Genomic DNA, 111,533 nt, shown 5'->3' with positions numbered 1-111,533 from the left:
TTTCCACCGAGCCGGGGTCGCCCTGGCGGGCGGCACGGCCGGCGAGCTGGCGGTCGATGCGGCGCGACGCGTTGAGCTGGCAGCTCAGGACGTGCAGGCCGCCAAGCGCCTCGACGCCCTCGCCCAGCGCGATGTCGGTACCGCGCCCGGCCATGTTGGTGGTCACGGTGATGGCGCCGCGCTGGCCGGCGCGCGCCACCACCTCGGCCTCCTGGGCGTCGCAGCGGGCGTGCAGCACCACGTGCGGCAGGCCCGCGCGATGCAGGTGATCGGCCAGGGCCTGGGCCTCGGCCACGGAGTCGGTGGCCACCAGCACCGGGCGGCCGCGCCGGTGCAGCATCAGCACCCGGCGCGCCACCGCCACCCAGAGGCTGGGGTGATCAGGGAAGAGCCGCGTCGGCGCCACGCGCCGCCGGCTGGGCCGGCGCAGCGGCACCGGTCGCACCGACAGGCCGTAGCTCGCCAGCAGCTCGGCCCGCGCATCGCTCAAGGTGCCGGACAGCCCGCCGAGCCGGAAGTAGCGCGGGAAGAAGCGCTGGTACGTGATCTGCGCCACGGTGGCGAAGGCCGGGCTGGGCGCGCAGCCCTCCTTGATCTCGACCAGCTGCTGCAGGCCGTTGGCCCAGGCACGCCCTTCGGCGATGCGGCCGGTGGTCTCGTCGATGAGCTGCACCGTGTCGTCGCGCACGATGTAGTGGCGCTCGCGCTGGTACAGGTGCAGCGCGGCCAGCGCGGTGCACACCGCGTGCTCGCGGTGCAGGCGGTTGCGCCAGGCCGGGCTGAGGTCGGCGTATTCGCTGCGCTCGCCGCTGTCCGCGGACGCGGTGGCGCGTGCCAGCCGGTCGCGTCCGCGCTCGGTGAGCCGGGCGCTCAGCGTGGCCGCATCGAGCTCGCAGTGGGTCCCCACCTCCAGCGCGCGGGCAAAGCGCAGCGCCTGCCGGGCGTGGCGCTCGGCGTCGGCCATGTCCACCGGCTGGGAGAGGATCAGCGGCACGCGCGCCTCGTCGAGCAGGATGGCATCGGCCTCATCGACGATGGCCATGCACAGGCCGCGCAGCACGCGCTCGCCCGGCAGCTCCTCGCCAGCGGCCTGCACGGCAACCTGCCCAGCGGTTTGCCCGCCGGATTGCCCATCCCGCAGGTAGTCGAACACCAGCTCCTTGGCGGTGACGTAGGTGACCTGGCACCGGTAGGCCGCGGCGCGCGCGGGACGCTCGTCGGCCTGCACCACGGTGCCGACCGTCAGGCCCAGGGCGGCGTAGAGCGGGCGCAGGCGCTCGGCGTCGCGCGCCACCAGGTAGTCGTTGGCCGTCACCACATGCACCGGCAGGCCGGCCAGCGCCGCGACGGCGGCGGCCAGCGCCACGGTGAGGGTCTTGCCCTCACCGGTGGCCATCTCGGCCAGGCGCCCGGCCAGCACCGCCCGGGCAGCGATCAGCTGGGTGTCGTAGGGGCGGTGTCCCAGGGTCTGCCGTGCGGCCGCCGACGCGGTGGCCAGCCCCAGCGCCAGGCTGGCGGTGGAGAAGCCTGCGTGGGCCGCCTCGCGGGCGCGCGCGGAGGCGGGTTCGTGGGTGCGTTCCCGCGACAGGCAGGCGCGCAGGGCCTGCAGCGCCGCCTCGTCCAGCGTGGCGGTGGGGGCCGCGGCATGCACCCGGGCGAGGAAGGCCGCGTCGTCGTGCCGGCGCCAGGCGCCCAGGCGGTCCAGCGCTGCGGTCCAGCCGGCCTGGACGCGCTCGCCCAGCTCGCGCGGGCCCGTGCGGCGTTCCGGGTGAGGGCCCCAGACGAGGCCGGGGGCAGGCAGGGTGGCGGTGCGGGCCATGGTGATCAGCCAGCCCGTTCAGGTGGCCGGCGAGACGTGCTGCAGGAACAGCTGCGACGCCCGCCGGTAGAGCTGCCAGGCCAGCGGCGCGCTGCCGTGCTCGAAGCGCACCCAGGCACGCGTGCCCACGCGCTCCACCGCCAGGCCCGGCACGGCGAGGTCGAAGAGGAACACCGGCTGCAGCGCCTGCGTGGCCTGCACACCTTTCGTCGGGTCCTGGCCCGGCTTGGCCGCCGGCTCCACGGCGATGGGGCCGCCGCCGGGTTCGCCCAGCGCTGCGCTGGGCAACTGGCGGGTGGCCGCCGGCACCGCGGAACTCAGCCGCGCGTCCAGCACCTCGCCACCGCCATCGGCCAGGCGGACCTGCACGGCCTGCGCAGCCTGCGTCATCTGGAACTGCTGGCGCACCAGGTGGGCATCCTGTTCGGGCACGGCCGCACGCACGCGCAGGGCGTCGGGCGCCAGCACGTAGCCCAGCGTCGTGCCCTGGCGCAGCCAGCGGCCGCTCTGGTCCGCCTGGCGCGGCAGCACCAGCCGCCCGGCCACCTGGGCACGCAGGGTCAGGCGCGCCAGGCGCTCGTCGGCCCGGGCCAGCTCGGCACGGCTGCGCTCCAGGTCGAGCTGCAGGTTCTGCGCCGCGCCGGGGTCGCGCAGCAGTTGCTGGTAGTGCTCGGCCTGCAGGCCGTCGAGCCGCGCGGCCAGTTGGTCGCGCGCGGCCTGCAGCTCGGGGTTGGACAGGCGCAGCAGCACGTCGCCCGGGCGTACGCTGGCGCCGTCGGCCACCGGCAGCTCGGCGATGAAGCCCTCCACCTCGCTGCGCAGCTGCGCCTGCTCGGGCAGCCAGACCACGCCGGGCGCCAGTGTGTGCTGCGGCAGCGGCACGACGCACAGCGCCAGCAGGCTGCCCACCCCGATCAGGCCCAGGCGCAGGCGCACGCGGGCCAGCTCGGCCCCCGGCGCGGCGGCCTGCAGCGCCTGGCGGGACCAGCCCCGCAGCGGCTGCCACAGCAGCGCCATGGCCGCATAGGCCAGGCCCAGCAGGGCGAAGCCGACCCAGGTCGCCCCCAGCCAGCCGATCAAGGCCAGCGTCAGACCGACCCGCCAGGCCAGCGCCAGCGGTGCGTAGGCGATCAGCCACTTGCGCTCACTGGCCGCATGCGGCGGCAGCGGCCCGGCCACGCCGAGCAGCCGCGCGCCGAGCCGGCGGCTCCACCAGGCGTTGCTGCGCGCACCCAGGTTCGCCAGGTCGAACAGGTCGCCCATCAGGTGGTAGCCGTCGAAGCGCAGCAGCGGGTTGCCGTTGAACAGCAGCGTGGAGGTGACGCCGATCAGCATCACCGCCAGCGCGGCGTCGTGCACCCGGCCCGGCTGGGTCAGGGTCCACGCGCCCAGCGCCAGCGCCGCCAGCGCCAGCTCGACCAGGATGCCCGCGGCACTCACCAGGGCGCGCTGGTGGCGCTGCGTGAACGCCGCCGCGGCCGAGGCGTCCACGTAGGGCGCTGGGGTGAGCAGGATCAGCCCGAGGCCGATCTCATGCACCTCGCCGCCCCAGCGCCGCACCGCCAGGGCATGGCCGAGCTCATGCACCGTCTTGAGCAGCGGGTAGAGGATCCAGAGCAGGAACAGGAAGCCCGGGCTGCCCAGGCGTTGGCGGGCATGGGCCTGCAGCGCCGGCCACTCCGTGAGCATGACCAGCAGCGCCAGCAGCAGCCCCAGGCCGAGCAGCCAGCCGGCCGCGGGGCTGAACAGGCGCTGCGCCAGCGGGTCCAGCCGCGGCAGCCAGGCCGACGGGTCGGCCAGCGGCAGCCGGAACGACAGCGGGTTGAGCAGGCTGCGGCGGCGCTTGGCGCGGCGCTCGTCACGCCGCTGGCGCAGCGCCGCGGCATTGCCGGCACGTTCGGACTGCAGCAGCTCCAGCTCGTCGAGCTCGCCCAGCAGCGCGAGCACCTCGTCCTGGGTCGGCGCATCGTCGGGCCGGCCTTCGAGCAGGGTGTTCCAGACGTCCTGCACCGTGCGCTGGCCATCGCAGCGGCCGATGAACTGGTAGGCCGCGTCGCTGAGCCGGTGCTGCCGGCCGGTGGCGTAGTCGGACAGCAGGTACCAGCGCTCGCCCCGCCAGTGCTGGCGTTGCACACGCACCTGCGCACGCAGGCGTGGGCGCAACCGGGCGATGCGGTACCACTGGGCGCTGTAGAGGGTGGCGGTCATGGCGAGAGTCAGCGGGCTGGGTGCGCCCCGCTCAGGGCAGCCAGGACCAACTGGCCAGGCGGGCCCAGTCGATGAGGCGGTGGGTGGCGATCCAGGCCAGCGAGTGCGAGCCGGCGTCGATCTTGGCCACGCCCTGCAAGCCGGGGCGCAGCGTCGCCGCCCCCTCGCCCAGGCGCGCCTCGACCTCGAAGGCATTGCGCCCTTCGCGCACCGTCGCCACCGGCGTGACGCGCTCCACCACCAGCGCCAGCGTGTCGGTGGGCAGGGAAGACAGTGCCAGCCGGCCGGTCTGACCCGGCCGCACCGCGGCGATGTCGCGCTCATCCACCTCGATGACCAGGCGGTGCTGCCCGACCGGGGACAGCGTCAGCAGCGCGTCGCCACGCTGCACCGGCGCGCCCAGCGACTGGCTGAGATCACCCTGGATGACCACGCCGTCGATCGGGGCGACCAGCCTGGTGCGCTCCAGGTGCTGGCGCGCCAGCTCCAGCTGGGCACGCGCCTCGTCGGCCTTGCCGCGGCTGATGACGAACTGCGCCCGGTCGTCGCGCGCCAGCGCAGCGGCCACGCCGTTCTCGTGCTGCGCCAGGGCACTCTCCCACTTGCGGGCTTCGAGCTTCAGGTCCTGGTCGGCCAGCTCGGCCACCACGTCGCCGGCCTTCACCGTGTCGCCCGGGCGCACCGTGCTGCGGTGCAGAAAGCCGTCAAAGGGTGCCGCCACCACGCGCTGCACTGCGCCCTCCAGGTGCGCCGGTGCCCCCACACGGTAGTGCACGGGGATGAAGGTGACGCCCGCGACCGCGGCCGCACAGGCGGCGGCGATCAGCTTGGGCAGGGGATCGTTGCGCTGGCGCAGGCGGCTGGGCAGGCGGTCCAGCGCCAGCATCAGGCGGTCACGCCAGGGGCGGTCGGCTCGGCGGCGCAGCCACACCAGCGGTGCGATGGCCGCGGCCAGCCGCTCGCAGGCCCGCACCTGCGGCCCCACCGGCACGGCCCCGCCCGCCCATTCGACCAGCAGCGCCCCCACGATGCGCCCACCATGCGCCAGCGGCACACTGACCAGGCCATGGCCGGCCTGCTGGTGCAGGCGCGCATGCGCCAGGATGATGCGCGGCACCTCGGTGCTCAGCGCTGGATACGCGACCCGCTCGCCCTGGTCGGCACACTCCTGCATCACCTGGATGATCTGTTGCACCAGCGCCAGCTCGGGGCGGAACTCCGCACTGTGCGACACCGCCACCAACTCCATGCCGGATCGGCGCTGAGCCGCCAGGCTGACGCGCTCGGCCCCCAGGCGGGCGGCCAGCTCGGTGGTGAAGGCCAGCGCCCCCTCGGCCAGGTCGGTGCCACCCAGCAGCAGGGCCTGGTAGTGCAGCAGCCGCTCCGTGGCGGCATTGGCCGAGTCGGGCACGGCCAAGTCCAGCGGCGCGCCCAGGCGCAGCTCGGTGCAGGCCTGGCCCAGCTCACGCAGCAGCCGCTCCACCGCCGTCGGGTCTTCGACACGCACCGCCAGGGCCACGGCCCCCAGCGGCGGTCGGTCGGCACCAGCGCCATTTTCCGCGCCCTTTTCCGTGCCCACTCCCGAGCCCCCCGGGGCGGTCGCCTTGATCGGCAGCGCCAGCACGCGGTTGTGGCTCGCGCCCACCAGCCGCACCGTCGGCACCACCACCACCGGTCGGCCACGCTGCACGGCCGCGCGTGCCGCGTTCAGCAGCGGCGGCGTCAGCGCCCCACCCGCGGGCCACTCGGCAGCCGGCTGGAGCGACTGCGCCTCGCCACCGGCCAGCACGACGACCCCGGCGCACACCTCGCTGCCGCTCTGGCAGTGCTGCTGGAGCCAGCGCTGCAGGCCCGGCTGCAACAGGCGTGCTGGTGCTGGCTGGGCATCGGTGGCCGACGAGGAGGGCTGGATGGACATGGCTTGGGGAGAAGGAACAGGGCGCGGACGACCCGATCCCGTCGGGCAGAGGACTGTCGACGGGACCCTTGGCGCACGGGCAAACAGACACCAGCGTAGCCACGCCCCGACACCGACAGGGCCGGAAGACGCGGCGAATCACGGTGCATATCGCCACGCAGCGCCACACAGCCATATCGGCCGCCGACCGGCGGACTGCACCGCCGGTGCCGGCGGCGCGACTGCGGGCGTGACGGCTGCAACACGGGCCCAACCCACACGGCGCCCACCCCTGCCTGGCCGGTCAAGCTGGCCAGCGCCCAGCCGACAACCCGAAATACCGGCGCCAAGGCCCCTTCATCGGGGCGCTGCTGCCGGGTGATGCGAACTACCTTCGTGACGCGTCTGGCCGCCCACGGCCGGCGACGCCGCACGAGCGCAGCGTGCCCCACCTTGACCTCCTTGCCATGAACGATCCGCGCCCGACGCCCCGCTGCCCCGCTGCCCCGCTGCGCCACCCCGTTGCGCGCTGCCTGCTGGCCTGCCTGGCCACGCTGGGCAGCCAGATGGCAACCCAGGCGGCCCACGCGGTCACACGGCCCGGTGAGGGCGACCTCACCGCGATGAGCCTGGAACAGCTGGTCAACATCCAGGTCGTCGGCGCCTCCAAGTACGAGCAGAAGCAGAACGAGGTGCCTGCGGCGGTGAGCGTGATCACCCAGGCCGAGATCCAGGCCCACGGCTGGCGCACGCTGGATGAGGCGTTGGCCAGCCTGCCGGGCATCTATGCCACCTACGACCGCCAGTACCTCTACCTGGGCACGCGCGGCTTCGGCATCCCCGGGGACTACAACACCCGCGTGCTGCTGACCCTCAACGGCAACCGCGTCAACGACCCGACCTACGACTCGGGCCCGTTCGGGCGTCACTTCCCGATCGACCTGGCGCTGATCGAGCGCATCGAGTTCATGCCCGGCCCGGGCGGGGCGGTGTACGGGCAGAACGCCATGTTCGGCGTGGTCAACGTGATCACCCGCGACGGCGCCGACCTGGGCGGTGCCGAAGCGTCGCTGGCCCGGCAGGGCCGGCAGCGCAGCAGTGAGGCGCGGCTGAGCTGGGGCCGGCAGCTCGACAGCGGCTGGGACGTGCTGCTGTCGGCTTCGGGCCTACGCGGGCGCGGCGAGAACCACACGCTCAGCTACGGCGAGTCCGGCGCGCAGGGCGAGGCCACGGGGCAGGACGGCGAGCGCGACCGCGAGTGGTTCGCGCGCATCGGCCGCGGCAGCTGGTCGCTTGAGCACGCCGAGGGCCGCCGCCGCAAGGACGACCCCACCGGCGCCTACCGGTCCGACCCGCTGGTGCGCGGCCAGTACCAGGGCGACCGCTACTCGCTCACCCAACTGCAGTACGACGGCCGCTGGGACGACGACCGCTGGCAGTGCTCCGCCCGGTTGTTCCACGGCCGCGAAGGCTACGACAGCCGGCTGAGCTACGACGGCGGCTGGTTCACCTTTCCCGCCAGCAGCCGCTGGCACGGCGCCGAGCTGCGCCTGGTCTCGCAGGCCTGGGCCGGCCACAAGCTGATGCTGGGCTGGGAGGGCCAGGCCAACCGGCGGCAGGAGCAGCACATCCAGGACCTCACCGATCCGGCCAACGACATCGTGATCCGCCGCGAGGGTTTCCGTGTCGGGCTGTACGCCCAGGACGAATGGCGCCTGGGCGACACGCTCACCGCCACCCTGGGCCTGCGGCTGGACCGCAACAACAGCACCGGCAGCCACCGCAACCCACGCGCGGCGCTGATCTGGCAGGCCGACCCCGCGACCACGCTGAAGGCGCTGTACGGCCGCGCGCACCGCGCCCCCAATGCCTACGAGCGCGACTACGACGACGGCTTCGCACAGGTCGGCAACCCCGGCCTGAAGGGCGAGAGCATTGTGACCACGGAGCTGGTGGCCGACCACCGCGCCGGCAGTGACTTGGGCCTGCGCGCCTCGCTTTACCACTGGGAGATGAGCAACCTCGTGACGCTGGGCACCATCGACCCCACCAGCGGTGTGACGCAGTACCAGTCGGGGCCGCGCGTGCGTGCGCAGGGGCTGGAACTGTCGGCCGACCGCACCTGGACAGGCGGCGCCCGCCTGCGCGGCAGCCTGGCGTACCAGGGCGCGTACCAGACCGGCGGCAGCCGCCTGGTGAACTCGCCGCGACTGCTGGGCAAGCTCAACGCCAGCGTGCCGCTGCCCGCCTGGGGCCTGCACGCCGGCCTGGGCTGGCGCCACGACGGTGCCCGCCAGAGCCTGGACGGCACCCGCCTGGGCGGCCACAGCGTCATCGACCTGAACCTGCTGGCGCGCTCGCTGCTGCCCGCCACCGACGTGACCTTCACCCTGCGCAACGCGCTGGACAGGCGCTACCAGCACCCCGGTGCCGACACCAGCTGGCAGAACGCCCTCGCGCAGGACGGTCGCAGCCTGCGCATCGAACTGAGCACCCGCTTCTGAGACCGCCGATGCCCCCCACCACCGATCAGGCGCAACGCCGACACCCGTGCTGCCTTGGCGCCCTGGCGCTGGGCCTGGGCCTGCTGCTGCCCATCGGCGCCTACCCCCACCCTCACCCCTGCACCCTCAACGAGCTGCTGAGCTGGCCGCTGGAACGGCTGCTGCAGGCGCAGGTCTCGCCCGGGTCGCAGCCAGGCACACGCTCGGCGGCCCCCATGCCGGCACGCCAGGAGGTGCCGCGATGACCCTCCACGCCAGGCAGAAACCGGGCGGCGGATCGCCCCGCGTCCTTCGGATCCTCGCGGCCGTCACCGTCCTGCTGGCGGGGGCCAACGCGTTGGCCCAGGAGGTGCCGGAGTACCGCCTCAAGGCCGCCTTCCTCTACAACTTCGCGCTGTACACCGAGTGGCCCACCGAGGTCGGCAACACCCTGCAGCTGTGCCTGGCCGGCGCAGACCCCTTTGGCCGCGAGATCGACGGCCTGCAGGGCCGGCCGGTCGGGCAGCGCAGCCTGGCCGTCTCCCGTCGCGCCCAGGGCGAAGCCTGGACCGGCTGCCAGATCGTCTTCGTCACGGCCCCCGGCACGACCCAGGCCATCCGCGCCCTCGACGCGGCCCGCGGCCAGCCGATGCTCACCGTGGCCGACACACCGGGAGCGCTGCGCCACGGCGTGATGCTGAACATGAACCTGGCCGGCGGCAAGGTGAGCTTCGAGGCCCACCAGGGCGCCGCGCGCGCGGCGCGGCTCACGCTGAGCGCGCGCCTGCTGCGCCTGGCCACGGAAGTGCTGCCATGACGGCCACACCGCCGCTGGGCACCCCCGCACTGCCGCTGGGCGACCGGCTCAACCGCGTCAACCGCAAGGCCCTGGGCACAGCGGTGGGCATCGTCGCGACACTGATCGTGGTCAGCAACTTCGTGCTCGGGGTTCTTGGCCTGATCGACAGCAGCCGCGCCCAGGCCGCGGTGCTGGCCGACAACGTCGCCGCGTCGCTGATGTTCGAGGACCCCACGTCGGCCAGTGACGTGCTGGGCTCGCTGCAGCATGCCTCCGACCTGCACATGGCGGCGCTATACACCCCCGCGGGCCGTCTGTTCGCGTCCTACCGGCACAGCGAGCATGAATCGCCACCGCAGGAGGACTCGCTGCGCCAGCCCACCAGCGTGGAGGCGCGCCACGTCTGGCTGCGCCAGAGCGTGCCGCTGAAGCAGGGGCGCGCGCCCGGCCACCTGCTCATCGGCATCGACCTGGGCGGGCTGTACCGCATCACGGCGCTGCAACTCGCTTCCACGCTGGCCGCAGTGCTGCTGGCGCTGGGCACCAGCGAGCGGCTGCTCAAGCGCATCCACCCAGCGGTGCTGCAACCGCTGGCGGAGCTCACCGGCCTGATGGAGCGGGTGTCCAGCGACGGCAACTACGCCCTGAGCGCCCGCGAGACCGGCCCGATCACCGAGCTGAATACGCTGGCCGCCATGCTGGCGCAGATCCGCGAGCGCGACACCGCGTTGGCGGCTCAGCGCGACCAGCTGGAGATGGAGGTGGTACGCCGCACTGCCCAGCTCCAGGTCGCCAAGGAAGCCGCCGAAGCGGCCAGCCAGGCCAAGAGCGAGTTCCTGGCCACCATGAGCCACGAGATCCGCACCCCGATGAACGGTGTGCTGGGCATGAACGAGCTGCTCATCGACAGCGACCTGCAGCCGCAGCAGCGCGAATGGGCCGAGGCGGTGCAGACCTCGGGCCGGCACCTGCTGAGCGTGCTCAACGACATCCTGGACTTCTCCAAGATCGAGTCCGGCCGGATGGTGCTGGAGGAGGAGGACTTCGACCTCGCCGACGTGATCGAGGAGGCACTGGCCATGTTTGCCCGCCCGGCCGAGGACAAGGGCCTGGAGCTGGCTGCCCGGCTGCTGCCTGCCCTGGGAGCCGGCCCGGGCGCCGCAGCCCAGCCCATGGCGCTGCGCGGCGACCCCTTCCGCCTGCGCCAGGTACTGGCCAATCTGATCGGCAACGCCATCAAGTTCACCGACCACGGCGAGGTGGTGGTAGGCATCGACCGCCTGGGCTGCGACGAGCGACGCTGCCGACTGCGCCTGTCGGTGCGCGACACCGGCATCGGCATCGCGGCGCAGATGCACGAGCGCATCTTCGAGCACTTCGCCCAGGTGGATGGCAGCACCACGCGGCGATTCGGTGGCACCGGCCTGGGGCTGGCGATCTGCCGTCGCCTGATCGGCCTGATGGGCGGGCACATTCGCGTCGAGAGCCAGCCCGGCCGGGGTGCCCACTTCATCATCGAGCTTGACCTGCCGCGCGCCACGCAGGCGCTGCCACGGGCCCTGCCGGATGCAGCACTGGCCGGCCTGCGCGTGCTGGTGGTGGACGACAACCACACCAACCGCGAGATCCTGCTCAGCCAGCTGCAGGCCTGGCGGATGGCGGTGACCTGTGCCGCGGACGGCACCGAGGCCCTGCGCCTGCTGGACAGCGCCCAGCGCAACGGCGCCCCCTTCCAGGCGGCGATCCTGGACATGCACATGCCGCACATGGACGGCCTGCAACTCGCCCGGCGCATCCACGCCCAGGCGGCCCTGCGGGAGCTGCCGATGCTGATGCTCAGCTCCACCTTCGCCAGCACGGACCCGCGCTCGCGCGAGCGCAGCGGCATCCGGCGCTTCCTGAACAAACCGGTGCGGCGCGCCGACCTGCTGCGCGCCGTCACCTCCGTCCTGGCGGGCACGGCCGCTCAGCCACCTTCGGCCCTGCCCGATGCCTCGCTGCCCGCCGGCGGCACGTCCAAGGCGAGGACACCACCGCTGCGCGGCCGGGTACTGCTGGTGGAGGACAACGCCGTGAACCGCACCCTGGCCCAGGCCATGCTGCGCAAGCTCGGCCTGGAGACGCTCTCGGCCGAGCACGGTGCCAGGGCGCTGGAGATGCTGCAGCAGCAAGAGGCCGGCCAGGGCATTGACCTGGTCCTGATGGACTGCCAGATGCCGGTGATGGACGGCTACGAAGCCACCGCCGCGATCCGCAGCTTGCCCGACGCGGTGCTCGCCGCGCTGCCCGTGGTGGCCCTGACGGCCAACGCCATGCCGAGCGACGAGCAGAAGTGCCTTGACGCGGGGATGGACGCCTTCCTCGCCAAGCCCTACACGCTGCGCGAGCTGCGCACCGTGATGGCGCCCTGGCTGCAGCGCGCGGCACCTTCGCCAACCGAACCCCCGTCGGCTGCGGCGCCCCAGGCTGAGACAGCTCCAGCCGCGCCGCCAGCCCCTCCGCAACCACGGGACGACATCCCGGACCCGGCGGACGAGGGCGACCCGGCGATCCACCCAGCCGCGCTCGCCACGCTGCGCGAGCTCGACGACAGCGGAACCGATGCCCTGGTGCGGGAGCTGTTGGGCACCTGGCTGCACGACGCAGGCCTGGGCCTGGCACAGGTCGACGGCGCCCTGGCCAGCGGTGACGCCGCGGCGCTAGCCCGCGCCGCGCACGCGCTCAAGTCGAGCTCGGCCAACGTCGGTGCGCAGGCCCTGTCGGCCTGCTGGCGCGAACTGGAGCGCTGCGGCCGCGAGAACCGCATGGGCGACGCCCGCGCATCGATCGAGCAGACCCGCCGGGAACACATCCGCGCCGCCGACGCCCTGCAGCAGATCCTGGAACAGATCCCATGAGCGATGACACCCCGACCCGCGTGCTGGTGGTCGACGACGAGTCCACCGCCCGCCTGCTGATGCGTGCGGCCCTGCGCAAGGCCGGCTTCGAAGTGCACCTGGCCGCCGATGGCGAGGAAGCGCTGCGTCGTTTTGCCGAGGCGCCCTGCGACATGGTCATGCTCGACGTGGACATGCCAGGCCTGAGCGGTTTCGACATCTGCGCCGTCCTGCGCGCCCAAGCCGGCGAGCACCTGCCCATCGTGATGGTCACCGGCATGGACGATGTCGAGTCGGTCGAGCAGGCCTATCACTCGGGCGCCACCGACTTCATCGCCAAACCGATCAACTGGGCCCTGCTGGGCCACCGCGTGCGCTACCTCTGGCGCGCCCATGAAACGTCGCGGGCGCTGCACCGGGCCGAAGCCCGCCATGCCGCGATCCTGGCGGCCATCCCCGACCTGCTGTTCGAGGTCGACCTGGACGGCCGCATTCACGACCACCATTCTCCGCGCCGCGACCTCCTTGCTGCGCCGGCACAGGCGTTCATCGGCAAGCTGGTGACCGAGATCCTGCCCCCCAAGGCGGCCGAGGTCTGCCTGCAGGCGCTGCAGTCGGCCGACCAGGATGGCAGCTCCACGGGACGGCAGTACGAGCTGGATCTGCCCACCGGGCCGCACTGGTTTGAGCTGTCGGTGGCACGCAGGGCCGTCGAGCCTGGTCAGCCGACGCGCTTCGTCGCGCTGGCGCGCGACATCACCGAGCGCAAGCAGGCCGAGGCCCATGTGACCAGCCTCGCCTACTTTGACAGCCTGACGGGCCTGCCCAACCGCCGCGCCTTCCTGGAAGGTCTGGGCCGCGAGGTCGCGCGCTCGGCACGCAGCGGCAGCAAGCTCGCGGTACTGTTCATGGATCTGGATGGCTTCAAGGGCATCAACGACACGCTCGGGCACGACGCTGGCGACGAGATCCTGCGGGCTGCCGCAGAGCGCATGCGCGCGAGCGTGCGGCCGTCCGACTGGGTGACGCGACGCGCCGAGCCCGGCGCCAGCGACACAGCGATCGAGCTCGCCCGGCTGGGCGGTGATGAGTTCACCGCGATGATCCTGGACCTATCGCGCACCGAGGACGCCCTCGCCGTGGCGCAGCGCATCCAGGCAGAGATGCGCCTGCCCTTCACCGTGGCGGGCCGCGAACTGAGCCTGAGCACCAGCATCGGCATTGCGGTGTGCCCGGACGATGCCGGCGACCCGGCCGCCCTGCTCAAGCACGCCGACGCGGCGATGTACCACGCCAAGAAATCCGGCCGCGACAACGTCCAGTTCTACCGCTCCGAACTCACCGACGACCTGCTGCATCGGCTCGACATCGAAGCCTCGCTACGCCATTCGCTCGAACGCCGCGAGTTCGAGCTGCGCTACCAGCCGCGCATCCAGGCGGCCGACGCGGTCATGGACGCGGTCCGGGTGCAGCTGTGCTGGAACCACCCGGTGCATGGCCAGGCCGAGCCGGCGAGCTCCCTGGCCATTGCCGAGGACAAGGGCCTGATGGGTCCGATCGGTGCCTGGGTGCTGCGCCAGGCCTGTGACGATCTGCAGGCCTGGCGGCAAGCGGGCACCCCGGCCGCTGGCCTGGCAATCCCGCTGACGCCGTCACAACTGAAGACCGCGGCGCTGGCCAGCGCCACCCGGGAGACGCTGGCGAACACCGGCCTGCCGCCCCCGGCGCTCGAATTCGAGATCAGCGAAGGCCACCTTGCCGCCGCGGGCGACTCGGCGCTGGCCACGCTACAGGCGCTGCACGAGCTGGGCTGCCCGGTCACGCTGACCGGCTTCGGCTCCGGTGGCCTGTCCATCGCCCGGCTGCGCGAGCTGCCGATCAGCGCACTGGCGCTGGACCCGGCACTGGCACGCACCGCCGTGGCGGATGGCACGGCCCGCGCCATCGTCCAGGCCGTCGTCGCGATGGCCCGCACCCTTGGACTGCCCCTGCGCGCCGACGGCCTGCAAACCATCGAACAGGCCCGCACCCTGCGCGCCCTCGGCTGCGTCACGCTGCAGGGCCGCTACATCGGGCAGCGCCTGCTTGCCAGCGAGGTGACCGCCACCATGCGGCGACGCCTTCCCCATTGGAACGCAGTGGCCGTGCACGACCAGATCGCTGTCGTCTGACGCCGCCTTCGCCCCGTGACCGTCGCCCCCAACATGACCCCGCCCTCCGTCCCCTGCGCCGGCCAAGCCGCATCGACCGGCCACCGTCCTGGCAGCCGCATCGTCGTAGCCGACGACGAGCCGCTGGCAGCCGCCGAGCTGGTGGAGCTGCTGCATTCGCTCGGTTACGGCCAGGTCACGGCACTGGATGTGAACGAAGGCCGTAGCGCAGAAATCGTGCTGACCGCGCTGCGCAACGAGCGCCCGGACCTGGTGCTGCTGGAGCTGACCCCCCATTCGCCCGCCGCCCTGGCGCTGCTGGCCGCCATGCAGGCGGACCGCCTGCTGCGCCAGGTGCCGGTGATCGCCACCCAGGCCGAGGACCTGCCGGCCGACCGCCTGCGCGCGCTGCAGCTGCAGGCGGCCGACGTGCTGCCCAAGCCGCTGGAGCCCGCCGAGTTCGCGCTGCGCCTGCGCAACGTGCTGCGGCTCAAGGACCGGCACGACCAGCTGGCCTTCACCGACGGCTCGACCGGGCTGCCCAACCGGGAGTGGTCGCTGCGCCGCCTCGACGAGGCCATCCGGGCCAGCCGCCGCCACGGCCACACCGGCGCGGTGCTGCAGGTGGGCCTGGACCGCTTCAAGCCCGTCATCGACGCACTGGGCATCACGCTGGGTGACGAGCTGCTGCGCGAGGTCGGCCTGCGGCTGAGCACCTGCGTGCGCGACACCGACCTGGTCAGCCACGAGGCCCTCGGCGACAGCGCCGACGCGCAGCGGGCCGAGTCCGACCCATCCGCCCAGGTGGCGCGTGGCGATAGCGACGAGTTCACCGTCCTGCTGCCCCAGATCGTCCGCCCCGACCACGCCAGCGTGGTGGCCCAGCGCATCGCCGAGGCCATGCGCGCACCGCTGCAGGTGGCGGGCCACGAGGTATTCCTTTCATGCCGGGTGGGCATCGCCGTCTTTCCCGGCGACGGGCTGGACAAGGACACGGTGCTGGAGCGCGCCATCCTGGCGATGCGCCACGGCCAGGCCGACGCCTCGCCGGCGGCCAACCCGGTGCGCTTCTACTCGCAGGCGCTGCACGGGCGCTTCACCAGCCGGCTGGCGGTGGAGCGCGAGCTGCACCACGCCCTGGAGCGCGGCGAACTCCAGCTGCTCTACCAGCCCAAGGTGGACATCGCCCACGGCCGCCTCTGCGGCGCCGAGGCCCTGGTGCGCTGGCAGCACCCGCTGCGCGGGCGGCTCGGCCCGGCCGCCTTCATCGAGGTGGCCGAGGAGACCGGCCTGATCGTGCCCCTGGGGGCCTGGGTGCTGCGCGAGGCGATCCGCCAGATGGCCGCCTGGCGCCGCCTGGGCCTGCCGCCACTGCCGGTGGCGGTGAACGTCTCCAGCTATCAGCTGCGCCGCCCCGGGCTGGCCGACACCGTGCGCGACAACCTGCGCGAGACCGGCGTGGACGGATCGCAGCTCTGCCTGGAGCTGACCGAGTCGGCCATCATGGACACCGGCTCCAGCGCGGCCGACACGCTGGCGGCGGTCAAGCAGCTGGGCGTGCACCTGGCGCTGGACGACTTCGGCACCGGCTATTCCTCGTTGAGCTACCTGCGCCGCTTCCCGCTCGACGAGCTGAAGATCGACCGCAGCTTCGTCGCCGAGTGCGCGTCGGGCACCGGCAGCGCCGCGGTGATCACCCGCGCCATCATCGCGATGGCGCATGGCCTGGGCCTGCGTGTGGTGGCCGAAGGCATCGAGACCGAGCAGCAGCTCGACTTCCTGCGCCGCCAGCACTGCGACCAATACCAGGGTTTCCTGTACTCCCCCCCGGTGGCTGCCGCCGAGATCGAGGAGATGCTGCACCGCAGCAACAGCATCGCCGCGGCCGCCTGAGCCGACCCGCCTGGCAGAGCCACGTCAGCAGGCTCGGCGCACAATGGAGGGCAGGGCGGCACCGGTCTGGCCGGGCCGCATCGCCATCTTCCCCTTCCAATGACAGGAGTCTCGAACATGACGATCAACAGCGTGGGCATCATCGGCGCAGGCACCATGGGCAACGGCATCGCACAGGCGTGCGCCGTCGTCGGCCTGAAGGTCACGATGGTGGACATCAACGAGGCTGCGGTGAACAAGGGCATCGCCACCGTGTCCGGCAGCCTCGACCGCCTGATCAAGAAAGAGAAGCTGACCGCCGAGCAGAAGGCCGCGGCAATGGCGCTGATCCAGGGCTCGACCGACTACGCCGACCTCCAGGGCGCCGACATCGTCATCGAAGCGGCCACCGAGAACCACGCGCTCAAGATCAAGATCCTGCAGCTGCTCGACGAGGCGCTGCCGCCCGAAACGCTGGTGGCCACCAACACCAGCTCGATCTCGATCACCCAGCTGGCCGCCGTCACCAAACGCGCCGAACGGTTCATCGGCATGCACTTCTTCAACCCGGTGCCGATGATGGCGCTGGTGGAGATCATCCGCGGCCTGCAGACCAGCGACGCCACCCACGACGCGGTCAAGGAACTGGCGCTGCGCCTGGGCAAGTCCCCGATCACGGTCAGGAACGCCCCCGGTTTCGTCGTCAACCGCATCCTGGTGCCGATGATCAACGAGGCCTTCTTCGTGCTCGCCGAGGGCCTGGCCAGCGCCGAGGACATCGACGCCGGCATGAAGCTGGGCTGCAACCAGCCGATCGGCCCGCTGGCCCTGGCCGACATGGTGGGCCTGGACGTCTGCCTGGCGGTGATGGAGGTCTACCTGAAGGAGTTCGGCGACTCCAAGTACCGCCCCTGCCCGCTGTTGAAGGAAATGGTCGCCGCCGGCCGCCTGGGCCGCAAGACCGGCCGCGGCGTCTACAGCTACTGAGGCCTGCGGCCCGGCCCTGGCGATGCTGCCCGGCGCGATCGAGCCCGCTGGCGTCGTCCTGCTCAATGCGCAGGCCGACGGCGGGCGTGCCCGCACGCTGCGCCGGCCCATCGAGGCCTGGCTGGCGCACAACGCGCCGGGCGTGTCCCTGCTGGTGCCGCCCAACACCGAGGCGGCCCAGGCCACGCTGATGGTGCTGGCGCCCTGCACGCGCGTGGCGCTGGTCGGTGGCGATGGCACGCTGCACGCCATGCTGCCGGCGCTGATGCGCAACGGCCACCGCGTCGGTCTGGTGCCGGCCGGCTCGGGCAACGACGTGGCGCGGGCCATCGGCGTGGCCGGGCTGCGCTGGCCCGAGGCCCTGGCCTACGCCCTGCACGCGCCCACGGCGCCGATCGACCTCGGCCAGATCGAGGTCGGTGCCGACCTGCGCTACTTCGTCTCCAGCTGCTCGGTGGGCTTCGACGCCGCCGTGACCGCCCGCTCGCTGTCCGCCCCGGCCTGGCTGGCCGGGCGCAACCGCTACCTCTGGGCCACGCTGCGCGAACTGGTGCATGCCGCCCCGCGCGAGCTGCGCATCTGGGCCGATGGCCGCCCCGTGCACGACGGCCCGGCGCTGCTGGCCGCGATGCTGAACACCCCCACCTACGGCTGCGGCATCCCCGCGGTGCCTACCGCAAGGCTGAACGACCACTGGCTGGACCTGCTGCTGGCTGGTGACGTCGGCCGCATCCGTGCCCTCACCCTGCTGCCGCGCCTGCTGCGCGGGCGCCACATGCGCGCCGAGGGCGTGAGCCTGCACAGCTTCCGCAAGCTGCTCATCGAGGCCGACCAGCCCCTGCCCCTGGCGGCCGACGGCGAGGCGCTGCCCAGCGCCGCCCGCCTGACCGTGCAGTTGCTGCCCAAGGCGCTGCACCTGGCCGGCGCGCACATGCTCGACACACACAGCCTGCGCCCCGGGCCGACCAGGCTCTGATATCTTGCACGGCCATGACCGTGCCCAACCCGCCCCACGCACTGCGGCCACGCCTGAGCGCCTGGCTCGCCACCCTCGAAGCCGGCCTGCTCGAACGCAGCAGCGCCGTGCGCCTGGCCCTGCTGGCCGCACTGGCCGGGGAGCACGTGCTGCTGATCGGCCCGCCCGGCACCGCCAAGAGCGAGCTGGCGCGGCGGCTGCACCGAGCGTTTGACGGGGCGGGCTATTTCGAGCGCCTGCTGACGCGCTTTTCCACGCCCGAGGAGCTGTTCGGCCCGCTGTCGCTGAAGGCACTGGAGGACGACCGCTACGAGCGGCTGACCACCGGCTTCCTGCCCACCGCAGGCATCGCCTTCCTGGACGAGGTGTTCAAGGCCAACTCCGCGATCCTGAACGCGCTGCTGACGCTGCTCAACGAGCGCGAGTTCGACAACGGCAGCGGGCGGCTGCGCACGCCGCTGGTCAGCGTGATCGGCGCGAGCAACGAGGTGCCGGCCGACGAGGCGCTGCAGGCCTTCTTCGACCGCTTCCTGCTGCGCGTGCCGGTGGCGCCGGTGAGCGATGCGGCCTTCAGCGCGCTGCTGGGGCTGGGCGAGGCCACGGCGAGTGGCGATGGGGCGGCAGCCGCTCCCGCGCCGATCGGCCCCGCCGAGCGCACCGCGCTGCAGGCCGCGGCGGATCGCGTGCGCCTCGGTGACGCGGCGCTGCAGGGCTGCTCCGCGCTGCGCGGCTGGCTGGCGGCGCGGCAGTGGCCGGTGTCCGACCGGCGCTGGCGCCAGTGGGTCGGCCTGATGCGCGTGGCCGCCGGCAGCGAGGGCCGCGAGGAGCTGGACGCGCTGGACCTCTGGCTGGCGCCCTACGTGGTCAGCGGCCGGCCGGAACAGGTGGGCGAGGTGCAGCAGTGGTTCGAGGCCGAGTGGCTGGACTGCACGGCCCGCGAGGCACCCTGGCTGGAGCGGGCGGTGCAGACCTTCGAGCAGCAGCTGCAGCTGGAAGCCAGCGCCCAGGCCGATGAGAGCGATGACGCGGCCGGCAAGCTGGCGCTGGCGCGCGCGCTGCGTCGCGGGGATGGCAGTGAAGGTGGCAGCCAGGACGACGGCATGCTGCGCATCGTCTCGGCGCGGCTGGAGGAGCAGATGCGCCGCCACTGGAGCTGCGTGCACATCGCCGCCCGGCTGGCGCAGGTGGACGAGATCCTGGCGCACATCGCCCGCGAGCGCGCGCCGATCGCCGAGCAGGCGGCCGGGCTGGCGGCCCGCCTGGCGCAGCGGCTGTGGCTGCCGCCGGAACTGGGGCAGCGCCTGCAGGCCGGCCCGGCGGCGACGCTGGCGCTGCTCGACAGCCTGGCAGCACGGCTGCAGGCCACCCGTGCCGGCTTTGCCGCGCTGCCGGTGGACGAGGCCCTGCCCGCCGCGGTGCCCGAGCCGGTCACCGTCCCGGCTTGAAGGGTCGTGGGGGTCTGAAGGGATTACAGGCTGCCGGCATGACGGATACGGACTCCCTCGACCACCCCTGGGACCGCCTGGCGCCGCTGCCGCGCGAGCTCTGGCTGCCCGGCCTGGTGACCAGCGTGGGCGAAGCGGGGCGGCGGCTGGCGGACATCGGGCGCTGGCAGGCCCACCTGCTGGCGGGTGAGCTGCCGCCGGCCGACGCCGACTTTGGCGACCGCCCCGCCAGCGCGCCGCTGCGCGAAGTGGTGGGCGAGCTGGCCCTCAGCGGGCTGTGCCGCGGCACGCCCGCGCTGATGCAGCAGGTGCTGCGCACCCTGCTGTGGCACCTGGACCAGCTGGCCGACCTGCAGCCGCGGCTGAGCCGGGTGGAGGCGATCGCCCACGTCACCGCCGAGTTCCGCGCCGCCTGGACGCTGGAAGCGGCCTCGTTGGAGGAACAGCTGGTGCTGCTGCAAGGCCTGGGCGACCTGGCGCAGCTGCGCTGGGACGAGCTGCGCGGCCACCTCAATTCGCGCCCCTGGCGCGAGGCCCGGCGCGCCCAGGCCTGGCTGGAGCAGCTGCCGGCGCTGGTGGAGCTGATCCGCCGGCTCGGCCGCAGCGAGCGCAGCGTCACGCCCTGGACACCACCGCCGGCCGAGCACCCCGACGACCGGCCGGGCGAGCGGCCGCTGCAGGCCGTCGAAACCCGCCTGCCCGACCTGCCCGGCGAGCTGACCGGCATCCACCTGAGCGGGCGGCCCGAGCGCATGCTGGCCGGCGAGGCGGTGATGCTGCGCCACCCGGTGTTGAAGAAGCTCTGGCGCGCCCGCCACGCCGAGGCGCGGCTGCTGAGCTGGGAGTCCGAGGCGGTGCTGGTGGACTGGCGGCCGGACCCGCTCGCCCCGCCGCGGCGCCAGGGCGCGGCGCCCGAGCCGGAGGCCCGCGAACGCGGGCCGATCATCGTCTGCCTGGACACCTCGGGCTCGATGCGTGGCGCGCCGGAGAACATCGCCCGCGCGGTGGTGCTGGCCGCCCTGCGCGTGGCGCACGAGTCGAAGCGGGCCTGCCGGCTGATCGCCTTCGGTGGGCCTGGCGAGCTGCTGGAGCGCGACCTGACGATCGCCCAGGCCGGCCTGGGCCCGCTGCTGGAGCTGATGGACCTGGCCTTCGACGGCGGCACCGACATCCAGACGCCGATCGAGCGCGCCATCGAATGCGTGCACGAAGCCGCCTGGCGCAGCGCCGACCTGCTGATCGTCAGCGATGGCGAGTTCGGCTGCGTGCCGCACACCCTGCAGCGCCTGGACGACGCGCGCGAGCGGCACGGCCTGCGCGTGCAGGGCATCCTGGTGGGCGACCGCGAGACGCTGGGGCTGTTGGAAGTGTGCGACGCGATCCACTGGGTGCGCGACTGGCGCCGCTACACCGAGGCCTCCCAGGGCAACGACGGCCGCGCCGACCTGCGTCACTTCTCGCCGGTGCACAGCCAGAGCCTGACGGCGATGTACTTCCCGAACGCGCTGTCCAGCCGCGCCGCCAAGCATCGCAGCGGCGGCGCCTGAGCCCGGCTGCGGCCAGGGACCGCCCTGCCCAATGACCCGCGGGCTGCGCCTGTCACGCAGCGTCGGCAAGATCTCACACTCTCCTCCTGCCCGGCCCGCCGGGCGACCGCAGCGGCGTGCCCGCCGTCACCAGTTGTTTCACTTCAGGGACAATGGAAGCATGCCCGCCACGCTGATCACCACCCAGAGCTTCACCGACGCCGGCGCAGCCCTGGCCCATGCACGGACGATCTACGACAGCGGCACCAGCCACCTGCGCGCGAGCCTGCAGGCCTTCGTCTCGGGTGCCGACCTGGGTCCGCGCGTGCGGGCCTGCTACCCCTTCGTGCGGGTGCGGGTGGACACGGTGGCGCGCGCCGATTCGCGCCTGGCCTACGGCTTCGTCGCCGGGCCGGGGGTGTACGAAACCACGCTGACGCGCCCGGACCTGTTCGAGCGCTACTACCTCGAGCAGTTCGAGCTGCTGCTGAGGAACCATGGCGTGGCGCTGGAAGTGGGGCTGTCCTCCCAGCCGATCCCGGTGCACTTCAGCCTGGCCGAGCACGACCACCTCGAAGGCTCGCTGACCCCCGAGCGGCGGCTGCAGCTGCGCGACTGCTTCGACCTGCCCGACCTGGCGGCGATGGACGACGGCATTGCCAACGGCACACACGAGCCGCAACCGGGCGCCGACGGCGTGCTGCGCCACCCGCTGGCACTGTTCACCGCGCCGCGCATGGACTACTCGCTGCACCGGCTGCGCCACTACACCGGCACGCGGCCGGAGCACTTCCAGAACTACGTGCTGTTCACGAACTACCAGTTCTACATCGACGAGTTCGTGCGCCTGGGCCACGAGTTGATGGCCGATGCGGGCAGCGAGTACAGCGCCTTCATCGAGCCCGGCAACGTCGTGACGCGCCGCGCCGGCCTGGCGGCCGAGCCCGACGATGCGCTGGGGGCGCCGCCGCCGCGCCTGCCGCAGATGCCGGCCTACCACCTGCAGCGCCCGGGGCACGCCGGCATCACGATGGTCAACATCGGCGTCGGCCCGGCCAACGCCAAGAACATCACCGACCACATCGCCGTGCTGCGCCCGCACGCCTGGCTGATGCTGGGCCACTGCGCCGGGCTGCGCAACACCCAGCAGCTGGGCGACTACGTGCTGGCGCACGGCTACGTGCGCGAGGACCACGTGCTCGACGAGGAGCTGCCGCTGTGGGTGCCGATCCCGCCGCTGGCGGAGGTGCAGATCGCGCTGGAGCGGGCGGTGGCGGAGGTGACGCAGCTGTCGGGCTACGCGCTCAAGGCCATCATGCGCACCGGCACCGTGGCCAGCACCGACAACCGCAACTGGGAGTTGCTGCCGCAGACCCACAACGGTGGGCCGGAGCGCCGCTTTAGCCAAAGCCGCGCGGTGGCGCTGGACATGGAGAGCGCCACCATCGCCGCCAACGGCTTTCGCTTCCGCGTGCCCTACGGCACCCTGCTGTGCGTGAGCGACAAGCCGCTGCACGGCGAGATCAAGCTGCCCGGCATGGCCAACGCGTTCTACCGGGAGCGGGTCGACCAGCACCTGCGCATCGGCATCCGGGCCATCGAGATCCTGCGCGGACAGGGGCTGGACCACCTGCACAGCCGCAAGCTGCGCAGCTTCGCCGAGGTGGCCTTCCAGTGAGGCCCCGGGCCGTCTGACCCGCTCACCCGCCGCCGCCACGACGCCCGCAGCCCCATGCCGCTCGACAGCCTGACCCTGATGATCGTCTACACGGTCAACGTGACCGCGGTGGCGTTGGGCCTGTCGGTGGCCCTGCTCGGCCAGGGCAGCCGCGCGGCGCTGTGCGCCCAGGCCAGTGCGCTGACCCAGGCGATCGGCTGGAGCTGCCTGGTGGCGTCGGGCTTCTTCCGCGACACCTGGGGCGACCTGCTGCTCTCCGCCCCGGCGATGCTGCTGATGTCGCTCAGTCTGGTTCTGCTGCTGCAGGCGGTGCGCAAATGGCGTGGCCGCCCCTGCCTGCCGCGCAGGCTCTACCTGGCCGCGCTGGTGATGCCGCTGCTGTACGCGCTGACCTTTCACCACTACCCCTGGCGGGTCGGCCTGGCCAACGGGGTGATCGGCGCTCAGATGCTGTGGCTGGCGGCCGAGGCCATCCGCCCCGGCGCGCCCGGCAGCTGGCGCTGGCGCTCGCTGATCGGGGGGTCGATGGCCACCCTCGCCCTGGTGACGCTCTGGTGTGGCGTGCTGGGCGCTTTCTTCACCGAGCTGTACCCGACCTTTGCCACCCCGCACCCGGTCAACCTGATCGGCTCTTTGCTGAACAACGCCGCGACGGTGCTGACCGGCATCGGCGTGCTGGCGGCCTATCGCGAAGAGGCCGAGGCGCAGCTGAAGACGCTGGCCATCACCGACGGCCTGACCCAGGTGCTCAACCGCCGCGCCTGGTCCGAGCGCACCGAACTGCAGCTGGCCGACGCCAAGCGCTACGGCCACCCGATGATCATGCTGATGATCGACCTGGACCGCTTCAAGCAGATCAACGACCGCCGCGGCCATGCCACCGGCGACCAGGCCCTGCAGCTCACCGCCAGCGTGCTGCGCGAGGAGCTGCGCAGCGGCGATCTGGTGGGCCGCTACGGCGGCGAGGAGTTCTGCGTGCTGCTGTCGCACACCAACGAGGCGGCCGCGCTGGCCTTCGACCAGCGCCTGCGCCAGCGCCTGCGCCGCCGCTCCGAGCAGGAGCTGGGCTTCACGCTGGAATACAGCGCCGGCCTGACCGCCCACCGCAGCAAGGACACCTCGCTCGACGACCTGCTGCGCCGCGCCGACGCCGCGCTCTACGAGGCCAAGCGCGCCGGGCGCAACCAGGTGGTGATGTCGCCCTGAAATGACCCACCCCCGTTGCGGCTGACGCCGCTCCCCCTCAAGGGGGCGCCACCAGCGGACCGGCAAAGCCGGATCCGCGGTGGCCGCTGGATAGGGGAACAAAGCGCTTTCCCTGATGGCACCATCCTGACCAGGATCAAGCTGGGCCCTCCCGACGCCACGGCCAGCGGACCATCGCACAGTTCTTTACGTGACATCCACACGGGCGAGCCCGCTTCACTTTACAAAGTGAACCGTGCGGCCTCGGGCCGCCGTCTGGAGCCCCCCAGCCCGTGTCACCTGCAACTGTCTTCCTCCCCCGCTGGCCACTTTGGCCGCTCCTGGTGTCCACCGCCCTGTTGGCCGCCTGTGCCAGCACGGCGCCCGTTGGCACAGCCCGCGAAGCGGCACTGACCCCGCCCGCTGCGTGGTCCGCTGCGGCCGCCGCTTCCGCTGGTTCCGCAGCCAGCCAACGTCCCGCCACGCTGGACCGCCCTGCCCTGGCGCGCTGGTGGCAGCAGTTCGACGACCCGCTGCTCACCGCCCTGATCGACGAGGCCCTGCAGGGCAACACCGACCTGGCCATCGCCCGCGCCCGGCTCGACCAGGCCCGCGCACTGCGGGACAGCCAGGCCGCTGGCGCCTCGCCCCAGCTCGGCAGCAGCGCCGGCCTCAGCCGCAATCGCAGCCGCGCCACGGGTGGCGTCAACACCTGGCAGGCCGGGCTGGATGCCAGCTGGGAGCCGGATTTCTTCGGTGCCCAGTCGGCCGCGCAGCGCGGGCGCGATCTGGACATGGCCGCCTCCGCCGCCGACCTGGCCACCACCCGCATGACGGTGACCGCCGAGGTGGGCATCGCCTACGCCACGTTGCGCGGCAGCCGCACGCAGTGGCGCATCGCCCGCGACAACCTCGCCGCCCAGGAGCAGACCCTGGCGCTGACACGCTGGCGCGCCCAGGCCGGGCTGGCCAGCACGCTGGACGCCGAGCAGGCGCGCCTGTCCACCGAGCAGCTGCACGCCAACCTGCCGGCGCTGGAGGCGTCGATCGCCCAGTCCGAGCACCGCCTCGCCGTGCTGCTCGGCCAGCCGCCGGCTGCCTTGCGCGAACGGCTGGGCAGCGCCGACCGCCTGCCCGCCAGTACCCGCGACCTGCCCGCCGGTGTGCCCGCCGAGCTGCTGCGCCAGCGCCCGGACGTGCGCGCCGCCGAACTGGCCATCCAGGCCGAGGCCGAACGGCTCGGCCAACGCCAGGCCCAGCGCTGGCCCCGCTTCAGCCTGAGCGGCAGCCTGGCGCTGAAGGCCGCCACGCTCTCCGGCCTGGGCACGGCCGGGGCCCTGGTCAGCGGCGTGGCCGCGGCGGTGGACTGGCCGATCTGGGACGGCGGCACACGCCGCGCCGCCATCGACCAGCAGCAGGCCGTGCTGGCGCAGGCCCGCGCCAGCTACCGCGCGGCGGTGCTGGCGGCGCTGGAGGACGTCGAGAACGCGCTGACCGCACTCGGCGCCACGCGCGCCCAGCTGCGCTCACTCGGCGAGGCGCAGAACGCGGCCCAGACCGCCCTGCTGCTGGCGCGCCAGCGCTACCAGGCCGGGCTGATCGACTTCGGCACCCTGCTCGATGCCCAGCGCAGCGCCCTCTCGGCCGACAACAGCCTGGCCAGCGCCCGCACCGACGAGCGCCTGAACCTGATCCGCCTCTACAAGGCCCTGGGCGGCGGCTGGGAAGACACCGGCCCTGCAACGGCCGCCCCTGCCGGCGTTGCCCCGAACCCCTGAATCCATCGTCACGTCGCCCATGACCTCCGCTTCCTCCTCCCTCCAGAACCTGCTCGGCGACGAGGCCGTCCGCCCCGGGTGGCGCCGCCCGCTGCCCTGGGTGCTGGCCGCGCTGCTGCTCATCGCCGCCGGCACCGCCTGGTGGTGGCTGGGCCGCAGCGCCCAGCAGGCCGCACCGCGCTTCGTCACCGAGCCGCTGGCGCGCGGCACGCTGCAGCTCAACGTCACCGCCAACGGCAAGCTGCAGGCCACCCGCACCGTGAGCATCGGCAGCGAGCTGTCCGGCACGGTCGCGCAGGTGCGGGTGGACGTCAACGACGTGGTGAAGAAGGGCCAGGTGCTGGTCGAGCTCGACACCGCCAAGCTGCTCGACCAGATCGCCAGCGCCCGCGCCGCGGTGGCCTCGGCCGACGCCGGCGTCGGCCAGGCGGTGGCCGCGGTCAAGGAGGCGCGCGCCAACCTGCAGCGCCTGGAGGAGGTGCACCGGCTGTCGAACGGCCAGGTACCTTCGGCGGCCGAGCTGGACAGCGCCCGCGCCACGCTCGACAAGACAGTGGCGGCCGAGAACGCCGCGCGCGCAGCCGTCACCAGCGCTCGCGCCACGCTGAGCACCAACGAGACCAACCTGTCCAAGGCCTCCATCCGCTCGCCGATCGACGGCGTGGTGCTGACCCGCGCGGTCGAGCCCGGCTACGCGGTGGCCGCCTCGCTGCAGGCGGTGACGCTGTTCACCATCGCCGAGGACCTGAGCCGGCTGCAACTCTCGGTCAACGTCGACGAGGCCGACGTCGGCCAGGTGCAGGCCGGCCAGGCGGCCAAGTTCAGCGTCAGCGCCTGGCCGGGGCGCCACTACCCGGCGCAGATCGTGCGCGTGGCCTACGGCTCCACCATCACCGACAACGTGGTCACCTACACCACGCTGATGGACGTGCCCAACGCCGACCTCAGCCTGCGCCCCGGCATGACCGCCACCGCGGTGATCACCGCCACCGAGCGCCGCGACGTGTGGCTGGTGCCCAACCGGGCGCTGCGCTTCACCCCGGCCGAGGCCGGCAGCAGCCCGGGCAGCGCGCCGGCAGCCGCGGCCAGCGGCGCAGGCGGCGGCATCGTCTCCAAGCTGATGCCGCGCCCACCCGGCGGTGCCACGCCGCGGCGCAGCAGCGGTGCGGCCGACAAGTCCGGCGGCGCCGGCAGCGGCCCGAAGCGCCTGTGGGTGCTGCAGGACGGCCGGCCCGTGGCCGTCGAGGTGACGGCCGGCCTCAGCAACGGCCGCCTCACCGAGGTCAGCGGCCCGGCCCTGCGCGAAGGCATGGCGGTCATCACCGAGCAAGCCAGCGGTTCCACTGGAGCCGCCAAGTGAACCCACCGTCGCTCCCCGCCGGGGCGGAGCTGATCCGCCTGCGCGGCATCACCAAGACCTTCGGCAGCGGCCAGGCGGCTTTCCAGGCGCTCAAGGGTGTGGACCTGACGATCGCCGCGGGCGAGTTCGTCGCCGTGATGGGCCCGAGCGGCTCGGGCAAGTCCACCGTGATGAACCTGCTCGGCTGCCTGGACGTACCCAGCAGCGGCAGCTACGCCTTCCAGGGCGTCGAGGTGCAGCGTCTCACGCGCGACCAGCGTGCGCGACTGCGCCGCCGCCACCTGGGCTTCGTCTTCCAGGGCTTCAACCTGCTGGCGCGCACCTCGGCGCAGGAGAACGTCGAGCTGCCGCTGCTCTACCGCGGCGAGAGCGCCGCCCAGCGCCATGCCGCCGCCCGCGCCGCGCTGGCCCAGGTCGGCCTGGCCGGCTGGGAGCACCACACGCCAGCCGAACTCTCCGGCGGCCAGCAGCAGCGCGTGGCCATCGCGCGGGCCATCGTCACCCAGCCCACCGTGCTGCTGGCCGACGAGCCCACCGGCAACCTCGACTCGGCGCGCAGCCACGAGATCATGGGGCTGCTCTGGGCCCTCAACGCCGAGCACGGCATCACCGTGCTGATGGTCACCCACGAGCCCGACATGGCCGCCTACGCCCGCCGGCTGGTGCACTTCCGCGACGGCCGCATCGAGCGCGACGAGCTCAACCCGCATCCCGCCGCGCTGGGCCGCGCTGCCCCCGCCCAGGCCATGGGCAGCGATGCCGAGCAGGCCGCCGCTGCCACCGGGGAAGCACCGACATGATCTGGAACACCCTCCTGCTCGCCCTGCGCGAGATCCGCCGCAACCTGCTGCGCTCCTTCCTGACCATCCTGGGCATCGTCATCGGCGTGGCCGCAGTGGTCACCATGGTCACCGTCGGCAACGGCGCCACCCGCGCGGTGCAGAGCCAGATCTCCAGCCTCGGCAGCAACCTGCTGCAGATCCGCCCCGGCCAGCGCCTGGGCCCCGGCATGGGCGCCAGCGGCGCGCCGGCCTTCTCGATCGCCGACCTGGAGGCCATCGCCAGCCAGATCGGCGGCGTGGCCGCGGCGGCACCCGAGGTGCGCGGCGCCGTCACCGTCATCGCCGAGGGCCGCAACTGGTCCACCACCGTCACCGGCACCAGCAACGAGTACTTCCAGACCAACAACTGGAAGCTCGCCGCCGGCCGCGCCTTTGCCGACGACGAGCTGGCCTCCGGCCGCGCGGTGTGCATCATCGGCGCCACCGTCAAGCGCGAGCTGTTCGGGGCCGCCACCGGCACCGAGGCGGTGCTCGGCAGCCAGGTGCGCATCAAGACCTTCAGCTGCGAGGTCATCGGCGTGCTGATCTCCAAGGGCCAGGCCGCCATGGGCATGGACCAGGACGACACCATCCTGCTGCCGCTCAAGACCGCGCAGCGCCGTGTCACCGGCCGCACCACCATCAACACCCTGCTGGTTTCGCTGCGCGACGACGCCGACAGCGCCAGCGTCAAGCGCGACCTCCACCGCCTGCTGCGCGAGCGCCGCAAGCTCTCCGACAACGACGACGACAACTTCAACGTGCTGGACACCCAGCAGATCGCCGAGACGCTGTCGGGCACCACCCAGCTGATGACCTCCCTGCTCGGCGCCGTGGCCGCGGTGAGCCTGCTGGTGGGCGGCATCGGCATCATGAACATCATGCTGGTCAGCGTGACCGAGCGCACCCGCGAGATCGGCATCCGCCTGGCCATCGGCGCGCTGGAGCGCGAGGTGCTGCTGCAGTTCCTGATCGAGGCGGTGGCGCTGTCCGCGCTGGGTGGGCTGGTCGGCATCTTGCTGGCCACCGGCGCCTCGATCGGCATCTCCGAGCTGATGGGCGTGGGCTATCAATTCCAGCCTGGCATCAACGGCCTCGCCTTCGCCTTCTCCGCCGCCATCGGCGTGGTGTTCGGCTTCTTCCCGGCTCGGCGCGCGGCGCAGCTCGATCCGATCGAGGCGTTGCGGCATGAGTGAGGCGGGGCGTTAGACTGACCGGCGACCATCTGGCAACCAAGGATGCAGCATGGGTTATGCCGAACTGATCGAAACGCTCAAGACGCTTCCCCAGGAAAAGCAGGCCGAAGTGTTCGACTTCGTCGATTTCCTGGCCCTGCGGGCAGGCCTGCCCCGGCCTGCCGCCGACCAGGCGAAACCGGCCCCGCCTCGCCCACTGGCCTCCTACCTGGCAGCCCCGTTCCAAGTACCCGATTTCACGGCATTGACCCGCGAAGAAGCCAATGCCCGTCACCCGTGACGCGTTCGTCGACTCGAACGTCTGGCTCTGCGCGCTGATCGAGTCGTCACCGCCCGATCCGCGGCGAGCCAGGGCCAGGGAACTGCTGTCCAGCCTGGAATGGCCGGTCGTCAGCACCCAGGTGATCCGCGAGGTCAGTGTCAACCTGCTTCGCAAAGCGGGTGTGACCGAAGCGGCCTTGCGCGAGTTGGTACGCAGCTGGTATGGCCAGTGCCGCGTCGTCGAAGCCGACGAGGCCCAACTCCATTCCGCGTCCTTGCTGCGAGAGCGCATGTCCGTCAGCATCTGGGACAGCCAGATCATTGCTGCGGCCTTGGCCGTCGGTTGCACGACGCTGTACTCCGAAGACCTGCAGCACGGGCAACTGATCGAGGGGCGACTGCGCATCGTCAACCCCTTCGTTGAGCCTTGAGGATGGCTACTCGGCCACGCCGAGTCACCCCCCCAGCGCCTTCCACAGCGCCACGCGGTTGAGCTGCTCGGCCAGCTGCACCTGGATCACCGCCTGCTCGGCCGCGAAGAGGCTGCGCTCGGCGTCCAGGCGCTCCAGCTCGCTGGCGGCACCGTTGCGGTAGCGCAGGTCGGTGAGGCGGGCGATCTCGCGCACGGCGGCGAGCTGCTGCTGCTGGGCGTCGAGCTGGCTGCGCCAGGTGGCCAGGCCGGCCAGGGCGTCGGCGCTGTCGCGGAAGGCGCTCTGTACGGCCTTCTCGTACTGGGCGACGGCGATGTCGCGGTTGAGCGTCGAGACCTCGACATTGGCGCGGTTGCGGCCGTGGTCGAAGATGGCCGCCACCGCCTGCGAGGCGATCGACCAGGCGAAGGTGCCGCCACCCAGCAGGTTGCCCAGGTCGCCGCTGACCAGCCCGGCACTGCCGGTGAGGCTGATGCGCGGAAAGTAGGCGGCGCGCGCCGCACCGATGTTGGCGTTGGCGGCGATGAGCGCCTGCTCGGCCTGCAGCACGTCGGGCCGACGCAGCAGCACAGCCGAATCCAGCCCGGTGGGCACCGGGGCGAGCGGCTCGGCCACGGCCACGGCGCCGGAGGCGGAGGCGCTGCCAGGCACCGCCTCGGCCGGCACCGTGCCGCCCAGCAGCAGGGCCAGCGCATTGCGGTCCAGCGCAACCTGGCGGCGGGCCTGGGCCAGCGCCGCATCGGCCTGGGCGGCCAGGCTGGCGGCGGTCTGGCGTTCCAGCTGAGAGGCGGCACCGCCATCGAAGCGCAACTGCGTCAGGCGCAGGCTGTCGGCGCGGCTGGCACGGGTGCGCTCGGCCAGCGCCAGCACGGCCAGGTCGGCCGCCAGGCTGCGGTCGGCGCTGATCACAGCGGCCACCAGCGCCAGCTCGCTGCTGCGCCGGCCGGCCTCGCTGGACAGCCACTGCGCCTGGGCGGCATCGCTGAGGCTGCGCAGGCGGCCAAAGAAGTCCAGCTCCCAGGCGCTGACCTGCAGGCCGAGCTGGAAGCCGGTGGTCTGCACGCCCTGGGTGTTGGGTGCCCGGCTGGTGTTGAAGGCGGCGTTGACGGTGGGCCAGCGGTCGGCATCGGCCAAGCCGAGCTGGGCCTGGGCACGCTGCACGCCCAGCGCCGCGACGCGCAGGTCGCGGTTGGCGGCCAGGGCCTGGCGCACCAGGCCGCGCAGGCGCTCGTCACGCACGAAGTCGGCCCAGGCCAGCGGCACCTGGGCCTGCTCGGGCAGGGTCAGCGCGGCCGATGCCGCCGCCTGGGCGGGCACTGGCAGCAGGGCCGGCACCGGGGCGGCGGGGCGCTGGTAGGTCGGCGCCAGGCTGGTGCAGCCCGTCAGGCCAGCCACGGCCAGTGCCGCGGCCAGCAGGGTGGCCCGAGCCGGGCCGCGGGTGATCGGGATGATCGGGGTGAGCCGGCGCATCAGTGGCCTCCCTTGCGCAGGACGGCCGCGGCGGCGGCATCGGTGGCGGCCGAGCCGATCGTGGTGGCATGCGGCGCCTCGTGGCCGCTGGCCGGGAAGAGACGGCGGATGACGACGAAGAACACCGGCACGAGGAACACGGCCAGCACGGTGGCGGTGATCATGCCGCCCATCACGCCGGTGCCGATGGCGCGCTGGCTGGCCGAGCCGGCCCCGCTGGCGGTGGCCAGTGGCAGCACGCCGAGGATGAAGGCGAAGGAAGTCATCAGGATGGGGCGGAAGCGCAGGTGGCAGGCTTCGAGCGTGGCCTCGATCAGGCCCTTGCCCTCGGCCTGCAGGTCCTTGGCGAACTCGATGATCAGGATGGCGTTCTTGGCCGACAGGCCGATGATGGTGATCAGGCCGACCTTGAAATACACGTCGTTGGGCATGCCGCGCATCCACACGCCGGCCAGCGCGCCGACGATGCCCAGCGGCACCACCAGCAGCACGGCCACCGGGATGCTCCAGCTCTCGTACAGCGCCGACAGGCAGAGGAACACTGCCAGCATCGAGAAGGCGAGCAGGATGGTGGCCTGCGCGCCGGAGAGCTTCTCCTCGCGCGACTGGCCGGTCCATTCAAAGCCGAAGCCCGGCGGCAGCTGGGCGGCCAGCTTCTCCATCTCGGCCATCGCGTCCCCGGTGGAATGGCCGGGCGCGGCGTCCCCGGCGATCTTCATCGCCGGGTAGCCGTTGTAGCGCACGGTCTGCACCGGGCCGGTCACCCAGCGGGTGCTGGCAAAGGCCGACAGCGGCACCTGCTGGCCACGGCTGTTGGGCACGTGCAGCCGCAGCACGTCCTCGGGCTGCATGCGGGCGGCGGCCTCGGCCTGCACCACCACGCGCTGCAGGCGCCCGGCGTTGGGGAAGTCGTTGACGTAGGTCGAGCCCATCGCGGTGGCGAGCACGCTGCCGATGCTGTCGAAGCCCACGCCCAGCGCGGCGGCACGCTCGCGATCGATGTCCAGCTGCAGCTGCGGCGCATCTTCCAGTCCGTCGGGGCGCACGCCCTGCAGCACCGGGCTCTTGGCTGCCATGCCGAGCAGCTGGCCACGCGCGGCGAGCAGCGCCTCGCGGCCCTGGCCCGCACGGTCCTGCAGGCGGAAGGTGAAGCCGGTGGCATTGCCCAGCTCGGGGATCGGCGGCGGGCTGAGTGCGAAGATGAAGCCGTCGCGCACCGCCATCATGGCGCCGAAGGTGCGCCCGGCCAGCGCCTGCGCGCTGTGCTCCTTGCCCGAGCGTTCTTCCCAGGGCTTGAGCGGCACGAAGGCCAGCGCGGCGTTCTGCCCCGAGCCGGAAAAGCTGAAGCCCAGCACGCTGATGATCTTGTCCACCTCGGGCTGCTTCATGATGAAGCCCTCGACTTGGCGCACCACCGCCTCGGTGCGCTGGACGCTGGCGCCCGGGGGCAGCTGCATGTTGACGACGATGTAGCCCTGGTCCTCGTTGGGCAGGAAGGAGGTCGGCAGGCTGCGGTACATGAGGGCCACCGCCGCCAGGATGGCGCCGTAGATCACCAGGTAGCGCCCGGCCTGGGGCAGGATGCGCCCCACCAGCCCCTCGTAGCCCTTGGCGGTGCGCTTGAAGCCACGGTTGAAGGCGCCGAAGAAGCCGCGCTTCTCATGGTGGCCGGGCGCCACCGGCTTGAGCAGCGTGGCGCACAGCGCGGGCGTGAGCGACAGCGCCATGAAGGCCGAGAACATCATCGAGGCGACCATCGCCACCGAGAACTGGCGGTAGATGTTGCCCACCGAGCCGCTGAAGAAGGCCATCGGCACGAACACGCTCACCAGCACCACGGTGATGCCGATGATGGCGCCGGTGATCTGGCCCATCGCCTTGATGGTGGCCTCGCGCGGGCCCAGGCCCTCCTCGGCCATGATGCGCTCGACGTTCTCGACCACCACGATGGCGTCGTCCACCAGGATGCCGATGGCCAGCACCATGCCGAACAGCGTCAGCACGTTGATCGAGTAGCCCAGCGCCAGCATCACCGCGAAGGTGCCGGTCAGCGCCACCGGCACGACGATGGTGGGGATCAGCGTGTAGCGGATGTTCTGCAGGAACAGCAGCATCACCACGAACACCAGCGCGATCGCCTCGGCCAGGGTCTTCACAACCTCCTGGATCGAGATCTTGACGAACTTGGAGGTGTCGAAGGGGATGACGTAGTCCACGCCCTCGGGCATGAAGGCCTTGAGCGCGGCCATGCGCTCGCGGATGGCGTTGGCGGTGGCCAGCGCATTGCCGGTGGGCGAGAGCTGGATGCCCAGCGCGGCCGACATCTGGCCGTTCAGGCGCGAGGCGTTGGCGTAGGCCTGGGCACCCACCTCGATGCGCGCCACGTCCTTCAGGCGCACGCTGGAGCCGTCGGTGTTGGCGCGCAGCAGGATGGCGCCGAACTGCTCGGCGCTGCCAAGCTGGCCGTTGACGGTGATCGAGGCGTACTGCGTCTGCTGCCCCACGGCGGGCAGGCCACCGACGCTGCCGGCGGAGATCTGCAGGTTCTGCGCGCGGATGGCGTTGTTGACATCGGCGGTGGACAGGCCGTAGCCGACCAGCTTGGCCGGATCCAGCCAGACACGCATGGCGCGCTCGGAGGCGAAGAGCTGCGCCTGGCCCACGCCGGGGACGCGCAGCAGCTCGGGCTGGATGTTGCGCACCGCGTAGTCAGCCAGCGCCACCGGGTCGTAGGCCGGGTTGCTGGAGGTCAGCACAACCACCATCAGGAAGTTGGAGCGCGCCTTGTCCACCCGCACGCCCTGCTGCGTGACGCTGGCCGGCAGGCGCGGCGTGGCGCGCGACAGGCGGTTCTGCACCTCGATCTGGGCGATCGACACATCGCTGCCCGGCTCGAAGGTGGCCGTGATGCTGCCCGAGCCGGTGGCGTCGGCGCTGCCCTCCATGTAGATCAGGCCAGGCGCGCCGCTGAGCTCCTGCTCGATGACGGACAGCACGCTGTCCTCCATCACCTTGGCGGAGGCGCCCGGGTAGGCCGTGCTGATGACGATGGACGGCGGCGCCACCGTGGGGTACTGCGCCACCGGCAGGCGCGTGATGGCCGCCGCACCCAGCACCAGGATGAACAGCGCAATGACCCAGGCAAAGATGGGCCGGTCGATGAAGAAGCGGGAATTCATGCGGGAGCTCCTGCTTCGCTCAGCGGCTGCCGGCGGATGCAGGGGCCGACGCTGCAGCGGCAGCGGTGGCCGCACCCGCCGCTGAAGCCCCCAGCGGCGACCAGGGCACCGGCGTCACCGGCACCTTGGGGCGGATCTTCTGGAAGCCGTCCACCACCACCTGCTCGCCGGCCTTCAGGCCACCCAGCACCACCCACTGGGTGCCCTGCGACCCGCCCAGTTTCACCGGGCGCGGGCTGACGGTACGGTCAGCGCCGACCACCAGCACGGTGTCCCCTCCCGCGCCCCGCGTGACCGCCTGCTGCGGCAGCAGCATGGCGTCGTTGCTCTGTGCCTGCCCGATGCGCACCTTCACGTACAGCCCCGGCAGCAACAGCCCCTGCGGATTCGGCAGCTCGGCACGCAGCGTCACCTGGCCCGAGCTGGGGTCCACCGTCAGGTCGGAGAACAGCAGTTTGCCCGGCTGCGGGTAGACGCTGCCGTCGTCCAGCAGCACCTGCACGCGCGTGGCGTCGGCACCGACCGCCCCCAGCGTGCCGCGCGCCACCGCCTGGCGCAGCCGCAGCACCTCGTTGGCCGACTGGGTGAAGTTGACGTACAGCGGGTGGATCTGCTGAATGGTGGCCAGCAGCGTGGCCTCGCCCTGCCCCACCAGCGCGCCCTCGGTCACCTGCGCACGGCCGATGCGTCCACCGATCGGCGCCAGCACCGCGGCGTAGTCGACGTTGAGCCTGGCCGTCTGCACCGCCGCCTTGGCGCTGGCCAGGTCCGCCTGGGCTTGCTTGAGCGCGGTCTCGGAGGCGATCCACTCCTGCTGGCTGATCGCCTTGGCGGCCACCAGTGGCTGGTTGCGCTGCAGGGTCGCCTGCGCCTGCGCCAGGTTGGCTTCGGCCTTGCCCTGCGTGGCCAGGGCGCTGTCGAGCGTGGCGCGGTAGGCCGCGGCATCCAGCTGGAACAGCGACTGGCCGGCCTTCACGTCAGCGCCTTCGGTGAACAGGCGCTTGAGCACCACCCCCGGCACGCGGGCGCGCACCTGGGCCGTGCGCCAGGCTTCGAGCCGGCCCGGCAGCTCGGTGGTCAGCGCCACCGTGCCCGGCTGCACCGTCACCACACCGACCGGCAGCGGTGGCATGCCGCCCGGCCCACCCGATCCGCTGCCGCCACCGCAGGCGGTCAGCGCCGCCGCGGCGAGCAGCACACACACAGGGAGCCTGGCCACAGCAAGCGGCGTACGGGCAAAGCGGCGCATCGATCGATCCTTTTGTTCTTGACGGGTCGGGCGTCCGGCACGAGGCCGAGCCGAGAGCGCGATCAGTCTACCGACACCGGGTTACCCCTTGGTGAAGCAACCCAAGCCACACGCATCCTTGATGCGGCGCAGCACCTGGTGCGAGGTGGCTTGCGCCGCGGACCGCACGGCTTGTGGAGCCGGCCCGATCGGCGTAGGCTGACCGTCATCAACCACCCAACCAGCGCCTCACCCGCGCGCCCTGAGTTGTTCAGCAGTGGTGCGTGGCCTGCGGCGCAAAGGAGCCCCACCATGTCCAGCCCAGCAGCGCGCAGCACCGCCAACGGTGTTGCGCCCCAACCGACGTCCGCCCACGACGTCCACCGCATCCGCACCCTGGCTCTGGTCGGGCCCGCCGCGGCCGGCAAGACCACCCTCGCAGAAGCCCTGCTGCAGCAGGCCGGCGTCATCGGCGCGGTCGGCAGCGTCGAAAAGGGCAGCACCGTCAGCGACTACGATCCGATCGAACGTCGCATGCAGCACTCGCTGCACAGCAGCGTGATGCACCTGACCCACGGTGACACGCGCATCCACCTGCTCGACACCCCCGGCAACGCCGACTTCCTCGGCCAGAGCCTGCCGGCGCTGGAAGCGGTGGAGACTGCCGCGATCGTCATCAACGCCACCGCCGGCATCGAGCCGATGGCCGTGCGCATGATGGCCTACGCTGCCGAGCGCCAGCTCGACCGCATGATCATCGTCAACCGGATCGACGCCCCCGGGGTCAAGCCGGCTGACCTCCTGGCGCAGATCCAGGAGACCTTCGGGCGCGTGTGCCTGCCGCTGAACCTGCCCGCCAACGGCGGCACCGAGGTGGTGGACTGCTGGTTCGCCCCCGAGGCCACGCCCGGCCATGAAGCCGATTTCTCCTCGGTCGCCGCTGCGCACCGCGCGCTGGTGGAACAGGTGGTGGAAGTCGACGGCGCCTTCGTCGACCGCTACCTGAACGAGGGCGACGTGCCCGCCACCGAGCTGCACGCCCCGCTGGAACAGGCGCTGCGCGAGGGTCACCTGATCCCGGTGTTCTTCGTCTCGGCCAAGACCGGTGTCGGCGTGGCCCAGCTGCTCGACGTCGTCACCCAGCTGCTGCCCGATCCGACCGAAGGCAACCTGCCCGACTTCTACAAGGGCGAGGGCGCCGAGGCGCGGCTGATGCACGCCCAGGTCGATCCGGCCCAGCACGTCCTGGCCCATGTCTTCAAGGTCGCGATCGACCCCTACGTCGGCAAGATGGGCGTGTTCCGCATCCACCAGGGCACCGTCAGCAAGGACAGCCTGCTCTACGTCGGCGACGGCCGCAAGCCCTTCAAGGTCGGCCACCTGTTCATGCTGCAAGGCAAGGACCACGTCGAGGTGCCCAGCGCCATCCCGGGTGACATCGTGGCGGTGGCCAAGGTCGACGAGGTCGCCTACGACGCCGTGCTGCACGACGCCGCCGAGGACGACCACATCCACCTCAAGCCGCTGCCCTTCCCGGTGCCGGTGCACGGCATCGCCCTCAAGCCCCGGCGCCACGGCGATGACCAGCGCCTGGCCGAGGTGCTGGCCAAGCTGGCCATCGAGGACCCCTGCCTGAAGGTCGAGCAGGTCGCCAGCACGCACGAGACCGTCGTCTACGGCCTGGGCGAGCTGCACCTGCGCGTGGTGCTGGAGCGCCTGCGCGAGACCTACCGCGTCGAGGTGGACACCGCCCCGCCGGCCATCGCCTACCGCGAGACCATCACCGGCAAGGCCAGCGCGCAGTACCGCCACAAGAAGCAGACTGGCGGCGCCGGCCAGTTCGGCGAGGTGCACCTGACGGTCGAGGCACTGCCGCGCGGCGCGGGCTTCGAGTTTGTCGACGTGGTCAAGGGCGGCACCATCCCCGGCCAGTTCATCCCGGCCGTCGAGAAGGGCGTGCGCCTGGCGATGGACGCCGGCGTGATCGCCGGCCACCCGGTGGTGGACGTGCGCGTCACCGTCACCGACGGCAAGCACCACAGCGTGGACAGCAAGGAAATCGCCTTCGTCACCGCGGGCAAGAAGGCCTTCATCCTGGCAATGAAGGAGGCCGGCCCGATCGTGCTGGAGCCGGTGGTGGACGTGGAGATCACCGCGGGAGACCAGTCCATCGGCGACATCACCGGTGACCTGGCTTCGCGCCGCGGCGAGATCCGCGGCACCGACGCACTGGCCGGCGGCCTGGCCTCGGTGCGCGCGCGCGCGCCGCTGTCCGAGCTGTCGGGCTACCAGCTGCGCCTGAACTCGCTGACCCGTGGCGAAGGCCGCTACACCCTGGCGCTGTCGCACTACGACGCCGTGCCGCCGAACGTACAGGCAGAAATGGCCAAGGGCTACCAGCTGCACGAAGAGGACTGAGCGCCCCCTCGGCACCTCACCAAGGCCCCTCGACGGGGCCTTTTTCATGCGCGTCGCGCGCGGCCGGACTCAGCGGCAGAAAGGGTGGCAATCCCCCCTGTGCGGGCGCCCGGTGGCCGCGCACAATCGCGGGCTGTCACCCTCGCCCGGAGCCCCGCACCATGAGTTCACGCGTCACCGCGACCACCGGCACCGTCCACATCGTGGACGACGAGGAGGTCGTGCGCGACGCGCTGGCCTGGCTGCTGCGCTCGCGCCGCCTGCTGCCCGAGGCACATGCCTCGGCCGACGCCTTCTGGGCTGCGCTCGAGACCGGCCGCGTGCGCCTGGATGGCCCGACCTGCCTGCTGCTCGACATGCGCATGCCCGGCATGAGCGGCATGGCCCTGTTCGAGCGCCTGCTGGAGCGCGGCTGCGTCGGGGCGCTGCAGGTGATCTTCCTGACCGGGCACGCCGACGTCGCCACCGCGGTGACGGCGGTCAAGCGCGGCGCCTTCGACTTCGTCGAGAAACCGTTCTCCGACAACGCGCTGGTGGACCGCGTCATCGAGGCGCTGGCGCTGAGCAGCACGGCGCTGGACACCGCCGCCGGGCGCGCCCAGGTGCGCCGCCTGCTCGACGAACTCACCGAGCGCGAGCAAGAGGTGATGCGCCTGGTGATCCAGGGCCGCGCGAACAAGCAAATTGCCGACGAGCTGGACATCAGCGTGCGCACCGTCGAGGTCCACCGCGCCCGCGTGTTCGACAAGATGGGCGTGCGCTCGGCGGTCGAGCTGGCCAACGCGCTGCGCACGGCCGGGCTGGAGTGAGCGGCCTCGGGGGCACCGCACGCCCTCGATAATCCGCCCTCCCTCCGACTGCAGGCCCGCCCCGATGCCCCTCGGCGAATTCGAACTGATCGACCGCTTTTTCCGCCGCCCGGCGCGGCGCAGCCCGCTGGGCATCGGCGACGACTGCGCGCTGCTGGCGCCCGCGCCCGGCATGCAGCTGGCGGTGTCCTGCGACATGCTGGTCGAAGGGCGGCACTTCCTGTCCACCGTGCGGCCCGAACGCCTGGGCCACAAGGCGCTGGCGGTGAACCTCTCCGACCTCGCCGCCTGCGGCGCGAAACCGCTGGCCTACACGCTGGCGCTGTCGATGCCGCGGGTGGACGAGGCCTTCCTCGCCGGTTTCGCTGCCGGCCTGCATGCGCTGGCCGATGCGCACGAGATCGAGCTGGTCGGCGGCGACACCACCGCCGGGCCGCTGAACCTGTGCATCACCGTGTTCGGCGAGGTGCCCGCAGGCGCGGCGCTGCTGCGCGACGGCGCCCGCCCGGGCGATGACCTCTGGGTCAGCCACCCCGCTGGTGAAGGTGTAGGCGGCGGCATCGGCGATGCCCGGTTGGCGCTGGAGGTCTTCCGCGGCACGGTCAGCCTGCCGGGGGAGGACTTCGAGGCCGTGCGCCGGGCGATGGAGCAGCCGCAGCCGCGCGTCGCGCTCGGCATGGCGCTGCGCGGCGTGGCCAGCGCGGCGATCGATGTGTCCGACGGCCTGCTGGGCGACCTGCGCCACCTGCTGCGGCGCTCCGGCGCGGCCGTCGCCCGCCGCGAGAGCGGCACCGCCGGCCCGGGCGACTGCACCCTGGGCGTGACGCTGGACACCGCCGCGCTGCCGCGCAGTGTGGTGCTGGCCGCGCGACCCGAGGCGCTGCAGCTGACCTGCCTGCTCACCGGCGGCGACGACTACGAGCTGCTCTTCACCGCGCCCCCCGCCGCGCGGGGACTGGTCGAGCGCGCTGCGGCCAGCGCCACCGTGGGCGTGCGCCGCATCGGCCGCATCGAGGCCGCGCCCGGCGTGCACCTGCTCGACGCGCACGGCCGGCCGCTGGCCTTCGAGGGCCAGGCCTTCGATCACTTCCGCACCTGAGTCGCAGATGAGCCGCACTTGAGCCACCAATGACCGAGCCCACCGACCCCGACGTGGTGGACGTCGAGCCCCGCCTCCCGCCCACCAGCACGACGACCCACCCGACGGCCGAGCCGCCTGCGGCGCCCGCTGCGCCGCGCCGCATCGACGCCGCCTTCATGGGCTTCCACCCGGCGCACTGGATCGCGCTGGGCTTCGGCAGCGGCCTGAGCCCCTGGGCACCGGGCACCGCCGGCACGCTCTGGGGCTGGGCCAGCTTCATCTGGCTCGACCGCTGGGTACAGCAGGCCGGCGGCGCCGCCGGGTGGGGCCTGGTGCTGCTGATCGGCCTGGCGGTCGGCTGGTGGGCCTGCACCACCACGGCGCGCAACGCCCGCATCGATGACCCCGGCGCCATCGTCTGGGACGAGATCCTGGCCATCTGGGCCATCCTCTGGATCCTCGGCCCGGTCGGCTTCTGGGGCCAGCTCGGCGCCTTTGCGCTGTTCCGCTACTTCGACGCCGCCAAGCCCGGCCCGGTGCGCTGGGCCGACCAGCGCTTCAAGGGTGGCGGCTGGCGCGGCGGCTTCGGCATCCTGTTCGATGACCTGGTCGCCGCGCTGTGCACCCTGGTCGTGATCGCCACCGGCGTCGCCCTCGCGCGCGCCCTGCCCTGAGCCGCCCTGTGGAGGCGCCCGCCATGCCGCACCCGCACACCGCCGACCTCGTCATCCAGCTGGCCGACCGCCTGCGCACCGCCGGCTGGACGCTCGCCACCGCCGAGAGCTGCACCGGCGGGCTGATCGCCGCGGCCTGCACCGAGCTGGCGGGGTCGAGCGACTGGTTCGAACGCGGCTTCGTGACCTACAGCAACGCCGCCAAGACCGAACTGCTGGGCGTCGATGCCAGCCTGATCGACAGGAACGGCGCCGTCAGCGAGCCCGTCGCGCGGGCGATGGCCGTAGGTGCGGCCGAGCGGGCCCGCTGCGCGCTCGCGCTGTCGGTCACCGGCGTGGCCGGGCCGAGCGGCGGCAGTGCGGCCAAGCCGGTCGGCACCGTGTGGTTTGGCTGGCGACTGCCCGATGGCAGCCTCCACAGCGAGGTCTGCCACTTCGACGGCGACCGCGCCGCGGTGCGCGCTGCGGCGGCCCGGCACGCATTGGCCGGGCTGCTGCAGCGGTTGGCAGCCGGTTGATTTATCCAGCCAAACGCCAGTTCAGCGTCTCGCCTGCGCCCAGCGGCTTGAGCTGCGCATCGCCGAAGGCCAGTGACTCGGGCAGCGTCCAGGCCTCGCGCCGCAGCGTGATCGTGCCGCTGTTGCGCGGCAGGCCGTAGAAGTCGGCGCCGTAGAAGGACGCAAAGCCCTCCAGCCGGTTCAGCGCGCCGGCCTGCTCGAAGGCCTGGGCGTAGAGCTCCATCGCGTGCAGCGCGGTGTAACAGCCGGCGCAGGCGGCGGCGTGCTCCTTCAGGTGCGCCGGGTGCGGCGCACTGTCGGTACCGAGGAAGAACTTCGGCGAGCCGGAGGTGGCGGCCTTCACCAGCGCCTCGCGGTGCACCTCGCGCTTGAGCACCGGCAGGCAGTAGTAGTGCGGGCGCAGGCCGCCGGTGAAGATGGCGTTGCGGTTGTAGAGCAGGTGGTGGGCGGTGATCGTGGCGCCGGTGCACGCATCGGCCGCGGTGACGTACTCGGCGGCCTCCTTCGTCGTGATGTGCTCGAAGACGATCTTCAGGCCCGGGAAGTCGCGGCGCAGCGGGATCAGCACCTGGTCGATGAACACCGCCTCGCGGTCGAACACGTCCACCGCCGGATCGGTCACCTCGCCGTGCAACAGCAGCAGCAGACCCTCGCGCTGCATGGCTTCCAGCGTCGCGTGGCACTTGCGGATGTCGGTGACGCCCGCGTCGCTGTTGGTGGTGGCGCCAGCCGGGTAGAGCTTGAAGGCCACCACGCCGGCCGCCCTGGCCCGCGCCACTTCTTCGGGCGGGGTGTTGTCGGTCAGGTAGAGCACCATCAGCGGCTGGAAGTCCACGCCCGCCGGCACGGTGGCCTGGATGCGCGCGCGGTACTCGATCGCCTGCGCCGCGGTGGTCACCGGCGGGCGCAGGTTGGGCATGATGATCGCGCGGCCAAACTGGCGCGCGGTGTGCGGCACGACGGCCGCCATCGCGGCGCCATCGCGCACATGCAGGTGCCAGTCGTCGGGGCGGGTGAGGGTCAGGGCATCGGACATGCCCGGATTGTCCCATCGTCCGCCGCAACGGCGGTGGGGGATCAGTGCTGCAGGATCTTCGACAGGAAGTCCTTGGCCCGCGGCGAGCGGGCATCCGGGTTGCCGAAGAACTCGTCCTTGCGGCAGTCCTCGACGATCTTGCCGGCGTCCATGAAGATCACGCGGTGGCTGACCTTCCTGGCAAAGCCCATTTCGTGGGTGACGCACATCATCGTCATGCCCTCGTTGGCGAGCTGCACCATCACATCGAGCACTTCGCCGACCATCTCGGGGTCCAGCGCCGAGGTGGGCTCGTCGAAGAGCATCACGATCGGGTCCATGCTCAGCGCGCGGGCAATCGCCACGCGCTGCTGCTGACCGCCGGAGAGCTGGCCGGGGAACTTGTCACGGTGGGCCATCAGGCCGACGCGGTCGAGCATCTTCAGGCCGCGCTTGAGGGCATCGTCCTTGTTGCGGCCCAGCACCTTGATCTGCGCGAGCGTGAGGTTCTCGGTCACGCTCAGGTGCGGGAACAGCTCGAAGTGCTGGAACACCATGCCCACGTGGCTGCGCAGCTTGGGCAGGTCGGTCTTGGGGTCGGCGATGCTGGTGCCGTTGACGACGATGTCGCCCTTCTGGAAGGGCTCCAGCGCGTTGACGGTCTTGATCAGCGTGGACTTGCCCGAGCCCGACGGGCCGCAGACCACCACCACCTCGCCCTTCTGGATCGAAGTGGTGCAGTCGGTCAGGACCTGGAAGCTGCCGTACCACTTGCTGACGTTCTTGATGTCGATCACGGCTCGCTCCTTATCGAATGATGGCGATCTTCTTTTGCAGCCGACGCACCAGCATCGACAGCGAGAAGCAGATGACGAAGTACACGACCGCGGCGACCAGGTAGGTCTCGATCGGGCGGTTGAAGTTCTTGCCCGCGACCTCGAAGCCCTTGAGCAGGTCATAGGCGCCGATCGCATAGACCAGCGAGGTGTCCTGGAACAGGATGATGGTCTGCGTCAGCAGCACCGGCAGCATGTTGCGGAAGGCCTGCGGCAGCACGATCAGCTGCATGGTCTGCGCGTAGGTCATGCCCACCGCGTAGCCGGAATGCACCTGGCCCTTGGGCACGCTCTGGATGCCCGCGCGCATGATCTCGGAGTAGTAGGCCGCCTCGAACACCGTGAAGGTGATGATGGCCGACAGCTCCGCGCCCATCGGGCGGCCGGTGAGCAGCGGGATCAGCAGGAAGAACCACAGGATCACCATCACCAGCGGCACCGAGCGCAGCAGGTTGACGTAGGCCGCGGCGGGCACTTCCAGCCACTTCTTGCCGGACAGGCGCATCAACGCGAGCACGGTGCCCAGCGCGATGCCGCCGAACATCGCCACCAGCGTGAGCTGGAACGAAAAGATCAGCCCCTTGGAGACGAAGTTGACCAGGGTCTCCCAGGTCAGGAAGGCGAAGTCGAGGTTCATTTCCCGCCCCCCAGCATGCCCGGCACCTGAACACGTTGTTCGATGAAGTGGGCGATGCGGTTGATCGTGAAGGCCGAGACGAAATACAGCCCCGTCACCGCCAGGTAGATCTCGATGCCGCGCGAGGTTTCCTCCTGCGCCTGCATGGCGAACTGCGTCAGCTCGGCAATGCTCACCGCAAAGGCCACCGACGAGTTCTTGATGATGTTCATGCTCTCGCTGGTCAGCGGCGGGATCACGATGCGAAAGGCCCGAGGCAGCAGCACGTAGCGATAGGTCTGCGCCAGCGTCAGGCCCATCGCCAGGCCGGCGTAGCGCTGGCCGCGCGGCAGGCTCTCGATGCCCGCCCTCACCTGCTCGGCGATGCGCGCCGAGGTGAAGAAGCCCAGCCCCAGCACCACCAGCACGAAGGAGGGCACGCCCTTGAGCGGCGGCACGAGCGCCGGCAGCACGTGGTACCAGAGGAAGATCTGCACCAACAGCGGGATGTTGCGGAACAGCTCCGTCCAGACGTTGCCGATGCCCACCAGCAGCCGGCTCGGCGTGGTGCGCAGGATGCCCATCAGCGAGCCGACCAGCAGCGCCACCACCAGCGCCAGCAGCGCGACCGACAGCGTCCAGCCCCAGGCCGACAGCATCCAGTCCAGGTAGGTGATGTCGCCACCGCTGCCAAAGCAGCGCGGCACGACATCACCGTCGATGGTGTTCTTGCAGAACACCTGCCAATCCCAGGTCGCCACGGGGGCCTCCTCCTCGGGTTACATCGTCCGGGCGGGTCCCGGGATCAGACCGTCTTCGCGCTCGGCGCCGCCAGATCCGACCCGCGCCGCGCCAGGTGCTCGACTCCAGCAAACGCCGCGGAACCGGCTTTGCCGGGCCGCTGGCGTTGCCCCCTTGAGGGGGCGCGCGAAGCGCGTAGGGGGTGGGTCACTTCTTCGCGTAGTCTTCCATCGGCCGGTCGTTGGGATTGGCCCAGGCGGCCTTGGTGGCATCGCTCAGCGGCAGGCCGATCTTGGCGTTGGCCGGCGGGATGGGCTGCATGAACCACTTGTCGTAGAGCTTGGCCAGCTCACCCGACTTGACCATGCCCTGGATGCTGGTGTCGACCGCCTTCTTGAAGGCTGCGTCATCCTTGCGCAGCATGCAGGCGATCGGCTCGACCGACAGCACCTCGCCGACGATCTTGAAGTCGGCCGGCGCCTTGGACTTGGCGATGTTGGCCGCCAGGATCGAGCCGTCCATCACGAAGGCATCGGCACGGCCAGATTCCAGCAGCAGGAAGCTGTCGGCGTGGTCCTTGCCGAAAACCTCCTTGAAGTCCACGCCGGTGGCCTTCTCATGCTTGCGCAGGGTCTGCACCGAGGTCGTGCCGGTGGTGGTGGCCACGCTCTTGCCGTTGAGCTGCGCGATGCCGGTGATGCCGGAGTTGGCCTTCACCGCGATGCGCACTTCCTCGACGTAGGTGGTCATCGCAAAGGACACGTCCTTCTGGCGGGTGGCGTTGTTGGTGGTGGAGCCGCACTCCAGGTCGACGGTGCCGTTCTGCACCAGCGGGATGCGGTTCTGCGAGGTGACGGGCTGGTACTTGACCTCCAGCTTGGCCAGGCCCAGCTGCTTCTGCAGGTCGGCGATCACGCGCTCGGCCATCTCGGTGTGGAAGCCGACGTACTTGCCGTTACCCAGCGTGTAGGACAGGCCGGAGGACTCGCGCACGCCCAGCGAGATCGAGCCGCTGTCCTTGATCTTCTTGAGCGTGTCGGCCTGGGCAACACCGGCCAGGGCGGTCAGCGCCACGGTGGCCAGCACGGCACGGGCGGCGGGAGAGAACTTGGGCAGGGACATCACGACTCCTTCAGGGTGAGAGTGGCAGAGGGAAAGAAGGGCCGAAGACCGATCGCCCATTCAGGGCAGGGGCCGGTCATCGGGTTGGCGGAACAGGGAAAGCAGGGCCGCGGAGGGCGGGAATTCGAGGTTCAGCCCGCGCGGCGGGATGGGCCGCTGGAACCAGCGGGTGTAGATGCGGCCGGCCTCGCCCGAGGTCAGCGCCCGCGCCAGCGCGCGGTCCACCACCGCCTTGAAGGCCGCATCGCCGTGGCGCATCATGCAGCCGTAGACCTCGGTGGACATCGGCGTGCCGGTGACGACCCAGCGCTGCGGCTCGCGCGCCTTGGCACGTTCGCCGTGCAGCAGTGCATCGTCGAGCATGAAGGCATCGACCTGGCCCTCTTCGAGCACGCGAAAGGCCTCGCCGTGGTCGCGCGCGGTGACCACCTGGATGCGCTTGGTGCGCGACTCGCTGTAGGTGCGCAGCAGGCGCTCGGAGGTGGTGCCGGCGGTCACCACGACGCGCTTGCCGCCCAGGTCCGCGAAGTCGCGCACCGCACTGCCGCGCGGCACCAGCAGCCGCGTGCTGATGACGAAGAAGGAGGTCGAGAAGGCCACCTCGCGCGCCCGCTCGGCGGTGTGCGAGGTGGAGCCGCACTCCAGGTCGACGCTGCCGTTCTGCACCAGCGGGATGCGGTTCTGCGAGGTCACGGGCACCAGCCGCAGCGTCAGCGCCGGCAGCTTCAGCTCGGCCTTGACCGCCTCGACCACCTTGAGCATCAGCTCGTGCGAGTAGCCCACCACCTGGCGGTTGGCGTCGTAGTAGGAGAACGGCACCGAGGATTCGCGGTGGCCGAGGTTGATCGTGCCGGTCGCGGCGATGCGGCCCAGCGTGCCCTCGACGACCGGCACCACGGGCACAACCGCCGCCGCTCCCATCGGGCCGGCCGCGCGCGCGCCCCCGGCGCCGGCCAGCAGCAGCGCAGTCAGGGCGGCCAGGGGAACCTGGGCGCAACGACGGGAGAACAACAGGGACACGGTGGAGGACGGCAAGGTGACTTTGCTGTTGCAGGGTCCGTGCCAGATGTCACAGGGTCAACCCGAGGCCACCGCGCAAGTGCCTGTCGCCGCAGCGTTTCTGCCCCGTGCGGAACGCCACAGGCCGGGGCGGGCGCTGCCGCAGGCTGCATCGGCAAACGGAAATCCGTACAACGCCACGGCCATCAGCGGCCGGCCGCACGGAAATCCGTTCAGGCCGGCGCACCGTCCTCGCTGGCGTTGCCCCCTTCGCTGCCGCGACCGGCCTGCAGGCCGTGCTTGCGCAGCTTGTCGGCCAGGGTGGTCTTGGGCACGCGCAGCGCCGCTGCACTGCGGCCCAGGTGGCCGCCCTCGCGCTTGAGCGCCTCGCGGATCAGGCTGCGCTCGAACTCGTCCACCCGCTCGGCCAGCGACAGCCCGGTGGTCGCCACCTCGGCACCACCGGTCGGGCCGAGCACCTCGCTGGGCACGCCCAGCACCAGGCAGTCGGCCACGTTGCGCAGCTCGCGCACGTTGCCGGGCCAGTCGTGCGCCATCAGGCGGCGCCGCTGAGCCTCACCCACGCCCGGCGCGGGCAGGCCGAAGCGGCTCGCCGCCAGCAGGCAGAAGTGCTCCAGCAGCAGCGGGATGTCCTCGCGCCGCTCGCGCAGCGGTGGCAGGTCGATGGTGACGACGTTGAGGCGGTAGTACAGGTCGCTGCGGAAGCTGCCCTGTCTTGCCCGCTGCGCCAGGTCGTCCTTGGTGGCAGCCACCACGCGGCAGTCCACCGGCACCCGCTGGTTGCTGCCCAGGCGCTCGATCACACGGTCCTGCAGCACGCGCAGCAGCTTGACCTGCACGCCCAGCGGCATGCTCTCGACCTCGTCGAGGAAGAGCGTGCCGCGGTGCGCATGCTCGATCTTGCCGACCCGCCGCTTGGCCGCGCCGGTGAAGGCGCCGGCCTCGTGGCCGAACAGCTCACTGTCGAGCAGGCTGTCAGGCAGGCCGCCGCAGTTGAGCGCCACCAGCGGCGCGCTGCGCCGCCCCGACAGCCCGTGCAGCGCCTGTGCCACCAGCTCCTTGCCGGTGCCGGTCTCGCCGCGGATCAGCACGTCCACCGCCGAGTTAGCCACCCGCTGCACCAGGGCGCGCAGCGCCACCATCTGCGGCGAGCGGCCGACCAGCCGGGAGGCCTCGCCGTCCTGGCGCGCCAGGGCCTCGCGCAGCGCGATCACCTCCAGCGTGAGCGCGCGCTTGTCCATCGCCCGCCGGACCACCTCGACCAGCGCGTCCGACGAGAACGGCTTGGGGATGAAGTCGTAGGCGCCGCTGCGCATGGCCTCCACCGCCAGGCTGACATCGCCATGGCCGGTGATCATGATCACCGGCAGCTCGGGCTCCATCGCCTGGCAGTGGCGCACCAGGCTCAGTCCGTCGGCACCGGGCAGGCGCATGTCGGTCACCACGATGCCCGGAAAGCCCGCCGCCAGCAGTGGCAGCGCCGCCTCGGCCCGATCGACCGCACGCACCGCCAACCCCGCCAGCTGCAGGGCCTGCTGGCAGCCGAGCTGCATCGGCAGGTCGTCCTCGATCAGCAGGACAGTGAGGGCGCGGTTCATGGCGAGGGGGAAGAGGCGAGCGGGTTCGGAGGCGATGGCAGCGGCACGGGCAGGCGCAGGATGAAGCGTGCGCCACCGCCGGGCGCATTGTCCGCCTCCAGCTCGCCGCCGGCCTCGCGGGCGATGTCGCGCGAGATGGCCAGCCCCAGGCCGAGCCCGCCCCCGTCGGCCTTGGTGCTGAAGAAGGGCTCGAACAGCCGCTGGCGCACGTCCTCCGGCAGGCCGCTGCCGCAGTCGCTGACATGGATCTCCACCATGCCGTCGACCATGCCACCCACCTCGCCGGCCCAGAGCCGCAGCTCGCGCCGCGGGGCGTCGTGCATCGCGTCGGCGGCGTTGCCGACCAGGTTGATGAGCACCTGTTCCAGCCGGTTCGGGTCGCACCAGGCGCACAGCCCGGGCGGCACCTCGTCGATCACGGCCACGCCCTCGCGCCGCAGGCGGTGGTCGTGCAGGAAGAGCGCGTTGCGCATCGCCCGGTCCACCGGCGTGACCGCCGGGCGGGCGGAGGACTTGCGGGCAAAGCCCTTGAGCGGCTCGATGATGGCGCCCATCTGGTCGGCCAGGCGCGCCATCATCGCCAGGTTGCCGGCCGCCACCTCGTGCTGGCCGCGGTCCATGAACTGCACCGCGTTGGCCGAGAGGGTGCGGATCGCCCCGAGCGGCTGGGTCAGCTCGTGGGTGATGCCGGTGGCCAGCTGGCCCAGCGCGGCCATCTTGCCGGCGTGCACCAGCTCGTCCTGCGCGCCGCGCAGGGTGGCCTCGGCCGCCTCGCGCTCGGCCACTTCCTTGCGCAGCTGCTCGTTGGCCTCGCTGAGTGCCTGGGTGCGCCGCGCCACCTGGGCCTCCAGCTCGCGGTGGGCCGAAAGCTTCTGGCGCAGGATGCGGCGGCGCTGGTTGACCAGCAGCGCCAGCATCAGCGCGCTGGCGGTGGCCAGCGCGGCCAGCAGCGCATGGCTGAGGGCCTGCTCGCGCACGACGCCCAGGTCGGCAAACATCAGCAGGCGCCAGTCCATGCCGTCGATGGTGCGCCCCAGCACCAGCATGCCGCGCGGCGCGCCGGGCGGGCTCGGCAGCGCCAGCAGCCCGCCGGGCGACGGCGGGGCCAGGCCGGCGGGGAGCAGCGCCTCGATCACCTGGCTGTCCTCGTCGATGCGCAGGTCCACCTGCAGCGGGAAGGGCGCGATGTGGCGATCGGCGTACAACCGGGTGGTCTGCAGCGCCACGCGCCGCTCCACGCTCAGCCCGCCCGCGCCGCTCAGCGCGGTGTAGCGCCACTCGGGCCGCGAGGACAGGATCACCACCTGGTTGGAGTCGGCCAGCAGCGCCGGGGCGCCGAGCTTGTCCCAGGCCCGGTCGATCGGGTCGAGGGCGACCTTCATCACCGCCACGCCGGCCACCCGGGCGCCATCGTGAATGGGGTGCGAGACGTAGTAGCCTGGCTGGCCGTCGAGCAGCCCGATGGCGAAGTGCCGCCCCACCCGGCCGGACAGCGCCTCCAGGAAGTAGGGCCGGAACGACAGGTCCTGGCCGTGCAGCGCGGCATCGCTGGCCGCCAGCACCTGGCCACGCTCGTCGAGCACGAAGATCGACGCGCTGCCCAGGTGGGCGTTCAGGCGGCGCAGGTAGGCCGCCGCGGTGGCGACCCGGGCCGCGTCGGGGCGCTGCAGCAGCGCCTGCACCTCGGCGGCCAGCTGCACCGTGCCGGGCAGGGGCTCCAGGCGCCGCACCAGGCCCTGCACCACCTGGGCAAACAGGTCGAGCTGGTGGCTGGCCTCGGCGCGCAGGCTGTCGGTGCCCTGGCGCACGCTGGCGTTGAAGCCTGCCCAGGCGGCCAGCGCCACCAGCGCCAAGCCGACCAGCAGGCCGGACCAGAGCGTCCAGCGCCTGCGCAGCGGCACCGCCAGGCGGCCCGAGGTCGCCGGCATCACCGACAGCGGCTCAGGCGCCACCGCCCCCTCGCCCGGCCAGGAAGGTCCACAGCGCCTGGGCGGCCGGCTTGGGCTGGCGCACATGCTCGGGGCGTTCGCGGTACAGGCGCACCTCGATGGTCACCTCGAAGGCCGGCGCACCGTTCTGGCGTGGCCCCGCGGGCACCAGCCGACGTGCACGCACCTCTTTCTTCACCGAGCTGGCCGGCAGGAAGGCCACCCCATGCCCCTCCAGCGCCATCGCCTTCAGGCCCTCGGCCATGTCGGTTTCGTAGATCGGGTCGACGTAAAGCGCCTCGCCGGCCTGCTTGAGCATCAGGTCGACCAGCCGGCCGAGGTAGGCCGCCGAGGCGTAGGCCAGGTAGGGCACCGGCTCGTGCTGGCGCCCGGGCAGGCGAAACAGCGGCTGGCCATCGGCATCGGCCTTGGCGTAGGGGGCCAGCGTCTCGTGGCCGAGGCTGAGCATCTCGTAGCGCTCGGGGTTGAGCTGCAGCGGCTGCGACGGGTGGTGGTAGGCCAGCAGCAGGTCGCAGCTGCCCTCGGTGAGCTGCATCACGGCATCGTGCACGTTCAGGCCGACCAGCCGGCTCTTGAAGGCGCCGAAGCTCTGGCGCAGCTCCATCACCCAGTGCGGGAAGAAGGTGAAGGCCAGCGAGTGCGGCACCGCGAACTCGATCATGTCCTGCCCCGTGCTCTGGTGCCCGCGCATCAGGTTGCGCGCCGCCTGCAGGCCGCCGAGTACCTCCAGCGCCTGCGGCAGCAGGGTCTGGCCGGCGGGGGTCAGGCGCGTCGGGTAGGACGAGCGATCGACCAGATCGACCCCCGCCCAGGCTTCCAGCGCCTGGATGCGGCGCGAGAACGCCGGCTGGGTCACGTGACGCAGCTGGGCCGAGCGCGAAAAGCTGCGCGTCTCAGCGAGGCTGACGAAGTCCTCAAGCCATTTGGTTTCCACGCGGCCAGTGTAGCCAGCCCCCTGGGTGGCCCGCCTACGGGCTCACCCTCTTGCCGCCACAGGATCGGGCTGACTCTGCTGCAGCTGCCACATGCGTGCATACACGCCACCCAGCGCCAGCAACTCGGCGTGGGTGCCACGCTCGGCCACGCGGCCATGCTGGAGCACGACGATCTGGTGCGCATCGACGATGGTGGACAGCCGGTGCGCGATCACCAGCGCGGTCTTGCCCTGCGCCGCGCTCTTGAGCTCGGCCTGGATGGCGCGCTCGTTGGCCGAGTCCAGCGCCGAGGTGGCCTCGTCGAAGATCAGGATCGGCGGGTTCTTCAGCAGCGTGCGGGCAATCGCCACGCGCTGCTTCTCGCCGCCGGAGAGCTTCAGGCCGCGCTCGCCCACCACGGTGTCGTAGCCCAGCGGCTGGGCGACGATGAAGTCGTGGATGTGCGCGGCGCGCGCCGCCCCTTCGATCTCCGCCCGGCTGGCACCGGGGCGGCCGTAGGCGATGTTGTAGCCGATGCTGTCGTTGAACAGCACGGTGTCCTGCGGCACGATGCCGATGGCGCGGCGCAGGCTGTCCTGCGTGACGCTGCGCAATTCCTGGCCGTCGATGCGGATGCTGCCTGCCCCCACGTCGTAGAAGCGGTACAGCAGCCGCGCCAGCGTGCTCTTGCCCGAGCCGGAGGGGCCGACCACGGCCACGGTCTTGCCGCCGGGGATCTCGAAGCTCACGTCGAAGAGGATCTGCCGCGCCTTCTTGCCGGACGGGTCGTAGGCGAAGTCGACGTGCTCGAAGCGCACCGCCGCCTCGCGCACGTCCAGCGGCCGGGCGCCAGGCGCATCGGCCACCTCGCGCTCGCGTGAGAGCAGGCCGAACATCTTGTCCAGGTCGGTCAGGCTCTGCTTGACCTCGCGGTAGAGCACGCCGAGGAAGTTCAGCGGGATGTAGAGCTGGATCATCAGCGCGTTGACCATCACGAAGTCGCCCAGCGTCATGCGCTGCTCGACCACGCCGTCGGTGGCGCGCCAGAGCATGGCCACCAGGCTGGCGGCGATGATGGCCTGCTGGCCGGCGTTGAGCAGCGACAGCGTGCCCTGCGACTTGATCTGCGCGAGCCGGTAGGCATCCAGCCCCTCGTCGTAGCGGCTCGCCTCGAAGGCCTCGTTGTTGAAGTACTTGACCGTCTCGTAGTTGAGCAGCGCATCCACTGCGCGGCTGTGGGCCTTGGAGTCCAGCTCGTTCATCTCGCGGCGGAACTGGGTGCGCCACTCGGTGACGGCGATGGTGAAGGTGCCGTAGGCGACCAGCGCCGCCAGCGTGATCCAGACGAACCAGAGGTCGAAGCGCGAGCCCAGCAGCGTGAGCACCAGCGCCAGTTCGATCAGCGTCGGGAAGATCGTGAACAGCGAGTAGCTCACCAGCGACTGCAGCGCGCGGGTGCCGCGCTCGATGTCGCGCGTCATGCCGCCGGTCTGGCGCTCCAGGTGGAAGCGCAGGCTCAGGGCGTGCAGGTGGCGGAAGGTCTCCAGCGCGATCTGCTTGGCCGCGCCGTGGGTGGCCCGGGCGAACACCAGCTCGCGCAGCTCGGTGAAGAGGGTGGTCGAGAAGCGCAGGCCCGCATAGGCCAGCAGCAGGCCCAGCGGCACCACCAGCAGCGCGCGCGGGTCCCCGGCGGGGATGGCCAGCGCGTCCACCAGCGTCTTGAGCAGCACGGGCACGCCGACGTTGGCCACCTTGGCGGCCACCAGGAAGACCAGCGCCGCCACCATGCGCCAGCGGTAGCGCCAGAGGTAGGGGGCCAGGCGCTGCAGGGTCTGCCAGTCGCTGCGGGGGGCCGCCCCGGCGGTGGGGGTGGGCGGGAGGTCAAAGCTGGCAGCGCGGCGCATCGTGGAAGAATGGGTGCAAGGAAAGATCAGGGTTCAGGGTTCAGCAGGAAAGACTCAGATGACATCATCCCGTGACGACCAACGCGCCGGCCCGGCCAGTGAACTGCCCGCCCTGATGGGCAGTGGCAGCGATCCCTGGCAGCGCGAGCTGGTGCTGCGGGTCATGCCGATGCCGGCGGACTCGAACGCCAATGGCGACGTCTTCGGCGGCTGGATCATGGCGCAGGTGGACATCGCCGGTGCCGTGCCGGTGGCCCGCGTGGCGCGCGGGCGCATCGCCACGGTGGCGGTCAACCAGTTCATCTTCAAGCAGCCGGTGTCGGTGGGCGACCTGCTGAGCTTCTATGCCACCGTCACCCGGGTGGGCAATACCTCGGTGACCGTGCATGTGGAAGTCTATGCGGAGCGCAACCCGGCCAACCCACACATCGTCAAGGTCACCGAGGCCAACCTGACCTACGTGGCCATCGACCCCCAGGGTCAGCCCCGCGCGATCCCGCGCGGCTGACCCGTGATCAGGTCAGCTCGCCCATGCCGCTGTAGCCGGTCAGCGGATCGAGCTGGCTGAAGCCGCTGGCCAGAAAGCTGCTCGGCAGCACGGCGCGGGTCAGGTGCGACTGCGACAGGTCCAGGTCGATGTGGTCGGCCAGCTCCGAGGCCCAGCGCCGGTACAGCGCCGCGTTGGGGTGGAAGCCATCGGCGGCCAGCCACTCGCGCGGATCCTCCCGGGACGGGTCGAAGGGCAGCGCGAAGCGCGTGCGCCGGTGCGCCTGGCGCACATGGCGCCGCAGGGCCTGGTCGAGCCGCTCGGCCTGGCTGCCCAGCACCCAGCGCATCGGCTGCGGGAACAGCGGCATCAGGTCCATGCGCGGCGGCGCGCAGTGCACCGTGTGCCGCACCTTGGCACGGTTGCGGGCATGACCCCGGATCGCGTCCAGTTCATGCAGCCAGGCATGCGGCTCGGTCCCGTCGAGCACGTCATTGACGCCCAGCACCGTCACCAGCACATCGGCCGGATAGAGCCGCGTGGCCGCCATCGCCGCCAGCGCCTGGTGGGCCGTCAGCCCGTTGGCGGCCACGAGCTGCCAGGCCACCGCCGAGGGCCCGCGCCCATGGCGCTGGGTGCTGGCGCTCAGGTGCGCGGCGAGGAAGCCCGCCAGCTGCGGCGCCAGCGCCTCGTCCTGTACCCGCACCCCCACCCCGGCGGCCGAGGAATCGCCCACCACCAGCAGGCGCAGCCGCACCGCCCCGTTGCCGGCCACCCCGTGCCGCGGCCCGGTGGCCTCGGGCAGGCGGGGCGCGCGACGGCGCAGTGCCGCGCCCTGCATCAGCAGCAGCGGCGACAGGCAGGCCTTGACCAGCGCCAGTGTGGCGGGCCGGGGATGAGGCGCTTCGCGGGTCGAAGGGATCGGCGGCAGGGGCATGGTGCAGAAGACCGGGCGAGCCGATCAGCCGAAGCGGGAGAAGTCCGGCAGACGCTTCTCGAAGAAGGCCTGCATCGCCTCGCGGGCCTCCTCGCTGCGCAGCCGGTCACGGAAGAGCGCACCCTCGGTCTCGATGACCTCGGGCAGGCGGGCACGGTCGCGCGCGCGCATCAGGCGCTTGCTCTCGCGCACGGCGGCCGGGGCCAGGGCATTGAAGCGCTCAGCCACACGGCGAGCGTGGTTGAGCACCTCGCTGGCCGGCAGCACCGCATTGGCGATGCCGCACTCGGCCGCCTCGGCGCCGGTGAAGGGGTCGCCCAGCAGCAGCTTCTCCGCGGCACGGGCATGGCCGATGCGCTCGGCCACCAGCACGCTGGAGCCGAACTCAGGCACCAGGCCCAGCGCCACGAAGGGCATCGCCAGGCGGGCCTCGTCGCTGACGTAGACGAAGTCGCAGTGCAGCAGCATCGTCGTGCCGATGCCGATGGCCGCACCGGTGACGGCGGCGATCACCGGCTTGTCGCAGCCCATCAGCGCCTGCATGAACTGGAACACCGGCGAGTCGGCTCCGGCGGGCGGGCGCTGCAGGAAGTCCTCCAGGTCATTGCCGGAGGTGAAGATGCCCGGCTGGCCGGTGATCAGCACCGCGCGCACGCTGGCGTCGCCGTTGGCGGCGCGCAGCGCGTCGGCCATCGCCTGGTACATCGCCGCGGTCAGCGCGTTCTTCTTCTCGGGCCGGGCGATTTCGATGGTGGCTACGCCGCGCAGCGTCGCCGTCTTGATGGTGGAGTCGGACATGGCGGTATCGGTTCGTGACGGATGCTAGGACGGTCCCACCCACGCGGGCAATCCGCGCGTCGGGGGCTGGTGAAGCGGCAATACCCGCAAAGACAGGAAAGCCGCCGTCACCCAGGGGGTGCGGCGGCCGTTTGTATCAGATCGGCCCGGCTCCGGGCTGCGACGGGGTCAGACGCGCTCGAAGATGCCGGCGGCGCCCTGGCCGGTGCCGACGCACATGGTGACCATGCCGTACTTCTGCTGGCGGCGGTGCAGGCCGTGGATCGTGGTGGCCGCGCGGATCGCGCCGGTGGCGCCCAGCGGGTGGCCAAGCGCGATGGCGCCGCCCAGTGGGTTGACCACCGCCGGGTTCAGGCCCAGGTCACGGATCACCGCGAGCGCCTGGGCTGCAAAGGCCTCGTTCAGCTCGATCCAGCCCAGGTCCTCGGCCCTCAGGCCGGCGTAGCCCAGGGCGGCCGGGATCGCGGCGATCGGGCCGATCCCCATGATCTCCGGCGGCACGCCGCGGCTGGCGAAGCTGACAAAGCGCGCCAGCGGCTTGAGGTCGTAGCGCCGGATCGCCGCCTCGCTGGCCAGGATCAGCGCCCCCGCGCCATCGCTGGTCTGCGAGCTGTTGCCCGCCGTCACGCTGCCCAGGCCCGTGGGCTTGCCGGTCGGGTCCTTCGGCGACGCGAACACCGTCTTGAGCTTGGCCAGGCCCTCCAGCGAGGTGTCCGGGCGCGGGCCCTCGTCGAGACTGACAGTGCGGGTCTTCAGCGTGATCTCGCCAGTGGCCAGGTCGGGGATGCGCTCGATCACCTCCACCGGGCAGATCTCGGCGGCGAACTCGCCGGCCAGCTGCGCGGCGATGGCCTTCTGGTGCGAGGCCAACGCGAAGGCATCCTGGTCCTCGCGGCTGACCTTCCACTGCTGCGCCACCTTCTCGGCGGTCATGCCCATGCCGTAGGCGATGCCGATGTTCTCGTCCCGGGCGAAGATGGCCGGGTTGAAGGAGGGCTTGTTGCCGCCCATCGGCACCAGGCTCATCGACTCGGCACCACCGGCGATCATCACATCGGCCTCGCCGACGCGGATGCGGTCGGCCGCCATCTGGATGGCCGTCAGGCCCGAGGCGCAGAAGCGGTTCACCGTCACACCGCCCACGCCGTTGGGCAGGCCGGCCAGGGCCACCGCGATGCGGGCCATGTTCATGCCCTGCTCGCCCTCGGGGAAGGAGCAGCCGATGATGGCGTCCTCGATCGCAGCTGGGTCCAGCGTCGGCACCTGCGCCAGCGCCGAGCGCAGTGCGGTGATCAGCAGGTCGTCCGCGCGGGTGTTGCGGAAGTAGCCGCGGCCGGACTTGCCGATCGGGGTGCGGCTGGCGGCGACGATGTAGGCGTCTTGAACTTGTTTCATGGTCTCGTCGCTCCGTTCAGTTGCGCACAGGCTTGCCGTTTTGGAGGAGGCCCATGGCCCGCTCCTGGCTCTTCGGATGCTCCAGCAGCGCGCAGAAGTGCTTGCGCTCCAGGGCCATCAGGTACTCCTCGGTCACCACCGTGCCGGCATCCAGCTCGCCGCCGCAGACCACGTCGGCGATCAGGCTGGCGATGTGGAAGTCGTGCTTCGTGATGAAGCCGCCGTCGCGCATGCCGACCAGCGAGGCCTTGATGGTGGCGATCGCGTTGCGGCCGGCCACCGGAATCTGCGACTTCGGCGGCGGGCGGTACCCGGCATCGACCATCGCCTTGACCTGGCCGATGGCCACGTGCAGCAGCTCGTCACGGTGGGCGACGACGATGTCGCCGTCCTGCAGGTAGCCCAGCTTGCGCGACTCCAGCGCACTGGTGCCGACCTTGGCCATGGCGGCCGCCTCGAAGCCCTCCTTCAGGAAGGGCAGCAGGTCGGACGCGCCGGCGGGGGCGCGCTCCGCGGCGCGGCGGGCGATGTAGGTCAGGCCGCCACCGGCGGGCAGCAGGCCCACGCCGACCTCGACCAGGCCGACGTAGCTTTCCATGTGCGCGACGCGGCGGTCACAGGCCAGTGCGATCTCGCAGCCGCCGCCCAGCGCCAGGCCACGCACCGCGGCCACCACCGGCACGTTGGCGTAGCGCAGGCGCAGCATGGTGTCCTGCAGCTCCTTGACGATCGGCGCGATCCCCTTGGCGCCGGACTTCATGAACACCGGCAGCAGCGACTCCAGGTTGGCGCCGGCGGAGAACACGTCGTCCGGCGACCAGATCACCACGCCTTGGTAGCCCTTGCCGTCCGCGCCCTCGGCCAGCTCGACGGCCTTGGCCAGGCCCTCGATCACGCCGGTGCCGATCAGGTGCATCTTGCTGGTGATGCTGGCGATGAGCACCTCGCCGTCGGGCGTCCACAGGCGGATCTCGTCGTTCTTGAACAGCTCGGTGCCCGACTTCAGCGGATCGACCGCGCCGCCCCCGGCGACGTTCTCCGGGAAGCGCTGACGCGCATAGACCGGCAGGCTGGAGCGCGGCAGGTAGCGCTGCGTCGCCGCGGACCAGGAGCCCTCCGGCGTGTGCACCCCCGTGCGTCCGTCAAAGACCCAGTCGGGCAGCGGCGCGCTGCACAGGGCCTTGCCGGCCTCGATGTCCTCCTTCACCCAGCCGGCCACCTGCTGCCAGCCGGCCTCCTGCCAGAGCTCGAAGGGGCCCTGCTTCATGCCGAAGCCCCAGCGCATCGCGAAGTCCACCTCGCGCGCCGAGTCGGCTATTGTCCCCAGGTGCACCGCGACGTAGTGGAAGCTGTCGCGCAGGATGGCCCAGAGGAACTGCGCCTGCGGGTTGGTCGACTCGCGCAGCAGCTTCAGGCGCTCGGCGGCTGGCTTCTTCAGGATGCGGTCGACGATGGCATCGGCCTTCTTGCCGCCCGGCACGTAGTCGCCGGAGGCGGCGTCGAAGCGCAGGATGTCCTTGCCCACCTTCTTGTAGAAGCCCGCCTTGGCCTTCTGGCCCAGCGCGCCCGCGCCGATCAGCGTGGTCAGCACGGCCGGGGTGGCGTAGGACGGAAAGAACGGGTCGTTGGCCTGGTCGGGCCCCAGGTTGTCCTGCAGCGTCCGGATGACGTGCGCCATCGTGTCCAGGCCGACCACGTCCGCGGTGCGGAAGGTGCCGGAGCTGGCGCGGCCCAGCTTCTTGCCGGTCAGGTCGTCGACCACGTCGACGCTGAGGCCGAACTTCTGTGCCTCGTGGATCGTCGCCAGCATGCCGGCGATGCCCACGCGGTTGGCGATGAAGTTGGGCGTGTCCTTGGCGCGCACCACGCCCTTGCCCAGGGTGGTGGTGACGAAGGTTTCCAGCTGGTCCAGCACGCCGGCCTCGGTGGTCGGCGTCGGGATCAGCTCCACCAGCTGCATGTAGCGCGGCGGGTTGAAGAAGTGGATGCCGCAGAAACGCGGCTGGATCGACGCCGGCAGCGCTTCGGCCAGCTTGCTGATGCTCAGGCCCGAGGTGTTGGACGCAACGATCGCATGCGCCGCGACGTGCGGAGCGATCTTGGTGTACAGGTCCAGCTTCCAGTCCATGCGCTCGGCGATCGCCTCGATCACCAGGTCGCACTGGCCCAGCAGCGCCAGGTCGTCCTCGTAGTTGGCCGCGCGGATGCGCGTGGCGTCATCGGCCACGCCCAGCGGGGCGGGCTTGAGTTTCTTCAGGTTGTCGATGGCCTTCAGCGCGATCGCGCTCTTCGGGCCGTCCTTCGGGTTGGGCAGGTCGAACAGCACGACCGGCACCTTGACGTTGACCAGGTGGGCGGCGATCTGCGCGCCCATCACGCCGGCGCCGAGCACGGCGACCTGGCGGACATTGAATCGGTTCATGGAATCTCCTTGGGTCACTCGATGCGGATCCAGGTCTGCGTGCGGCCGAGCAGCGGTGCGCCGATGTAGCCGCGCACCTCCAGCTTCTTGCCGCCGTCGATTGGCTTCATCCGCACCTTGTAGGTCTTGCCGTTGTTGGGGTCGAGGATCTCGCCGCCGTCCCACAGGCCCTTGTCGTCCGCGTTGGCCTTGACGCCCTTCACGATCGTCATGCCCTGGATCGGCTGGTCCTTGCGGTCGTCGCTGCACTTGTCGCACTTGGCGTCCGCCTTGGCCGGGTCGAGGATCTTCTCGACCTTGGCGGTGACGACGCCACCCGCCTCGACGACGCGCACGTAGGACTTTTCAGCCTTCGTTTCGTCGTCGATGGTCTTCCACAGGCCCACCGGGGTGGCCTGGGCGAATGCAGCGCCACCCGCTACGAGCAGGGCGGCGGAGATCAGGGGCTTCTTGTGCATGTCGGTCTCCTCGACAGGTCCGGGTCAGAACAGCGCCTCGTCCATCGCCATCAGCGGCTGCAGGCCGGCGCGGGCGGTGCGGATCAGGCTGGCAGTTTCCGGCAGCAGCTTGGCGAAGTAGAAACGAATGGTGTTCAGCTTGGCGGTGTAGAAGGGGTCGCCACTGCCCTGCTTGTCCAGCGCGATCTTCGCCTGCTGCGCGAACAGGAAGGCAAAGGCCAGATGGCCGACCACGCGAAGGTAGTCCACCGCGGCGGCGCCCACCTCGTCGGGGTTGCCCATCGCCTTCATGCCGATTTCCATCGTCAGCTTGGTGACCTTCTCGCCCAGATCGGCCAGCGGGTTGATGAACTCCTGCATGTCCTCGCGCACGCCCTCCTCCTCGACGAAGGCGGCGATCTTCTTGCCGAAGGCCTTGAGCTTCTTGCCGTTGTCGCCCAGCACCTTGCGGCCCAGCAGGTCCAGCGACTGCACGGTGTTCGTGCCCTCGTAGATCATGTTGATGCGCGCATCGCGCACGAACTGCTCGACGCCGGTGCCCTGGATGAAGCCGTGGCCGCCGAAGACCTGCATGCAGTGCGAGGTGGCGATCCAGCCGTTGTCGGTCAGGAAGGCCTTGATGATGGGCGTGAGCAGCGCCAGCTCGTCGGAGGCCTCGGCGCGCACGTCCTCGTCGGGGTGGTTCAGCTCCTTGTCGAGCTGCAGCACGGTGTAGACCGCCAGCGCCCGGCCACCCTCGGCGAAGGCACGGGCGGTCAGCAGCATCTTGCGCACATCGGGGTGCACGATGATCGGGTCGGCCGGCTTGTCGGGTGCCTTGGGGCCGGACAGCGCGCGCATCTGCAGGCGCTCCTTGGCGTAGGCCACCGCGCTCTGGTAGGCCACCTCGGTCAGGCCCAGCGACTGGTTGCCCACGCCCAGGCGGGCGGCGTTCATCATCACGAACATCGCCTGCAGGCCCTTGTTGGGCTCGCCGACCAGGGTGCCGACGGCGCCTTCCAGGATCATCTGGCAGGTGGCGTTGGCGTGGATGCCCATCTTTTCTTCCAGGCCGCCGCAGTGGATGCCATTGCGCGCGCCCAGCGAGCCGTCGGCGTTCACCAGGAACTTCGGCACCACGAACAGCGAAATGCCCTTGGAGCCCGCCGGTGCCTCCGGCAGGCGCGCCAGCACCAAGTGGATGATGTTGGCGGCCAGGTCGTGCTCACCCGCGGAGATGAAGATCTTCTCGCCGGTGATCTTGTAGGTGCCGTCCGCTTGCGGTTCGGCCTTGCTGCGCAGCAGGCCCAGGTCGGTGCCGCAGTGCGGCTCGGTCAGGCACATGGTGCCGGTCCACTCGCCGCTGACCAGCTTGGGCAGGAAGGTCGCCTTCTGCTCGGGCGTGCCGTGGGCGTGCAGGGCCTCGTAGGCGCCGTGCGACAGGCCGGGGTACATCGTCCAGGCCTGGTTGGCGCTGTTGAGCATCTCGTAGAAGCACTGGTTCACCGTGTGCGGCAGGCCCTGGCCGCCGAACTCGGGGTCGCAGCTCAGCGCCGGCCAACCGCCTTCGACGTACTGGGCATAGGCGGCCTTGAAGCCCTCCGGCGCGGTGACCTCGTGGGTGGTCCGATCCAGCGTGCAGCCCTGGCGGTCGCCACTGGAGTTGAGCGGGAAGGCCACCTCGGCGGCGAACTTGCCGCCCTCTTCCAGCACCGCGTTGACGGTGTCGGCGTCGACCTCGGCGAAGGCCGGCATCTCCTTGAACGCCTCGGTGACCTGCATCACCTCGTGCAGGACGAACTGCATGTCGCGCAGCGGGGGGTTGTACTGGGGCATGTCGGCTCCTTGTGGGGTCTGGGGGTTGAATCAGCGATCAAGGTCGGCGCCCCGCCCGACCTGGGCCGGGGCGCCGGGAACATCGAAATCAGCGCCAGGGAGGCGCTTCGGGGGTGACGTAACGTTCGAGCACGTGCTCGAAGCCGATGCGGGCACGCTCGACGGCGCCGGAGGCCCGCAGGAAACGCGCATCGTGGTGCAGCGCCAGGATCAGGCCGTGGACCTCGAAGCCCACCTGGGCCGGGTCGGCGTCGCTGCGCAGGTGCCCTTCGGCACGGGCCAGATCGATGGCCTTGCGCAGCGCGTCGTGCCAGGCCTGCACCATGGCGGCCAGCGCATCACGCACCGGGCCGGGCCGGTCGTCGAACTCGGTGGCGCCGCTGATGTAGATGCAGCCGGAGTCCAGCTCCTCGCTCACGCGCTGCACCCAGCGGTCGTACATCGCCACCAGGCGCGGCAGCCCGCGCGGCGAACGGATGGCCGGGAAGAACACCTCGGACTCGAAGCCGTGGTGGTACTCCCGGATCACGGAGATCTGTAGCTCCTCACGCGAGCCGAAGTGGGCGAACACGCCCGACTTGCTCATGCCGGTGACATCGGCCAGCGCGCCGATGGACAGGCCTTCCAGCCCCTTCTGCGAGGCCAGCGCCAGCGCGGCTTCCAGGATGGAGGTGCGCGTCTGTTGACCCTTGTGGGCCGTACGGGCTGCGCCACGGGCGGGGCGTGCAGGGGCAGCAGTCGTGCTCACGGTGGGGTTCAAGGAGGTGTCGCCTGTCGCAATAAATCGAACGGTCGTTCTATTTTGCGGAAAGCCGCGGCGATGGCAACCGCCGCGAGCGGCAATTTGTCTAGAGTCGAGACTCTAGACAAACCTGCGCGCCAGGCCGCGCCACGTCCTTGACGTCGCCCAGGCGCCGCCCGGCACGGTCATCCGGGCGCGATTGAACGTTGCCGTGCGCATGAACTATGCTTGCCGCAGGAGCGAGTCATGGATGTACTGCAACTCGATGTCTCCGGCCGGCCCCAGGCGTGGATCACGCCCCGCGAGGCGGCCACGCTGTACGCCAGCAACGAGATCGCCTGGACGCTGGGCGAGCCCGTGATCGTGCTGCGCGGCGGCATCCAGCGCGTGAGCGGCCTGCAGTCGCGCATCGACCTGCACGCCATCGTCGCGGTGCGCGGCAGCGTGCCCAGCCGGGCCTGGCGGCAGGTGCCGGCCCTGACCAACACCAAGCTCTTCGCACGCGACCGCCAGGTCTGCGCCTACTGCGGCCACGACTTCCACGCCGAGGACCTCACGCGCGAGCACATCGTGCCCACCTCGCGCGGCGGCAACGACAGCTGGATGAACTGCATCACCGCCTGCCGTGCCTGCAACGGCCGCAAGGGCAGCCGGCTGCTGCACGAGGCGCACATGGAGCTGCTCTTCCTGCCCTACGTCCCCAACCTGCACGAGGACATGATCCTGCGCGGGCGGCGCATCCTCACCGACCAGATGGATTTCCTGATGGCCAGCGTGCCGCGCCACAGCCGCCTGCACGGTTGAGCCCACCCCCACGCGATCCTGCACTGCAGCTCTTTAGGCTAGTGTAGTGTTTGATTGTTGAAGCAACTTAATTGAACAACACGACTCCAATGGTCTACTACGGACAGAGTTGGAGCCAGGAAGTGCGAGTTGCCCCTGCGATCGAGTTGAGTCAAGAGGAGGAGGCTGAGTTGATCCGGCTGGCGCATTCGAAGGCGACCAGCGTTCGACTGGCCGAGCGTGCGCGCATTGTTTTGCTGGCCGCGCAAGGCCTGCAGAACCTGCAGATCGCCCAGGAGCTGGGCATCGACCGGATCACGGCGGGTCGCTGGCGCCAGCGCTACATCAAGTCCGGACTGGCGGGCATCGAGCGGGACCTGCCGCGCGGGGCACCGCCGGTCAAGGTGGACGTGGCCAAGCTGGTGGAGCTGACCACGCAAAGCCAGCCCGAGGCCGCCACGCACTGGAGCACGCGCAAGATGGCTGCGGTGCTGCAGGTCAGCCCCAGCACGGTGATGCGTCACTGGCAGGCCAATGGGCTCAAGCCGCACCTGGTGCGTGGCTTCAAGGTCTCGCGCGACCCGAAGTTCGTCGAGAAGCTCGAAGACATCGTGGGGCTGTACATGTCCCCGCCCGAGCACGCCCTGGTGCTGTGCTGCGACGAGAAGAGCCAGGTGCAGGCACTGGACCGCACGCAGCCGGGCCTGCCGATGAAGAAGGGTCGTGCGCAGACGATGACGCACGACTACAAGCGCCACGGCACGACCACGCTGTTCGCTGCGCTCAACGTGCTTGACGGCACGGTCATTGGCCAGTGCCAGCAGCGGCACACGCACGCCGAGTGGTTGAAGTTCCTGCGCCAGATCGACCGCGAGACGCCCAAGGGCAAGACCCTGCACCTGATTGCCGACAACTATGCCACCCACAAGCACGCGGCGGTGCAGGCGTGGCTGGCCAAGCACCCCAGGTTCCACATGCACTTCACGCCGACCTCGGCGTCTTGGCTGAACATGGTGGAGCGCTTCTTCCGCGACATCACCACCGAACGCCTGCGGCGCGGCGTGTTTACCAGCGTGGGCGAGCTGGAGGCGGCGATCAAGGCGTACGTCGCGCATCACAACACCAGTCCCAAGCCGTTCATCTGGACCAAGAGCGCTCGCGACATCTTGCAGAAGGTCATTCGCGCCAACTCCCGGTTAAGTGGGAAACAGAATGGAACACTGCACTAGCCACATGACACGAATCCCCGCCCGCCCGCGCCCCACCGCCCTGCTGCTGGCCGCCACCCTGGCGCTGGCCGCCTGCAGCACCACCAGCCCGGACGTGGTCCAGCCACGCGACGCCCAGCACCTGTCCACCGTGCTGGACGCGGTTGTGCTCAACGTGCGGGCCGTCGTCGTGGAAGGCCAGCAGAGCGGCATCGGCGGCGCAGCGGGCGGCGCGGTGGGCGGCATCGCCGGCGGCTCGGTGGGCGGGCGGCGTGAAGGAGCCGCGGTGGCGGTGATCGGCGCCGTGGCCGGCGCGGTGATCGGCAATGCGATCGAGCGCCAGGGCACCCGCGAGGAGGCGGTGGAGATCCTGCTGCAGCTGCCCAGCGGCGAGCGCCGCGCCATCGTGCAGGCCCGCGGCAAAGAGGACTTTGCCGAGGGCGACGCCGTGCTGCTGATCACCACCGGCGGCAAGACCCGGGTGGCCAAGGCGCCGCCGCGCAACGCCGCCCCGGCAGCGAGCCGCTGAGGCCATCCGGCGGCAGGCTACTTCAGGTACCCCCAGGACTTCAGGCGTGACGCCGAGAACTGCGCCGCCTGGCCCTGCTGGGTCACGCGCAGGTAGCCGGCGTAGTGCTGCGCTGCCGCTTCGCGCCGGCCCTGGCCTTCCAGCGCCACACCCTTCAGGAAGAGCACGCCTGCGTCACCCGGCAGCACCCGGTCGTAGGCCTGCAGGTCCGCGTAGGCGCCCGCAGGGTCGCGCAGGCCCAGCTTGAGCGTGGCGCCCAGCTTCATCGCCTGGGCCTCCTGGGGGTAGACGTCCCGCGCGGTCTGCACGAAGCGGCTGGCGTCCTCCGCCTTGCCCTGCGCCTGCAGGGTCTGCGCCATGCGCAGGTTGGCGGCGTAGTCGCGCGGGGTGTGCTGCAGGGCCTGGCCGAACAGCGTCTGCGCCTGGGCCATCTCCTTCTTCGCCATCGCGGTCTCGCCGTTCTTGCAGGCGTCGATCGTCGGCTTGATCCGGCGCAGGCTGCTGGTGCTGTCCATGAAGCGCTCGCGCTGCGGCGCGGCCTTCGCGCTGGACGCGTAGACCGTCTCGGCACGCTGGCGGGCGGTGTCACGCCGCTCGGTGCTCATCGGGTGGGAGGCGAACATGGTCTCCAGCACGCTGGGCTGGCGCTCATGCCCGTCGATCAGCAGCTGATGCAGCCCGGTCATGCCCTGGGCCGGGTAGCCGGCCTTCACGAGGTAGTCCTGCCCCAGCGCGTCGGCCTCGCGCTCGTGGTCACGCGAGTAGTTGGCCAGCATCGCGCTGGCGCCGATCTGCCCGCCAATGCCCACCAGCGGCGCCCAGCCCGAGTCGCCCGCGGCCACCGACAGCCCCACCACCGCCACCTGCGCCACCATCGCCTGGCCCTGGCGCTGTGCCGCGTGGCGGGCGTTGACATGCCCCAGCTCGTGGCCGAGCAGCGCGGCCAGCTCGGACTCGTCCTTCAGCTCGGTCATGATCCCGCGCGTCACGCCCATCGCCCCGGCCGGGAAGGTGTAGGCGTTGACGTAGTTGGCGTTCAGCACCCGGTAGCTGTAGGGCATGTCGCTGCGCTGCACGCCGGCCTGCAGCCGCTGGCCCACGCCGGCCACATAGCGGTTGACGGCGTCGTCCTGGATCGCACCGAGGTCCTGCGAGAACTGCTGCGGCGACTGCTGGGCATCCACCTGCCGCTCCTGCGCCGGCGACAGGCCGACCAGGATGCGCTCGCCCGTCACCGGCGACACTGCGCAGCCCTGCAGCGCGGTGGCGGACGTGGCGGAGACGGCGGCACCGAACAGCCACAGCGTGTCGCGGCGGGTGAGGCGGTTGCGGCGCAGGCGCTGCGCCAGGCCATCAGTGCCATCGGGGCTGTGAGAAGAGGATGGGGCACGGTGCATGGCGGCTCGCTTCATTGGTGACATCCGGTGACGGATTCTAGAAAAGCGCCTGTGGCACGCGCAAAATCGAACCACCGGCCACGCCAGTCGCGGCTCGCCCGGACAAGCGTTCCCCCGCCCTGACGATGAGGAGAGAGGCGATGGCGATCGACCCGCCCGAGCACCTGTGCCGGCACACCTACGCCGTGGTGCTGGCGGGCGGCCGGGGCTCCCGCCTCGGCCCCTTGACCGAGCGCCGCGCCAGACCGGCCGTGCCCTTCGCCGGGCAGCTCAAGATCGTCGACTTCACGCTGAGCAACTGCGTCAACGCCGGCCTCCGCCGCATCGGCGTATTGACGCAGTACAAGGCGCAGAGCCTGATTCGCCACGTCGAGCATGGCTGGAACTTCCTGGCCGGCAACCTGGGCGAGTACATCGACATCGCCCCCGCGCAGCAGCAGATCGGCGAAGCCTGGTATGCCGGCACCGCCGACGCCGTCTGGCAGAACCGGGACCTGCTGCGCGAGGGCCGCCCGCACCACGTGCTGCTGCTGGCGGGCGACCACGTCTACAAGATGGACTACGCCCGGCTGCTGAGCGACCACGTCGACAGCGGCGCGCCAGTCACGGTGGCCTGTCACGAGGTGCCGCTCGAAGAGGCAGGGGCCTTCGGCGTGTTGGCCATCGACGAGCGCCAGCGCGTCGTCGCCTTCGAGGAAAAGCCCGCCCGGCCGCGACCACTGCCCGAACGGCCCGAGTGCGCCCTGATCAGCATGGGCATCTACGTCTTCGACGCCGAGTTTCTCTTCGAGGAGCTGGCGCGTGACGCCGCCGACCATCGATCCGGGCACGACTTCGGCCGCGACCTGATTCCCTCGCTGCTGGGCCGCGTGCCGCTGCACGCCCACCGCTTCGCCGACAGCGCCGTGGGCCCCCCCGGCGCACCGCCCTACTGGCGCGACGTCGGCACCGTGGATGCCTACTACGGTGCCAACCTCGACCTGCTGCTGCCGCAGCCTGCTCTGGACCTGCACGACGACCGGTGGCCCATCCTGAGCCAACAGCGCCAGCTGCCGCCCGCCCAGTTCATCGACCACGGCCCGCGCGAGCCCGGGGAGGCCCGCCAGTCGCTGGTGTCGAACGGCTGCATCGTGCACGGTGCGCGGGTATGGCACTCGATCCTCTTCGCCAAGGTCCGCATCGGCCCCGGCTCGGAGATCGACGAGTCGCTGCTGCTGCCCAACGTCAGCACCGGCCGGGGCGTGCGCCTGCGCCGCGCCATCATCGACAAGCACTGCTGCCTGCCGGACGGCTTCCACGCCGGGCTGGATGCCGCTGCCGACCGCACCCGCGGCTTCCACGTGACCCACGGCGGCATCACGCTGGTGACCGCCGAGATGCTGGGGCAGGACGGGCGGCTGGAGTGAAGACGCAGGGCTGCGGACGGCAGGCTCCGGGACGGCGAGTCATGGCGGCACCGACGCCTGCGCCGCAATTGCGCTGCCATTGCGTCGCCTCAATGTGCCGCGACCGGGCGGGACCATCATTTCCGCCAGGCCGTCACAGAGCGGCGTATCGCCACAACCCGCACTGGAGGTGGTTGGATGGATCCGGAGACAAACGCTGGCCCGCTGCCCGCATGCATCGAGAAGTCACCCGCGATGCTGCGCGTGGCCCCCAACCTGCTGGACCACGCGGCCACCTGCGCCGCCTTCCGCTGGGATGACGCGCGCCAGCAACTGGCCGGCCTGCCCGCGGGTGGCCTGAACATCGCCCATGAGGCGGTGGACCGCCACCTGGGCACGCCGCGCGAGGCGCGCACCGCCATCCGCTGGATCAGCAAGACCGGCGCGCACCGCGACCTCAGCTACGGTGAACTGGCCCGCGCCAGCAACCGATTCGCCAACGCATTGCGCTCGCTCGACGTGCAGGCCGGCGAGCGCGTCTTCGTGCTGATGGGGCGGCTGCCCGAGCTGTACATCGCGGTGCTGGGTGCGCTGAAGGCACGCTGCGTGGTGACGCCGCTGTTCTCGGCCTTCGGGCCCGAGCCCATCGCCACCCGGGCCGAGATGGCCGATGCACGCGTGCTGGTCACCACGCCGGAGCTGTACCAGCGCAAGGTGCGGGGCCTGCGCGAGCGGCTGCCCGGGCTGAAGCACGTCATCGTGGTGGGCGAGCCGCCGGCCGGCGAGCCCGAAGCCTCCGGCGTGCAGGGCTGGCAGGCGCTGGTCGAGCCGGCCAGCGAGGCCTTCGCGATCGAGGCCACCGACCCCGAATCGCTCGCGCTGCTGCACTTCACCAGCGGCACCACCGGCCGGCCGAAGGGCGCCATGCATGTGCACGGCGCCGTGCTGGCCCACGCCGTGACCGGCCGCTACGCACTGGACCTGCACGACGACGACATCTACTGGTGCACCGCCGACCCGGGCTGGGTGACGGGCACCTCCTACGGGATCATCGCGCCACTGGTCTGCGGCGTGACCAGCGTGGTGGTGGAGGCCGAGTTCGACGCGCAGACTTGGTACGCGGTGCTGGAGCGCGAGCGGGTGAGCGTCTGGTACACCGCGCCCACGGCGATCCGCATGATGATGAAGCTGGGCGCCGCCGCCGTGCGCGGCTACGACCTCCGTTCGCTGCGCTTCCTGGCCAGCGTGGGCGAGCCGCTCAACCCCGAGGCGGTGGTCTGGGGCCTCGAAGCCTTCGGCCTGCCCTTCCACGACAACTGGTGGCAGACCGAGACCGGCGGGATCATGATCGCCAACCTGGCGGCAATGCCGATCCGCCCCGGCTCGATGGGCCGGCCGCTGCCGGGCATCACGGCCGCCATCGTGCGCCGGCGCAGCCCGGCCGAGGGCGGCGGCATCGAGGTGATCAACGCGCCCGACGCCACCGGCGAACTGGCGCTGCGCACGCCCTGGCCCTCGATGATGCGCGGCTACCTGCACGAGGAGGAGCGCTATCGCCAGTGCTTCGTCAACGGCTGGTACCTCAGCGGCGACCTGGCCCGGCGCGATGCGGACGGCTACTTCTGGTTCGTCGGCCGCTGCGACGACGTGATCAAGTCGGCCGGCCACCTGATCGGCCCCTTCGAGGTCGAGAGCGCGCTGATCGAGCACCCGGCCGTGGCCGAGGCCGGCGTGATCGGCATCCCCGACCCGACGGTGGGCGAGGTGGTCAAGGCCTACGTGGCGCTCAAGCCCGGCTTCGAGCCCGGCGAGGCGCTGCAGCGCGAGCTGCTCGGTCACGCCCGCAAGCGCCTGGGCGCGGCGGTGGCGCCCAAGGAGATCGCGTTTCGCGCCAACCTGCCCAAGACGCGCAGCGGCAAGATCATGCGCCGGCTGCTGAAGGCGCGCGAGCTGGGCCTGCCCGAGGGCGACCTGTCCACGCTGGAGAGCGACGAGCGATGAGCGACACCACATGGCCGGACGAGCGCCGGGCCGCTCCCAAGCCGTCCGGCGCCCCCTCGGGGGGCTGGACGCCGTACCCGGCGGACGGGGGCCCCAAACCCCATCTCGATCGCGCGCACCTGCACCGCCTCTACCGGGAGATGCTGCGCATCCGCCGCTTCGAGGCGCGCTGCGTCGAGCTCTACCAGGCGCAGAAGATCCGCGGCTTCCTGCACCTCTACGACGGCGAGGAGGCGGTCGCAGTCGGCGTGATGGCGGCGCTGGAGCCCCGCGACGCGGTGGTCGCCACCTACCGCGAGCACGGCCAGGCGCTGGCGCGCGGCGTCCCGATGGCGCCGCTGATGGCCGAGATGCTCGGCAAGGTCGAGGGCTGCTGCCGCGGGCGCGGCGGCTCGATGCACCTGTTCGACCGCAGCCGGCGCTTCTACGGCGGCAACGCCATCGTCGGCGGCGGGCTGCCGCTGGCCGCCGGCATCGCGCTGGCCGACCAGCGGCTGCGCCCGGGCGCGGTCACGGCCTGCTTCTTCGGCGAAGGCGCGGTGGGCGAAGGCGCCTTCCACGAGACCATGAACCTCGCCGAGCTGTGGCGCCTGCCCCTGCTCTTCGTCTGCGAGAACAACCTCTACGCGATGGGTGTGCCGCTGGCGAACTCGGATGCCGAAACCGACCTCTGGCGCAAGGCCGCCGCCTACCGCATGCCCGCCGAGCGGGTGGACGGCATGGACCCGGTGCAGGTCGAGGCCGCCGCGCGCCGCGCCGTCGCCCGCATCCGCGCAGGCGTGGGCCCCTTCTTCCTGGAAGTGCGCACCTACCGCTTCCGCGCCCACTCGATGTTCGACACCCAGGCCTACCGCAGCCGTGACGAGATCGACAACTGGCGGCACCGCGACCCCCTGGAACGCCTGCGCAGCTGGATGCTCGCCAACCACCAGCTCAGCGATGCCGAAGTCACTGCCATCGACCAGGAGGTGGCCCGCGAGATCGACGCCGCGGTGGCCTTCGCGGAAGCCGGCACGCTGGAGCCGGTGGAGGATCTGGAGCGCTTCGTGCTGATGGATGCCGTGGTGCAGGACGACGTCAGGGAGGTGCCGTGATGACTGCCGCCGCCACCACAGCCCTGCGCCTGACCTACCGCGAGGCCTGCCGGCAGGCCATCCGCGACGCGCTGATGCGCGACCCCCGCTGCTTCGTGATGGGCGAGGACGTGGGCCGCTACGGCGGCTGCTACGCCGTCACCAAGGGCCTGCTGGAGGAGTTCGGCCCCGAGCGCATCATCGACACACCCTTGGCAGAGAACGGCTTCACCGGCCTGGGCATCGGTGCCGCGGTGGCGGGGCTGCGGCCGATCGTCGAGATCATGACCTGCAACTTCAGCCTGCTCGCGCTGGACCAGATCATGAACAACGCCGCCACGCTGGCGCACATGACCGGCGGGCAGTTCGCCGTGCCGCTGGTGATCCGCATGGCCACCGGTGGCGGGCGGCAACTGGCCGCGCAGCATTCGCACAGCCTGGAGGGCTGGTACGCCCACATCCCCGGCCTCAAGGTGCTGGTGCCCGCCACGGTGGAGGACGCGCGCCACATGCTCGCCGCCGCGCTGGCCGACCCCAACCCGGTGCTGATCTTCGAGCACGTGGTGCTCTACAACGCCGAGGGCGAGCTCGATGCCGCCGTCACGGCGGTGGACATCGCGCGCGCCAAGGTCCGCCGCCCCGGGCGCGACGTCAGCCTGGTCACCTACGGCAACAGCCTGCCGAAGTGCCTGGCCGCGGCCGAGCGGCTCGCCGTCGACGGCATCGACGCCGAGGTGATCGACCTGCGCGTGCTGCGCCCGCTGGACATGACCACCGTCATCGAGTCGGTCACCCGCACCCGGCGGGTGGTGATCGTCGACGAGGGTTGGAAGAGCGGCTCGATCTCCGCCGAGATCGCCGCCCGGCTGGCCGAGGACGCACTCTACGAATTGGACGCACCGATCCGCCGCGTCTGTAGCCGCGAGGTGCCGGTGCCCTACGCCGCCCACCTGGAAGAGGCCGCGCTGCCGAGCACCGACGGCATCGTCGCAGCAGCCCGCGCCCTGGTCCGCCCGGCCGCCCCCGGGGCGGGAGCCTGACCGTGGCCGACTTTCTGATGCCCGCGCTGGGGGCCGACATGGAGACCGGCACCGTGGTCGAGTGGCAGGTGCGGCCCGGCGACCGGGTCAAGTCCGGTGACATCGTCGCGGTGGTGGAGACGCACAAGGGCGCGATCGACGTGGAGTGCTTCCTCGACGGCGTGATCGACCACCTCGCCCCGATCGGCCAGGCCCTGCCGGTGGGCGCCGTGCTGGCGCAGGTGCGGCGCGAGGGTGAGCCCCAACTCGACAACGCCGCTGCAGCGCCCCCCGCGCCCGGCTCGGCGACGCAACCGGCTGCTGCGAGCGCGCCCGTGCCTGCGGCGGCCCCCGTCACCACGGCGCGCGACGCCCCGGTGCCCCCCACCACCCGCGCCAAGGTCAGCCCGGCAGCCCGGCGCCGCGCGGCCGAGCTGGGCCTCGCCGCCGAGGGCCTGGCCGGCAGCGGCGCCGATGGGGCCGTGACGCTGGCCGATGTCGAAGCGGCTGCGGCGGCCCGGTCGGCCTTGCCGCCACCAGCGCCTGCACCCCGTCCGGCCCGCGGCGACTTCGACCCCGCACAGATGCGCCGCGCCATCGCCGCGGCGATGGGCCGCTCCAAGCGCGAGATCCCGCACTACTACCTGGGCAGCACGGTGGACTTCGCGGCCGCCAGCGCCTGGCTCACGGCCTACAACGCCGAGCGGCTGCCGGCCGAGCGCCTGCTACCGGCGGTGCTGCTGCTCAAGGCCTGCGCGCTGGCCCTGGCCGAGCTGCCGCAGCTCAACGGCTTCTACGACCAGGACGCCTTCCGCCCCGGCGCGGGCGTGCACCTCGGCTGGGCCATCTCGCTGCGCGGCGGCGGGCTGGTCGCGCCGGCCATCCACCATGCCGACCGCCTGAGCCTGCCCGAGCTGATGGACGCCCTGCGTGACCTGGTGCAGCGCGCCCGCAGCGGCGGTCTGCGCAGTTCCGAACTGACCGACCCCACCTGCACCGTCACCAGCCTGGGCGAGCGCGGCGCGGAGAGCGTCTGGGGTGTGATTTACCCGCCGCAGGTGGCCATCGTCGGCTTCGGCCGCGTGGTCGAGCGGCCCTGGGTGGTGGCCGGCCAGGTCCTGCCGCGCCCGCTGGTGCAGCTCACCCTGGCCGCCGACCACCGCGCCAGCGACGGCCACCTCGGCGGCCAGCTGCTCGCTGCCATTGACCGCGCCCTGCAGGCCCCGGACCGCCTCTGATCCCCATCGACTTTCACGATCCCCACCGAACCCCGCGGAGTGCCGCCATGACCCCCTCCGAAGTCCGCTCGCTGGTCGCCGATGTGCTGGCCGGCATCGCCCCCGAGGCCGATCTCGCCAGCGTCGCAGAGCATGAAGACCTGCGCGAGGCGCTCGACCTCGACTCGATGGACTTCATGAACCTCGTCATCGGCCTGAGCCAGCGCAGCGGCCGCAACATCCCGGATGCGGACGTGCCGAAGCTGTTCACGCTGAAGGGGCTGGTGGGCTACCTCGCCGGCTGAGCGACGGCCAGCGCCACGCAGCCCGCCGACCGGGAACGAAAAAGGGCCCGCCAAAGCGGGCCCCAAAAAGCAAGGGACGGGACTCTCGACAGCCGCTCAGACCGCCGGCTCCATCAGCATCAGTCCGGAGGCGGTGTTGGAGATGGGGATGTGGTAGTTGCGGAACACGTCCTTGACCTTGGCGCCCAGCGTGGCGCGGGTGGCCAGCCACATCAGCAGCTCGATGCCCTGGGTGCCGGTCTTTTCGACCAGCTCGTGGCCGCTGAACTGGGTGGCCCACTGCGGGTCGTCGCCGACCAGGCTGTCCATGAACTTCAGGTCGAAGTCCTTGTTGATGAAGCCGGCGCGCTCGCCGTCGAGCTGGTGGCTCAGGCCGCCGGTGCCGAGGATCAGCACCTTTTCATCACCGGCCCAGCTGGCCACGGCGCGGCCGATGGCTTCGCCCAGCTTCCAGCAGCGCTTGGCGCTGGGCACGGGGGCCTGCACGGTGTTGATGCACACGGGCACCACGGTGACAGGCCACTTCTGGTCCGGCCAGAGCAGCGCCATCGGCAGGGTGAAGGCGTGGTCGACCAGCATCTCCTGGCAGGTGGTGAGGTCGAACTCCTCCTCCACCAGCGACTCGATGAGGTGCCAGGACAGCGGCTGGTTGCCGGTGAAGGGCGGCAGGCTCGGGATGCCCCAGCCTTCGTCGGCGTTGACGTAGGTGGGCGCGGCACCGACGGAGAAGGTCGGCATCTTGTCGAGGAAGAAGTTCAGGCCGTGGTCGTTGTAAATGACGACGACGACGTCGGGCTTGTGGTCCCCGAGCCATTGGCGGATGGGGTTGAAGCCGTCGAAGAAGGGCTTCCAGTACGGATCCTGCTGCTTGCCCTTGGCGATGGCACCGCCGATGGCGGGCACGTGCGAAGTGGTGACGGCACCGATGATCTTTGCCATGTGAATCTCTCCGGGTTCTGAGTTTGGGGGGAGGGGCTCAGCCCCGGGCGGCCACGAGCTTGGCCTTGAACTCATCCTTGGTCATGCCGGTCTGCTGGGCACCGATGTCCTGCATGTCCAGCCCGAAAATGCCGGCGAACTTGGCCAGGTAGTAGGCGTTGCCCCCCGCGGCAATGAGCTGCAGCACGTTCTTGGCGCGGATGGCGGCGGCCTGCTGCTCGTTCAGGCCGTACTGGGCCATGTAGCCTTCCTCGTCGGCGAGGAAGGCATCGCGGTTGGCCTTTTCGTTGAAGGAAAAGCACATCTTGTTCAGCGCATAGCCTTTCATGGCCTGCTCGCCGTCGAAGATCACGGTGCCGGGAATCTGGGGCTTGGTGCTCACGCGGGTCTCCTCTAACTCTTGTCGCAGATCAAGCGCGAAAACGCTTGGGCAAGGCCTCCAGTATTGGGCGCATCATCATTGAGAAAAACCCCTTTCAATCGATGTGATCCATGAGCCGTTTCGATCGATCAGCCGATGCCGGCACCGCCCCGCGGCCCGCCCACCTGGACCTGGACGGCCACCTGCTGCAGCTGCTGCTGGCGGTGCACGAGGAGGGCTCGATCACCCGCGCCGCGCAGCGCCTGGGCGTGACGCAGTCGGCGGTCAGCCACCTGCTGGACAAGCTGCGCGGCATCGTCGGCGACCCGCTGTTCGTCAAGTCCGGCCGCGGCATCGTCCCCACCGCGCAGGCCGAGCGGCTGGCGCAGCGCGCCCGGGGCCTGCTCGACGAGCTGCGCGATTTCAGCCTGGCGGCGGGCTTCGAGCCGGCGCGGCTGAGCGAGGTGGTCACCATCGCCGCCAACGACCTGCAGCGCGACCTGCTGCTGCCCGCGCTGCTGCGCCGCCTGCGCCAGGTGGCGCCCGGCGTGACGCTGCGGGTGATCCCGTCCGGCGCGCCGGAACCGGCCATGCTGCGCGACCGCACCTGCCAGCTCGTCATCACGCCGCGCCCGCCGGAGGGCAGCGACATCCTGCAGAAGCGCCTGTTCGAGGACCGCTACCGCGTGTTCTACGACGCCAGCGTGCGCAGTGCGCCCGACGATGCGGCGGAGTACCTCGCGGCCGAGCACGTCACCGTGCTCTACGAGCCGCGGCGCAGCCTAGACATCGACCTCTGGCTGGCTGCGCAGGGCGTGCAGCGCCGCATCGTCGCCACCGTGCCGGGCATGGCCGGGCTGGGCGCCATGCTGCGCGGCGGGCCCTGGCTGGCCACCGCGCCCTCCCTGCTGGCACGCGGCGCACTGCAGGGCCTGGCCTGGGCCGAGGTGCCCCTGCCCACGCCGACCATGCCGATGTACCTGGTCTGGCACCAACGCCACCAGGCCGACCCGGCCCAGCGCTGGCTGCGCGAGCAGCTGGAAGCCGTGGTGGCTGAGGCGGGGCTGGCTGGCGCGGCATCCCGGTCGCAGCCGCCGCTGCCCTGAGCCGAGCGGACAAGGGCGTCAGCCCACGCCCTGCGCGGCCCGATAGGCGCGCGGGCTCAGGCCGGTCAGGCGCTTGAAGAAGCGACAGAAGTAGGCCGGGTCCTCGAACCCCAGCTCGAAGCCCAGCCGCGACACGGGCACCGCCACGTGCACCAGGCGGCGGCAGGCCTCGCGCGCCAGCCGGGCGTGCAGCAGCGCCTGGGCGTTCTGCCCGGTTTCGGCGCGCACCATGCGGTTGAGCCGCTCGGTGGACAGGCCCAGCCGCTCGGCATAGCGCGACACCGGCCAGTGCTCCAGGTAGTGCGACTCCATCAGCACCACCCAGCGGGTGTAGAGCGATTGCCGGTCGGCCGAGGCGGCGCGCCGGCCGCCCTGGGCCCCCTTGGCGCTGTCGCGATCCTCCCGAAGCGCCAGCTGGGCGAGGCGCCAGACCACCGCACGCGCCAGCCACAGCGGCACGGGGCTGCCGGCGTCGGACGCCAGGTGTTCGGCCAGCAGGGCCTCGAACAGCGCCTGCAGCCGCCCCACCTCCGCCCCGTCGGGCGCCGGGCCGAGGCTGCGCGGCCGGGCGAACAGGGTCTGCAGCGCCTCGCCGACGCCGCCCTGCCCGGGGGCCTCGCCCTCGGCCAGCCGGGTGGCATTGACGGTGAAGACATGGCCCTCGCTGCCCGGCGAGAAGCTGAAGGCATGCGCCACCCCCGGCGGGATCACCAGGGCACAGGGCCCCTGCGCCGAGATGCGGGTTTCGTCCAACATCGCCGCCACGCGGCCGGTGCGCAGCCAGAGCACTTGGTGCAAACCCTGATGCACATGGGCGTCGATCTCCCAGTCGTACAGGCGGCTGCGCGAGTCGATGGATTCGATGTGCAGCACCAGGGCACCGGGCCCGCTGGGTACCTCGCCGTAGAGGGTGAAGGCGGGCAGGCGGTCGGGGGTGCGGCGGGGGCGTGCGCCGGGGTCTGGGAGCGTCGGCATGTCAGTAACTCTACGTCAAAAGTGCAAGTCACAGGGGCCTTCCGTCCACTGCACCGCAGCTTGACTTTCCGCAAGAATTGACCCCATCCCACCGCGTGATCGACCCCACGCGATCCGACCCACCCGAGCGCAGGAGACAGGCCATGAGCCTCGGCAGCTTCCATTTCGACCCCTACTCGCCGGCCATCGACGCCGACCCCTTCCCGTACTACAAGCGCCTGCGTGACGAAATGCCCTGCTTCTGGAGCGAGGAAGCCCAGATGTGGATCCTCTCGCGCTATGCCGACATCGTCAGCGCAGGCCAGGACTGGCCCACCTACTCGTCGGCCTCCGGCAACCTGATGACCGAGCTGCCCGGGCGCGCCGGTGCGACGCTGGGCAGCTCGGACCCCCCGAAGCATGACCGCCTGCGCGGCCTGATCCAGCACGCCTTCATGAAGCGCAACCTGATGGCGCTGGAAGAGCCGATCCGCGATGTCGCCAAGGCAGTGTTCTCCCAACTGCAGGGCGTCAAGGAGTTCGACTTCAAGGACGTGTCCTCGCAATTCACCGTCAAGGTGCTGATGGCCGCGCTCGGCCTGCCGATGGGTGACGAGGCCTTCGTCGACGAGCAGATCGTGCGTGACAACGCCGTGCTGATGGTGCAGAGCGACTCGCGCACCCGCACCAAGGGCCCCGAGCACATCGCCGCCTACAACTGGATGCAGGAGTACGCCGGCAAGGTGATCGCGATGCGCCGTGCCGAGCCGCGCAACGACCTGATCAGCAACTTCGCGCTGGCCGAGATCGACGGCGACCGCCTGGACGACCGCGAGGTGCTGCTGACCACCACCACGCTGATCATGGCGGGCGTGGAGTCGCTGGGCGGCTTCATGATGATGTTCGCCTACAACCTGGCCACCTTCGCCGACGCCCGCCGCGCCTGCGTGGCCAACCCGGAGCTGCTGGCCGACGCGATCGAGGAAAGCCTGCGCTTCAACACCTCGGCGCAGCGCTTCCGCCGCCGCCTGATGAAGGACGTCACCCTGCATGGCCAGACCATGAAGGAAGGCGACTTCGTCTGCCTGGCCTACGGCAGCGGCAACCGCGACGAGCGCCAGTACCCGAACCCGGACGCCTACGACATCACCCGCCGTCCGCGCGGCCACCTCGGCTTCGGCGGCGGCGTGCACGCCTGCCTGGGCACCGCGATCGCCCGCCTGGCGGTGAAGATCGCCTTCGACGAGTTCCACAAGGTGGTGCCGGACTACGCCCGCGTGGCCGACCAGCTGGCCTGGATGCCCTCGTCCACCTTCCGCAGCCCGCTGGTGCTGGACCTGGCGGTGCAGTAACCTTTCCGGCCCGGCCGCAGCGGCCCCGACACCCTTCGCGGTGGGCGGGGCCGCAGCCTCGTGCGGGGCCCCGCATTCACTTCCCAGATCTCATCGGTCCACCATGCCCAACATCACCTTCATCGAAGCCAACGGCCAATCCACCACCCTCGACGTGCCGGAGGGGTGGAGCCTGATGCAGGCCGCCACCGCCAATGGCGTCGAAGGCATCCTCGGCGAATGCGGCGGCTCCTGCGCCTGCGCCACCTGCCACTGCTACGTCGACGACCTGATGGCCAAGGTGCTGGCCGCGCCGGCACAAGGCGAGCTGGACATGCTGGAGAACGTGGCCGACGAGCGCCGCCCGAACAGCCGCCTGGCGTGCCAGATCAAGGCCAGCGCCGCGATGGACGGCGCCACCGTCCGCCTGCCCGCTACGCAGGAATGAGCGCTGCCGTGGAAGGCCACATCGTCATCATCGGGGCCGGGCAGGCCGGCACCCAGACCGCCGAAGCGCTGCGCAGCGGCGGCTACACCGGCGCCATCACGATGCTCGGCGACGAGCCCCACGGCCCCTACCACCGCCCGCCGCTGTCCAAGGCCTGGCTGGCCGGCGAGATGGGTGAAGCCCAGCTGGTGATGCGCGCGCCCGAGATGCTCGCCAAGAAGGGCATCACCCTGCGCACCGGCGTGACAGTGGAAGCCATCGACCGGGCCGCCCAGAAGGTGAAGCTGGCCGGCGGAGAAGCGCTGGCCTACACCGGCCTGGTGCTGGCCACCGGCTCCACCCCGCGCAGCCTGCCGCTGCCGGGCATCGGCGCGCCCAACGTGCTGCCGCTGCGCAGCAAGGACGACGCGTCCGCCATCGCCGCGCGCCTGACCACCTGCGCCGAGCGCAGTCTGCCGGTGCTGGTGATCGGCGGCGGCTTCATCGGCCTGGAAGTGGCCGCCACCGCCCGCAAGAAGGGCCTGGCCGTGACGGTGCTGGAAGCCGCCCCGCGCCTGCTCGGCCGCGTGCTGGCACCGCTGCTGTCCGACTGGTACGCCGCGCTGCACCGCGAACACGGCGTGAACCTGGTGCTGGATGCACGCATCGCATCGATCGAAACGGATGCGGCCGGCGAGGCCATCGCCGTCCTGATGACCGACGGCAGCCGCCACCCCTGCGGCCTGGTTGTGCTGGGTGTGGGCGTGGCCGCCAACGACCAACTCGCCGCCGCCGCCGGCCTGGCTTGCGACCGCGGCATCGTGGTGGACGACTGCACCCGCACCGCCGACCCGCTGATCGTCGCTGCCGGCGACTGCACCGCCCGCCAACTCGCCGACGGCAGCCTGCTGCGGCTGGAGTCGGTGCAGAACGCCACCGAACAGGGCAAGTCCGCCGCGGCCGCGTTGCTCGGCCAGCCCCGCCCCTTCACCGCCACGCCCTGGTTCTGGAGCGACCAGTACGACCGGAAGCTGCAGATGGCCGGCCTGTCGGGCGGCGCCGACGCCTGGGCCGTCAGGGGTGACATGGGCGGCGACATGGCAGCGGGCGCGGCCTTCTCGATTTACCACTTCCGCGCCGGGAAGCTGATCGCGGTGGACTCGGTGAACAGCGCCAAGGACCACCTGCAGGCGCGCAAGCTGCTGGACGCGGGTGTGAGCCCGACGCCGGAGCAGGCCGCGGATGGGGGATTCGACCTGGGGACGCTGATTCCGAAGGGGTGATCAGCCGCCCAGCGCAAGCAGGCCACCGTGCCGCAGCACCCACAGCACGATGCCGATGCTGACGAAAGAGGCCAGCGTGGTGCCCACCATGCGCGCCGAGCACAGGCCCTGCAGGCCATGGCGCTGGGCAAAGATGGGGTAGATGCTCAGCATCGGCGCCGCCGCCATCAGGACGGCACAGGCCGCCAGTGTCGGCGCGATCGGACCTACAGGCCCGACCAGCCAGAGCGCGCCGGCCACCGCCAGCGGGTGCAGCAGCAGCTTGCCCAGCGCGACGGGCAGCACCTCGCCGGCCATCGAGCGCATCGACAGGCCCACCAGCGTGCCGCCGATGAAGAACAGCGCCCCCGCCGCCGAGGCGCCCGCCAGCAGGTCGACGGCCTTGGCGAGCGCAGCGGGCAGTGGCAGCCGCAGCATCGAGCAGACGAAGCCCGCGGCGATCGCCACGATCAGCGGGTTCTTCGGCAGCCCCTTGAGTGCCCGCCCGAAGGCCGCGCTGAAGGGCTCGTGCGTGGCGCTGCCGCTGTCGGCCAGCGCCAGGCACAGAGGGATGATCAGCAGGTTCTCCACCACCATGCACAGGGCCAGGCCAATGCCCGCGTCGGCCCCGATGACCTGGTGCGCCAGCGGAAAGCCGATGAAGGCGGAGTTGGAACAGGCCATGCCCATGGCGACGAAGGCGCCGCGCTCCAGATCTTCGCCACGGCCCCAGCGCGCCCACGCCAGCCCGAGCAGCACGATCACCAGCGAGCCCGCCGTGTAGGCCAGCAGGTAGCGGGCGTTGAGCACCTCGGCGAAGTCGCGCTGCGAAAGCGCCTTGAACACCAGCGCCGGCAGCGCAAAGCGGATCACAAAGGTCGCCAGGGCAGGCAGCCCCGTGGCCGGGAACTGGCCGCTGCGCACCGCCGCAAAGCCCAGGCCAATGAGCAGGAAGATCGGCGCGGCGAAGGTCAGGACATCGAGCATCAGGGACGCGCTCTCAGGTTTCTCATGCGGGCTCGATGCGCGCAGCGCGCACCACCTCGCCCCAGTGGCGGATCTCGCTGGCCAGCAGCGCGGCCAGCTCGGCGGGCGTGCCGGCCTGGGCCTTGACTCCAAGGTCACGCAGCGTGGCGCGCAGGCCCGGCTGGGCCAGGGCCTCCTGGGTGGTGTGGCGCAGGCGCTCGACCACGGCGCTCGGTGTGCCGGCCGGCGCAGCCAGGGCGTTCCAGCTGTCCACGGTGTAGTCGCGCACGCCCTGCTCCAGGGCGGTGGGCACGCCCGGCAGCAGCTCGAAGCGCTTCGGCCCGGTGACGGCCAGCGCCCGGATCACACCGGCCTGCAGCTGCGCCAGCAGCGGGCCGAGGACCTCGACGCCCAGGTCGATCTCACCGGCCCGCAGCGCGGTGATGACCGCGGGTGTGCCCTTGTAGGGCACCACCACCGCGTCCAGGCCGGTGCGGGCCTTGAACAGCTCGGCGGCCAGGTGCTGGGTGCTGCCCAGGCTGATGGTGCCCAGTGTCAGCTTGCCCGGGTGGGAACGCCCGTGGGCCACCAGCTCGCCCAGGCTGCGCCAGCGCGAGTCGCTGCCCACCACCAGCGCCAGCTCGAAGAAGCCCAGCGTGCTGATGGGCGCCAGGTCACGCGTCACGTCATAGGGCAGGCGCTTGACCAGGTGCACGCTCACCGCGGTGGCGTTGGAGATCAGCAGCAGCGTGTGGCCGTCGGCCGGCGCCTTGAGCACCGCCTGGGTGGCGACGATGCCGCCCGCGCCGGGCCGGTTGTCCACCACCACCGGCTGTCCGAGCGCCAGCGCCAGCGCACGGCCCACCGTGCGCGCCGTCAGGTCGGCCACGCCGCCGGGGGCGAAGGGCACGACCAGCGTCACCGGCCGGCTTGGGAAGGTCACCTCGGCTGCACGCACGGCGCCCGGCAGGCACAGCATGGCCAGGCCCGCCAGCGCGTCTCGCCTGGACAGGCCGCCAGGCGGCGGCAGCGTCATGCCGGGAATTCCTCGGTGTCGATCTCGGTCTGGGTGGCGGCGTTGTAGCGCGGGCCGGCCACGTTGTGGCGGCCGATCAGCGCCCCGGCGCGCGCCACCTGCTCAGGCGTGAGTTGCACCGCCGCGGCGGCATGGTTCTCTTCCAGGTGAGCCACGGAGGTGGTGCCGGGGATCACGCTGACGTGCTCACCCTGCGCCAGCACCCAGGCCAGCGCCAGCTGCGCCGGGCTGCAGCCGACCTCGGCGGCCAGCGCGGTGAAGCCCTCCAGCAGCGCCAGGTTGGCGGCGTAGTTGGACGGGGTGAAGCGCGGCATCGCGCGGCGGATGTCCTTGGCGTCGAAGCCGCTCACGTCGCGCAGCGTGCCCGTCAGGTAGCTGCGCGCCAGCGGGCTGAAGGCGACGAAGGCCACGCCCAGCTCGCGGCAGGCGTCGAGCACCGCGATCTCCGGGTTGCGCGTCCACAGCGAGTACTCGGTCTGGATCGCGGTGATCGGGTGCACCGCGTGCGCGCGGCGCAGCGTGTCGGCGCTGACCTCGGAGAGGCCGATCGCGCGGATCTTGCCCGCGCGCACCAGGTCGGCCAGCGCGCCCACCGAGTCCTCGATGGGCACCGAGAAGTCGCGGCGGTGCAGGTAGTACAGGTCGATCACGTCCGTGCGCAGGCGCTTCAGAGCCTCCTCGCAGGTGGCGCGGATCGTCGCCGGGCGGCCGTCGATGACGCGGCGCTTGACGCCGTCCTCACCGGCCACTCCGGTCATGCCGCACTTGCTGGCCAGCAGGAAGCGGCTGCGGTGCGGCGCCAGCACGCGGCCGACCAGTTCCTCGTTGGCGCCGAAGCCGTAGAGCGCCGCGGTGTCGAAGAAGTTCACGCCCAGGTCGAGCGCACGCAGCAGCAGCGCCTCGGCATCGGCGGCCGAGGGCGGCACGCCGTAGGCGTGACTGAGGTTCATGCAGCCCAGCCCGACGGGGTGGACTTGGAAGGGGCCAATGTGTCGTTCAAGCAAGGGGGATCTCCTCGAAATCATGGTGTCCAGGGCGGTTCATTCACTGCCGCCCTCCAACTCCTGCACCGCCCGGTGGAGGAACGCTGCCATCTGCTCCTTCCCAGGCAACTGCACCTGGTAGCGAGAGACGAAGAGCTGGTTGCTCATGCCGGCCAGCGCGTACTCCACCAGTTCCTGGTTCTTGCGGGTGCACAGCAGGATGCCGACGGGCGGCTGATCGCCTTCGGTCATCTGGTGCTGTTTGTAGTAGCTGACGTAGGCGTTGAGCTGCCCCAGGTGTTCATGGCTGAACGCGTCGTTCTTCAGCTCGATCAGCACATGGCACTTGAGCACGCGGTGGTAGAAAACCAGGTCGACAAAGAAGTGCTCGCCACCGATGCGCAGTCGCTGCTGCCGTGCCTCGAAGCAGAAGCCGTGGCCCAGCTCCAGCAGAAACGCCTGCAGCTTGTCGAGCAGGGCGTCTTCGAGCTGGCCCTCGGTGACCACCTCGTGGGATTTCAGGCCCAGGAACTCAAAGACGTAGGGGTCGCGGATGACCTGTTGAGGGGAGGCCCGTTCGGCATCAGCGTGAGCCAAGGTGGCGACGGCGGCCTTGTCGGTGGACAAGGCACTGCGCTGAAAGTACTGGGTGGCGATCTGGCGTTTGAGTTCCCGCACCGACCAGTGGCCCCGCAGGGCCTCCACCTCGTAGAAGGTGCGCTGCGGCGCGTTGTCCAACTGCAGCAACTCGACAAAGTGAGAGAACGAGAGGCGCTCCAGCAGGAGCTGCGGCGACACAGCCGGCAGGTCCGATTCGGGAGGCGGTGTCTCCCGAATCTGCAGGCCAGGCAATTTGGCAGACAGCGTCTGCCGAATTTGCGGGTAGGCCAGGTAGAACTGCCTGTAGCGGCGCAGCTCGCGGGCTTCAATGCGCTGGAGCCCCATCTGCTGCAGGCGCTGAGCCAGGGTCTCCAGCAGCCGCTCGCCGTAGATGCTGCGGTCAGCGCCCGACTGTTCGTACTCGCGGATGTAATAGCCGAACAGCCAGTTGCGTAGCGTGAGGCTGACGTTGACGGCCTTCACGGCTTGTGCCCGCAGCGCGCCGTGGGCCTGGGCAAGCGCCTCAATCAAATGGTCAAAGTCCAGAGCCGTGGATTTCATGGCCCAGTCCTTCCTGGTGCCGCTGAGCCGATGGCCTCCTGGGCAACCACCTGGATCGGCACCACGTCACCACGCCGGTGCGGTGCCAGCACGCGGGCGCGCAGCTGGCCGCAGCCGCCGTCCACGTCCTGGCCGGCGGACTGGCGCAGCTTGGTCAGGATGCCGCGGCGGTGCAGGGTGCGGGCGATCTCGGCGGCACGCTCCCAGCTGGGGCGGCGGTAGGGCAGGCCGTCCACCTGGTTGTAGGGAATCAGGTTCAGGACGCCGTAGGTGCCCGACAGCAGTGCGACGAGGCCTTCGATCTCGTCGGGCCCGTCGTTCACGCCGTCCATCAGCGTCCACTGGTACTGCACCGGGTAGCCGGTGGCGCGGGCGTAGGCCTCGGCACGGGCCACCAGCTCGGCCGGGGTGAGGCGCGGTGCGCGCGGCAGCAGCTGCTCGCGCAGCTCGGGCTGGGTGGTGTGCAGGCTCAGGGCCAGCGCGGGTTTGGCTTTCCCCTCGCCCAGCGTCATCAGCGTGTCGAAGGCGCGCTCGTCTCCGACGGTGGAGAACACCAGCTGCTTGTGGCCGATGCCGCCCTCGTGGCCGAGCAGCTGGATGGCCTCCAGCACGGCGTCCAGGTTGTGGGCGGGCTCGCCCATGCCCATGAACACCACCTTCTTGACCGGCCGGCGCGCGCGCGCCTGCACCACCTGGGCGACCATTTCGCCGCTGCTGAGCTGGCGCTGCAGGCCGTCGCGCCCGGTCATGCAGAAGCGGCAGCCCACCGCGCAGCCGATCTGGCTGCTGATGCACAAGCCGTCGCGCGGCAGCAGCACGCTCTCGGCCAGCAGGCCATCGGCGAGGCTGAGCAGCAGGCGCTCGGAGCCGTCCTCGCCGGGGTGCACGCTGTGCAGGCGCGCCAGGCCGGCGAGCTCGGCCTCGATGCCGGGCAGGGCCTCGCGCAGAGCCTGGGGCAGGTAGTGCTGGTTGCGCCGCCGGCCGCTGTCCTGCGGCTTGGCGAGCGCCCAGTGGCGCAGGACGCGGGCCTCGTGCGCCGGATTGGCGCCCAGGGCCCGAAGGCGCTGCCGGAGCTGGGAGATCTGCATGGGCGCGATTGTCCTCGCGGATCCCCGCGCCGGCGGCCGTGCCCCGGGACTCAGCCCGCGTTGAGCTGCTGCTCCAGGTCGTGCAGCACCTGGTAGCAGGGCAGCACCTGGGCCACGCTGCTGTTGGGCTCGCGGCCTTCGCGGATCGCGGCGAAGAACTCGCGGTCCTGCAGCTCGATGCCGTTCATCGACACTGCCACCTTCGACACGTCGATCTTCTCTTCCTTGCCCGCACTGGTCGATTGCACCAGATCGTCGTAGCGGGCGATGTAGGTGCCCGTGTCGCCGATGTAGCGGAAGAAGGTGCCCAGCGGGCCGTCGTTGTTGAAGGACAGGCTGAGCGTGCAGATCGCGCCGTTGGCGGCCTTGAGCTGGATGCTCATGTCCATCGCGATGCCCAGCGTCGGGTGGATCGGGCCCTGGAGGGCGTTGGCCTTCACGATCGGGCTGCCGCACTGGTAGGCGAACAGGTCCACCGTGTGCGCGGCGTGGTGCCACAGCAGGTGATCGGTCCAGCTGCGCGCCTGGCCCAGCGCATTCATGTTGCTGCGGCGGAAGAAGTAGGTCTGCACATCCATCTGCTGGATGTTGAACTCACCCGCGGTGATGCGGTTGCGGACCCACTGGTGGCTGGGGTTGAAGCGGCGGGTGTGGCCGCACATGGCCACCTTGCCGGTCTGCGCGGCCAGCTCGGCCACTTCCTGGCCTTCGCGGTAGACATCGCACAGCGGGATTTCCACCTGCACGTGCTTGCCCGCCTTCAGGCAGGCCAGCGTCTGGCTGGCGTGCATCTGCGTGGGCGTGCACAGGATGACGGCGTCCAGCCCCGGCAGCGCCAGGCTGTCCGCCAGCTCGGTGGTGACGTGCGCGATACCGTACTTGTCGGCCACTTCCCGGGTCTTGTCCAGGTCGCGGCTGATGAGGGAGATGACCTCGACGTCGGCGATGTTCTTGATGCCGTCCAGGTGCTTGATACCGAAGGCGCCGGCGCCGGCCAGCGCGACCTTGATCTTGCTGCTCATGGGGATTCCTTAGCTGTTGTTCTCGAGGATCAGGTGACCCACCGCGGTGTTGGAGGCGGGCACATGGTAGAAGCGGTGCTTGACGGTGGGCACCGGGCCGCCGGCCACGTCGGCCATCGCACCACGGGCGATCAGCCACATCACCAGCTCGATGCCCTCGCTGCCCGCTTCGCGCACGTAGTCGATGTGCGGCGTCTCGCTGCAGGCCTTGGGGTCGGCGATCAGCTGGTCCAGCCAGGCGTTGTCCCACTCGCGGTTGATGAGGCCGGCGCGCGGCCCCTGCAGCTGGTGGCTCATGCCGCCGGTGCCCCAGATCTGCACCTTCAGCGGTTCGTCGTAGGACTCGACGGCTTTGCGGATCGCCTGGCCGAGCTGGAAGCAGCGCCGGCCGGAGGGCACCGGGTACTGCACCACGTTGACGTGGAAGGGGATCACCGGGCAGGGCCAGGCCTGGGTTTGCGGGTCCAGCTCGCCGCACATCAGGCTCAGCGGCACCGTCAGGCCGTGGTCCACCGGCATCTTGTTGACGATGGTGAGGTCGAAGTCCTGCTGGATCACGCTCTGCGCGATGTGCGAGGCCAGCTCCGGGTGGCCGATCACCTTCGGCACCGGGCGCGGGCCCCAGCCCTCGTCGGCCGGCTCGAACTCGGCGGCGCAGCCAATCGCGAAGGTGGGGATCACCTCCAGGCTGAAGGCGGTGGCGTGGTCGTTGTAGACCAGGAAGATGACGTCGGGACGGTTGTCACGCATCCACTGCTTGCTCGGCTCATAGCCGGCGAACAGGGGTTGCCAGTAGGGCTCCTGGGTCTTGCCCAGGTCGAGCGCGACGCCGATGGCCGGCACGTGCGAGGTGTAGACGCTGGCGGTGATCTTGGCCATCTCAGGCTCCTTCCTGCTTGTTCTTCTGCCCGGCCGCGCCCTGCGGCTGCCGGTGGGGCTGGGCGTCGCCGTCCTCGCCGAGGTAGCGGTTGCCTTCGGCCGAGCGGCCGCCCTTGATCATCATGTCGCGGTACTCGGCCTCGGTCATGCCGGTCATCGAGCCGGCCATCTGCTGGAAGGACAGGCCGTCCGTCGCACCGATGCGCGCCAGGAAGTAGATGTTGCCGCCGGTGCGCATGCACCAATTCAGGTCGCGCGCCATCACCGCCAGCTTCTGCTCCTCGGTCATCGGCCACTCGTCGAGGTAGGCCCGCTCGTTCGCCTTGAAGCGCGCGCGGTTCTCCGCCTTCATCAGCGAGGTGCAGAACTGGTTGAGCCAGTAGCCTTTGCGCGACTGGTCGGCGTCGAAGATGATCGTGCCGGGCACGTCCTTGTAGGGTTTGTCGAGTGCCATCTCAGACCTCCTCAGGCCAGTAGAGCTTCATCGGGTTGTCGACCAGCAGCTTGCGCTGCAGCTCGGCGGTGGGGGCGATCTGGGGAATGAAATCGACCAGCAGGCCGTCGTCGGGCATGTGGTCCTTCAGGTTCGGGTGCGGCCAGTCGGTGCCCCAGAGCACGCGGTCGGGGAACTCTTCCACCACGCGGCGCGCGAAGGGCACCACGTCCTGGTAGTACCCGTCCGGCTCGCCGCTCAGTTGCCCAGGCAGCGCTTTCGGGCCGGTGACGGACAGGCGCTCCGGGCAGCTCACCTTGCTCCAGACGTTGCCGTGCTCGTGCATGAATTTCAGGAACAGCTCGAACTCCGGGCCGTCGATGGGCTTGCTCACGTCCGGGCGGCCCATGTGGTCCACGACGACCGTGGTGGGCAGCGCGGTGAAGAAGTCCCACAGCTCGGGCAGGTCCACCGCCTCGAAGTAGATGACCACGTGCCAGCCCAGCTTGCTGATGCGCCCGGCGATTTCCATCAGCTCGTCCTTGGGCGTGAAGTCCACCAGGCGCTTGACGAAGTTGAAGCGCACGCCGCGCACGCCGGCGTCGTGCATGGTCTGCAGTTCCTCGTCAGTGACCGAGCGACGCACGGTGGCGACACCGCGGGCCTTGCCGCCGGAGGACACGCAGGCATCGATCATGGCGCGGTTGTCGGCGCCGTGGCAGGTGGCCTGCACCACCACGTTGCGGGCGAAGCCGAGGTGGTCACGCAGCGCGTACAGCTCGGCCTTGCTGGCGTCGCAGGGCGTGTACTTGCGCTCCGGCGCGTAGGGGAACTCGGCGCCTGGGCCGAAGACGTGGCAATGCGCGTCCACCGCGCCCGCGGGCAGCTGGAAGGTCGGCTTGCTCGGGCCGGTGTACCAGTCCAGCCAGCCGGCGGTCTTGGTGAAGTCTCCGGATGTGTTTTTGCTCATGGGTCAGTCCTTGGTGGGATTCAGTGAGGCCTGGATGCGGTCGGCCTGTGCATTCGTCAGGATGCGGTCGGCTTCCGTGCGCCAATCCGCACTGCGGGCAAAGCCCGGGCTGCCGCGCTCGCCGAACCGGCCGGCGTCGGCCAGGTCGGCGACCCAGGCCTGGCGCTCGGCGGTGCCGGCGGCGCTCCAGGGGCTGAGGCCGGCCTCGCGCACCGTCTCGGCCACCTCGCGCATCTCCTCGCTGCGGCGCCGGCCATGCTCGATGGCACGCTGGAAGAAGTACGCGGCCTGCCGCTCCCAGTCGATGCCGGGAAAGGTCTCCTGCAGCGAGGCGATCACCGCGTCCTCGACGCCGTGATGCCGCGCCGCGGTGAAGCTCTCGATCACCATCGCCTCCAGGCCCTTGATCATCACGCTGCGGCACATCTTGGTCGCACTGGCCACGCCGAGGCGATCGCTGGCGACCTTCGACCGGCAGCCCAGCGCATTGATCAGCGGACTGAGTTCGGCGGCCCACGGCCCCCCGAGCAGCAGCGGCACGTGGATGCGGTAGGGCGGCACGCTGGTCATCACCGCGCCTTCGACGTAGCGGCCGCCAGCCGCGTCGATGGCGACCGCGGCGCGCTGCTTGGCACCGGGCGAGGCGGAGTTGAAATCGAGGAAGAAGGTGCCCGGCTTCAGCCCGACGGCGCAGGCCTCGGCCACCGACACCGCCTGGCTGGCGGTCACCGCGCTGACGATGAAGTCCGCATCGCGCGCCAGGTCGGCGTGGTCATCGGCCAGCGCCACGCCGTGCTCCAGCGCATGGCTGCGCAGGGCCGGCGCGGTGTCGGCCGCGTCGAGCTGGCGGTCGTAGGCGCTGACGGTGATGCCCTGCGCACGCAGGTCCTCGGCGAGGATGCGCCCGACCTCGCCGTAGCCGACCAAGCCGATGTGCCAGTGCGCAGGATTGGAGTTCATTGCAGCCCGTCGCATCGTGCAGATTCCGTCGCGAGCGGTTCGAGGTGGTGCCGAGCAGCGCAGCCGTACTCTCGTACGGCGAGCAGCGCAGGTGCCAGATCGAGCCGCGCAGCAGGAAGATGCATGGTGCGACTCAGTCGATGTACTTCAGGCCGGCGGCCGCCAGCGGCTCGCGCATCTTGTACATGTCCAGGCCCAGCACGCCGGCGGCCAGCTTCTCGCGCTTGGCGCCTTCGTTGGCCTCGCGGGCCGCGGCCGCCTCCAGCGTCTTCTGCGCCACCGCACGGGGCACGCAGACCACGCCGTCGTCGTCCGCGACGATCACGTCACCCGGGTTCACCAGCATGCCGGCGCAGACCACCGGGATGTTCACCGAGCCGAGCGTGGCCTTGATGGTGCCCTTCGAGCTGATGGCTTTGCTCCAGACCGGGAAGTCCATGCGCGTCAGCTCCTTCACGTCGCGCACGCCGGCGTCGATCACCAGGGCGCGTGCACCGCGGGCCTGGAAGCTGGTGGCCAGCAGGTCACCGAAGTAGCCGTCGGTGCACTCCGCGGTGACCGCCGCCACCACGATGTCGCCGGGCTGGATCTGCTCGGCTGCGACGTGCATCATCCAGTTGTCACCCGGGTGCAGCAGCACCGTCACTGCCGTGCCCGACACCTGCGCACCGCCGAAGATCGGCCGCATGTAGGGCTTGAGCAGGCCGACGCGGCCCATGGCCTCGTGCACAGTGGCCGAGCCGAAGGCGGCCAGCGCATCGGCAGCAGCGCGGTCGGCACGGGTGATGTTGCGGTAGACGACACCGAGTTCGTACATGGCGGGATGTCCTGCGAATGGGCTGCGGATGGGGCCGGGAGGGCCAGGGAACGGGCGGGAAACGGTGCATTCTGACCACCCCCGGCCATGCCGACAACGCAAATCGAAGACTAGCAGCTATCCCGGATCGGCATGGGCGATGGATGCGCTCAGTCGCCCCAGTCCTTCGCCAGGATGCGCAGCAGCTCGGCCATGTCGTCGGCGCCAATGCGCTCGGCCAGTTGCCGCTCGATCTCGCGCAGGCCCTGTGTGCCGCTGGCGAACATCGCCTCGCCCTGGGGCGTGAACTTCAGCAGGCGCACCCGGCGGTTGGTCGGGCTCGCGACCAGCTCCACCAGCCCGTGGCGCAGCGCCTCGTTGGCCAGCTGGTGCACCGCCTGGCGCGAGACGATGAGCCGCCGCGCCAGCTCCGACAGGCTCACCGGCTCGCGGCCCATCTGGCCGAACATGCGCGACATCGCCGGGGTGACGTAGCCGTAGCCCGCCTGCTCGGCACCGACGTGCAGGCGGTTCTCCAGCCAGGCATAGCGTTGGGCAAGCAGCGTGCGCAGGGGCTTCATCGGTGGCAGCAAGGGGTTGGAGGGGCGCCAAGGGACCGCTCGGCCCCACATTGTCCGCGCCCCAGCGCCTCCCGACGCCGCCGCCACGCCCACCACCATCCCCTCGCCGGCTTTCACACAGGCGACATGCCACACGCGCATCGGGTGTCGATAATGTCAATCTCATTGACTTTATCCGTCGCGCGCCATGACCGTCTTCCGGAATGCCCCGCCGCCCGAGGCCCCGCACCACGCCCACTGGCCCGCTGGCGTGCCGCGCGCGCTGGACGTGCCCGACGAGTCGCTCTGGCTCGGGCTGGCGCGCCGCGCCGAGACGCAGCCCGACGAGGTGGGGCTCGATTTCCTCGGCCGCCGCACCACCTGGGCCGAGCTGGCCGAGCAGGCCGAGGCACTGGCCGGCGCCCTCCAGGCCATGGGCGTGGGCACCGGCGACCGCGTGCTGCTGTTCATGCAGAACTGCCCGCCCTTCGTCATCGCCTTCCACGCCATCCTGCGGGCCAACGCCGTGGTGGTGCCGGTCAACCCGATGAACCGGGCCGACGAGCTGGGCCACTACATCACCGACTCCGGCGCGCGTTGGGCGATTGCCTCCGGCGACATCGTCGGCGAGCTGGTCCGGGCGAACGACGAGGTGGCGCCCGAGCAGGCCCTGCAGCACCTCATCACCTTCGACTTCACCGACGTGCTCAGCGCCGATGCTGCCCAGCGCGCCACCACCTGGCCGGCCTACTGGCGCGGCTGGCTACTCGAGCGCCGCACCCGGCCGCAGCCGAAGCAGGGTACGAGGCTGGAACTGCATGAGTGGACCGAGGTGCTGGCGCGCGGCCAGCGCCCCGGCGAGCTGCTCACCCACGGCCGCGACCTGGCCATCCTGCCCTACACCAGCGGCACCACCGGCGCGGCCAAGGGCTGCATGCACAGCCACGCCTCGTTGCTGCACAACGCCCTGTCCAGCCGCTGGTGGCACGACCTGCGCGAGGGCGACGTGATGCTGATCGTCGTGCCGATGTTCCACATCACCGGCATGGTGATGGCGATGCTGGCGTCGATCCGCCACGGCGCCTCGATCGTGCTGCTGCCGCGCTGGGACCGCGACGTGGCCGCTGCAGCGATCTCGCAGCAGCGCGTGACCCACTGGCCGAACATCCCCACGATGGTGATCGACCTGCTCGGCGCCCCGGACCTGGCCCGCTACGACCTCTCCAGCCTGCGCTACATCGGCGGCGGGGGTGCCGCGATGCCCGAGGCCGTGGCCACCCGGCTGAAGCAGGAGTTCGGCCTGGAGTACCTCGAAGGCTACGGCCTGACCGAGACCGCCGCGCCGACCCACAACAACCCGCGCGGCGGTGCGCGCCGCCAATGCCTGGGCATCCCCTACATCAGCACCCGTGCCGAGGTGGTCGACCCCGACACCCTGCAGCCCCTGCCGGCAGGCGAGGTCGGCGAGATCGTCGTCAGCGGCCCGCAGCTCTTTGCCGGCTACTGGCAGCAGCCCCAGGCCACCGCATCGGCGTTCTTCGAGCGCGACGGCCTGCGCTGGTTCCGCACCGGCGACCTGGGCCGGGTGGATGCCGACGGCTACTTCACCATGGCCGACCGCCTCAAGCGCATGATCAACGCCAGCGGCTTCAAGGTCTGGCCGGCCGAGGTGGAGGCGCTGCTGCACAAACATCCGGCGGTGCAGGAGGTCTGCATCATCGCCACCCGCGACCCCTACCGCGGCGAGAGCGTCAAGGCCTGCATCATCCTGCGCACGGATGCCAACGGGGCGCCCGTGGCCGTGACGCCCGAGGAGGTCATCGCCTGGTGCCGCGAGCACATGGCCGTCTACAAGGTGCCGCGCCAGGTGGAGTTCGTCACCACCCTGCCCCGCAGCGCCACCGGCAAGCTGATGTGGCGCACGCTGCAGGCGGAGCAGGACGCGCGGGATTCGCAGGGCACGGTGGCCAAGGCCTGACGGCGGATGACCCCGGCGGCCGGGGCTCCGCGCCCGTGACTTCCGCGGAGAGCGGAGCGCCCGCAGGCGCCCACGCGCTGTGCGTCGTCAGCGCGCGGCCCGCTCGTCGAGCCCCAGCCCGCGGCCGATGATCTCCTTCATGATCTCGTTGGTGCCGGCGAAGATGCGCGACACCCGGGCGTCGGTGTACATGCGGCTGATGCGGTACTCGTCCATGTAGCCCGCGCCGCCGTGCAGCTGCAGGCAGGCGTCGATGACGCGGCCTTCCAGGTCGGTGGCGAGCAGCTTGGCCTTGGCGCCGGTGTCGGCGTCCAGCTTCCGGTCGTTCGCCAGCAGCACGCACTGGTCGACGAAGCACTGCACCGCATCCAGCTCGCTGCGCAGCTGTGCCAGCACGAAGCGGCTGTTCTGGAACGCGCCGATCGGCCGGCCGAAGGCCTGGCGCTCCTTCACGAAGTCCAGCGTCAGGTCGAAGGCCGTCTGCGCGTGCGCCATCGAGGTCATCGCCAGGCTCAGCCGTTCCTTGGCCAGCAGCCGCGCCATGTGCTGGAAGCCCCGCGTCGGGTCGCCCAGCACGTTGGCCGCCGGCACGCGCACGTTCTCGAAGAAGAGCTCCGCCGTGTCCTGCGCCGGCAGGCCCATCTTCTTGAGCTTCTTGCCGCGGCTGAAGCCGGCCATGCCCGCCTCGACGATGAACAGGCCGATCGTGTGACGTGACTCGGGCTTCGACTCGCTGGAGGTGCGCGCCGCCACCACCACCACGTCGGCCTGCATGCCGTTGGAGATGTAGATCTTGGAGCCGTTGAGGATCCAGTCGTCGCCCTCCCCGTCATGGGCACGCACCGCCTTGGTCCGCATCCCGGCCAGGTCGCTGCCGGCGGCCGGCTCGGTCATCGCAATCGCCAGGATGTGCTCGCCGCTGATCGCCTTGGGCAGGAAGCGCTCGCGCTGCGCTTCGTCGCCGATCTCGGCGATGTAGGGCGCCACCACGGTGGAGTGCAGGTTGAAGTAGATGCCGATGTCGGCCTGGCGCACGCACTCCTCGACGAGGATCTGTTCGTAGCGCAGGTCGCTCATCCCGGCCCCGCCGTACTTCTCGTCCGCCCAGGTCAGCAGGTAGCCCAGCGAGCCCGCCTTCTCGAAGGCCCAGCGGTCCACGAAGCCCTGCTCGCGCCAGCGCTCCACGTGCGGCGCCAGTTCGTTCAGGAAGAAGCGCCGCGCGGCGTCGCGGAACTGCTCGTGGTCGGCGTCAAAGATGAGTCGCATGGCGGGGTCTCGCTGCGGATAGGGGTGAGTGAGCGGATGGGTTCATTAAGCACCTGGGAGTCGCTGATGCCGGGCCAACCGATGGGCTGCGACTTGATCAATGGCGGATCACAGGGCCACTGGTAGAGTCAAGATGTCCGTCACGTTCCCGATGGATGTACCGTCTTCGAGCCGAAACAATGAACATCGTCGATTTGCCCGCCATCACTCGGGAAGTGGCCCTGTTGGCGCTGATCATTGCGCTGATGGTGCTGCCCCGCATGCTGCAGCGATGGCGCCTGCCGGCGCCGCTGAGCAGCTTTGCCCTGGGGATAGCGGCAGCGCTCGCGCTGGAGAACCACACCCAGGACGCGACCCTCGCGCTTCTGGCGACCTTGGGCATCTCCTCGCTCTTTCTGTTTGCAGGCCTGGAGATCGATCTCTCTGACTTTGCGAAAGGAAAGTGGCCACTGGCGCGGCATGCGCTCTTGCGCCTGGTGACACTGGGCACGGCAGCCTATGGCCTGACCCACTACCTGGACCTGTCCTGGCAGACCTCGGTGCTGCTTGGGCTGGCCGTGCTGACACCCTCTGCGGGTTTCATCCTCGACACCCTCGCGGCGCTCGACTTGGACGACGAGGAACGCTATTGGATCCGAATGAAGGCCATCAGCGGAGAGATTCTGGCGCTGCTGGTTCTGTTCATCGTCTTGCAGTCGTCTTCGGTCAGCAACCTGGCCTGGTCGTCCGTGGCGCTGGCTGCGATGGTCGTTGCACTGCCCCTGATCCTGTTGGGCCTGGGACGCTTCGTTGTCCCCTATGCCCGAGGGTCGGAGTTTTCGCTACTGGTGATGGTGGGCGTCATCGCAGCCTTCCTGACCTACAAGCTGGGGGTCTATTACCTCGTCGGAGCCTTCCTGGCCGGATTCATTGCGCGCCTGCTGCGCGTGCGCATGCCCACCCTGGCATCGGACGGCAACCTGCATGCCATCCGGATGTTTGCCTCCTTCTTCATCCCCTTCTACTTCTTCCACAAGGGCATGGGTGTGCCCAGGGATGCGATGACCGGTGATGCTGTCTTGCTGGGCGCCGCCCTCGCGCTGATCATCGTGCCCTGTCGCGTGGGGCTGGTCTGGGCGCAGAGGCGCCTGATCCGGGGTGAATCCGCGACGGTCAGCTTGCGGGTGTCGGCTGCGTTGACGCCAACGCTCATCTTCACGCTGGTGCTGGCCAGCATCTTGAGTGAGAGGTTCGGGATCTCGGACACCCTCTATGGCGCGCTGCTCGTCTATGCCGGGCTGGCGACCATGGTGCCGTCGCTGGTAATGTCGCGCCCCGTCGATTTCGACATGCTTCCCGACACCGGCCCGGCACCGGAATGGGCCGCACAGGACCATCCTTCCCTATCAGAGACAAGCAAGGACTCCCCGTGAACTCGTGGAGCGGCGCACGTTCGTCATCGAACTCGCCCCCGTGATTCGAAGAGCGAGACCATTGATGGCTCAACGCCCCCTGGCCTTCAGCTGCGCGTCCAGGCGGCTGAACACGCGGCGGGCGTTGCCTTCGTAGACCATCAACTTCTCCTCGGCGGTGAGGAGGGTGGAGGCCTCGATGTAGCGCTTGGTGTCGTCGTAGTAGTGGCCGGTCTGCGGGTCGATGCCGCGCACGGCGCCGATCATCTCGCTGGCGAACAGCACGTTCTTGACCGGGATCACCTTGGTCAGCAGGTCGATGCCGGGCTGGTGGTAGACGCAGGTGTCGAAGTAGATGTTGTTGAGCAGGTGATCGTCGATCAAGGGCTTCTTCAGCTCCTGCGCCAGGCCGCGGAAACGCCCCCAGTGGTAGGGCACTGCGCCACCGCCGTGCGGGATCAGGAACTTCAGGGTCGGGAAGTCCTTGAACAGGTCGCCCTGCAGGCACTGCATGAAGGCGGTGGTGTCGGCGTTCAGGTAGTGCGCGCCGGTGGTGTGGAAGCAGGCGTTGCAGCTGGTGCTGACGTGGATCATCGCCGGGATGTCGTACTCGACCATCTTCTCGTAGATGGGGTACCAGCTGCGGTCGGTCAGCGGCGGGCTGGTCCAGTGGCCGCCGGAGGGGTCCGGGTTGAGGTTCAGGCCGACGTTGCCGTACTGCTCGACGCACTTGACCAGCTCGGGGATGCAGGTGGCGGGGTCCACGCCCGGGCTCTGCGGCAGCATGGCGGCCGGGACGAAGTGGTCAGGGAAGAGCTGGCTGACGCGGTAGCAGAGCTCGTTGCAGATCGCGGCCCAGGTGCTCGACACGTTGAAGTCGCCGATGTGGTGAGCCATGAAGCTGGCGCGCGGGCTGAAGATGGTCAGGTCGCTGCCGCGCTCACGCATCTTGGCCAGCTGGTTGAGCTCGATGGTCTCGCGCAACTCGTCATCGCTGATCTTCAGGTCGGCGACCTTCGGCATCACGGCCGGGTCCTGGATGCCGGCGATCTGCTGGTTGCGCCAGTTTTCCAGCGCCTTGGGCGCGGTGGTGTAGTGGCCGTGGACGTCGATGATCATGTCGGGGTCTCCTGGGGAAATTCGGTTCGGTGGAAAGGCCTGCGCTGCGACTCAGGCCGGGTCCATGCCCTGGCGCTGCTTGGCGGGGGCGGCGGCCGGCGAGGCCATGTAGGCCAGCATCGCGCGCACCGCGTCGGGCTGGGCGCTGCTGCTGCATACGCCGGCTGAAAAGGTGGTGGTGATCTGGATGGCGTCCGGCAACGCGCCCAGCAGGTCGATGCCGGGGACGTGGATCAGCTCGGAGAGCTGCTGGAAGCCCAGTTCGATGTCGCCACGCGCCACCAGCGCGCCCACCGGCACGCCGGGGGTGGCGACCACGGTGCGGTCCTTGAGCTCCTCGGCCAGGCCCCAGCGCTCGAACAGCTTGGCCAGCGCCACGCCGCTCGGGCCGGTGGAGTAGCCCACGGTGCGGGCGGCGCGCACCGCGGCCTTGACGGCCTCTTCGCTGGACAGGTCGGGGTGCGGCGCACCGGCGCGCACCGCCACCGCGACGCCGGAGCGCACCAGGTCCACCCGGCTGCCCGGCAGCACCCGGCCGGCGGCGATGAGCTTGTCGATGGCCTCGGCCGAGAGGATCACGACGTCGAAGGCCTCGCCCTCCTGCACGCGGCGCGCGGCGTCGACGCCGCCCACCGACTCGATCGCCACCGGCACGCCGGCCTGGGCGGTGTAGGCGGGGGCCAACTCGTCGAGCAGCGTGCGCGTGGCCATCGAGGAAATGCCGGTGATCGGTGTCGGCTGCATGGTGCCCAAGCCGGGTCAGGCCCGGCGCTGTGTCTGGATCGCGCGATTCTGCGCGGCGGCAGTCATGCCGTCCACGATGGGCTTCTTCTAGCTGCTATCGCGCTTTGGCATATCCAGCCACCCCGGCGGGCAGCGGTTCCTGCGGCAGGGCGGTGATCAACTCGGTGAGGATCTGCATCGCCTGGCGCAGCAGCGCGGTGGGCCGCTTGTTGGCCGAACGGGCCAGGCAGATCACGCTGGTCAGGCTGGGTTCGACCAGCGGGCGGGCCAGCAGCTCCGGGGTGCGGCCCGAGGCACCCACCGCACTGGAGGTCAGCACGGCGTGGCCGTAGCCGGCACAGACCAGGTCGATGATGGCCGGCACGCTGGACACCTCCCAGGCGATGTCCAGGCGCAGCCCGGCCAGCGTGGCCTGGGTTTCGAGCAGGGCACCGATGACGTGCTGGCGTTCGGGCACGACCAGCGAGTAGCCCGCCAGTTCACGAAAGGGCAGGGGCTCGGCGGCGGCCGGTGGCGCGCCTGCCGGCTGGGCCGGCCGGGGCGAAACGAGGCAGAGGTGCTCCTGCAGCACCGGCGTGATGGCCAGAGCCGGGTGCGGATCGGGGTTGTGCAGCAGGGCCAGGTCAACCCGACCGGAGGTGATCCACTCGGCCAGGTGCGCGGTCAGTCCCTCGACCACCGCCAGGCGGGCACGGGGCAGGCTGGAGCGGAAGCGGTCGATCAGCGGCAGGGTGAGCTGGCGCCCGAGGCTGGGTGGCAGGCCGATGGTGATGCGCCCCACCGGCTCGTCGCGGCTGGCGCCCATGTCCTCGCGCGCCTGCGCGACGTGCTGGAGGATGGCCACGCCGTGCTCGAACAGCCGCCGGCCGGGTTCGGTGAGCGCCACGCCGCGGCCATTGCGCAGCAACAGCGTCTCGTGCAGCTCGATCTCCAGGGCCCGCACCTGGCGGCTCAGCGCGGGCTGGGCGATGTCCAGCACCTGGGCCGCCCGGCTGAAGCTGCCCAGCTCGGCGACCTGGACGAAGTATTCAAGCTGCTTGAGGTTCATGGCCGACCCGGATGGGCCGGGTCAGGGCCTGCAAACGAACCGGGCATGTGCAGGAGGCGTGTCCAGTCCGTTCACAGGTTGATCAGGGCTTGGCGGCAGCGAGGATCTCGTCAAGCTCCTTGCAGGAGGGCGCGCAGACCATCTGGGTCTTGCCCAGGACCTGCTTGCCCTTGAGCATGGAGCGGGGGCGGTGCTTGCCGCACAGCAGGCAGGACATGGTGCCGCTGACAAAGGCGCCTTTCCCGCCGAAGGGCGAACCTGGGGCCTTGCTCTTGTAGCGCAGGCCGTCGTTATCGATGCGTGTCTTTTCGTCGTCTTGAGCCATGGAACCTCAACGCTCGGCCCGCAAAACGGGTCGACGTTGCCACCTGTGCAAAAGCGTTAGTGTCGCCGATCGCGGGCATCGCTGCCGTGACGGTTCCACATCGGTGCTGCGGCATCGCCGACAAATCACCTCGCAGCGCGCCATAACGGACCGCCCGGGCGCAGTACTGCGCCGGAACAAACCCGGCCCGCCGCCACGGGGTAGCATGCGCCACTGGAGGTCCACGATGAAGATCCTGCTGGCAGTCGATGGTTCGGAACTGGCGCTGCACGCCGTGCGCCATGCGCTGCAACTGGTGCGCGAGGGGCTGAAGGCGAGCTTCGTGATCGGCAACGTCCAGGAGCCGGCCACGCTCTACGAGATGGTCACCGCGCCCGATCCGCAGGTGCTGCACGATGTCCGCGCCTCGGCGGGCGCCGACTTGGTGACCTCGGCCGAAGCGCTGCTGGACGCCGCTGGCGTCGACTACGAGACGGAAGTGGCCAGTGGCGACCCCGCCCACGCGCTGGTGGAGATGGCCGAACGCAACGGCTGCGATGCCATCGTGATGGGCGCACATGGCAGCGGCGACCTGTCGGCCGCGCTGCTGGGGTCGGTCTCGCACGCGGTGCTGAAGTCCAGCCCGGTGCCGGTGACCTTCGTGCGCGAGGTGCCGGAGGACGAGCCCCCCGCGGGCGCAGCCGACGACGGCCCGGGCGACGCGGCCGCTTGAGGCCTGCAGGCGCATGGCGCGCCTGCAGAGGTAGCGCCGCCGACTGACCGGCTCAGGCCGCGTCGAACTGGTCGGCGTTGCGCCCGCGCAGTGGCGCGTAGAAGGCCTTGATCTCGGCCATGTCTCGCTCGATGTCGCCGGTGGGGTGGAACACCGGGCCCAGGCCCGCGCGCTTGTCGGCGTAGTCCATGTAGGCCAGCACGATGGGCAGCCCCGCGGAGTGGGCGATCCAGTAGAAGCCGGTCTTCCAGTGGCGGGTGCGCCCACGCGTGCCCTCGGGCGGCACGATGAGCTGGACCGGCGCATCGGCCGCGCGCAGCGCATCGGCCGATGCGGCCACCAGGTTGTTGGACTGCTCGCGCCGCACCGCGATGCCACCCAGCCAGCGCATCAGCGCCCCGAACGGCGGGCGGAAGATCTGTGCCTTGCCCATCCAGTAGGGATGCAGGCGCAGCACGAAGGCCGTCATCAGCGTGTAGGGCAGGTCCCAGTTGCTGGTGTGCGGCGCGGCGATCAGCACGCACTTGCTGGCCTGCGGCGGCAGACTGCCCTCGATGCGCCAGCCCGCCAGCTTCAGGTAGGCGATCGAGGCGGACCTCAGCAGCGTGTTGACCACCGGGGTGTCGAAGATGGTGCGGTGCATGCGAGGAGCATAGCCGGACAATCGCCGCATGCCCGACGACCGCCCTGCCGCCGCGACCCACCGCCTGCGCATCGAACCGGCCGGCTGGGAGCTGTCCGCCCCGGCCGGGCTGACCCTGCTGCAGGCCGCCCGGGCGGCTGGCATCCACCTGCCGCGGTCCTGCCAGAACGGCAGCTGCCGGGCCTGCCGCTGCCGGCTGCTCGCAGGCCGCGTCGCCTACCGCGTGGAGTGGCCGGGCCTGAGCCCGGAAGAGCGTGCCAGCGGCGAGGTCCTGCCCTGCGTGGCCGAGCCACGCAGCGATGTCACGCTCGACGTTCCCGGTGCCCATCGGGTGGGTGGGCCCGGTCAGGAGGCCTGGCCCGATTAAGGTCGACCTAAGGCGCAGCCCCGACGATGACAGACTGCCGCTGCGGCCATGGTGCCCCTCATGCGCCGTGCACACTCCCTACCCCCACACCCCCATGCGCATCCTGCTCGCCGAAGACGATCCTCAACTGGGTGACGGCCTGCGCGCCGGCCTGCGCCAACGCGGCTTCCTGGTCGACTGGGTGCGCGACGGCGAAGCGGCCGAGCGCGAGTTGCGCAGCGCGGCCTACGAGGCCGCCGTGCTGGACCTGGGCCTGCCCCGCATGGATGGCCTGGAGGTGCTGGCGTCGGTGCGGCGCGCCCGCGTGACGGTGCCCGTGCTGGTGCTGACCGCGCGCGACGGCGTGCCCGACCGCATCCGGGGCCTGGACAGCGGCGCGGACGACTACGTCGTCAAGCCGGTCGACCTGGACGAGCTGGCCGCACGCCTGCGCGCCCTGGTGCGGCGCGCCCACGGCCAGCCCCAGGAGGGCCTGAGCGTGCAGGACGTCACCCTTGACCCGGCCGCCCGCTCGGTGCAGCTGGACGGCGAGGCCGTGACGCTGTCGGCACGGGAGTTCGATGTGCTGCATGCACTGATGCTCAACGTCGGGCGCGTGCTTTCACGAGAACAGATCGAACAGCATGTCTACAGCTGGGGCCAGGAAGTGGAGAGCAACGCCATTGAGGTGCACATCCACCACCTGCGCCGCAAGCTCGGCAGCAGCTTCATCCAGACGGTGCGCGGCGTGGGTTACCTGGTGCCGCGCGAGCGCCCGTCACGCTGAGGCCATTGGCACTCGACAACCCCGGCACCAGGCACCCGGCATGCGGCCCCTCTCTCAAACCTTCGCCCAGAGTTTCTCCCTGACGCTCCTGCAGCCCCGCTCACTGCAGGCTCGCCTGCTCATCCTGGTGGTGAGCGTGATGGCCGGCGTCTGGCTGGCCACCTCGCTGCTCACCTGGTTCGACGCAAGGCACGAGATCGACGAGCTGCTCGACGGCCACCTCGCACAGGCCGCCTCCCTGCTGGTGGTGCAGCAGGGGCACGAATCAGCCCCGCCCTCGACGGCCAGTGCCCTCCACCCCGACGGCCGCTACCCCGACGCGCCGCTGCTGCACCGCTACTCGCCGCGGGTGGCCTACCAGGTGTTTCGCGGCGGGAAGCTGATCACCCGCTCGGCCAACGCGCCGCACAGCCCGATGATCGACCTGGGCGAGCACTTTGACAGCGGCTTTCGCACCGTGACGCTGGACAGCCCCTCCGGTCGCGCGCCGGGCGCGCCGTTGGTGGCCACACGCTGGCGGGTTTTCGCCACCCGGGATGCCGACACGGGCGTGCAGGTCTACATCGGCGAGCGCAGCGATTCACGCAGCGAGATCCTGCGTGCGGTGCTGCGCAGCACGCTGTGGCCGATGCTGCTGTCACTGCCGCTGCTGGCCCTGGCCGCCTGGTGGGCGATCTACCGGGGCGTCGCCCCGCTGCGCCGGCTCGGCCGGCAGCTGGCACGGCGCCAGCCCCAGGCACTTCACCCGGTGGTGATCAGCAATGCGCCGGCCGAGATGCGGCCGATGTTGGACGCACTGAACCAGCTGTTCGGGCGCATCGCGCAACTGATGGAGGCCGAGCGCCGCTTCACCGCCGACGCCGCCCACGAGCTGCGCACGCCGATCGCGGCGATCCGCACCCAGGCCCAGGTGGCGCTGGGCGAGCCCGATGCCGCCGAGCGCCGGCATGCCCTGCTGGCCACGCTGGAGGGCTGCGACCGCGCCACGCGGCTGGTGGAGCAGCTGCTCACCCTGTCCCGGCTGGAGGCCGGCGCCGACACCGGGCTGGAGACGATCGATCTGCACGCCCTCGCCCGCCGCGTGGTGGCCGACCTGGCCCCGCAGGCGCTGGACAAGGGCCAGGAGCTGGAACTTGAACGCGATCAGGAGCCCGGGGTGGCACCGGGTGCCGAGGGCCCGGCCACGGTGCGCGGCAACGCCACGCTGCTGGCGGTGCTGCTGCGCAATCTGGTGGACAACGCCATCCGCTACAGCCCCGTTGGGGCTGCCGTCCAGATCCGCCTGACGGTTCGGGACGGCGAAGTCACGTTGCGGGTCGAGGACAGTGGCCCCGGCCTGGCCGCAGCAGACCTGGATCGCCTGGGCGAGCGATTTTTCCGCGTCCTCGGCAGCGGCCAGCCCGGCAGCGGCCTGGGTTGGTCGATCGCCAGGCGCGTGGCGGCCGTGCACCAGTTCTCGCTCGAGACGGGCCGGTCACCGCGCTTGGGGGGGCTGATGGTGTCACTGCGGTGTCCATCGGTAACGGCACCGGAATGACGCCCAGGTGTTGCCTACAATGAAAAAAACGATCCGGATGCAGGCGGTACGCGCGTTGGGTCGAATCAGACAGCCCCTTTGTCTTTGCTGACTTTTACCTGTCGTTCAGGTTGGAACAGGGGTTGACGCGCTACTATTTGACATGGGCTTTTTTCCCATTCATGACGTCATGCATCCGCACCGCGAGTACGCCGGCGTGTCCAGTCTGATCCGTCCGCCGGGCGCCAAGGCAGGCCACGGGTCGATCAATGGGCCAGCGCCAACGCCTGCGCCGCGCCCTCCGGCGGCGGCCCCTGCGCAGGCACTGCACGTGCTGCGTCGTGACGGGCTGTGGCCAACCCTGTGGAAGGCCACCCGGCTGCTGAGTCGCCGCGTTCTGCGGCGCGAAGATCTGGTGTTCTTCGCCAACGACGTGGCGGATGTTCCGCACGAGCTGCCCGCGGCGCTGCGGGGCTTTCGTTTCGTCCTGGCCGATGCATCGAATATCGGCGCCTTCCGCAACGACCTCGTCACGGACTTCCGGCTGGACCCAGCCACCATCGACCAGCGCATCGCCGCCGGCAAGGAGGCCATGCTGGCCCTGCATCAGGGCCGGGTGGTGGCCATCGTGTGGCTGGCCTTCGAGACCCAGACGGTCGACGAGATCGGCATGAAGCTGCGACTCCTGCCAGGCGAATACCTCACCTTCGACGCCGTCACCCTGCATGCCTGGCGAGGCCGCGGCCTGAGCCGCGCCCTCAACCTGCTGGCGGACAACCACGTCGCCTCCAGAGGCATCGTGCAGCACCTCGCGTGGCGCTCGGCCTCCAACACGGCCGCGCTGCGCGTGGCCGACAAGCTCGGCCAGCGCCGCATTGCCAGTGCAACGGCCACCTGGGTGCTCGGCCGCATGGTGCACCGGCGCGTCGTGTCACTGAACCGGCGCGGTAGCGACACCGTCTCCTGCCTGATGGGGCTGTAACGCCCGCATGGCAGGCAGGCCACCGCCCGGGGCCAGACGGGCCTGCCATCGGAACCAAGGCGCCACAGCGACGGGGCCGGGCGCCTACGCTTCAGGCGAAGCTGTCGCCCATCAGCGCCTTGAACCAGATGCCCATGTCCTGGAAACCATCCGAGTTCCAGCCCACCGAGGCGCCGCTGCCGGCCGGGACGCCCTTCATCGCCCCGGTGACCGGGTCGTACTGGAAGAAGCTGTGCAGCCAGGAGGCCTGCGACATCGTGATGGTCGAGAAGCACGCTGAGTTGGTCACCGGCGCGGGATCCGGCGAGCCTCCGGCGAAGATCCGCGTCAGTGCGTCGGCACAGACCTTGGCCTCCTGATTGGCGATGTGGCCGGCCTTCGGCTGCGTCGTGGCACTGGCGTCGCCCAGCACGTGGACCTTCGTGGGGGCCAGGGTGCTCGAATAGTCCAGCACGTTGACCGCGGCAAAGCGCCCCTCGGTGGCGTTGGCCAAACCGGCCGCGGACACCAGCGCCCCGGCCCGTTGGCGGGGGATCAGGTTCACCACGTTGGCGCGCAGGCTGCCACCACCGGTGAAGTAGAGGGTGCGGGTCGCCGCGTCGACGTGGTCGATCTCCACATTGTTGCGGTACTCGATCACCGAGCCGTGCAGGCCCAGGAAGGCGCTGGTGAAGTTGTCCTTCTCCACCAGGATGTCTGCATTGGCGTCGAGCACGATCAGCTTGCTGCCCTTCTTCTTGACCTTCAACCAGTCGGCCAGCAGGCAGGCACGCTCGTAGGGTCCCGGCGGGCAACGGTAGGGCGCCTTGGGAATCGTCAGGACCACCGTGCCGCCCGCCGGCATCGCGGCGAGCTGCTTGGCTAGGGCTGTCGTCTGCGCGCCGGCCTTCCAGGCATGCGGCATCACCAGCGGGTCGGTCAGGCCGGTCACGCTGTCGAAGTCCACGCCGGGCGCCAGCACGATGCGATCCGCCGTGAGGACGGCGCCAGAAGCCATCGTCACCTTGGCCAGCACCGGGTCGATCGACTTGACCTCGCCGAACACGGTCTTGATGCCGTACTTGCTGACCAACGTCGAGTAGCCGTAGTTCAGGCTGGCCAGGGTGCGCTGGCCGGTCAGCACCATGCTGCTCATGATGTTGGAGGTGTAGGTCGACGAGCGGTCGACCAGCGTCACCTCCACCATGTCGCCCCACAGGCGCATGTACTTGGCGAAGGTCGCGCCGGCCATGCCCCCGCCGATCACGATCACGCGGGCCTTGGGTTTGGTCGGCGACGCCGCCAGCGCCCGCATGCTGCCGCTGCCGGCAAACTGCGCCTCGCTCTCACCCGCCGCGTCGGTGTCACCGCCGCCGCAACCCGCCAGCACCGAAGCAGCCCAGGCGCTGCCCATGCCCAGAAACAGACGTCGTTCCATCTTGTGCCCCCCGTTCATTTCTGGGTCGCCAGCCAGGCGGCCAGCGACTTCATCTGCGCGTCGGTGTAGCCCATCGCGTGCCTGGCCATCAGACCCTGGCCCTCCTTGCCCGAGGCGAAGGAGACGAGCTTTTCATAGATCTCCGCGGATGAGCGCCCGGCCAGCGTCTCGAAGCCCGGTCCCTTGCCATTGGTGCCGTGGCACTGGAAGCAGTTGGATGCGAGCAGCCGCCCCGCGGGCGTGGTTTGAGCCGCCACCCCGCCGCTGACAAGCAGCAGGCCGGCAGCCCAGAGCACCGGCTGGAGGCGCCGGGCGATGTGTTTGGACATGTTGATGTTCCCCTCGGACATGGCGAGCGCCAAAGCGGCGCCCGGCCTGCGTTGTCCTCGGTGCCGCTGAAGCCCTTCTGAAGGTACGGTCATCCGCCTCACGGCGGTTGCAACTGAATCAGTCCGCTTGCACTCTTAAGCCGCTTAAGCTGGCGAAACCACTTGGGGCACGATGGTCCTTTCCCACGCCCTTCCCGCCCTTCCAGCCGCCGCCCTCAGCGGCAGCTGAAGTTCTCAGCCACCTCAACGGAGCCGCTGCCGTTGTAGCGGGCCACCTGCGGGTAGGGGCACAGCGGCCGGGTGCGGGTGGCGGACCAGCCGGCGGGCAGGTCGGGGTTGGCCCCGCCCGGGTTGCCCGCGCCCCGCGCACTGGCGATGAGGCGATCCGGCGCCCTGCCCTGCTCCACCCAGGCCACCAGCGCGCCCAGCGCGTCGAACTGGTCGGTGGCCGGGCCGCCGCGCACGTGGCCCATGCCAGGCACGCGGAAGAAGCGGGCGAAGTCCGCCGTGCCGCGGCCGTGCTCGGCGCGCAGGCCGTCGTACCAGGCAGCGGTGTCGTCCACCGAGAACACGGCATCGGCATTGCCATGCAGCACCAGGAGCTTGCCGCCGCGCTCGCGCAGCGCGTGCAGGCGGGTGGGCTGCGGTGGCGTCATGAAGGCCATCGCGCTCTCGGTGTAGGTGGCATTGCGGGCGAAGATCTTCGGCGCATCGCGGTCCATGCTGAAGCCCAGCGCGTAGCCCAAAAGGTCCTTCAGGATGGCCGGCTCGGCCGGCGGCACGGTGAAGACGAAGCCCAGCGCCACCGGGTCGCGGTTGGTGACGGAGTACTTGAACTCCCAGTCGGCCCAATCCGGCTGGGTCAGGCCGGGGTCGTAGGGGAAGCCGGCGTACAGGCGCTGCCCGCGGCTGTCATGGGCGCCAGCAAAGACATTGGCGATCGCGGTCTTCTGCGGCGGCGTGAGGCAACTGCCGTCACGGCTGCCCACGCAGCTGGGCACGTCGCGCATCAGGTCGAAGGCCTCGCGGCAGGCCGCCACGTCCTGCACCAGGCCGTCAGCTGCGCCATCGAGCGCGTCACAACGGGCCAGGATGTGCTGCGCCACCAGGGCGCGCTCGGCGGCATGGAAGGCGCTGCCCAGGTCCTTCGGGTCGGTGGCCACCTTGGCGTACTGCTGCGCGCCAAAGAGCTGCGCCACCGCGGCCTGAGGCAGGTTGAGCCCGGGGGCGCTGGCCAGGTAGCCGTCGTACTCGCCCGGCAGCCGGGCGGCAGCCACCAGCACGTGGCGCCCCCCGTTGGAGCCGCCGCCGATGTAGGAGCGATCCGGGGCGCGCCCGTAGGCCGCCGCGATCAGCGCCTTGGCCATCGGCGTGAGCTTGGCCACCGCCTGGTAGCCGTAGTCCAGCCGCGCCTGCGGGTCCAGCCCGAACAGCGGCAGCTGCTTGACGCTGTGCCCGGCGTCCGAGCTGATCACCGCGAAGCCCTGAGCCAGCGCATGCGTGAGCGGTCCGCCGCCGCTGACTGCGCCCACCGCCGGCGGGATCAGCCCATCGAGCCCGCCGTTGCCCTGGTAGAAGAAGCGGCCGTTCCAGTCGCGCGGCAGCCGCATCTCGAAGCCGATCGCATAGGCCTGCCCGTCCACCGGGCTGAGGCGCTCATGCATGCGCCCGGTGACAAGGCAGTGCTCGCCCACCGGCTGGCCGCCAACCTGCAGCTTGCCGGGGGGCACCAGGGCCGCCGAAGCCAGCGTGGTCTGCGGATGGCGGAAATTGCCGGCCAACTCAGTGCAGCCGGCCAGCGCCGCGCCACGGGCCGGGGCCAGTTGCACCGGGGCGAGTGCAGGTGCGAACAGGCTGGCGCAGCCGCTCAGCGACAGCGCGGCGGCAGCGAGCAGCACGGCTCGGCAGGAAAAGCGGGGGTTCATGGAGAGCCTCCTCAGGCACGCACGTGGCGCACCAGCATCTCGACGATCTGCTCGCGGCGCGCGCTCAGCATCTCGGGGCAGTCGAAGTCGCGGTCGAAGATCAGCGAGAAGGTGTGCCGGTTGGCCACGTTGAACACCGACAGCGCACTGATCGACATGTGCAGGTCGATTGGATCCAGCCCGGCGCGGAACACCCCGGCGGCCACGCCGCGCTCATAGACGCGGCGCAGCCCCTCGATGGCCGGCACGTTCAGGTGGTGGATCAGCTTGCTCTGGCGCAGGTACTCGCCGCGGTGGATGTTCTCCGTCATCACTAGGCGGATGAAGTCCGGATTGGCCCACTGGTAGTCCACCGTGAAGCCCACCAGCCGGCGCAGCGCCGCCTCGGGCGCCAAGTCATCCAGGTGCAGGTCGGCCTCGATGGCGCGCATGCGCCGGTAGGCTTCCTCCAGCACGCGGATGTACAGACCTTCCTTGCTACCGAAGTAGTAGTAGATCATCCGCTTGCTGGTGCGCGTGGCCTCGGCGATCGCGTCGATGCGCGCCCCGGCCAGCCCCTTCTCGGCGAACTCGCGCGTGGCCATCTCGATGATGTCGGCCATCGTCCGCTCGGGGTCGTTGGTGCGCGGCTCGTCGCCGCCACCGGCACGGCGGCTGGTGCGCTTGCGGGCAGGGCGCTCGTCGGCAGAATGAACTGACTGGTTCATGGCGGCGAGTGTAGGACAGGCAGCCGGTTTGCCCGGCCCTTGTTTGCCCGTCCCTCCCTGCGGGTGGGCCGCATCGGGCCGCTGGCCCGGTGCGCCTCAGCCGCGGCGCTTGACGCCGGTGATCATCGCCGCCACCAGGTTGGTGCGCTCGATGCGGCCCATCACGATGGCCGCAGCGGCATGCAGCGTTGCCAGGAGGATCAGCGCGGAGGCGATCACCTCGTGCAGCTCCTGCAGCCACTCCTCGCCCCAGAAGGCGTCCAGCGTCTGCATGAAGCCGGTCACCGCGAGGGCCAGCACCAGCGCCATCAGCGCCAGCATCATCAGCGCGCCCAGCGGGTTGTGCCCCGGGTGCGTGTCCGCACGGCCGGCGCGAATCGCCTGTACATGCCGGCGCAGCCGCGCCGGGGTTGGAAAGAAATCGGCAAACCGGGCGTACCGGGAACCGATGAATCCCCAGACGATGCGCATCACCACCAGGGCACTGGCCGCATAGCCGATCCACTGATGCAACGTTTCCCCATCATCGACGAGGAAGTAGTTCACCAGCACACAGCTCACGAGGCTCCAGTGGAATACCCGGACGAAGCGGTCCCACACCCGGATGGAGTTTGAATCGTCTTGCATGGCCTGCGCTCACTGAAACCCGGTCGGGCGCAGCCGCGAATTACTTCGATTCCAGCACGGCCGCGGTGGCGGGGTCGAAATAGATTTCGACCTTCTTGCCCGCCTTGTCAAAACCGTAGATTTCGTAGCACTTGCCCTTGCTGACCTTGAAGGTCTTGATCTGGTAACCCTGGCTTTCCATCTTGGCCTTGAAATCGGATTCCTTCATCCACTTGTCTTCAGGCACGTTGCAGGCGGGGCCGGCCAGGGCGGCGTTGGCCAGCAAGGGGGCGGCGATCAGGGCGAGGAGTTTCTTCATGGTCGATTCCTTCAAAGGGCTGAAAACAAATGGCATCGAAACCAATGCCATCCACAGCCTTCATTTCAATCGAACCAGATTAATACCAGCTGAAGAATCCAGCCCCCGCCGTTTCCTTGCAAACAAATACCTTTGGCCGCCGGCCCTGCACCTCGTCTTCACGTTCGCTTCAGGTTTTCACCGGCGGATATCAACCCGTCGTTTCGCCGAGGCGGCCTTCGCGGTAATCGTTCACGGCCGCGTAGATCTCCTCCTTCGTGTTCATCACGAAGGGGCCGTACTGGACGATCGGCTCGCCGAGCGGCCGGCCGGCGATCAGCAACACTTTGGCGTCACCCGCGGCCTCGATCACCAGGCCATCGGCCTGGGCGTCGTTGGCCAGGATGGCCATGCGCTGCACCGGCACCGCCTGAGCGCCGACGGCCACCTCGCCGCGGTAGACGTAGATGAAGGCGTTGTGCCCCGCTGGCAGCGGCTGCTCGAAGCGGCTGCCCGCGCTCAGGTGCAGGTCCAGGTACAGCGGCGCGGTGGCCTCGCGGGTCACCGCACCCGCCACGCCATGGCTCTCGCCGGCGATCACCGTCACCGCCACGCCCTGCGGCGAGACGAACTGCGGCAGGTCGGCATTCTTGAAGTCGCGGTACCAGGGAGCGGCCATCTTGTCGCGCCCAGGCAGGTTCAGCCAGAGCTGGAAACCCTCCATCACGCCTTCTTCCTGCTGCGGGATCTCGGAGTGGATGACGCCGCGCCCGGCGGTCATCCACTGCACGCCGCCGTTCTCCAGCAGGCCCTCGTGGCCAGCGCTGTCGCGGTGGCGCATGCGCCCGGCAATCATGTAGGTGATCGTTTCGAAGCCGCGGTGCGGGTGGTCCGGGAAGCCGGCGATGTAGTCGTCCGGCTGATCGGAGCCGAAGGCATCGAGCATCAGGAACGGGTCGAGCCGGCGCTGCAGCGTGTTCGTGAGCACGCGGGTGAGCTTGACGCCCGCGCCATCGGAGGTCGGCTGGCCGGCGACGAGCTGCTCGACGCGACGGGGGTGGAGAACGGAAGCGGCGGTGGCGGTGGTGGTCATGGTCGGCCCTTCGGTGGGGCAGGGCACCGGCCGGTGCCCTGCGGGTGGATCACAGATTCTCTTCAGGCCAGTGCGGCTTCCAGGTCGGCCTCGGCCTGGGCAAAGCCCTGGGCAGTGGCGTCGGGGCCCATGTTCAGGCCTTCGGCGTAGACGAAGCGCACGTCGGTCAGGCCCATGAAGCCCAGCACCGACTTCAGGTACGGCGTCTGGCTGTCGTTCGGCGTGCCGCGGTACAGGCCGCCGCGCGCGCAGGCGGCGTAGACGGTCTTGCCGGTGACCAGGCCGACCGGGCCGGTCTCGGTGTACTTGAAGGTCACGCCGGCACGGGCGATGGCGTCGATCCAGCCCTTGAGCTGCACAGTGACCCCGAAGTTGTACATCGCCACACCCAGCACGATCACGTCGTGGGATTTCAACTCGTCGATCGCCGCATCGAAGCGCGCGGCCAGCGCCGCCTGCTCGGCACTGCGCTGGTCGGCCGGGGTGAAGAGCGCGCCCAGCGCCACCTCGTCGAGCACCGGCAGCGGCTCGGCCGCCAGGTCACGCAGGGTGACGGTGGCACCCGGGTTGGCTGCCAGCAGGCGCTCGACCACGCGGTTGGCCACGCGGGTGGAATTGGCGCCTTCACGGCGGGCACTGGCGTTGATCTGCAGGATCTTCATGGCGGGTTCCTTGGCGGAATGGATGCGATGGCTGAACTGTAGGCGTCACCAATCCAGCAGGGAATCCCGTCCATTGGATATCATTGAACCACCGATGGAACAATCCAGCAGCAGCATCGACCCCAACGACCTGCTCATCTTTGCCCGCGTGGCCGAGCTGGGCAGCTTCAGCCGCACGGCCGAGCAGCTCGGCCTGCCGAAATCGACCGTGTCGCGCCGCCTGGCCGAGCTGGAGCAGCGCCTGGGCGAGCGGGTGCTGCTGCGCACCACGCGGCGGCAGACGCTCACCGAGTTCGGCCTGCAATTGCTGGAGCACGCCCGCCAGGTGGCCGCCGAGGTGGAGGCCGTCACCGCACTGAGCGAGCACCGCCAGGCCGCCCCCAGCGGGCGGCTGCGCGTGTCGATGCCCAGCGACTTCGCCAACCTGCTGCTGGCCGACATGCTGGCCGCCTTCGCCGCGCTGCACCCGGCGATCTCGCTGGAACTCGACCTCTCGCCGCGGCGGGTGGACCTCCTCGGCGAGGGCTTCGACGTTGCCGTGCGCATGGGCGACCTGCCCGACGATGCGCTGCTGGCCGCGCGCCGGCTCACCGTCTTCCCGGTCGGCCTGTACGCCACGCCGGACTACCTGGCCGATCAGGGCGAGCCGCAGACCCCCGACGACCTGGCCCGCCACCGCGCGGTGCGCCTGCTGCGCGGCAACGGCGAACCCGCCCCCTGGACGCTGCTGCGCGGCGAACAGCGCTGGGAGGGCCTGCCCCCCGGCGCCCTGAGCGCGAACTCGCCCGAACTGCTGCTGCGCCTGGCCCGTGCCGGCGCGGGCATCGCGGCGGTGCCGGACTACTTCGCCACGCCCGACCTGAAGCGCGGCCTGCTCAGGCGTGTGCTGCCGCACTGGTGCCTGCCCAGCCACGCGGCCTGGGCGGTCTTCCCGGGGCGCAAGCTCATGCCGGCCAAGACGCGCGTCTTCATCGACATGCTGCAGGCGGCCATGGCCGGCTGCGGTGCGAAGGCGCAGTCTCAGGGCCTGGCTTCGCTGGCGGGCGCAGGAGGCACGGACGCGCCCTGAGCGGCGCTGGCCGCGGCCGCGGCGTAGGGATCGCGTGCCAGGCAGGCCCGGTAGCGCGCCTCGCAGCGGTCAGCGAACCAGGCCGTGGTGAGCTTGCGCTGGATCTTCGGGCTCGCCAGGTCGATGTCGGGCAGCTGCTCGCGCGCCGGGCGCAGGCCACGGCGCTCGGCCAGTTGGTACAGCCGCCGGTAGGTGGCGGACTGCTCGAAGTCGAAGCGCTTCTCCAGCTTCAGGTCGCGCTCGATCTGCGCCGCCCCCACGCCCAGTTCCGGCTGCAGCGCCAGCAGCGCGCGCCAGGCCTGGCTGGGCGCCGTGCGTGGCGACAGGGGCTCGCCGCCCTGGTAGCGCAGCAGGTCGCCGTCCGGCGTGAGCTTCTGGCCGGTGAGCTGCGCCAGCAGCGCCTGCACCGCCGCGTTGCGGCTCGAATAGGGCCCGGCGTTGTAGTCGGCAAAGCGGTAGAGCATGCGGTTGTAGGACACCGGGTGCTCCAGCAGCATCGCCGCGCCGAAGTACAGGCCGCCGCGG

General features: G+C 70.8%; 99 protein-coding genes (2 of these 99 cut by a window edge). 45 read left to right on the top strand and 54 right to left on the bottom strand.

The window, feature by feature from the left end; all coding sequences use genetic code 11:
• The 3 genes in view from NGK70_RS04375 to NGK70_RS04365 are tightly spaced (at most 31 nt apart) and all read right to left on the bottom strand, a layout consistent with a single transcriptional unit that may run on beyond the window.
• Positions 1-1,819 carry the 5' portion of a preprotein translocase subunit SecA gene (locus NGK70_RS04375; protein ID WP_251972155.1) on the bottom strand. Its footprint begins 224 nt before the window's first position, so only the first 1,819 of its 2,043 coding nucleotides appear in the window; the start codon lies at positions 1,817-1,819; the stop codon falls past the left edge of the window.
• Between the two features lie 18 nt (positions 1,820-1,837).
• Positions 1,838-4,027, bottom strand: a complete 2,190-nt coding sequence (locus NGK70_RS04370; RefSeq protein WP_251972154.1) for an efflux RND transporter periplasmic adaptor subunit — start codon at positions 4,025-4,027, stop codon at positions 1,838-1,840.
• A gap of 31 nt (positions 4,028-4,058) precedes the next feature.
• On the bottom strand, positions 4,059-5,945 hold the full coding sequence (locus NGK70_RS04365; protein ID WP_251972153.1) for an efflux RND transporter periplasmic adaptor subunit: 1,887 nt from the start codon (positions 5,943-5,945) through the stop codon (positions 4,059-4,061).
• 446 nt (positions 5,946-6,391) lie between these two features.
• On the opposite strand from NGK70_RS04365, the gene NGK70_RS04360 reads away from it, so the two are divergent.
• From NGK70_RS04360 to NGK70_RS04275, 18 genes are all read left to right on the top strand, one after another.
• Positions 6,392-8,428, top strand: a complete 2,037-nt coding sequence (locus tag NGK70_RS04360) for a TonB-dependent receptor plug domain-containing protein (RefSeq protein WP_251972152.1) — start codon at positions 6,392-6,394, stop codon at positions 8,426-8,428.
• 8 nt (positions 8,429-8,436) lie between these two features.
• A complete protein-coding gene (locus NGK70_RS04355) occupies positions 8,437-8,673 on the top strand; it encodes a hypothetical protein (protein WP_251972151.1) in 237 nt (78 codons plus the stop codon).
• A complete protein-coding gene (locus NGK70_RS04350; RefSeq protein WP_251972150.1) occupies positions 8,670-9,224 on the top strand; it encodes a YfiR family protein in 555 nt (184 codons plus the stop codon). The genes NGK70_RS04355 and NGK70_RS04350 overlap by 4 nt, the downstream gene beginning before the upstream one ends.
• A complete protein-coding gene (locus NGK70_RS04345) occupies positions 9,221-12,103 on the top strand; it encodes a response regulator (RefSeq protein WP_251972149.1) in 2,883 nt (960 codons plus the stop codon). Before NGK70_RS04350 ends, NGK70_RS04345 begins: the two co-directional genes overlap by 4 nt.
• Complete coding sequence (locus NGK70_RS04340) at positions 12,100-14,253, top strand: putative bifunctional diguanylate cyclase/phosphodiesterase (RefSeq protein WP_251972148.1); 2,154 nt, start codon at positions 12,100-12,102, stop codon at positions 14,251-14,253. Before NGK70_RS04345 ends, NGK70_RS04340 begins: the two co-directional genes overlap by 4 nt.
• A 33-nt stretch (positions 14,254-14,286) precedes the next feature.
• Entirely contained in the window at positions 14,287-16,125 is a 1,839-nt protein-coding gene (locus NGK70_RS04335; RefSeq protein WP_251972147.1) for a putative bifunctional diguanylate cyclase/phosphodiesterase, read from the top strand.
• Between the two features lie 117 nt (positions 16,126-16,242).
• On the top strand, positions 16,243-17,091 hold the full coding sequence (locus tag NGK70_RS04330; RefSeq protein ID WP_251972146.1) for a 3-hydroxybutyryl-CoA dehydrogenase: 849 nt from the start codon (positions 16,243-16,245) through the stop codon (positions 17,089-17,091).
• 22 nt (positions 17,092-17,113) lie between these two features.
• Complete coding sequence (locus NGK70_RS04325; RefSeq protein ID WP_251972145.1) at positions 17,114-18,067, top strand: diacylglycerol/lipid kinase family protein; 954 nt, start codon at positions 17,114-17,116, stop codon at positions 18,065-18,067.
• Positions 18,068-18,081: 14 nt separating this feature from the next.
• Positions 18,082-19,512 carry an AAA family ATPase gene (locus tag NGK70_RS04320; protein WP_251972144.1) on the top strand — a complete coding sequence of 477 codons (1,431 nt, stop codon included), beginning with the start codon at positions 18,082-18,084 and terminating at the stop codon, positions 19,510-19,512.
• A gap of 38 nt (positions 19,513-19,550) precedes the next feature.
• Positions 19,551-21,059 carry a VWA domain-containing protein gene (locus tag NGK70_RS04315; RefSeq protein WP_251972143.1) on the top strand — a complete coding sequence of 503 codons (1,509 nt, stop codon included), beginning with the start codon at positions 19,551-19,553 and terminating at the stop codon, positions 21,057-21,059.
• 160 nt (positions 21,060-21,219) lie between these two features.
• Entirely contained in the window at positions 21,220-22,716 is a 1,497-nt protein-coding gene (locus NGK70_RS04310) for an AMP nucleosidase (RefSeq protein ID WP_251972142.1), read from the top strand.
• A 54-nt stretch (positions 22,717-22,770) separates the two neighbouring features.
• The gene (locus tag NGK70_RS04305; RefSeq protein ID WP_251972141.1) at positions 22,771-23,922 is read left to right on the top strand and encodes a GGDEF domain-containing protein; all 1,152 of its coding nucleotides are present in this window, start codon (positions 22,771-22,773) and stop codon (positions 23,920-23,922) included.
• 323 nt (positions 23,923-24,245) lie between these two features.
• The gene (locus NGK70_RS04300; RefSeq protein WP_251972140.1) at positions 24,246-25,679 is read left to right on the top strand and encodes an efflux transporter outer membrane subunit; all 1,434 of its coding nucleotides are present in this window, start codon (positions 24,246-24,248) and stop codon (positions 25,677-25,679) included.
• Positions 25,680-25,698: 19 nt separating this feature from the next.
• Positions 25,699-27,039 (top strand): efflux RND transporter periplasmic adaptor subunit, encoded by a 1,341-nt coding sequence (locus NGK70_RS04295; protein WP_251972139.1) that lies wholly within the window; start codon positions 25,699-25,701, stop codon positions 27,037-27,039.
• Positions 27,036-27,839, top strand: a complete 804-nt coding sequence (locus tag NGK70_RS04290; protein WP_310742579.1) for an ABC transporter ATP-binding protein — start codon at positions 27,036-27,038, stop codon at positions 27,837-27,839. Before NGK70_RS04295 ends, NGK70_RS04290 begins: the two co-directional genes overlap by 4 nt.
• Positions 27,836-29,056, top strand: coding sequence for an ABC transporter permease (locus NGK70_RS04285; protein ID WP_251972138.1), 1,221 nt, complete (start codon positions 27,836-27,838; stop codon positions 29,054-29,056). Before NGK70_RS04290 ends, NGK70_RS04285 begins: the two co-directional genes overlap by 4 nt.
• A 49-nt stretch (positions 29,057-29,105) precedes the next feature.
• A complete protein-coding gene (locus NGK70_RS04280) occupies positions 29,106-29,336 on the top strand; it encodes a DUF2281 domain-containing protein (protein WP_251972137.1) in 231 nt (76 codons plus the stop codon).
• The gene (locus NGK70_RS04275) at positions 29,320-29,748 is read left to right on the top strand and encodes a PIN domain-containing protein (protein ID WP_251972136.1); all 429 of its coding nucleotides are present in this window, start codon (positions 29,320-29,322) and stop codon (positions 29,746-29,748) included. The genes NGK70_RS04280 and NGK70_RS04275 overlap by 17 nt, the downstream gene beginning before the upstream one ends.
• Positions 29,749-29,772: 24 nt before the next feature.
• Here the strand turns inward: NGK70_RS04275 and NGK70_RS04270 are convergent, their stop codons facing one another.
• The 3 genes from NGK70_RS04270 to NGK70_RS04260 are packed head-to-tail and all read right to left on the bottom strand — an operon-like array spanning position 29,773 to position 35,646.
• Entirely contained in the window at positions 29,773-31,218 is a 1,446-nt protein-coding gene (locus tag NGK70_RS04270; RefSeq protein WP_251972135.1) for an efflux transporter outer membrane subunit, read from the bottom strand.
• Positions 31,218-34,397, bottom strand: a complete 3,180-nt coding sequence (locus tag NGK70_RS04265) for an efflux RND transporter permease subunit (protein WP_251972134.1) — start codon at positions 34,395-34,397, stop codon at positions 31,218-31,220. Before NGK70_RS04265 ends, NGK70_RS04270 begins: the two co-directional genes overlap by 1 nt.
• Before the next feature lie 19 nt (positions 34,398-34,416).
• A complete protein-coding gene (locus NGK70_RS04260) occupies positions 34,417-35,646 on the bottom strand; it encodes an efflux RND transporter periplasmic adaptor subunit (RefSeq protein WP_251972133.1) in 1,230 nt (409 codons plus the stop codon).
• Between the two features lie 291 nt (positions 35,647-35,937).
• On the opposite strand from NGK70_RS04260, the gene fusA reads away from it, so the two are divergent.
• The 5 genes from fusA (at position 35,938) to NGK70_RS04235 (ending at position 41,125) form a co-directional block, all read left to right on the top strand.
• Positions 35,938-38,043, top strand: a complete 2,106-nt coding sequence (gene fusA / locus NGK70_RS04255) for an elongation factor G (protein WP_251972132.1) — start codon at positions 35,938-35,940, stop codon at positions 38,041-38,043.
• Between the two features lie 161 nt (positions 38,044-38,204).
• Positions 38,205-38,852: a response regulator transcription factor gene (locus NGK70_RS04250; RefSeq protein ID WP_251972131.1), complete on the top strand. Its 648-nt coding sequence runs from the start codon at positions 38,205-38,207 to the stop codon at positions 38,850-38,852.
• Positions 38,853-38,916: 64 nt separating this feature from the next.
• Entirely contained in the window at positions 38,917-39,951 is a 1,035-nt protein-coding gene (thiL, locus tag NGK70_RS04245; protein WP_251972130.1) for a thiamine-phosphate kinase, read from the top strand.
• 158 nt (positions 39,952-40,109) lie between these two features.
• Complete coding sequence (locus NGK70_RS04240; protein ID WP_251973675.1) at positions 40,110-40,607, top strand: phosphatidylglycerophosphatase A family protein; 498 nt, start codon at positions 40,110-40,112, stop codon at positions 40,605-40,607.
• A 23-nt stretch (positions 40,608-40,630) separates the two neighbouring features.
• Positions 40,631-41,125: a CinA family protein gene (locus tag NGK70_RS04235; protein WP_251972129.1), complete on the top strand. Its 495-nt coding sequence runs from the start codon at positions 40,631-40,633 to the stop codon at positions 41,123-41,125.
• A gap of 1 nt (position 41,126) precedes the next feature.
• Here the strand turns inward: NGK70_RS04235 and pyrC are convergent, their stop codons facing one another.
• From pyrC to NGK70_RS04185, 10 genes are all read right to left on the bottom strand, one after another.
• Positions 41,127-42,161, bottom strand: coding sequence for a dihydroorotase (gene pyrC / locus NGK70_RS04230; RefSeq protein ID WP_251972128.1), 1,035 nt, complete (start codon positions 42,159-42,161; stop codon positions 41,127-41,129).
• Positions 42,162-42,202: 41 nt separating this feature from the next.
• Positions 42,203-42,937, bottom strand: coding sequence for an amino acid ABC transporter ATP-binding protein (locus NGK70_RS04225; RefSeq protein WP_251972127.1), 735 nt, complete (start codon positions 42,935-42,937; stop codon positions 42,203-42,205).
• A gap of 10 nt (positions 42,938-42,947) precedes the next feature.
• A complete protein-coding gene (locus tag NGK70_RS04220) occupies positions 42,948-43,613 on the bottom strand; it encodes an amino acid ABC transporter permease (RefSeq protein WP_251972126.1) in 666 nt (221 codons plus the stop codon).
• Positions 43,610-44,353 (bottom strand): amino acid ABC transporter permease, encoded by a 744-nt coding sequence (locus tag NGK70_RS04215; protein WP_251972125.1) that lies wholly within the window; start codon positions 44,351-44,353, stop codon positions 43,610-43,612. Before NGK70_RS04215 ends, NGK70_RS04220 begins: the two co-directional genes overlap by 4 nt.
• A 187-nt stretch (positions 44,354-44,540) precedes the next feature.
• On the bottom strand, positions 44,541-45,455 hold the full coding sequence (locus NGK70_RS04210) for a transporter substrate-binding domain-containing protein (protein WP_251972124.1): 915 nt from the start codon (positions 45,453-45,455) through the stop codon (positions 44,541-44,543).
• 60 nt (positions 45,456-45,515) lie between these two features.
• On the bottom strand, positions 45,516-46,490 hold the full coding sequence (locus NGK70_RS04205) for a transporter substrate-binding domain-containing protein (protein ID WP_251972123.1): 975 nt from the start codon (positions 46,488-46,490) through the stop codon (positions 45,516-45,518).
• Between the two features lie 197 nt (positions 46,491-46,687).
• A complete protein-coding gene (locus tag NGK70_RS04200) occupies positions 46,688-48,073 on the bottom strand; it encodes a sigma-54-dependent transcriptional regulator (RefSeq protein WP_251972122.1) in 1,386 nt (461 codons plus the stop codon).
• Entirely contained in the window at positions 48,070-50,001 is a 1,932-nt protein-coding gene (locus NGK70_RS04195) for an ATP-binding protein (RefSeq protein ID WP_251972121.1), read from the bottom strand. The genes NGK70_RS04200 and NGK70_RS04195 overlap by 4 nt, the downstream gene beginning before the upstream one ends.
• A 13-nt stretch (positions 50,002-50,014) precedes the next feature.
• Complete coding sequence (locus NGK70_RS04190; RefSeq protein ID WP_251972120.1) at positions 50,015-50,956, bottom strand: LysR substrate-binding domain-containing protein; 942 nt, start codon at positions 50,954-50,956, stop codon at positions 50,015-50,017.
• A gap of 42 nt (positions 50,957-50,998) precedes the next feature.
• Positions 50,999-52,840 carry an ABCB family ABC transporter ATP-binding protein/permease gene (locus tag NGK70_RS04185; RefSeq protein WP_251972119.1) on the bottom strand — a complete coding sequence of 614 codons (1,842 nt, stop codon included), beginning with the start codon at positions 52,838-52,840 and terminating at the stop codon, positions 50,999-51,001.
• A gap of 115 nt (positions 52,841-52,955) precedes the next feature.
• Between NGK70_RS04185 and NGK70_RS04180 the strand changes: the two genes are divergently transcribed.
• Positions 52,956-53,348: an acyl-CoA thioesterase gene (locus NGK70_RS04180; RefSeq protein ID WP_251973674.1), complete on the top strand. Its 393-nt coding sequence runs from the start codon at positions 52,956-52,958 to the stop codon at positions 53,346-53,348.
• Between the two features lie 7 nt (positions 53,349-53,355).
• On the opposite strand, the gene NGK70_RS04175 is transcribed toward NGK70_RS04180, so the two are convergent.
• From NGK70_RS04175 to NGK70_RS04145, 7 genes are all read right to left on the bottom strand, one after another.
• Complete coding sequence (locus NGK70_RS04175; RefSeq protein ID WP_251972118.1) at positions 53,356-54,264, bottom strand: SGNH/GDSL hydrolase family protein; 909 nt, start codon at positions 54,262-54,264, stop codon at positions 53,356-53,358.
• 24 nt (positions 54,265-54,288) lie between these two features.
• Positions 54,289-55,062, bottom strand: coding sequence for an enoyl-CoA hydratase (locus NGK70_RS04170; RefSeq protein ID WP_251972117.1), 774 nt, complete (start codon positions 55,060-55,062; stop codon positions 54,289-54,291).
• A 168-nt stretch (positions 55,063-55,230) separates the two neighbouring features.
• The gene (locus tag NGK70_RS04165) at positions 55,231-56,457 is read right to left on the bottom strand and encodes an acetyl-CoA C-acyltransferase (RefSeq protein WP_251972116.1); all 1,227 of its coding nucleotides are present in this window, start codon (positions 56,455-56,457) and stop codon (positions 55,231-55,233) included.
• A 16-nt stretch (positions 56,458-56,473) separates the two neighbouring features.
• Positions 56,474-58,879, bottom strand: a complete 2,406-nt coding sequence (locus NGK70_RS04160) for a 3-hydroxyacyl-CoA dehydrogenase/enoyl-CoA hydratase family protein (RefSeq protein WP_251972115.1) — start codon at positions 58,877-58,879, stop codon at positions 56,474-56,476.
• 14 nt (positions 58,880-58,893) lie between these two features.
• On the bottom strand, positions 58,894-59,337 hold the full coding sequence (locus tag NGK70_RS04155; protein ID WP_251972114.1) for a DUF2147 domain-containing protein: 444 nt from the start codon (positions 59,335-59,337) through the stop codon (positions 58,894-58,896).
• A gap of 24 nt (positions 59,338-59,361) precedes the next feature.
• Positions 59,362-61,152, bottom strand: a complete 1,791-nt coding sequence (locus NGK70_RS04150; RefSeq protein WP_251972113.1) for an acyl-CoA dehydrogenase C-terminal domain-containing protein — start codon at positions 61,150-61,152, stop codon at positions 59,362-59,364.
• Between the two features lie 88 nt (positions 61,153-61,240).
• Positions 61,241-61,900: a TetR/AcrR family transcriptional regulator gene (locus NGK70_RS04145; protein ID WP_251972112.1), complete on the bottom strand. Its 660-nt coding sequence runs from the start codon at positions 61,898-61,900 to the stop codon at positions 61,241-61,243.
• A 240-nt stretch (positions 61,901-62,140) separates the two neighbouring features.
• Here NGK70_RS04145 and NGK70_RS04140 point away from each other — a divergent pair, with 240 nt between their 5' ends.
• From NGK70_RS04140 to NGK70_RS04130, 3 genes are all read left to right on the top strand, one after another.
• On the top strand, positions 62,141-62,698 hold the full coding sequence (locus NGK70_RS04140; protein ID WP_251972111.1) for an HNH endonuclease: 558 nt from the start codon (positions 62,141-62,143) through the stop codon (positions 62,696-62,698).
• Positions 62,699-62,820: 122 nt separating this feature from the next.
• A complete protein-coding gene (locus NGK70_RS04135) occupies positions 62,821-63,906 on the top strand; it encodes an IS630 family transposase (protein WP_428985603.1) in 1,086 nt (361 codons plus the stop codon).
• A 4-nt stretch (positions 63,907-63,910) separates the two neighbouring features.
• Entirely contained in the window at positions 63,911-64,414 is a 504-nt protein-coding gene (locus tag NGK70_RS04130) for a glycine zipper domain-containing protein (protein ID WP_251972110.1), read from the top strand.
• 17 nt (positions 64,415-64,431) lie between these two features.
• Here NGK70_RS04130 and NGK70_RS04125 read toward each other — a convergent pair whose 3' ends face one another.
• Positions 64,432-65,826: a M48 family metalloprotease gene (locus NGK70_RS04125; protein WP_251972109.1), complete on the bottom strand. Its 1,395-nt coding sequence runs from the start codon at positions 65,824-65,826 to the stop codon at positions 64,432-64,434.
• A gap of 125 nt (positions 65,827-65,951) precedes the next feature.
• Here NGK70_RS04125 and glgC point away from each other — a divergent pair, with 125 nt between their 5' ends.
• From glgC to NGK70_RS04095, 6 genes are all read left to right on the top strand, one after another.
• Complete coding sequence (gene glgC, locus NGK70_RS04120) at positions 65,952-67,217, top strand: glucose-1-phosphate adenylyltransferase (RefSeq protein ID WP_251972108.1); 1,266 nt, start codon at positions 65,952-65,954, stop codon at positions 67,215-67,217.
• A gap of 177 nt (positions 67,218-67,394) precedes the next feature.
• Positions 67,395-69,197 carry an acetate--CoA ligase gene (gene acsA / locus NGK70_RS04115; RefSeq protein ID WP_251972107.1) on the top strand — a complete coding sequence of 601 codons (1,803 nt, stop codon included), beginning with the start codon at positions 67,395-67,397 and terminating at the stop codon, positions 69,195-69,197.
• Positions 69,194-70,291, top strand: coding sequence for a pyruvate dehydrogenase (acetyl-transferring) E1 component subunit alpha (pdhA, locus tag NGK70_RS04110; RefSeq protein ID WP_251972106.1), 1,098 nt, complete (start codon positions 69,194-69,196; stop codon positions 70,289-70,291). Before acsA ends, pdhA begins: the two co-directional genes overlap by 4 nt.
• Positions 70,291-71,310 (top strand): alpha-ketoacid dehydrogenase subunit beta, encoded by a 1,020-nt coding sequence (locus NGK70_RS04105; RefSeq protein WP_251972105.1) that lies wholly within the window; start codon positions 70,291-70,293, stop codon positions 71,308-71,310. Before pdhA ends, NGK70_RS04105 begins: the two co-directional genes overlap by 1 nt.
• Positions 71,311-71,312: 2 nt before the next feature.
• Positions 71,313-72,527 carry a dihydrolipoamide acetyltransferase family protein gene (locus NGK70_RS04100; RefSeq protein ID WP_251972104.1) on the top strand — a complete coding sequence of 405 codons (1,215 nt, stop codon included), beginning with the start codon at positions 71,313-71,315 and terminating at the stop codon, positions 72,525-72,527.
• Between the two features lie 47 nt (positions 72,528-72,574).
• On the top strand, positions 72,575-72,811 hold the full coding sequence (locus NGK70_RS04095; RefSeq protein ID WP_251972103.1) for an acyl carrier protein: 237 nt from the start codon (positions 72,575-72,577) through the stop codon (positions 72,809-72,811).
• A 96-nt stretch (positions 72,812-72,907) separates the two neighbouring features.
• Here NGK70_RS04095 and NGK70_RS04090 read toward each other — a convergent pair whose 3' ends face one another.
• Positions 72,908-73,750: a class III extradiol dioxygenase family protein gene (locus NGK70_RS04090; protein WP_251972102.1), complete on the bottom strand. Its 843-nt coding sequence runs from the start codon at positions 73,748-73,750 to the stop codon at positions 72,908-72,910.
• A 37-nt stretch (positions 73,751-73,787) separates the two neighbouring features.
• A complete protein-coding gene (locus NGK70_RS04085) occupies positions 73,788-74,132 on the bottom strand; it encodes a protocatechuate 4,5-dioxygenase subunit alpha (RefSeq protein WP_251972101.1) in 345 nt (114 codons plus the stop codon).
• A gap of 110 nt (positions 74,133-74,242) precedes the next feature.
• On the opposite strand from NGK70_RS04085, the gene NGK70_RS04080 reads away from it, so the two are divergent.
• Complete coding sequence (locus NGK70_RS04080; RefSeq protein WP_251972100.1) at positions 74,243-75,217, top strand: LysR family transcriptional regulator; 975 nt, start codon at positions 74,243-74,245, stop codon at positions 75,215-75,217.
• 18 nt (positions 75,218-75,235) lie between these two features.
• Here the strand turns inward: NGK70_RS04080 and NGK70_RS04075 are convergent, their stop codons facing one another.
• The gene (locus NGK70_RS04075) at positions 75,236-76,192 is read right to left on the bottom strand and encodes a helix-turn-helix domain-containing protein (RefSeq protein ID WP_251972099.1); all 957 of its coding nucleotides are present in this window, start codon (positions 76,190-76,192) and stop codon (positions 75,236-75,238) included.
• 143 nt (positions 76,193-76,335) lie between these two features.
• Between NGK70_RS04075 and NGK70_RS04070 the strand changes: the two genes are divergently transcribed.
• The 3 genes from NGK70_RS04070 to NGK70_RS04060 all read left to right on the top strand — a co-directional run bounded on the left by NGK70_RS04070 (position 76,336) and on the right by NGK70_RS04060 (position 79,212).
• Complete coding sequence (locus NGK70_RS04070) at positions 76,336-77,523, top strand: cytochrome P450 (protein WP_251972098.1); 1,188 nt, start codon at positions 76,336-76,338, stop codon at positions 77,521-77,523.
• 103 nt (positions 77,524-77,626) lie between these two features.
• On the top strand, positions 77,627-77,950 hold the full coding sequence (locus NGK70_RS04065) for a 2Fe-2S iron-sulfur cluster-binding protein (RefSeq protein WP_251972097.1): 324 nt from the start codon (positions 77,627-77,629) through the stop codon (positions 77,948-77,950).
• A complete protein-coding gene (locus tag NGK70_RS04060; protein ID WP_251972096.1) occupies positions 77,947-79,212 on the top strand; it encodes an NAD(P)/FAD-dependent oxidoreductase in 1,266 nt (421 codons plus the stop codon). Before NGK70_RS04065 ends, NGK70_RS04060 begins: the two co-directional genes overlap by 4 nt.
• Here the strand turns inward: NGK70_RS04060 and NGK70_RS04055 are convergent, their stop codons facing one another.
• From NGK70_RS04055 to NGK70_RS04000, 12 genes are all read right to left on the bottom strand, one after another.
• Positions 79,213-80,178 (bottom strand): AEC family transporter, encoded by a 966-nt coding sequence (locus NGK70_RS04055; RefSeq protein WP_251972095.1) that lies wholly within the window; start codon positions 80,176-80,178, stop codon positions 79,213-79,215.
• A 22-nt stretch (positions 80,179-80,200) separates the two neighbouring features.
• Positions 80,201-81,193: a Bug family tripartite tricarboxylate transporter substrate binding protein gene (locus NGK70_RS04050; RefSeq protein ID WP_251972094.1), complete on the bottom strand. Its 993-nt coding sequence runs from the start codon at positions 81,191-81,193 to the stop codon at positions 80,201-80,203.
• Positions 81,190-82,197, bottom strand: a complete 1,008-nt coding sequence (locus NGK70_RS04045) for an aldo/keto reductase (protein WP_251972093.1) — start codon at positions 82,195-82,197, stop codon at positions 81,190-81,192. The genes NGK70_RS04050 and NGK70_RS04045 overlap by 4 nt, the downstream gene beginning before the upstream one ends.
• Before the next feature lie 36 nt (positions 82,198-82,233).
• Positions 82,234-83,337: a PDDEXK nuclease domain-containing protein gene (locus NGK70_RS04040; protein ID WP_251972092.1), complete on the bottom strand. Its 1,104-nt coding sequence runs from the start codon at positions 83,335-83,337 to the stop codon at positions 82,234-82,236.
• Positions 83,334-84,425 carry an RNA methyltransferase gene (locus NGK70_RS04035; protein ID WP_251972091.1) on the bottom strand — a complete coding sequence of 364 codons (1,092 nt, stop codon included), beginning with the start codon at positions 84,423-84,425 and terminating at the stop codon, positions 83,334-83,336. Before NGK70_RS04035 ends, NGK70_RS04040 begins: the two co-directional genes overlap by 4 nt.
• A 50-nt stretch (positions 84,426-84,475) precedes the next feature.
• Entirely contained in the window at positions 84,476-85,447 is a 972-nt protein-coding gene (locus NGK70_RS04030; protein ID WP_251972090.1) for a Gfo/Idh/MocA family oxidoreductase, read from the bottom strand.
• A gap of 9 nt (positions 85,448-85,456) precedes the next feature.
• Positions 85,457-86,326, bottom strand: coding sequence for a class III extradiol dioxygenase subunit beta (locus tag NGK70_RS04025; protein ID WP_251972089.1), 870 nt, complete (start codon positions 86,324-86,326; stop codon positions 85,457-85,459).
• A gap of 1 nt (position 86,327) precedes the next feature.
• Positions 86,328-86,780 (bottom strand): protocatechuate 4,5-dioxygenase subunit alpha, encoded by a 453-nt coding sequence (gene ligA, locus NGK70_RS04020; RefSeq protein ID WP_251972088.1) that lies wholly within the window; start codon positions 86,778-86,780, stop codon positions 86,328-86,330.
• A gap of 1 nt (position 86,781) precedes the next feature.
• A complete protein-coding gene (locus NGK70_RS04015) occupies positions 86,782-87,729 on the bottom strand; it encodes an amidohydrolase family protein (protein WP_251972087.1) in 948 nt (315 codons plus the stop codon).
• A gap of 3 nt (positions 87,730-87,732) precedes the next feature.
• The gene (locus NGK70_RS04010; RefSeq protein ID WP_256490746.1) at positions 87,733-88,704 is read right to left on the bottom strand and encodes an NAD(P)-dependent oxidoreductase; all 972 of its coding nucleotides are present in this window, start codon (positions 88,702-88,704) and stop codon (positions 87,733-87,735) included.
• Positions 88,705-88,822: 118 nt separating this feature from the next.
• On the bottom strand, positions 88,823-89,506 hold the full coding sequence (gene ligK, locus NGK70_RS04005; protein WP_251972085.1) for a 4-carboxy-4-hydroxy-2-oxoadipate aldolase/oxaloacetate decarboxylase: 684 nt from the start codon (positions 89,504-89,506) through the stop codon (positions 88,823-88,825).
• A gap of 149 nt (positions 89,507-89,655) precedes the next feature.
• The gene (locus NGK70_RS04000) at positions 89,656-90,066 is read right to left on the bottom strand and encodes a MarR family winged helix-turn-helix transcriptional regulator (RefSeq protein ID WP_251972084.1); all 411 of its coding nucleotides are present in this window, start codon (positions 90,064-90,066) and stop codon (positions 89,656-89,658) included.
• A gap of 187 nt (positions 90,067-90,253) precedes the next feature.
• Between NGK70_RS04000 and NGK70_RS03995 the strand changes: the two genes are divergently transcribed.
• Positions 90,254-92,023 carry a long-chain-fatty-acid--CoA ligase gene (locus NGK70_RS03995; RefSeq protein ID WP_251972083.1) on the top strand — a complete coding sequence of 590 codons (1,770 nt, stop codon included), beginning with the start codon at positions 90,254-90,256 and terminating at the stop codon, positions 92,021-92,023.
• Positions 92,024-92,110: 87 nt separating this feature from the next.
• Here the strand turns inward: NGK70_RS03995 and NGK70_RS03990 are convergent, their stop codons facing one another.
• The gene (locus NGK70_RS03990; protein WP_251972082.1) at positions 92,111-93,289 is read right to left on the bottom strand and encodes an acyl-CoA dehydrogenase family protein; all 1,179 of its coding nucleotides are present in this window, start codon (positions 93,287-93,289) and stop codon (positions 92,111-92,113) included.
• 179 nt (positions 93,290-93,468) lie between these two features.
• On the opposite strand from NGK70_RS03990, the gene NGK70_RS03985 reads away from it, so the two are divergent.
• Positions 93,469-94,701, top strand: coding sequence for a cation:proton antiporter (locus NGK70_RS03985; protein ID WP_251972081.1), 1,233 nt, complete (start codon positions 93,469-93,471; stop codon positions 94,699-94,701).
• Positions 94,702-94,770: 69 nt separating this feature from the next.
• On the opposite strand, the gene NGK70_RS03980 is transcribed toward NGK70_RS03985, so the two are convergent.
• From NGK70_RS03980 to NGK70_RS03965, 4 genes are all read right to left on the bottom strand, one after another.
• The gene (locus NGK70_RS03980; protein ID WP_251972080.1) at positions 94,771-95,799 is read right to left on the bottom strand and encodes an amidohydrolase family protein; all 1,029 of its coding nucleotides are present in this window, start codon (positions 95,797-95,799) and stop codon (positions 94,771-94,773) included.
• A 51-nt stretch (positions 95,800-95,850) separates the two neighbouring features.
• Positions 95,851-96,543, bottom strand: a complete 693-nt coding sequence (locus tag NGK70_RS03975) for a substrate-binding domain-containing protein (RefSeq protein ID WP_251972079.1) — start codon at positions 96,541-96,543, stop codon at positions 95,851-95,853.
• 94 nt (positions 96,544-96,637) lie between these two features.
• Entirely contained in the window at positions 96,638-97,591 is a 954-nt protein-coding gene (locus NGK70_RS03970; protein WP_251972078.1) for a LysR family transcriptional regulator, read from the bottom strand.
• Between the two features lie 82 nt (positions 97,592-97,673).
• On the bottom strand, positions 97,674-97,916 hold the full coding sequence (locus NGK70_RS03965) for a hypothetical protein (protein ID WP_251972077.1): 243 nt from the start codon (positions 97,914-97,916) through the stop codon (positions 97,674-97,676).
• Positions 97,917-98,142: 226 nt separating this feature from the next.
• Here NGK70_RS03965 and NGK70_RS03960 point away from each other — a divergent pair, with 226 nt between their 5' ends.
• The gene (locus NGK70_RS03960) at positions 98,143-98,628 is read left to right on the top strand and encodes a universal stress protein (RefSeq protein ID WP_251972076.1); all 486 of its coding nucleotides are present in this window, start codon (positions 98,143-98,145) and stop codon (positions 98,626-98,628) included.
• A gap of 52 nt (positions 98,629-98,680) precedes the next feature.
• On the opposite strand, the gene NGK70_RS03955 is transcribed toward NGK70_RS03960, so the two are convergent.
• Complete coding sequence (locus tag NGK70_RS03955) at positions 98,681-99,271, bottom strand: 1-acyl-sn-glycerol-3-phosphate acyltransferase (protein ID WP_251972075.1); 591 nt, start codon at positions 99,269-99,271, stop codon at positions 98,681-98,683.
• 28 nt (positions 99,272-99,299) lie between these two features.
• Between NGK70_RS03955 and NGK70_RS03950 the strand changes: the two genes are divergently transcribed.
• The 4 genes from NGK70_RS03950 to NGK70_RS03935 all read left to right on the top strand — a co-directional run bounded on the left by NGK70_RS03950 (position 99,300) and on the right by NGK70_RS03935 (position 102,902).
• On the top strand, positions 99,300-99,638 hold the full coding sequence (locus tag NGK70_RS03950; RefSeq protein ID WP_251972074.1) for a 2Fe-2S iron-sulfur cluster-binding protein: 339 nt from the start codon (positions 99,300-99,302) through the stop codon (positions 99,636-99,638).
• A gap of 94 nt (positions 99,639-99,732) precedes the next feature.
• Entirely contained in the window at positions 99,733-100,404 is a 672-nt protein-coding gene (locus tag NGK70_RS03945; RefSeq protein WP_251972073.1) for a response regulator, read from the top strand.
• Between the two features lie 40 nt (positions 100,405-100,444).
• Complete coding sequence (locus NGK70_RS03940; protein WP_251972072.1) at positions 100,445-101,941, top strand: ATP-binding protein; 1,497 nt, start codon at positions 100,445-100,447, stop codon at positions 101,939-101,941.
• A 169-nt stretch (positions 101,942-102,110) separates the two neighbouring features.
• On the top strand, positions 102,111-102,902 hold the full coding sequence (locus tag NGK70_RS03935; RefSeq protein ID WP_251972071.1) for a hypothetical protein: 792 nt from the start codon (positions 102,111-102,113) through the stop codon (positions 102,900-102,902).
• Positions 102,903-102,993: 91 nt separating this feature from the next.
• Here the strand turns inward: NGK70_RS03935 and NGK70_RS03930 are convergent, their stop codons facing one another.
• The 8 genes from NGK70_RS03930 to NGK70_RS03895 form a co-directional block, all read right to left on the bottom strand.
• Entirely contained in the window at positions 102,994-104,319 is a 1,326-nt protein-coding gene (locus tag NGK70_RS03930) for an FAD-dependent oxidoreductase (protein WP_251972070.1), read from the bottom strand.
• A 14-nt stretch (positions 104,320-104,333) separates the two neighbouring features.
• A complete protein-coding gene (locus NGK70_RS03925) occupies positions 104,334-104,648 on the bottom strand; it encodes a c-type cytochrome (RefSeq protein WP_251972069.1) in 315 nt (104 codons plus the stop codon).
• A 215-nt stretch (positions 104,649-104,863) separates the two neighbouring features.
• Positions 104,864-106,573, bottom strand: coding sequence for a tannase/feruloyl esterase family alpha/beta hydrolase (locus tag NGK70_RS03920; RefSeq protein WP_251972068.1), 1,710 nt, complete (start codon positions 106,571-106,573; stop codon positions 104,864-104,866).
• An 11-nt stretch (positions 106,574-106,584) separates the two neighbouring features.
• The gene (locus NGK70_RS03915; RefSeq protein WP_251972067.1) at positions 106,585-107,280 is read right to left on the bottom strand and encodes a TetR/AcrR family transcriptional regulator; all 696 of its coding nucleotides are present in this window, start codon (positions 107,278-107,280) and stop codon (positions 106,585-106,587) included.
• Between the two features lie 96 nt (positions 107,281-107,376).
• Complete coding sequence (locus tag NGK70_RS03910; protein WP_251972066.1) at positions 107,377-107,907, bottom strand: cytochrome b/b6 domain-containing protein; 531 nt, start codon at positions 107,905-107,907, stop codon at positions 107,377-107,379.
• Between the two features lie 40 nt (positions 107,908-107,947).
• Positions 107,948-108,205: a PepSY domain-containing protein gene (locus NGK70_RS03905; RefSeq protein ID WP_251972065.1), complete on the bottom strand. Its 258-nt coding sequence runs from the start codon at positions 108,203-108,205 to the stop codon at positions 107,948-107,950.
• 190 nt (positions 108,206-108,395) lie between these two features.
• Entirely contained in the window at positions 108,396-109,277 is an 882-nt protein-coding gene (locus NGK70_RS03900; RefSeq protein ID WP_251972064.1) for a pirin family protein, read from the bottom strand.
• 62 nt (positions 109,278-109,339) lie between these two features.
• Positions 109,340-109,939, bottom strand: a complete 600-nt coding sequence (locus tag NGK70_RS03895) for an FMN-dependent NADH-azoreductase (protein WP_251972063.1) — start codon at positions 109,937-109,939, stop codon at positions 109,340-109,342.
• Between the two features lie 94 nt (positions 109,940-110,033).
• Between NGK70_RS03895 and NGK70_RS03890 the strand changes: the two genes are divergently transcribed.
• Complete coding sequence (locus tag NGK70_RS03890; protein ID WP_251972062.1) at positions 110,034-111,008, top strand: LysR family transcriptional regulator; 975 nt, start codon at positions 110,034-110,036, stop codon at positions 111,006-111,008.
• Here the strand turns inward: NGK70_RS03890 and NGK70_RS03885 are convergent.
• Positions 110,960-111,533, bottom strand: partial view of a DUF1615 domain-containing protein gene (locus tag NGK70_RS03885; protein ID WP_251972061.1) — the end only. It continues 698 nt past the right edge of the window; the window shows 574 of its 1,272 coding nt (coding positions 699-1,272); its start codon lies off the right edge, out of view; it ends in the stop codon at positions 110,960-110,962. The two genes, NGK70_RS03890 and NGK70_RS03885, sit on opposite strands and share 49 nt — an antisense overlap.

The sequence above is a fragment of the Sphaerotilus microaerophilus genome (genome assembly GCF_023734135.1).
Taxonomy (GTDB): domain Bacteria; phylum Pseudomonadota; class Gammaproteobacteria; order Burkholderiales; family Burkholderiaceae_C; genus Sphaerotilus; species Sphaerotilus microaerophilus.
The sequence above is the reverse complement of the archived record's forward strand: the minus strand, read 5'-3'. Positions and strand labels throughout refer to the sequence as shown.

What these genes read in the sequence shown, in the direction of transcription:
- NGK70_RS04180 (WP_251973674.1), top strand. Translation starts at nt 52,956, where the DNA reads ATGGGCAGTGGCAGCGATCCCTGGCAGCGCGAGCTGGTGCTGCGGGTC.
- NGK70_RS03945 (WP_251972073.1), top strand. Translation starts at nt 99,733, where the DNA reads ATGCGCATCCTGCTCGCCGAAGACGATCCTCAACTGGGTGACGGCCTG.
- NGK70_RS04240 (WP_251973675.1), top strand. Translation starts at nt 40,110, where the DNA reads ATGGGCTTCCACCCGGCGCACTGGATCGCGCTGGGCTTCGGCAGCGGC.
- acsA (WP_251972107.1), top strand. Translation starts at nt 67,395, where the DNA reads ATGGATCCGGAGACAAACGCTGGCCCGCTGCCCGCATGCATCGAGAAG.
- NGK70_RS04275 (WP_251972136.1), top strand. Translation starts at nt 29,320, where the DNA reads ATGCCCGTCACCCGTGACGCGTTCGTCGACTCGAACGTCTGGCTCTGC.
- NGK70_RS04260 (WP_251972133.1), bottom strand. Translation starts at nt 35,646, where the DNA reads ATGCGCCGCTTTGCCCGTACGCCGCTTGCTGTGGCCAGGCTCCCTGTG.
- NGK70_RS04355 (WP_251972151.1), top strand. Translation starts at nt 8,437, where the DNA reads ATGCCCCCCACCACCGATCAGGCGCAACGCCGACACCCGTGCTGCCTT.
- NGK70_RS03985 (WP_251972081.1), top strand. Translation starts at nt 93,469, where the DNA reads ATGAACATCGTCGATTTGCCCGCCATCACTCGGGAAGTGGCCCTGTTG.
- NGK70_RS04070 (WP_251972098.1), top strand. Translation starts at nt 76,336, where the DNA reads ATGAGCCTCGGCAGCTTCCATTTCGACCCCTACTCGCCGGCCATCGAC.
- pyrC (WP_251972128.1), bottom strand. Translation starts at nt 42,161, where the DNA reads ATGTCCGATGCCCTGACCCTCACCCGCCCCGACGACTGGCACCTGCAT.
- NGK70_RS03995 (WP_251972083.1), top strand. Translation starts at nt 90,254, where the DNA reads ATGACCGTCTTCCGGAATGCCCCGCCGCCCGAGGCCCCGCACCACGCC.
- NGK70_RS04025 (WP_251972089.1), bottom strand. Translation starts at nt 86,326, where the DNA reads ATGGCCAAGATCACCGCCAGCGTCTACACCTCGCACGTGCCGGCCATC.
- NGK70_RS04075 (WP_251972099.1), bottom strand. Translation starts at nt 76,192, where the DNA reads ATGCCGACGCTCCCAGACCCCGGCGCACGCCCCCGCCGCACCCCCGAC.
- NGK70_RS04175 (WP_251972118.1), bottom strand. Translation starts at nt 54,264, where the DNA reads ATGCCCCTGCCGCCGATCCCTTCGACCCGCGAAGCGCCTCATCCCCGG.
- NGK70_RS04130 (WP_251972110.1), top strand. Translation starts at nt 63,911, where the DNA reads ATGACACGAATCCCCGCCCGCCCGCGCCCCACCGCCCTGCTGCTGGCC.
- NGK70_RS04330 (WP_251972146.1), top strand. Translation starts at nt 16,243, where the DNA reads ATGACGATCAACAGCGTGGGCATCATCGGCGCAGGCACCATGGGCAAC.
- NGK70_RS04160 (WP_251972115.1), bottom strand. Translation starts at nt 58,879, where the DNA reads ATGAACCGATTCAATGTCCGCCAGGTCGCCGTGCTCGGCGCCGGCGTG.
- NGK70_RS04030 (WP_251972090.1), bottom strand. Translation starts at nt 85,447, where the DNA reads ATGAGCAGCAAGATCAAGGTCGCGCTGGCCGGCGCCGGCGCCTTCGGT.
- NGK70_RS04345 (WP_251972149.1), top strand. Translation starts at nt 9,221, where the DNA reads ATGACGGCCACACCGCCGCTGGGCACCCCCGCACTGCCGCTGGGCGAC.
- NGK70_RS03975 (WP_251972079.1), bottom strand. Translation starts at nt 96,543, where the DNA reads ATGCAGCCGACACCGATCACCGGCATTTCCTCGATGGCCACGCGCACG.
- NGK70_RS04140 (WP_251972111.1), top strand. Translation starts at nt 62,141, where the DNA reads ATGGATGTACTGCAACTCGATGTCTCCGGCCGGCCCCAGGCGTGGATC.
- glgC (WP_251972108.1), top strand. Translation starts at nt 65,952, where the DNA reads ATGGCGATCGACCCGCCCGAGCACCTGTGCCGGCACACCTACGCCGTG.
- NGK70_RS03920 (WP_251972068.1), bottom strand. Translation starts at nt 106,573, where the DNA reads ATGAACCCCCGCTTTTCCTGCCGAGCCGTGCTGCTCGCTGCCGCCGCG.
- NGK70_RS04080 (WP_251972100.1), top strand. Translation starts at nt 74,243, where the DNA reads ATGAGCCGTTTCGATCGATCAGCCGATGCCGGCACCGCCCCGCGGCCC.
- NGK70_RS04370 (WP_251972154.1), bottom strand. Translation starts at nt 4,027, where the DNA reads ATGACCGCCACCCTCTACAGCGCCCAGTGGTACCGCATCGCCCGGTTG.
- NGK70_RS04285 (WP_251972138.1), top strand. Translation starts at nt 27,836, where the DNA reads ATGATCTGGAACACCCTCCTGCTCGCCCTGCGCGAGATCCGCCGCAAC.
- NGK70_RS04270 (WP_251972135.1), bottom strand. Translation starts at nt 31,218, where the DNA reads ATGCGCCGGCTCACCCCGATCATCCCGATCACCCGCGGCCCGGCTCGG.
- NGK70_RS04035 (WP_251972091.1), bottom strand. Translation starts at nt 84,425, where the DNA reads ATGCAGATCTCCCAGCTCCGGCAGCGCCTTCGGGCCCTGGGCGCCAAT.
- NGK70_RS04090 (WP_251972102.1), bottom strand. Translation starts at nt 73,750, where the DNA reads ATGGCAAAGATCATCGGTGCCGTCACCACTTCGCACGTGCCCGCCATC.
- NGK70_RS03940 (WP_251972072.1), top strand. Translation starts at nt 100,445, where the DNA reads ATGCGGCCCCTCTCTCAAACCTTCGCCCAGAGTTTCTCCCTGACGCTC.
- pdhA (WP_251972106.1), top strand. Translation starts at nt 69,194, where the DNA reads ATGAGCGACACCACATGGCCGGACGAGCGCCGGGCCGCTCCCAAGCCG.
- NGK70_RS03915 (WP_251972067.1), bottom strand. Translation starts at nt 107,280, where the DNA reads ATGAACCAGTCAGTTCATTCTGCCGACGAGCGCCCTGCCCGCAAGCGC.
- NGK70_RS03905 (WP_251972065.1), bottom strand. Translation starts at nt 108,205, where the DNA reads ATGAAGAAACTCCTCGCCCTGATCGCCGCCCCCTTGCTGGCCAACGCC.
- NGK70_RS04060 (WP_251972096.1), top strand. Translation starts at nt 77,947, where the DNA reads ATGAGCGCTGCCGTGGAAGGCCACATCGTCATCATCGGGGCCGGGCAG.
- NGK70_RS04320 (WP_251972144.1), top strand. Translation starts at nt 18,082, where the DNA reads ATGACCGTGCCCAACCCGCCCCACGCACTGCGGCCACGCCTGAGCGCC.
- NGK70_RS04015 (WP_251972087.1), bottom strand. Translation starts at nt 87,729, where the DNA reads ATGAGCAAAAACACATCCGGAGACTTCACCAAGACCGCCGGCTGGCTG.
- NGK70_RS04310 (WP_251972142.1), top strand. Translation starts at nt 21,220, where the DNA reads ATGCCCGCCACGCTGATCACCACCCAGAGCTTCACCGACGCCGGCGCA.
- NGK70_RS03955 (WP_251972075.1), bottom strand. Translation starts at nt 99,271, where the DNA reads ATGCACCGCACCATCTTCGACACCCCGGTGGTCAACACGCTGCTGAGG.
- NGK70_RS03970 (WP_251972078.1), bottom strand. Translation starts at nt 97,591, where the DNA reads ATGAACCTCAAGCAGCTTGAATACTTCGTCCAGGTCGCCGAGCTGGGC.
- NGK70_RS04315 (WP_251972143.1), top strand. Translation starts at nt 19,551, where the DNA reads ATGACGGATACGGACTCCCTCGACCACCCCTGGGACCGCCTGGCGCCG.
- NGK70_RS04195 (WP_251972121.1), bottom strand. Translation starts at nt 50,001, where the DNA reads ATGCCGGCGACCTCGGGCCGCCTGGCGGTGCCGCTGCGCAGGCGCTGG.
- NGK70_RS03930 (WP_251972070.1), bottom strand. Translation starts at nt 104,319, where the DNA reads ATGGAACGACGTCTGTTTCTGGGCATGGGCAGCGCCTGGGCTGCTTCG.
- NGK70_RS04235 (WP_251972129.1), top strand. Translation starts at nt 40,631, where the DNA reads ATGCCGCACCCGCACACCGCCGACCTCGTCATCCAGCTGGCCGACCGC.
- ligA (WP_251972088.1), bottom strand. Translation starts at nt 86,780, where the DNA reads ATGGCACTCGACAAACCCTACAAGGACGTGCCCGGCACGATCATCTTC.
- NGK70_RS03990 (WP_251972082.1), bottom strand. Translation starts at nt 93,289, where the DNA reads ATGCGACTCATCTTTGACGCCGACCACGAGCAGTTCCGCGACGCCGCG.
- NGK70_RS03890 (WP_251972062.1), top strand. Translation starts at nt 110,034, where the DNA reads ATGGAACAATCCAGCAGCAGCATCGACCCCAACGACCTGCTCATCTTT.
- NGK70_RS04050 (WP_251972094.1), bottom strand. Translation starts at nt 81,193, where the DNA reads ATGACGCTGCCGCCGCCTGGCGGCCTGTCCAGGCGAGACGCGCTGGCG.
- NGK70_RS04350 (WP_251972150.1), top strand. Translation starts at nt 8,670, where the DNA reads ATGACCCTCCACGCCAGGCAGAAACCGGGCGGCGGATCGCCCCGCGTC.
- NGK70_RS04095 (WP_251972103.1), top strand. Translation starts at nt 72,575, where the DNA reads ATGACCCCCTCCGAAGTCCGCTCGCTGGTCGCCGATGTGCTGGCCGGC.
- NGK70_RS04280 (WP_251972137.1), top strand. Translation starts at nt 29,106, where the DNA reads ATGGGTTATGCCGAACTGATCGAAACGCTCAAGACGCTTCCCCAGGAA.
- fusA (WP_251972132.1), top strand. Translation starts at nt 35,938, where the DNA reads ATGTCCAGCCCAGCAGCGCGCAGCACCGCCAACGGTGTTGCGCCCCAA.
- NGK70_RS04000 (WP_251972084.1), bottom strand. Translation starts at nt 90,066, where the DNA reads ATGAAGCCCCTGCGCACGCTGCTTGCCCAACGCTATGCCTGGCTGGAG.
- NGK70_RS03965 (WP_251972077.1), bottom strand. Translation starts at nt 97,916, where the DNA reads ATGGCTCAAGACGACGAAAAGACACGCATCGATAACGACGGCCTGCGC.
- NGK70_RS03900 (WP_251972064.1), bottom strand. Translation starts at nt 109,277, where the DNA reads ATGACCACCACCGCCACCGCCGCTTCCGTTCTCCACCCCCGTCGCGTC.
- NGK70_RS03910 (WP_251972066.1), bottom strand. Translation starts at nt 107,907, where the DNA reads ATGCAAGACGATTCAAACTCCATCCGGGTGTGGGACCGCTTCGTCCGG.
- NGK70_RS04305 (WP_251972141.1), top strand. Translation starts at nt 22,771, where the DNA reads ATGCCGCTCGACAGCCTGACCCTGATGATCGTCTACACGGTCAACGTG.
- NGK70_RS04065 (WP_251972097.1), top strand. Translation starts at nt 77,627, where the DNA reads ATGCCCAACATCACCTTCATCGAAGCCAACGGCCAATCCACCACCCTC.
- NGK70_RS04200 (WP_251972122.1), bottom strand. Translation starts at nt 48,073, where the DNA reads ATGAACCGCGCCCTCACTGTCCTGCTGATCGAGGACGACCTGCCGATG.
- NGK70_RS04040 (WP_251972092.1), bottom strand. Translation starts at nt 83,337, where the DNA reads ATGAAATCCACGGCTCTGGACTTTGACCATTTGATTGAGGCGCTTGCC.
- NGK70_RS04185 (WP_251972119.1), bottom strand. Translation starts at nt 52,840, where the DNA reads ATGCGCCGCGCTGCCAGCTTTGACCTCCCGCCCACCCCCACCGCCGGG.
- NGK70_RS04250 (WP_251972131.1), top strand. Translation starts at nt 38,205, where the DNA reads ATGAGTTCACGCGTCACCGCGACCACCGGCACCGTCCACATCGTGGAC.
- NGK70_RS04165 (WP_251972116.1), bottom strand. Translation starts at nt 56,457, where the DNA reads ATGAAACAAGTTCAAGACGCCTACATCGTCGCCGCCAGCCGCACCCCG.
- NGK70_RS03925 (WP_251972069.1), bottom strand. Translation starts at nt 104,648, where the DNA reads ATGTCCAAACACATCGCCCGGCGCCTCCAGCCGGTGCTCTGGGCTGCC.
- NGK70_RS04150 (WP_251972113.1), bottom strand. Translation starts at nt 61,152, where the DNA reads ATGCCCCAGTACAACCCCCCGCTGCGCGACATGCAGTTCGTCCTGCAC.
- NGK70_RS04340 (WP_251972148.1), top strand. Translation starts at nt 12,100, where the DNA reads ATGAGCGATGACACCCCGACCCGCGTGCTGGTGGTCGACGACGAGTCC.
- NGK70_RS03935 (WP_251972071.1), top strand. Translation starts at nt 102,111, where the DNA reads ATGCATCCGCACCGCGAGTACGCCGGCGTGTCCAGTCTGATCCGTCCG.
- NGK70_RS04335 (WP_251972147.1), top strand. Translation starts at nt 14,287, where the DNA reads ATGACCCCGCCCTCCGTCCCCTGCGCCGGCCAAGCCGCATCGACCGGC.
- NGK70_RS04365 (WP_251972153.1), bottom strand. Translation starts at nt 5,945, where the DNA reads ATGTCCATCCAGCCCTCCTCGTCGGCCACCGATGCCCAGCCAGCACCA.
- NGK70_RS04105 (WP_251972105.1), top strand. Translation starts at nt 70,291, where the DNA reads ATGACTGCCGCCGCCACCACAGCCCTGCGCCTGACCTACCGCGAGGCC.
- NGK70_RS04325 (WP_251972145.1), top strand. Translation starts at nt 17,114, where the DNA reads ATGCTGCCCGGCGCGATCGAGCCCGCTGGCGTCGTCCTGCTCAATGCG.
- NGK70_RS03980 (WP_251972080.1), bottom strand. Translation starts at nt 95,799, where the DNA reads ATGATCATCGACGTCCACGGCCACTACACCACCGCGCCCAAGGCGCTG.
- thiL (WP_251972130.1), top strand. Translation starts at nt 38,917, where the DNA reads ATGCCCCTCGGCGAATTCGAACTGATCGACCGCTTTTTCCGCCGCCCG.
- NGK70_RS04055 (WP_251972095.1), bottom strand. Translation starts at nt 80,178, where the DNA reads ATGCTCGATGTCCTGACCTTCGCCGCGCCGATCTTCCTGCTCATTGGC.
- NGK70_RS04360 (WP_251972152.1), top strand. Translation starts at nt 6,392, where the DNA reads ATGAACGATCCGCGCCCGACGCCCCGCTGCCCCGCTGCCCCGCTGCGC.
- NGK70_RS04170 (WP_251972117.1), bottom strand. Translation starts at nt 55,062, where the DNA reads ATGTCCGACTCCACCATCAAGACGGCGACGCTGCGCGGCGTAGCCACC.
- NGK70_RS03895 (WP_251972063.1), bottom strand. Translation starts at nt 109,939, where the DNA reads ATGAAGATCCTGCAGATCAACGCCAGTGCCCGCCGTGAAGGCGCCAAT.
- NGK70_RS04220 (WP_251972126.1), bottom strand. Translation starts at nt 43,613, where the DNA reads ATGAACCTCGACTTCGCCTTCCTGACCTGGGAGACCCTGGTCAACTTC.
- NGK70_RS03960 (WP_251972076.1), top strand. Translation starts at nt 98,143, where the DNA reads ATGAAGATCCTGCTGGCAGTCGATGGTTCGGAACTGGCGCTGCACGCC.
- NGK70_RS04295 (WP_251972139.1), top strand. Translation starts at nt 25,699, where the DNA reads ATGACCTCCGCTTCCTCCTCCCTCCAGAACCTGCTCGGCGACGAGGCC.
- NGK70_RS04210 (WP_251972124.1), bottom strand. Translation starts at nt 45,455, where the DNA reads ATGTCCCTGCCCAAGTTCTCTCCCGCCGCCCGTGCCGTGCTGGCCACC.
- NGK70_RS04155 (WP_251972114.1), bottom strand. Translation starts at nt 59,337, where the DNA reads ATGCACAAGAAGCCCCTGATCTCCGCCGCCCTGCTCGTAGCGGGTGGC.
- NGK70_RS04010 (WP_256490746.1), bottom strand. Translation starts at nt 88,704, where the DNA reads ATGCGACGGGCTGCAATGAACTCCAATCCTGCGCACTGGCACATCGGC.
- ligK (WP_251972085.1), bottom strand. Translation starts at nt 89,506, where the DNA reads ATGTACGAACTCGGTGTCGTCTACCGCAACATCACCCGTGCCGACCGC.
- NGK70_RS03950 (WP_251972074.1), top strand. Translation starts at nt 99,300, where the DNA reads ATGCCCGACGACCGCCCTGCCGCCGCGACCCACCGCCTGCGCATCGAA.
- NGK70_RS04125 (WP_251972109.1), bottom strand. Translation starts at nt 65,826, where the DNA reads ATGAAGCGAGCCGCCATGCACCGTGCCCCATCCTCTTCTCACAGCCCC.
- NGK70_RS04265 (WP_251972134.1), bottom strand. Translation starts at nt 34,397, where the DNA reads ATGAATTCCCGCTTCTTCATCGACCGGCCCATCTTTGCCTGGGTCATT.